The organism is Variovorax paradoxus (genome assembly GCF_024734665.1).
Classification (GTDB): domain Bacteria; phylum Pseudomonadota; class Gammaproteobacteria; order Burkholderiales; family Burkholderiaceae_C; genus Variovorax.
On sequence record NZ_CP102931.1, the window covers coordinates 3,341,123 to 3,451,395 of the forward strand.

Here is a 110,273-nt window from a genome sequence, read left to right on the forward strand (position 1 = left end):
CGCTTCGAGCAGTTGGTGACCACGGCGAGCTTGCAGTGGGGCTTCAGCGCCAGCAACAGTTCGCGAGCGCCGTCCCACACGGGCAGCGTGTCCCATTGCGCTTCGAGCGCGTCGGGTGCGGAGTCGGCCATGCCGGTGTGGCGCGCGGCGTCTTTCACCAGCTGCTCATAGGGCACATAGGCGCCGCAGCCATAGGTGAGCCGCAGGTATTCGGCGCGCCAGGCGCGGCCTTTCTCTTCGGAACCTGCGGCGGTGTTCCAGACGGTCCAGGAATCGAGCAGCGCAGTGAGCAGGTCGAAAAGCACGGCGCGTGGATAGGCGTTTTGGGGTTGCATGGGCACCGACTGTACGTTTCAAGGCCATGCTTGTGCTTCAATGCATGGTCATCAATCGTTAAGCATAAGTTAATGATCCAGATCGAAGACATGCAGCTCGCGGCCGCCCTGCTGCGCGAACCTTCACTGAGCGCCGCGGCGCGCGCGCTCGACGTCACGCCGCCCGCGCTGTCGATGCGGCTGCGCAAGCTCGAAGCCACGCTGGGCCTGTCGCTCGCCACCCGCACCGCGCGGCGGTTGAGCCTCACGCCCGAGGGCGAACGCTTCGCGCGCGAGGCGGCTGCGCTGCTCGGCCAGATCGAGGGGCTGCGCGAGTCGATGCAGCGCGACGACCAGCGGCTCACGGGCACGCTGCGCATCGCCGCGCCCTTCGGCTACGGCCGGCAGTACATAGCGCCCATGCTCGCGCGCTTCGCCCGGCTGCACCCGGGGCTGAGCGTGCAGCTCGACCTGCGCGAGACCCCGTGGCCCGACCGGCACGACGCCGACGCGGTGATCCACATCGGTACGGTGCGCGATTCGTCGTGGGTGGCGCGTACTCTGAGCGCCAACGAGCGCTGGCTGTGCGCGAGCCCGGAATACCTGCGCCTGCACGGCGTGCCCCGCGTGCCGCGCGACGTGATGGAGCACAGCTGCATCTGCATCCGCGAAAACGACGAAGACGTCACGCTGTGGCATGTGCGCCCGGCCAGCCGCGCAGCCTCCAACAAGGCCAAGCGCGAAACCCTGCGCATCTCGCCCGCCTACGTCACCAACGACGGCGGCGTGGCCCGCCAGTGGGCCGAACAGGGCATGGGACTCGTGCTGCGTTCCGAATGGGATGCGGCCGATGCCGTGGCGCGCGGCACGCTGGTGCGCGTGCTGGCCGACTGGCAGTTCGACAGCGCGCCGGTCACGCTGCTGGTGCCGAGCCGCAAGGGGCGCACGGCGCGGGTGCAGGCCATCGTCGAATTCCTGGCGGAGAGCTTCGGCGCCAGGGAAAAGTAGTTGCGCGCATATCCATAGCCGCATTCATTCGTTGGCCGCGCGGGCCTCGCGCGCCAACACTCGCAGCTTCCAATTTTTCGGTGGAGAAGCTTGCGATGACCGTTCCTCTCGATCACTTACCGCCTTCGCGCCGCAGCGTGCTGCAGGCCGGGGTGGCGGCAGCCATCGTGGGCTCCGGCGCCCTGCTCGCCACCGCGGCACGCTCGCAGCCGCGCAAGCTCACCTTCGCCTGGAGCCAGGCCGGCTTCTGCCTGGCCCCGGTGCCGGTGGCGCTGGAGCGCGGCTTCTTCGAGAAGAACGGGCTTGACGTCGAGCTGCTCAACTGGGCCGGCTCGTCCGACCAGATGCTGGAGGCGCTGGCCACCGCCAAGGCCGACGTGGGCGTGGGCCTGATCCACCGCTGGGTGAAGCCGCTCGAAGCGGGCTTCGACGTCAAGGTGGTGGGCAGCGTGCACGGCGGCTGCCTGCGTCTGGTGGGAGCCAAGGCCTCGGGCGTGACGACCGACCTTGCCAGTCTCAAGGGCAAGACCATCGGCGTGTCGGACCAGAACAGCCCGGCCAGGCAGTTCTATGCCATTCATCTCGCGAAGAAAGGCATCGACATCGAGAAGGACGTCGACTGGCGCGTCTACCCGGCTGACCTGCTCGACGTGGCCGTGAAGAAGGGTGAGATCCACGCGATTGCCGACGGCGACCCGAACGTGTTCCTCATCGAGAAACGCAACCCCGGCGTCTTCACCGAGATCGCCAACAGCGCCAAAGGCGAATACGCCGAGCGCCTGTGCTGCATCGTCGGCGCGCGCGGCGAGCTGGCGCGCAACGACAAGCCGCGCGCTGCCGCGGTGGTGCGCGCGCTCGCGCAGGCCTCCGACTACGTGTCGGAGAACCCGAACGAAGCCGCCAGGATCTATTCGAAGTACGCGCCCAAGGTGCCGCTCGAAGACCTGCAGAAGCTGCTGGCCGAGCTCACATACAAGCACCATCCGGCCGGCAAGGCGCTGCGCAACGAGGTGGAAGCTTTCGCCGCTGACTTCCGCAACGCCGGCATCCTGAAGAAAAGCACTGACGTGGTCCGATTCGCCAACCATGTGTCGCTGGACGTTCTCGCATGACCACCGCTGAACAGGTTCTGGACTCGCCGCTCGGGCTGCAGAGCAATGCGCCCGCTCATCACGCACCGCGGCAGAAAACATCGCAGACTGTCGCGCTGCGCCCTCCCGCCCCCACCGGCATCTGGCCCACCGGCCTGCTCGCCGCAGCCGCCTGGGTCGCGCTGGGCCTGCTCACGCTGCTGTGGCCGAACAAGGAGGTCGGCTTCAACGACTGGGCCTTCACCCGCGAGTTCGGCATTGCCACGCTGGTGGTCGCCGCCCTGCTCTTCGCCATCTCGCTGCTGGGCCACCGCGCGGGCAAGCTGGCGCGCACGCTGCGGCCGGCCGGGCAATGGCTGGTCGCGCTGGCTGTGGTGTTCGCGCTGTGGGAGATCAGCACCGCCAAGCTCGGCGTGCTGCCCTCGCCCTTCTTCGCGCCGCCGCAAAGCCTGATCGACGTGGTGCATGAAGACTGGCAGCGCCTGGGCCTGTCGACCGCGTATTCGCTGCGCCTGCTGGCCAATGGTTTCGTGCTGGGCGCGCTGATCGGCTTTGTCACGGGCGTGTCGATCGGCTGGTCGCGCATCGCGGGGTACTGGGTGCATCCGTTGCTGCGCTTCCTGGGGCCGGTACCGGCGTCAGCGCTGTTGCCGCTGGCCTTCTTCTTCGCGCCGTCTAGCTATTCGGCTGCCGTGTTCCTCGTGGGGCTGGCCACTTTCTTCCCGGTGGCGGTGCTCACGTGGTCGGGCGTGGCCTCGGTGCACAAGAGCTACTACGACGTGGCGCGCACGCTGGGTGCGTCGGAGCGCTTCCTGGTGTTGCGGGTGGCGATTCCGGCGGCCCTGCCGCAGGTGTTCGTCGGCCTGTTCATGGGCCTTGGCGCCTCGTTCTCGGTGCTGATCACGGCCGAGATGATGGGTGTGAAGGCCGGGCTCGGCTGGTATCTGCAGTGGGCCCAGGGCTGGGCCGCATACGCCAACATGTATGCGGCGCTATTCGTCATGGCCGCGCTGTGCTCGGGCCTCATCACGCTGCTCTTCAAGGTACGCGACCGCGTGCTGTCCTGGCAGAAAGGAACCGTCAAATGGTGAACGCCGTACTCCCTTCCCCGCCCGCCACGGCAACGACCACTGGCGGCGCGCACATCGACATCCGCGGCGTCAGCCACTGGTTCGAGGTGTCCGGCGGCGTGCTGCAGGTGCTCGACGGCATCGACCTGCAGGTTCGCCCCGGCGAGTTCGTCGCGCTGCTGGGGCCCAGCGGCTGCGGCAAGTCGACCCTGCTGCGGCTGGTGGCCGGGCTCGAACCCGCGACCGCTGGCGCCATCACGCAGAACGGCGAAGCCATCACGCGGCCCGATCCGTCGCGCATCGTCGTGTTCCAGGATCCGACGCTCTACCCGTGGCGCAGCGTGTGGGACAACGTGGCGCTGGGCCTGCAGGCGCGCGGCGTACTGAAGGAGCAGCGCGCCCGCGTCGACGAAGCGCTCAAGCTCGTGGGCCTGACCGAATTCGCGAAGGCCTTTCCGCATCACCTCTCCGGTGGCATGGCGCAGCGCGTGGCGCTGGCGCGTGCGCTGGTCAACGACCCACAGCTGCTGGTGCTCGACGAGCCGCTGGGCAAGCTCGATTCGCTCACGCGCATCGCGATGCAGAGCGAGCTGGTCAACCTGTGGCAGCGTGCCGGCTTCTCTGCCCTGCTGGTCACGCACGACGTGGAAGAGGCGCTGTTCCTCGCCAACCGCGTGATCGTGCTGAGCGACCGGCCAGCGCGCATTGCGGCGGAACTGGTGGTCGATCTGCCTTACCCGCGTCATCGCGGCGATCCACGGCTGGCCGAACTGCGGCACGAAGCGCTCAAGCACCTGGGACTCGACGCCACGTGGTGACATGAACGGTTTGCCCGAGGCCGGTTGGCTCAATCTGCTGATCGGCCTGCTGCAGGGCGCGCAACTGCAGCTGCTGCGCCTGCTCGATGCATTGGGGCTGGTCTCGCACGCGCACGGCCAACCGGCATGGCCATGGGCGCTGCGGCTGTCGGGCGAGAACCTGCTGATCGATCTTGGCCAGGCACGAAGGCTCGGGCTCACGGTGGTCGTGCTTGCGGTGGCGGTGCTGACGCTGCTGCTCGCCGCGCTCTGGCGTCGCCGCCGCGTGTGGCTCGTTGCGGTGGCCGCGTTGCTGGTCGTGCTGGCGCCCTGGCCCGAAGCCAACGTGGTGCTGGTACCCGCGTACCCCACCAGCCTCCAGACATCGCCCACGGGCTTCACCGTAGACAGCATCGAACGCGGGCGCGTGCTGTACGCGGCGCAATGCGTGGCCTGCCATGGTGCTGACGGGCGCGGACAAGGGCCGCTGGCCGCTTCACAACCCGTTTGGCCGCCCAATCTTGGCGGGCCACTGCTGTGGCGGCGCGCCGACGGCGATGTGCTCTGGCATGTGATGAACGGCATGCGCGACCGGCACGGCGCCCCGACGATGCCAGGCTTCGGCGACACGCTGCGAGATGCGGACGCCTGGGCGCTGATCGACTTCATGAAAGCCCAGGGCGCCGGTGAGAGCCTGCGCGCGGCCGGGCTGTGGGCGCAGCCCATCGCGCCTCCCGACATGCCGGTGCAATGCAAGGGCAAGCCGTCGCGCAGCCTGAGCAGCTGGCGCGGGCAGCGTTTGCGGATCGTGGCTGCGGGTGCAGGCGTGCCGCCGCTGCTCGACGACCCGCGCCTCGTCACCGTGTTCCTCGCGCCGGATGCCAAGGCAGCCATATCGCAGGCCGGTGACTGCATCGCCGCATCGCCCGCCGCATGGGCCGCCTTCTCGCTGGTCGCCGCGACTTCGCAACTCGCGGGCACGCAGCTGATCGTGGACCGCGACGGCTGGCTGCGCGCGCGCGGCGAACCCGGCAAAGGCGCGTGGAGTGACGACGACCTGCTGTGCCGCACCGAGCAGCCTGCATCGGCGGGCACGCGGCCGTTGGCGCCGGACGGCCTGGGCGCACTCATCGCGCGCATGGACGCCGAACCCGTGCGCTTCGTCAAGGGCGGATTCGTCCACTGACGCCCGCAACAGGACTACGATGTTTTCCGGGCCCATCGCCCATCAACCCAGAAGGAGACAGACCCCATGTCCAACCACGTCTACAAATCGCTGGAGCTGACGGGCTCCTCCTCGACCGGCATCGAAGACGCCGTGCAGACCGCCATCGCCAAGGCGCACGAGACGCTGCGCAACATCCAGTGGTTCACCGTGACCGAGACGCGCGGGCACGTGTTGGACGGCAAGGTCGCGCACTGGCAGGTGACGCTGAAGATCGGCTTCACGCTGGAGTGAGCCGGCAGCGTCTACATCACAGCGCGCACATGCGGCGCGTGATGTCGGCACAGACCTTTGCGTCGCCCGGCATGAACCGATGCAACCAGGCGCGCGCGTCGAGGCTGCTTGCCGCGCGCCGCCAGTTGCTGCTCGTGGCCGGCAAGATGGTGATGTCCAGGGAGGTCCAATACACGAACAGTTTCAGTTCGTCGAGGCAGTCCTCGGTGCTCTTCAGGTTTTCGAGCAAGGGGCTTCGCGGCCGCATGTCCCGCGCGCCCCGTCCGGGGTAGGCATAGGCGGTCATCGTTCCTTCGTGCGGGCCCGAAATGGCGAAGAGCGCGTGGGCGCGGGCGATGCCGCCCAGAACCTGAAGATATTGGCGGGCAATGATGCAGCCCATGCTGAAGCCGACGATGGCAATCGGCGCATCCGGGCCCACGTGCCTGTCGATATAGGCCTTGAGCTTGCACGCAAGGTCATGAATTCCCTTGCGGCCGTCGGCGGGTTTGAGAGAAGGAACCCAGCAGCGATGGCCGGCCGCCTCGAGCGCTCGCACCATGCGCTTGAAGATCCCGCCGTTGTCGAAGATGCCGTGTACGAGTACTACGTCCATGGGGCTAGCGCATGTATCCCAGATCCCGCACGTCGGAGCGAACGGCCGAGCGGTCCGCCCCCTGCATCGGCAGGCTCACCAGCAGTTCGAGCCGGCGACGCAGCGAGAACAGCATCTGGATGGCGTCGTGCGCGGTCTTCTCCAGGTCGCCGCCGTCGACTATGTCGGGGTAGGCCCACAGCGCCGCGTCGGGCTGGCCGGGCCATGACGGCTGGCGGGATGCGCTGGCCGCGTCCAGCGTGATGACGAAGTCCGCCGGGGCGGCATTGGCGCGCACCAGTTCGTCCCAGCTGCGCGGCGGCCGCTGGGGCACGGGGATGCTGGCACTTTTCAATGCGGCCACGGCCGCGGGATGGAACTCGCGGGCAATGTGCCCGGGTTGACCGCAGGAAGATACCGAGAACCGCTTGGGGTCCAGGTGCGCGAGGCACGCTTCGGCCAGGATGCTGCGCAATGAATTTCGTCGCGAGACGAAGATCACGCCAATACGTTTTTGCATGGAACCTTGAATATAGCCAAGCGCGCTGACCACGTCATGACTTAGGTCAAGGCCCTGCGCAACTGCCCCCGAACGGTGCGGAACGGTGCAGACTTGGGGGCATGGACAAGCATTTCCTGACTCCGCTTTTTGCGCCCGCCTCCATCGTGGCCTTCGTCGGCCACGCCGACGACCCGGGCGGCCAGCCCCCTGCGGGCCGCACGCTGCGCGAGGCCTTCCGAGCCGACCGCTTCGACGGCACCTTGCGCTTTCTGGACGTGCGCACCAAGGGCACGCTCGAAGAACTGGCCCAGACCCATGCCGACCTCGCGCTGATCGCGCTGGCGCCGCGCGACGTGGCGGCCGCCCTTGAAATCGCGGGGCGCATCGGCTGCAAGGCGGCCGTGGTTCTTTCGAGCGGCATCGGCGCCGACGAGGCAGCGCAATGGCGCAAGATCGCGCGCCGCGAAGGCGTGCACCTGCTGGGGCCGAATTCGCTGGGCTTCCAGCGGCCGCTGCTGCACCTGAATGCCGGCGTGGCCGGGCCGCTGGCCAAGCCGGGGCCGCTCGCGCTGGTGGCGCAGTCCGGCGCACTCACAGCCTCGATGCTCGATTGGGCGCGCCAGAACGGCGTCGGCTTTTCGAGCGTGGTGTCGCTGGGCCCGCACACCTCCGTCGACATTCCGCAGGTGCTCGACTTCCTGGCCAACGACCAGGCCACGCACAGCATCATCGTGTACCTGGAAGGCATTGCCGATGCGCGCCGCTTCATGAGCGCGCTGCGCTCGGCCTCGCATGCCAAGCCGGTGGTGGTGCTCAAGGCCGGGCGCAAGCCGGCGGGCAACGAGGCTGCGCAGACGCACAGCGCCGCCATCGTGGGCAGCGACGACGTATTCGACGCCGCGCTGCGCCGCGCGGGCGCGGTGCGGGTTCGCTCCTTCGTCGAGCTGTTTTCGGCCGCCAAGTGCCTGGCCTCGCGCTACCGGCCGGTGGGCAAGCGCCTGGCCGTGGTCACCAACGGCGGCGGGCCCGGCGTGCTGGCAGCCGACTGGATCAACGAGATCGGGCTCCACCTCGGCAAGCTTTCCCCACCCGCGCAGAAGCTGCTGCAGCCCGCCCTGCCCCCGCTCGCTTCGCTGGCCGACCTGATCGACCTTTCCGAAGAGGCCCTGCCCGCGCACTACCGCGCCGCCATCGACGCCGCCTCGGCCGACAGCCAGATCGACGGCGTGCTCGCCATCTTCTCGCCCAAGGCCGGCGCCGACGCAGCTGCCACGGCGAAGGCGCTGGCCGACATTCCCCGGCCGATGAACAAGCCGCTGCTGGCCTGCTGGATGGGCGACTCCTCGGTCGGCAAGGCGCGCTCGGTACTGGCCGACGCAACCATTCCGAGCTTTCGCACGCCTGAAGCCGCAGTAGGCGCCTTCGGCAACATCGCAGCCTTCTATCAGAACCAGCAGTTGCTGCAGCAGACGCCGCCGCCGCTGTCGGCGCTGGCCAAGCCCGACATCGAGGGCGCGCGCCTGATCATCGAAAGCGTGCTGGCCGAGCGGCGCCATGTGCTGACGGAGATGGAGTCGAAGTCGCTGCTGTCGTCCTTCCACATTCCGATCACGCGCACCTTGCTCGCGCGCAGCGCCAGCGAGGCCATGATGATCGCAACGCAGCTGGGCTTTCCGGTGGCGCTGAAGATCGATTCGCCCGACATCGCGCACAAGTCAGACGTGGAAGGCGTGGCGCTCAACGTGCTGAACGGCACCAGCGCGCGCGACACCTACGTCGAAATGATGGAGCGCGTGGCCCGCCTCGCGCCCGAGGCCCGTATCAACGGCGTGACCGTGCAGAAGATGGTGCGCGCGCGGCGCGGCCGCGAGATCTACGTGGGCATGGTCACCGACGAGCCCTTTGGCCCCGTCATCGTGTTCGGCGCGGGCGGCACCATGATCGAGCTGCTGAACGACCGCGCCATGGAGCTGCCGCCGCTCAACCAGTTTCTCGCGCACCGACTCATCGAGCGCTCGCGCGTGGCAGAAACGCTGGGCGAATGGCGCGGCGCCCACGCGGTGAACATGGAAGCGCTCGAAGACGTACTGCTGCGCGTGTCGGAAATGGTGTGCGAACTGCCCGAGCTGCGCGAGATGGACATCAACCCCATCATCGTGGACGAGTCGGGCGCCATTTCGGTCGATGCACGCATCGTGGTCGGCAGCACCACGCAAGCAGTGGCGGCCCACGTCAGCAATGCGGTCAACGGCTACCAGCACCTGGCCATCATGCCGTACCCCGCGCGCTACCGGCGCGAATGGCCGCTGCCCGGTGGCGGCACGTACATCGTGCGGCCGGTGCACCCCAACGACGCGCAGATGCTGCAGGCGCTGGTGCAGGGCCTTTCGCCCGAAAGCCGCTGGTTCCGCTTTGTCTCGCGCTTCCACGAGCTGCCGCCGTCGATGCTGTCGCGCTTCACGCTGATCGACTACGACCGCGAGATGGCGCTGGTGGCGGTGGTAATGGAGCGCAGCGTGTCGCCCGACGGCACCGTGCTCGAAAGCGAGCACATCGTGGGCGTGTCGCGCTACATCACCAACCCCGACCAGACCAGCTGCGAGTTCTCGCTGGTGGTGGCCGACGAATTCAGCGGCAAGGGCATCGGCTCGCGGCTGATGGAAAGCATCATCGACGTGGCGCGCGACAAGGGCCTGGCCGAGATCGACGGGCTGGTGCTGGCCAACAACCCCGACATGCTGAAGCTGGTGCGCCGGCTGGGCTTCACTGTGAAGCCCTTCCCCGAGGACCCGGACTTCAAGCTCGTGACCTACATGCTTTAGGCGCCCAGGGGCGCCCGAGCCAGGCGGAGATAATCGCGCCTCACTCTCCGATGATCTGAATGTTCCTGCGCTTCCTCGGCCGCTTTGCGGCATCGCTAGTCGTATTGCTGTCTGCGATGTGGGCCTGCATGGCACTTTGGTATCAGTTGCCAGGACCGTCCTTCGTGAAGATCGGCGCTGGCGTGCTGTGGGCCGGCTTCGGCCTTGCCGCCATCGCGCTGCTGTGGCGCGGCAAGGCAGCACGCGCCCTGCTCTCCTACGTGGTCGGCTTCGCATTGCTGATGGGCTGGTGGAGCACCATCCTGCCCTCGCAGAACCGCGTTTGGGCCGACGACGTGTCGCGCCAGCTGCACACCCACGTCGACGGCAGCATCGTGACGATGGATAACGTGCGCAACTTCGAGTGGCGCAGCGACACCGACTACACCCAGCGCTGGGAAACGCGCAGCTACGACCTCGACCGCCTGCGCTCGGTCGACGTGGCGCTCTCGTACTGGAACGGCCCGGCCATTGCGCACACGCTGGTGTCCTTCGGTTTCGACGACGGACAGTTCGTTACCTTCTCCATCGAGATCCGCAAGGAGCGCGGCGAGAGTTTCTCGTCGGTCGGCGGCTTCTTCAAGCAGTTCGAGACCAGCCTCATCGCGGCCGACGAGCACGACATCATGCGCGTGCGCACCAACGTGCGCGGCGAAGACGTCTACATGTACCGCGTGCGCCTGCCGCAGCAGGAAATGCGCTCGCTGTTCATGGCCTACCTCGGCGAAGGCGCGGCGCTGGTGCGCGCGCCGAGCTACTACAACACGCTTACTGCCAACTGCACCACCATCGTGTACGCCCTGGCCAAGCGCATCGTGCCCGGCCTGCCGATGGACTGGCGGCTGCTGGCCTCTGGCTACCTGCCCGACTACCTCTACGACGTGGGCGGCCTCACGCCCGGCTACAGCATGGAAGCGCTGCGCACGGCGGGCCGCATCACCGACCGCGCCATTGCCACCGACAAGGCGCCGGGCGCGAACTTCTCGCAGGCGATCCGGCAAGGCCTGCCGGGCCTCGAGGACTCCAAGGGACCCAAGGCGAAGCAGTGATGCGCATGCGCTTTCTTTGCCTGCCGGCCCTTCTGTGCACCGCCGTGCTGCTGGCCGGTTGCGCGGGCGTGAAGGTCGGTTCGATCTCGCCGGCCGAATACCTCGCGCAGCGCCGCGGCGACGTGCTCACCACCGGCGAGCTGAGCACCTCCGCACAGGAAGTGCTGCGCGTGATCGGCTCCGACGCCGATCTGTGCCGCAAGGACGGCCAGGCCTGCCGCAACGCGCTGGCCGACTCGTCGGGCCTCAGCGACGAACAGCGCCTGTCCGCGCTGTCGGAAGTGTGGCTGCAGGTGGCGCTGGCCGCGGACAAAGGCGGCACCGCCGCGCAGCCGGACTCGTCGGCCACCACGGCCATCGAGGCCTGGCTCGAAACCGCACGCCATGCCTACGCCTACCTGTTCTACACCGCCCGCAAGCCGCGCGACCGCGCCTTCGAAGACCGGCAGACCCAGGTGCGCGACTACTACAACTACGCAGTGCAGCAGGCCATCACCGGCCTCTTCAAGACCTACCGGCGCACCGGTTCGCCATCGGACCCGGCCCCGGAAGTGCCACAAGTGGGTGCTTGGCACATCGATACTGATGTGTCGGCACTGCGCCTGCCCACCAGCGCGCCGCTGCCGGACGAGCTGATTCCCGCCGCATCGCTCACCTTCTCGGGCCTGCGCAACACCTACCGGCGCGACGGCTTCGGCGCGGAGCTGGTGGCGGCAAACGCCAAGCGCACGGATGAGGAGGCAATGTCCGCCCCAGCCGACGACAAGCGCCCGCCCCGGCCGCCCTACCGCGAAATGCCCTTCCCCGCCGTTACAGCGCTGCTGCTGTTCGACGGCGCCAACCTCGACGAGATCCTGAGCACGCATACGCTGCGCATCGCGGCCTACGACCCGTACCGCACCGCCAACGTGCAACTGGCCGGGCAGGAGGTGCCGCTGGCCGCCAATTTCACCTCCGGCTACGGCCTGTGGCTCGCGCGCTCCGACTTCGCGCTGCAGGCCTTGCGCAGCCTGTTCGGCGGCCGCGACGGGCTCACTCAGCCGCGCATCTACCTGATGCAGCCCTACGACCCGAACCGCCGCACGGTCATCATGCTGCACGGCCTGGCGAGCAGCCCCGAGGCGTGGATCAACGTGGCCAACGAGGTGCTCGGCGACGAGACGCTGCGCCGCCGCTACCAGATCTGGCAGGTGTACTACCCCACCAACGCACCGCTGCCGATCAACAACTTCGCCATCCGCGAAGCCGTCACGCAAACGCTGGCGCACTTCGACCCAACCGGCAAGGCCGAGGCATCGAACAACATCACGCTGATCGGACACAGCATGGGCGGCGTGCTGTCGCGGCTGATGGTGTCGTCGTCGGAAGACAAGCTCTGGGAGGCACTGCTGGCCAGCTACCCGATGCAGGGCGCACAGCAGCAGCGCATGGAAGAAAAGCTCGCGCCCTACCTGCGCTTCGAGCCGCTGCCGCAGGTGAGCGACGCGATCTTCATCGCCTCACCGCACCGCGGCACCGACTTTGCCAACAACCGCGTCTCGCGCTGGGTGGCCAACCTCATCACGCTACCGGTGGCGATGCTGGGGCAGCTGGGCGACATCTCGCGCGAGCTGATCCGCATCGCGCCCAGCACGCAGGGCCAGGAGCCGCTGCGCATTCCCAACAGCATCGACAACCTGAGCGATCGCGACCCGTTCGTGCGGCTGTCGTCGGGGCTGCCGATGAATCCGCGCGTGCGTTTTCATTCGATCATCGGCAACGACACGCCGGGCTTGGCGCAGGCGCTGTCGAGCGACGGCATCGTGCCGTATGCAAGCTCGCACCTGGACGGCGCGGCATCGGAGCTGGTGATTCCGTCGGCGCACAGCGTGCAGGAGAACCCGCTGGCGATTCTGGAGATACGGCGGATCCTCAGGGAGCAGCTGCGTTCGCAGCCGCCGCGCTGACCGAGCGGCTATCCCTTCGCGGAGCGCTGCGCCCGTACGCGCTTCAGGAAGTCCTGGAAGAGCGCCTTCTTCTCGGGAAACCGCTCCACTCCCTCCGCGAAGATTGCCTCCGCGGCGGCCAACTCGCCGAGCCGCATCAGGCACTCGCCCTTTGAGAAGAAAGCAGCTGGCCCGTCGGGATTCACCCGCAGCGACTGCTCGAAGTCGTTCAGCGCTTCACGGAAATTCCCGAGCTCCATGTGGGTGAATGCCCGGTTGTCGATGGCTTCGAAGAACAGCGGAAACAGCTCCACCGCCGCGTCGTATTCGGCGATGCCTTCCTGCTTCCTGCCCTGCTCGCAGAGTTCGTTCCCGCGCAGGTAGTGCGCGTTGGCCTCGTGGACGATCTCCTTGCTGTCCTTGCCTGTTACTTCGAGGTACCGCGGAAAGTCGGTGAGCCTCAGGTACTCGGTAAAGCCGATCAGGTCTTCTTCGGTGGGCGGCCGGTTGCCGATCAGCTCCCAGCCCTCTTCACCGAAGCTGCCTGCGTCGATGGGGGCGTGCCATATCGACACCTGCGCCTGTTTCAGAGAGTCGGCCGTGGGCTTGGCGTCCATCGGCTTGTAGCTCAGGCAGTGGGCGGCCGCTGTTCCATCGGGCCACGGGTCGACCTCGAGTATCCAGACGGCTCGCCAGGCGTGTCCGTCGCGTTGGGTCAGCAGGTCGCCTGGCTTCACCACGAGCCGGCCCTCCACCGGAGAGTCGGGTGTCGAGGTCGAACCACCAAGGCGTGCGGCAAGTCGCTGGATGAATCGGGGCAGCATGGTTTGCGTCGGATATCGGGAAGATGAATGTGCGCGCCACTGTAGCCGCTCGCTGTCTGTCCGTTGACCGGCGCGCACGTCGTGCCCTAACATCCCGCCCGCGGTGCAAGCCGCGCCCGGGCCCGCGGGAAGGGTTGAACCCACTTGCCTTCATTTGCCGATCCACACGCCTTTTGTGCAGCCGGATTTGCGGGTCATCGGCGTCTGATGCACGGAGGTTCACATGAAGCGCATGCCCGCCCGGCCCGACCTGGGCCATCTGAAGAAGCAAGCCAAGGAGCTGCTTGCTCTCTACCGAAGCAACGACCCCACCGCCACCGCCCGGTTCCGCGAAGCTTTTCCGGCCGCCACCGGCAAGAGCGACCCCGCGATCACGGCCCTTGGCCTGCGCCTGCACGATGCGCAGTCGTGCGTGGCGCGTGAGTACGGCTTCGCGTCCTGGGCCGACCTGCAAGGTTTTGTTCTCGCGCGACGGTCGCAGTCCGAAGATCCGGCAAAGTCCGTTCTCTACTGGCTGCGCCTTGTCTACGCGGGCGACATCGCAGGCGGCACGAACCGCGCGCGGCCATCGGTGGCTCTGCGCCTGCTCGAAGAAAGCCCCGGCTTGCTCGGCGACGATCCCAGCCTAGCCTGTGCGATCGGCAACGAAGCACTGCTGCGCCGCGCCATCGCACAAGACCCGGGCTGGGTGCACCGTGCGGAAGGCCCGCTCGCGCTCCCGTCGCTCGTGGCCGTGGCCCATTCCAGCCTGATGCAGCTGCCCGAGTTCCGTGAACGCCTGCACACCTGCGCAAAGCTGCTGCTCGATGCGGGTGCCGATCCCGATCAGTCGATCGGCAACCGCTGGCCTCCGTCGTCCATCGATGCGCCCTCAGACACCGAGCGCCTGTCCACGCTCTACGGCGCCGCCGGCCAGAACCGCGACCCCGAACTCACGAAACTGCTGCTGGACGCAGGCGCCGATCCGAACGACGGCGAATCGCTCTATCACTCGCTGGAGAACCCGGCCTGCACGCGGCTGCTGCTGAACGCCGGTGCGCGCATCTCGGGCACGAATGCGCTCTATCGCGTGCTGGACCTCGACGATGTGGAAACGCTGAGGCTGCTGCTCACGCACGGCGGCAATGCGAACGAACCGCCCATGGGCTCTCCCACAAGCGACTGGGGTTCGCTGCTGCTGTGGGCAATCCGGCGGCGCAGGTCGCCCGCGCATATCGAGGCCTTGCTGGCAGCAGGCGCCGATCCTTCAGTCACCACCAGCGATGGCACGAGCGCATATACCGTCGCCCTGCGCTTCGGTCTGCCGGAGGTCGCGCGCTTGCTGCAAAAAGCCCGAGGTGGCGCCCCGCTTCCAGTGGATGAAGCCTTCGTCGCAGCCTGCGCCCAGGGCGACGAGGCCGCCGCCCGCCGCATCCACGCAGCGCACCCCGGCATCGTCGGCACGCTCTCAGAAACGCAGTTGCGCCAGTTGCCGGAACTCGCAGCGCAGGGATGCAGCGACGCGGTGAAGTTGATGGTCGAACTCGGCTGGCCCATCGCAACTCGCGGCGGCGACTGGGATGCCTCGGCGCTGAACAAGGCCGTGTTTCGCGGCGATGCCGGCCTCGTCAGATTCCTGCTGGCGCACGGCGCAAGCTGGGAAGAACGGCACGGCTTCGACGACAACGCCTGCGGCGGCCTCTCGTGGGCTTCATGCAACGAACCGCCGGACGGTGAAGGAGACTGGCTCGGCTGCGCTGAAGCACTGGTCGCACACGGCATGCCCACCGCGCGACCGGACCCCGCGAATGCGGAGAGCGTGCTTATCGGTGGGCAGCGCTACGTGTTCTCGGATGAGGTCACGGACTTCCTGCTCGGTGTGTCCACAGCGCAAGGCTAAAAAAAAGCGGGCCCAAGGGCCCGCCCAAAGCCGTCCATCGAATTGCACAAGAAAACGCAACCCGACTCCGACTCACCTCGAACTCAACTCCTGCTTCCTCTCACTTCCTCCTCCAGATCAAAGCGCCCGCCAACCGAGCTCCGGCGCTATGCGGCCGGACAGGTCGGTCAATATCTGTTCGTAGTCCTCGCTGCTGAAGTTGTAGGGCAGCTCTACGCGCAATTCGCTCACATGCGGCAGCACCAGGTCGCGGCGCAGGCGCTCCAGAATTTCATCGGACGTGCCTACGAGATCGGTCGCGAACAGCGTGCGGCGCTCACCCTGCGGTGCCAGCGTGCGTTCGACGCGGCCGGCCGCGAACTCTCGGTAGCGCTTGCGCGTGGCGGCATCGGCGCCGTCGAGCGGCACGATCACGCGGCCCAGCGCCACCCTGCCCCTGCCCGCATCCACTTCGCTCGCGCGATAGCGCTCGATCAAGCCCAGCTGTGCCTGCAGAAAGTCGTCGGTGGTCTCGCCGGAGAGCACATTGCCCAGCAGCAGGTTGAACCCGTTGCGCCCCGCCCATTCGACCGAGCGCAGCGAACCGCCGCCATACCAGAGCCGGCCGATCAGGCCCGGTGCATGGGGCTGCACACGTGGCCGCACACGTCCGCCGGCCGATTCGACAAAAGTCTGGTCGTCGCCGAGCAGCGTGTCTTCCAGATTGGCCTTGAGCCGCCCCACGCGCTTGTGGGTGAAGTCGATGGTGTTCGGCGCCCCGTCGTAGAAGCGGTTGCCGAGCAAAGCACCATGCAGTGGCGCACCCGCGCTCAGGCCCACTTGCAGCCTGCCGCGCGACAGCACGTCGACCGTGGCCAGGTCTTCGGCAAGACGGAACGGGTTCTCGTACCCCATCTGGATCACCGCTGCGCCCAGCTCGATGCGGCGCGTGCGCTGCGTCGCGGCGGCCAGGAAGGTCGCGGCCGACGACACACCGCGCTCCAGATGGCGCTGCCGTACCCACGCCCCGTTGAAGCCTTGCTTCTCGCCGAACTCGAAGAGCTTCAGCGCGGCCTCGATGCCCGCGAAAGGGTCGGCCTCGGCGTAGTTGCCCGGCGTGAGGAATGCGAGATGGCGAATGCTCACGGCGCGAACTTCGGCAAGCCTGGCGGGTTGGTCTCCGACTTCGGCAACGCTTCTTCGGCCAGGCTCCAGCGCGCGAGCGCCTTGGCATAGGTGCCGTTGCGGATCAGGTTGTTGGCCGCGGTGGTCAGCGCCGCCGCGAGGCCGCTTCCCTTGCGAGTGGCAATAGCCACGTCCGACTTCAGCGGCCAGCCTGCATTGACAGTGCCGACCAGCCGGATCTGCCCGTTCTTCGCCGCCTCGTAGGCCTGCGGCGCATTCGGATTGAAATTGGCATCGACCCGCTTGGTGACCACCGCCAGCGTGCGGGTCACGTCGTCGTCGTAGTACTGAATCTCGACGGGCTTCAGGCCCGCAGCAACGTTCTGCCGGTTCCATTCGAGCAGGATGCGCTCCTGGTTGGTGCCGGCGCCGGTCGTCAGCTTCAGGCCCGCCACGTCCTTCGGCTCGCGGATCGACTTGATGGCGCTGTCGGTGCGCACATAAAAGCCGTGCAGGCCGAGGCGATAGGTCGAGAAGTCGAACTTCTCCTTGCGCTGCTCGGTCACGCCCACGTTGGAGATCACGGCGTCGTACTTGCCCGAGCTCAGGCCCAGCGGCCAGTCGGCCCAGGCGATGGGCTGCAGGTCGAGCTTGAGGCCCAGTGCGTCGGCGATGAGCAACGCGAAGTCGGGATCGAAGCCGACGACGGTCTTCGCGTCGGTGGCGTAGGTCGATATGGGCGGCGCGAACGGTGCGATCGCGACCGTCAGCACACCCTCCTTCACGAACTTGAAGCCCGGTGGAATCGCGTTGACGGCCTCGGCGTCCTTGCCGGTGCGCTGGCGGCCGCGTTGCTCGGGGCTGAAGTCGAACTTGTCGGCGGCATGGGCCGCGCCGGCCACAAGCGCGAGCGCGACAAGGCCACGGGCAATCCAGGCGTGCTTGAGAAAAGTCATGGCCATCATCAGTTCTTCGGCAGGCCCGGCGGGTTGGTGCGCGAGGCTGCGATGGCCTCCGACTCCAGGTTCCAGCGCGACAGCGCCTTGGCGTAGTTGCCGTTCTTGATCTGCGTGTTCAGCGCCAGCGTCACCGCATCGGCAAGGCCCGAGCCCTTGCGCGAAGTGACAGCAATCTCGGCCGTCTGCGGCCAGCCGCCCGAGAACACGCCCGCAAGCTTCGTCTTGCCGTCGCGCGCCTCGTAGGCAGCGATGGCGTTCGGGCCCACGTAGGCATCGGCGCGGCCCGACTGGATGGCCAGGCGCTGCACCACATCGTCGTCGTAGTACTGGATCTCCACCGGCTTCAGCCCGGCCGCCACGTTCTGCTTGTTCCAGCGCAGAAGAATCTGCTCCTGGTTGGTGCTGGCGGAAACGATCACCTTCAGGCCCGCGATGTCCTTCGGCTCCTTGATCGCGCCGAGCTTGCTGTCCGACTTCACGTAGATGCCGATCTGGTCGTTGCGGTAGGTGGAGAAATCGAACTTCTCCTTGCGCTCTTCCGTCACGGTCACGTTGGACACCACCACGTCGAACTTGCCCGACTGCAGGCCCAGCGGCCAGTCGGCCCAGGCGGTGGACACCAGCTCCAGCTTGCGGCCGAGGCTGTCGGCCACCAGCTGCGCTATGTCGGGGGCGTTGCCCACCGGCGTCTTGGTGTCGGTCGCATAGGCGGCGAACGGCAGGCGGCCGGTGGTCGTGCCGACGACGAGCACGCCTTCCTTCTGGAACTTGAAGTCCTTCGCGAGCTTGATGGCCTCGTCGATCTTCTGCGCGCGCGGACGGCCGGCCTGCTCGGGGCTCAGGTCGGCGGCGGGCTGGGCCGAGGCAGCGAGCGGCACCAGCAGTGCGGCCAGGAGAACGGACAGGATGTTTCGTCGATGGGTCATGAAGGGCAATGCAGCAAGAAAGAGAGGAAAGGAAAAGTCAAAGAACCTTGGCCAGGAACTCGGCCGTGCGCGGATGCTCCGGCGCGTTGAACACCTTGTCGGGCGAGCCGGTTTCGAGAATGCGGCCGCGCTCCATGAAGACGATGGTGTCGGCCACCTCGCGCGCAAAGCCGATCTCGTGCGTGACGATGACCAGCGTGGTGCCCGAGCGCGCCAGCTCCTTGATGACGGCCAGTACCTCGCCGACCAGTTCGGGGTCGAGCGCCGAAGTGGGCTCGTCGAACAGCAGCACCTTCGGCCTGAGCGCCAGTGCACGGGCAATCGCCACGCGCTGCTGCTGGCCGCCGGAGAGCTGCCTCGGATAGGCATGCGTCTTGTCGCTCAGGCCCACGCGCACCAGCAGTTCGGAGGCCAGCGCCTCGGCCTCCGCACGCGGCAGGCCGCGCACCGACACCGGCGCCTCGACGATGTTCTCCAGCACCGTGAGGTGCGGGAACAGGTTGAAGTTCTGGAACACCATGCCCACGTCGACGCGGCGCTTGAGAATCTCCTTCTCGTGCAGCTCGTAGAGCGTGTCTTCGTCGCGGCGGTAGCCGATGAGCTCGCCGTCGATGGCAATGAAGCCGTCGTCCACGCGCTCCAGGTGGTTGATGGCGCGCAGCAGCGTCGACTTGCCCGAGCCCGACTGGCCGAGGATGACCGTCACGCTGCCCTGCCCCACGGTCAGCGTCACGTCGTCGAGCACCTTGAGCGCGCCGAAGCTCTTCGACACGCCGTGGATAGTGACCTCGCCACCCTGCGTGAGCGGATCGGTCCAGCGCGGCACCTGCGCAGGGGCATCGGCGACAGATGCTTCCTCGGCGACAGGCAGCGCTGCAGGCACCTTCGCCCGCCACAGCCCGCGCACCACGCCGCCAAGCCACGAACTCGGCGGATTGCGCAGCGCTCCGCGCGAGAAATGCCGCTCCACGTAGTGCTGCACCACCGACAGCACCGTGAGGATGATGAGATACCACACCGTCGCCACCATCAACAGCGGAATCACTTCCAGGTTGCGCCGGTAGATGATCTGGATCGTGTAGAACAGCTCGGGCAGGGCCAGGATGTAGAGGTTCGACGTGCCCTTGGCCAGTCCGATGATGTCGTTGAACGCCGTGGGCAGAATGGTTCGCATGGCCTGCGGCAGCACGATGCGAAAAGACTGCCGCGTGCGCGACAGCCCCAGCGCCGCCGCCGCTTCGAGCTGCCCCTGCTCCACCGACAGGATGCCGCCGCGCACGATCTCCGAGGCAAAGGCCGCCTGGTTCAGCGTGAGACCCAGCAGCGCGGCCACGAAGGGGCTGATCAGCTGCGTTGTCGGGTACGAGAAGAAGGTGACGTCGGTGCCCGGAATGCCCAGCGTCACTGTCTCGTAGAGGTAGCCCAGGTTGTTGATGATCAGCAGCAGCACGATCACCGGAATCGACCGGAAGATCCAGGTGAACACCCAAGCCAGCCGCGCCAGCAGCGGCGAGCGGGACACACGCGCCAGCGCCAGGGCAGTGCCGAAGAAAAAGCCCAACAGCGCGCCCAGCGCCGTCAGCAGCAGCGTGCGACCCAGGCCTTGCAGCACCGGCTCCGCGAAGAACCATTCTGCGAACACGCCCCAGCCCCAGCGCGGGTTGGTCAGCGTCGAGTGCAGCACGATGCCGATGACGAGTATTGCGAAGATGGTGCCGGCCGTGCGCGCGGGGTATCTGGCCGGCACGACCCGAAAGTGCGAGTAGTCGCCCTTCGCGGGCACTGGTGCAGGTGCTGGGCGCTGCGGTTGCGGCGCGCGAACCGGTACGGGGCTTCGCGGCTCGGTGCCGACATCGAGAACGGTCGTATTCATCGCTGCACCGCCCCGGCCTGTTGCTCGGCAAGGCGACTGCGATGACGCCCCGTGTCCAGGTACTTCTCGAACGGCAGCTTGCGCGGCGTCTCCGGGTCGACAGGCGGATCGAACAGCGCCGTGTAGCCATGGCCGAGATACAGGCCCACGGCCTCAGGCTGGCGAAAGCCGGTCGTCAGGTAGATGCGCTCATAGCCCAGCCGCAGCACCTGAGCCTCCAGTTCGGCGAGCACCTTGCTGGCCAGGCCCTGCCGCCGCAGGTCGCTGTGCGTCCACACGCGCTTGAGTTCCGCCGTACGCTCGTCGTGGCGCATGAACGCACCGCCACCGATGGCAACGCCGTCGCGCAGCAGCAGCACGAAGTTGCCGCCGTGCGATGGCGCGAACACCTCGGGCGGATAGCGGTCCATCTCGCGCGGTGCACCCGGCTCGCGCAGCACGTCGCCGTAGCGGCTGTCGTACTCGAAGGCCAGGCCTTCGATAAGCGGCTTCGCGCGCGGGTCGAGCGGCGTGGTGTAGAGGAACTGTTCGCTCATCAGGCAGCCTTCTGCACTGCGGGCGCAACTTCCTGCGCTGCATAGCGGCTCGCCTTGCGCGGCAGGCCCAGGTGGTCGCGCAGGGTGTGGCCGGGCAGCTCGCGCTGGTAGCGTCCACGTGCCTCCAGCACCGGAATCACGAACTCGATGAAGTCGTCGAGGCCCTGCCCCAGCACCGGAAAGCCGAGGATGAAACCATCGGCCGCGCCCTCGTCCACCCAGCGGATGATCTCGTCGGCGATGCGCTCGCCGGTGCCCACGAACTGCGTGCGCGGCGTGGCCACTTCGAGCGCCACTTCGCGCAGGGTCTGGCCCTTGGCCTTCGCATTGGCCTTGATGCGATCGGTGGTCGAGCGAAAGCTGTTGCGGCCGATTTCGCCCAGCTCGGGGAACGGCGCGTCCAGCGGGTACTGGCTGAAGTCGTGGTGGTCGAAGAAGCGGCCGAGGTAGGCCAGCGCCTCTTCCACCGTCAGCAGCTCGCGAATGGCGCGGTACTTGGCTTCGGCCTCCGCCTCGGTGGCCGCGACCACCGGGCCGATGCCGGGGAAGATCTTCACGTCATCGGCCTGCCGGCCCTGCGCGACGGCGCTGGCCTTCACCTGCCGCAGGAAGTTGCGCGTGTCCTCCAGCGAGGGCGAATGAGTGAACACCGCGTCTGCATACTTGCCGGCGAGCCCGATGCCCGCGTCCGACGAGCCCGCCTGGAAGATCACTGGCTGGCCCTGCGGCGAGCGCTGGATGTTCAGCGGGCCCGACACCTGGAAGAAGCGCCCCTTGTGGTCCAGCGTGTGCAGCTTCTCGCGGTCGAAGAACTGGCCGCTCTCGCGGTTGCGCACGAAGGCGTCGTCGTCCCAGCTGTTCCACAGGCCCTGCGTCACGGCCAGGTACTCGTCGGCGATCTCGTAGCGCAGCGCGTGCTCGGGGTGCGCGCGGCTGTAGTTCTTTGCGCTGCCTTCGAGCGGCGTGGTCACCACGTTCCAGCCCGCGCGGCCGCCGCTGATCAAATCGAGCGAGCCGAACTGGCGTGCCACCGTGAACGGGTCGCTGTACGAACTGGAGACGGTGCCTGCGAGGCCGATCTTCGAGGTCACGGTCGCGAGCGCCGAGAGGATCGAAATCGGCTCGAAGCGGTTGAGAAAGTGCGGAATCGACTTCTCGTTGATGTAGAGCCCGTCCGCCACGAACGCGAAGGCGATGCCTGCCGCTTCGGCCTTCTGCGCGGTGCGCACGAAGAAGTCGAGGTTCACGCTGGCATCGGCCGGCCCGCCCGGATGCTTCCAGGAATTCATGTGGCTGCCGGCTCCCTGCAGCATGACGCCGAACTTGATGTTGTTGCTCATGACGATCGCTCTCTTCTTTCTTGTCTCTTCTGGAATGGAAAGGGAAGGCTCAGGCCGGCACTGCTGCCGGTTCACGCGCCCTGGCGAGCAGCTCGACGGATGCGTGGCGCTCCGCGAAGCCGGCCACCGGGATGTCGATGACAAACTCCTCGATGCCATAACGCTCGCTCAGTGCGTCGAGCGCATCGCGCACCTCTTCACCGGTGCCTGCGACCACATGAGGGCGGCGCTCTTCAGTGCGGTAGTCGCTCACGCCGGCTTGCCTTGCAAACTCGGCGGCGGCTTCGAGGCTCGGCAGGTTGACGCTCTGGCCGGTAGGCAGGTGCACACGAAAGCTTCGCAGCGCGCCAACAAGCTCCGCTGCTCTCTCGTGCGTCTCTGCCGCGAATGCAAAGAGCGCGAGCAGCGGTGCGCGACCCGACTCCGCGCGATAGGCCTCGAGTGATTGCGTGAGATTCACCGGGTCGCCGTTGAAGTGCCCCGCATAGACGAACTGCCAGCCGAGGCGCGCTGCAAGCACCGCGCTCTCAGGACTGCCACCGAGCAGCACGCGCTGCGGCAGCTGTGGCGGATTGGGCGTGGCGACCGCACCGGCCAGCGCATGGCCGGAGGCGATGCCGTCGTGCAGGAATGCATCTAGCTCGGCGAGACGCACGCCGAAGTCTTCGCCCTTCTTCACAGGATCGTGCAGCCACTGCAGCGCCTTGCTCGTCAGCGGCAGGCCGCCCGGCGCCTTGCCTATGCCCAGGTCCACGCGACCCGGCGCCAGCGAGGCCAGCACGCGAAACGTCTCGGCCACCTTGAACGGGCTGTAGTGCTGGAGCATGACGCCGCCCGTGCCCACGCGGATGCGCGAAGTCTTCGCAAGCACATGCGCAGCCAGCACTTCGGGCGCCGAGCCTGCGTAGTTCTTGTTGCCGTGATGCTCTGCGAGCCAGTAGCGGCGGTAGCCCAGCCGCTCAGCGCTCTGTGCGAGCGAGATGGTGTGCTGGAACGCCTGTGCGGCGTCGGCGCCTTCGGGAATCAGGCTCTTGTCGAGCAGGGACAGCGAATAAGACACGGTGTGAGGCGGGAAGCGCCCTTGAAAGAATTGCTTCAAATTCTCTTGGGCATCGCGCGCACCGGTTGCGCCGAATTTCTATATCGATATCTGTTGAATGCTCGGTCGCCGCAATGGTTTGGACTGAAATTCCGCGATTTGCCCCTCAAGGCAGCAAGGTGACGATCGTCTCCAGAACACCCAGGAAATCGGCAACGATCTCGAGTGTCTCCTGCGCTTTCTTGAACCCCGCCAGTTGACTTTGAAGGAGGAGCACGGAGCTCGAAAGTCCTGCGAGAGTGATTTTTGCCTGACCCGTCAAACTCGCGAACGCATTGTTCTCTACCTTCAGCAAGGCAAGGTAGGTCGTATTGAGTTGCTTCTGATGAACTTTTCTTTGTGCGGCCGTCAGCGACGCGGCATCTATTGCATAGAGAGAGATAAACGAGTCCTCGATGGCAGTGCGGAAAGCCTCGTAGTCATAGTCGTTCATGATGTTCTCCTCGCTAGTACGCGCTCTTGACGGATTTGATCGCCTCGGCACCCGCCTTGATGTTCGCGAGCGATTGCTTGATCTCTTCCGCCGAATAATCTCCACGCAGCGTAGTGATCCACTGTTTCTGCATGTCCACGCTGGCCTTCTTGGCCTTTTGCAGGATCTCGATGACCGGCGTCGTCTTCACGTAGGCAGTCCAAGCATCGCGCCATGGTGCACCCAGCTCGGTCTTGGGATCGAGGTAGGGCTTCTCCACCTTGAGCTTGTAGGCTTTGGCGCGCTCGGCTTCGGCCCTGACTGCTATCCAGCGAATCTCCTCATCAAGAAGTTTTTCGCTCAACGCAAGAGCTTCCCCTACCGTGACCGCATCTCTTCTGAGTGCTCTTTCAACCGCAGCCGCATGAACCTGCTTCGCAACGAATCCCGCCAGGCCGGACAGGGATTTCTTTTTCTCGTCGCTGAGCTTCAGCCCCACGGGCTCTTTTTTCAAGGCGTCCGCAACCTGCTCTACCGATGCGGCAGTGGCTGCACTTTGATCGTCCTTGGCCAAGGCTCCCAGCTCTTCGAAGTAGGAGCCGATCTTCCTGAAATAGACATTCGCTTCGCCGACCAGAGCCCGCCTCTCCAGAATGAGTGCAGTCGTCTGATTCAGCATCGCCGGGTTTCTTGTCGCCTCGTTCGAAAGAAAAACCGCATTGAAGGAGATCGAGTTCTCTAGCGCGAGCTCGTTCACTTGGCCAAGCGTTTCAGCATATGCCTTGCCGGCAGTGGCAACGCTCTGAGCTCGATCGACGACAACGGTGGTGCAGCCGGTTGAGATAACGGCGGCAATTACCGCCAGAAGATTACGGATTCTCATGGGTTCCTCTCTCCTCGCGCTTTTGCGCTACCTTGTTCCGCTTACGGGCAGTGTCGAATGTAGGTATCACCTGCGCCGGTGACATCCCCAAAACTGGGGATGGAGAACCGAGCAAAAAGAGAGAGGCGGTGGAGGACTTGCAATGAGTCAGCGCGCACTGAAAAGCACGCGCAGCTCACCACGAATGCGGCAGCAAGGCCAGAGCGGCAGCCGCATGCAGCCGCCGCAGCGCCCTCACCGGCACATAGCCATGCGGCGCACGCCGCGCCACTTCGTGTGCCGAGCCTGGCGGAATGCGCCAGGCCTTGGCTGTCAGGGCGAGAACATGGCGGGCCTGGGCCGCCGGGGAAACGTAGTGGGTGCGCAGTGGCATGGCAACGGTCGAAAGAAAACTTCGGCCAATTCTGCGCAGTGCCACTGCTTTTCCAAAGACGGATTCCAAGTTACCTGATGCGGTTCGCGAATCGCGATCCCGGGCCTCAGGCGAAATCGGTCGATGGCTTCTCCCAGAGATTGACGCCGCCTTCCACCGCGTACTTGTCGATCTCCGCCAGCTCCTCCGTGCTCAAGGGCGCATGCGACAGCGCCGCGACGTTGTCGACGATCTGCTCGGGCCGGCTCGCACCGATCAGCGCGGAGCTGACGCGCGGGTCGCGCAGTGTCCACGTCAGCGCGAGTTGGGCCAGCGTCTGGCCGCGGCGCTTGGCGATCTCGTTGAGCGCGCGGGCACGCTCCACATTGGCTTCGGACAGGTGCTCCTGCTTGAGCGAGCCGCCGCCGGGCCGGTTGATGCGTGCATCGGCCGGAATGCCCTTCAGATACTTGTCGGTCAGCAGGCCCTGCGCGAGCGGCGTGAACGCGATGATGCCCGCGCCCAGTTTATCGGTCGCGTTCAGCAGGTCTTTCTCGATCCAGCGGTTGAACAGGTTGTAGGCCGGCTGATGGATCAGGAGCGGCACCTTCCACTCGCGCAGCAGCGCGGCAATCTCGCGCGTCTTGCCGGCCGAGTAAGACGAAATGCCGATGTACAGCGCCTTGCCCTGCTGCACGGCCTGGGCCAGCGCGGAGGCGGTTTCTTCAAGCGGCGTGTGCGGGTCGAAGCGGTGCGAATAGAAGATGTCGACGTAGTCCACGCCCAGCCGCTGCAGGCTCTGGTCGAGGCTCGCGAGCACATATTTGCGCGAACCGCCGCCCTGCCCGTACGGGCCCGGCCACATGTCCCAGCCGGCCTTGCTCGAGATGATGAGTTCGTCGCGGTACGGCTTGAAGTCTTCGCGCAGTAGCCGGCCGAAGTTGGTCTCGGCACTGCCGTACGGCGGGCCGTAGTTGTTGGCCAGGTCGAAGTGGTTGATGCCCAGGTCGAAGGCCGTGCGCAGCAGCTGGCGCTGCGTGGCGATGGAGGTGGTGTCCCCGAAGTTGTGCCAGAGCCCGAGCGAGATGGCGGGCAGCACGAGCCCGCTGCGCCCGACGCGACGGTAGGGAATGGCGTCGTAGCGCTTGGAGTCGGCGTGGTAGGTCATGGGTGTGTCTTGTCTTGACAGTGGATGAAGGAAGGGAAAAGAGCCGTCGAGGATGCCCCCGCAGGCACAGCGCGGCAAGCATTTCCACGCCGCTGTCGCGCGTATCCGTCGCCGCATATGCATAGGCGGTTTTCTTCGTTGGCGCGGCGCGGGGCGCTTTCTAGCATCGGCGCTCCGCCAACTTCCAGACCGCTCCGCTAACGGAGCGCGCCGCCATGCCCATCGAGACGCCCTCCCACCCTTCGCGCCGCCTTGCGCTCAAGACTTTCGCCTCGCTGACTGCGGCCGGCGGCCTCGGTGGCCTCTTGCTGGCGGGCTGCTCGCGCGAAGAAGGCAAGACTGCATCGGCCGGCGGCGCTCCGGCCGTGGTGAAGAAGACCGGCGAGAAGGTTGCCTTCAAGTACCCGAACAACCCCTCGTTCGACCTGATCTACCTGGCCGACGAGCTCGGCTACTTCGAGGGCACGAACACGCGCCCCGAGTACGTCGGCAAGATCGCCGCGCCGCAGATCATTCCGCTGGTGGGCACGGGCGAGATCGACTTCGGCAGCCGCATGGTGCCGCTGGTGATCTCGGCCATTGCCTCGGGCGCCGACCTCAAGGTCGTGGCTGCGGGCGGCAAGACGCTGCAGGAAGCGCCGCACATGAAGTACTTCGTTCGCAAGGACTCGGGCATCCGCGAACCGAAGGACCTCGAAGGCAAGACCATCGGCTTCAACAGCTTCGGCGCCTGCGCCGAGTTCGTCACCAAGAAGTACCTGCGCCAACACGGCGTGGACGTGAACAAGATCAACTTCGTCGTCATTCCCGACGAGCAGGCCGAGCAGACGCTGGTAACGCGCAACACCGACCTGGCGATCATCCACGCGCCCTTCTCTGGTCGCGCCGACAACGCCGACCAGCTTGTGCGGCTGTGGAGCGACTTCGACCTCGACGGCGGCCTCGGCGGCATGGCGCCGTACAGCGCCCACGGCCAGTTCATCCGCCAGCACCCCGAGGCGGTGCGCGACGTGGTCGTTGCGCTAGCCAAGGCCGGCAACTGGGTCAACGCCAACACCGAGGAAGCCCGCAAGCTGGTGGCCAAGCGCATCAACATGGACCTGAAGAATGTCGACCGCTATGCCTACGTCGACGACCTGGTGGTGACCGAGCCGCCGATCCAGTACTACATCGACATCCTGCAGTCCGAAGGCAAGCTCGCCGCCGGCAAGGTGGCAGTGAAGGACGTGTATACGAACGAATTCAACCCCTTCGCCAGCAAGATCGCCACGAAGGCCTGAGCGCGCGCCGATGACCATCAAGATCTCTGCCCGCGACGTGCGGATGGACTACGCAGCCCGCGGCGCGAGCGAGCGCGTGCGTGTGCTCGAAGGCTTCGACCTCGACGTGCGCGAGGGTGAATTCCTCTCGGTGCTCGGCCCGTCGGGCTGCGGCAAGTCGACCTTTCTCGGCATCCTGGCCGGGCTGACCGAACGCACTGGCGGGCGCATTGCCATCAACGGCCAGCCGCTCGCGGGCATCAATCGCAACCAGGGGGTGGTGTTCCAGGGCTATGCGCTGTTTCCTTGGCTCTCGGTGCTCGACAACATCGCGGTCGGGCTCGAGATACGCGGCGTCGGCAAGGCCGAACGTCGCCGCACCGCGCACGAATACCTCGAACTGGTGGGCCTGCATGGCTTTGCGGATCGCTACCCGCACGAGATCTCGGGTGGCATGAAGCAGCGCGTGGCCATTGCGCGTTCGCTCGCCTACAAGCCCGACGTGCTGCTGATGGACGAGCCCTTCGCCGCGCTCGATGCGCAGACGCGCGAGATTCTCCAGGGCGAGCTGCTGCGCATCTGGGAGCAGTACCGCAAGACCATCGTGTTCATCACGCACAGCCTGGAAGAAGCGGTGTACCTGTCGGACCGCGTGGCGGTGATGACGCAGCGGCCCGGCCGCATCAAGGACATCATCGACATTCCGCTCGCGCGCCCGCGTTCGGCGGAGCTTCGTCACTCGGCCGAGTTCGCCGCGCTGCGGCAACGTGCGTGGGAAGTACTGAAGGACGAAGTGCAGATCGGCCTGCGGCCCAAGTCGCTCGAAGGGGGCGTGTCATGAGTGCCGTGCTCGACGCTCCAGTGGTTCGTTCGCCCAGCCGACTCTTCAAGTTCGCTCGCGGCCTCGGCCGGGTGGCCGAACGCGGCATCGGCATCGTGATCTTCCTGGCGCTGTGGGAGGCCCTGCCGCGCCTTGGCATCGTGAGCGATGCCTACCTGAGCCCGCCTTCCGCCGTGATCGCGAGCATCGCCCAGCTCGTCGACACCGGCCAGCTCTGGAAGCACATGGCCGCCAGCCTGCAGCGCTCGCTGTGGGGGCTGGTGCTCGCGAGCTTCTTTGGCGTGGTGCTGGGCCTGCTGATTGGCAGTTCAAAGCGGCTGGCGGCCATCGTCGATCCGGTGCTGCAGCTTTTTCGCCAGACTTCGGCCTTCGCGCTGTTTCCGGTGTTCATCCTGTTCCTGGGCATCGGCGAGCTGTCGAAGGTGGCGATCATCTTCTGGGCTTCGTTCTGGCCCGTGCTGCTGAGCACGGTGAGTGGCGTGAAGCAGGTCGACCGGCTGCTCGTGAACTCGGCGCTGTCGATGGGCGCGTCGCAGCGCTTCATCTTCTTCAAGGTGGTGCTGCCGGCCTCGCTGCCGTCGATCTTTACCGGCGTGCGGCTGGCGGGGGCGTACAGCATCACCGCGCTGGTGGCGGCCGAGATGATCGGCGCGCATTCGGGGCTGGGCTTTCTCACGCTGAATTCGCAGGAGACCTTCCAGATACCGACCATGTATGCGGGCATCCTGCTGCTGGCGGTGCTGGGGCTGGTGCTCAACTACCTGCTTGCGCTGCTGGAGCGGCGGTTGCTGCGCTGGCGGCGGGGGTTGAGTCTCGATGAGTGACGCCGTTTCTCCGTCGGCCTCGCGCTCTCGTCGGCTCGCGCTGGCCGGCGCCTCGCTCGTTGCGGCGGCTGCGCTGGCGGGCCTGGGCGCATCGTGGGCTTCGGGGAGCCGCCTGAGCGAATTGCCCAAGGGGCCGGTGCTGGCCAGGGCCATCGAACGCGGCACGCTGGTCGTTGGCGTGCGCCGCTATCCGCGCCCTGCCCCTCCCGAAGCACCCACGCCACCGGAGCCCGATGGCTTCGACGCCGCACTGGCGCGCGAGCTGGCCCGCTCGCTGGGCGTGACGCTGGAGCTGGTAGGGCTGGACGCTGCCGCGCAGGACGCGGCACTACGCGATGGCCGTGTCGACCTGCTGATCGCTGGAGTGCCGTCTGCCACCGCGCCGAAAGGCATCGACGCGGCCCCTGGCAGCTACGACACAGGCAGTGGCCTGGTGGTCGCGCTACGCAAAGGCCGTGTGCAGGATGCGGAGGCGCTGCGCGGCGCGCCGGTCTGCGTGGGCGAAGGCTCGGGCTACGCCGGTGCGGTGTCGCTGCGCTACGGGGCGCAGCCGCGCAGCTACCCGTCTTCCGTGCATGCCGTGTCGGCCTTCATGGCGGGCGAATGCGCCGCACTGGCCGAAGACGCCGAAGTGCTGGAACGCCTGTTGAAGAACGACGAATGGCGCTTCTACAAGCCACTGGCAAGCGGCCTGCGCCCGCCGTCGGACGCCGCCATCCGCCTACCGCAAGGCGACGCCACCTCGCGCGACTACCTGGCCGCCGCGCTGCGCCAATGGCGCGCGGACGGCACGCTGGCACAGGCACGCGGTGCGCGTGCTGGCAACCTGCAGTTCGAGATCACGCTGCTCAAGGACGGGTTCGTCTGTCATTCCTGAGTGGGTAGCGGTTCGGGGCCGGTACAGTTGCCCGGCTCTTACCCAGCCCACATGCCATGACGAACATCACGATCACGACACCCACGCCCGAAGAAGTCCGCTCCGGCGAGTTGGGCCTCAAGCTGCGGCACTACAACTACGGCTTCGTCGGCGAGTACCCCGAGCAGCAGTACATCCGCCTCAACGCAAGGGACGAAAACGGCCGCCTCCTCGGCGGACTGCGCAGCTTCGTGTTCCTGTATTGGCTCAACGTCGAAGTGCTCTTTGTCGAGGAAGATGCGCGAGGCACGGGTCTCGGCAGCCGCCTGCTCGTCGAAGCCGAACGGCAAGCCATCGCGCTGGGCGCCAAGAACGCGAAGCTCGACACCTTCGAATGGCAGGCGCGGGCCTTCTACCTGAAGCACGGCTACGAGGAGTACGCCCGCATCGACGACTACGCGCCCGGCTTCTACCTGGCGTACATGAAAAAGTCTCTGCTGAGGCCCTGAAACCGGCTACTTCGGCGCCGGCTTCCCCGCTCCGACCACATGGCTCTCCAGCCCTTCCTTGGGCAGCAGCAAAGCCAGCGCGATCACGCCCAGGCTCACGACCAGCATCGCCATGAAGGTGAGATGCAGCGAGCCGCCCAGCGCCAGCCGGATGCCCGCATCCCCCGCTACGGAGCCGTGCACGCCCTGCAGCAGCAGGCGCAACTGGTCGTCGGTGAACATCATCGTGCCGTCCCCGCGCGTCAGCCCGAAATTGAAGACCGCGCCGAAGAAGGCAGCCCCCAGCGCACTGCCAAGGTTGCGCGAGAACACGTTCGACGCCGTGGCGACGCCGCGTTGAGAAAGCTCCACGCCTTCCTGAATCAGGATCAGCGAGCTCAGGCTCATCACGCCCATGCCCAGGCCGATGATGAAAGAACCCACGGCGGGCAGCACCGGTGAACTGCCCGCCCCCAGCAAGGCGAAGGTCGATGTGCCCAGTGGAATCAGCGCCGCACCGGCCACCACCATGCGCCAAAGCCCGATGCGGTGGAAGGTGCGCGAGGTCAACGTCGCGCCGATGGGCCAGCCGAGCATCACCATCGTGAGCGTGAGGCCGGCCGTGACCGAAGAGCGCTCCAGCACCACCTGCACGTACATCGGCAAAAAGGTCGTGATGCCGATCAGCACCATGCCGGCGAGCATGGCCGCGCCGTTCACGGTGGCGATCATCCGTGCGCCCCAGAGGCGCAGCGACACCATCGGGTCGGCCGCGCGGCGCTCCTGCGCGATGAACAGCGCGAGCGTGACGACGAACAACCCGGCCCACGCGAGCGCGACGCCCGAATTGCCGACGCCGAACTCGGTCAGCGCAATCATCAGCGCCGCGATGCCGATGGTGAACAGCACCGCGCCCACCATGTCGATGGACGAGCGCCGCACCGTGGGCGCCTCGTGCAAAAAGAACCAGAAGCCCGCCGCCGCGGCCAGGCCGATGGGCACGTTGACCCAGAAGATCCAGGCCCACGACAGCTTCTGCACGATCAGCGCGCCGATGATCGGCCCGACCACTGCAGACACGGCCCACACGCTCGCAAGCCAGCCCTGCACCTTGCCGCGCTCGCGCACCGGATAGAGGTCGCCCACGATGGTGAGCGACACGGGCTGGATGGCGCCCGCGCCAATGCCCTGGATCAGCCGGAAGCAGATCATGGCCGGCATCGACCACGAGAAGCCCGCCAGCACCGAGCCGATGACGAAGACGGCGATGCCCACGAACATGATGGGCTTGCGGCCGTACAGGTCGGAGAGCTTGCCGAACACCACCGTCATCGCGGTCTGCGCGAGCAGGAAAGAGGCGAACACCCAGCTGTAGAGATGCAGGCCGCCCAGCTCGGAGGCGATCTGCGGCATCACGGTGGAGACGATGGTGGCTTCGATGGCCACCATCGCCATGGAGGCCATGATGGAGGCGATGACCAGCGGGCGGTTTGTTGTTCTGTTGGGGGAGGTCATGAGCCGTGCATGCTATAGACGGCATGAGTCCCTGTCCCCTGCTCGGGCTCTCGGCGCCGTTCGTTGGCTACAGTCCGGTGCAGCCGGCCGGCGTCATCCGGGCGCCTGGCGCTTCAGAAAGCTGCGAATGGATGAACTCAACGGCGTCGTCGACGACCTGATCGCGCTCGTGCTGGTGGTGGAAGCCGGCGGGTTCAACGCCGCGAGCACGCGCCACAACATTCCCGTGTCCCGGTTGAGCCGCCGCATCGCGGGCCTCGAAAAGCGCCTTGGCGTGAGCCTGCTGGTGCGCAGCTCCCGGCGCTTCAAGGTGACGGAGATCGGCGAACGCCTGTACCAGCACGGCCTGGCTATTCGCGCCGAGACCCGCAACGCGCTCGCGGTGGCGCAAGACACGCTCAACGAGCCGTCGGGCCATTTGCGGGTGTCGTGCCCCGCCGCCATGGCCACGGGCCTGGTCGGGCGGCTGTGCGTGGAGTTCGTCAAGCGGCATCCGAAGGTGACGCTGACGCTGGACTCCACCGACGGACGCCCTTCCCCTTGGAGCGAGGCGGCCGACCTGCTGATTCGCCCGAGCATCGACACGCTGCCCAATTCGAGCATGGTGTCGCGCAAGCTCGGCGATTTTCCGTACCTGCTGGCAGCCGCGCCGGCGCTGTTCGAATCGCTGGGCGAGCCGGCCACGCCGCAAGCACTTGCCGCGCTGGACGACTGCCCGGCTATCGGCTGGACCTTCGGCCCGCATCCCTCGCGCTGGCTGTTGCGCGGACCCGGCGATGCCGGGGTCGAGCTGAACGTGCATCCACGATTCACCAGCGACAGCCTGCTGCAGATCCACCAGGCGGCGCTCGCGGGCATCGGCATTGCGCGGCTGCCGGTCAGCCTGTGCGCCAAAGACCTGGAACAGGGCCGCCTGCGCGTGGTGGCGCCGGGGTGGGCGCCGCCGACCATCTCGATCCACGCGCTGTATCCCTCGCGCCGCGACCTCACGCTGGCGGGACGGCAGTTTCTTGCGATGCTGGTGGAGGCCACCGAGCCCTATTCGAAAACGGTGCGATAGCGTCGTTCAAAACTGCGTTTTCAGAAAGCTGCGTTTCATTCGCCCGGGTGTCATCGCACGGTCATCGCTCCTAGCATCGGCCGCAAGTCGGGTCCGCTGTGGAACCGGCCACCCGAGGACGACGATGGCGCATCACGAGAAGAAGAGTTCTTTCCCCATCTGGCCCGAAAGCCGGCGGCGGTTCATCCAGGCGACCGGCGCGTTGATCGCGCTGCCGCTGGCCGGTTGCGGCGGCGGCTTCTCGACACCTTTTGCCGGCAACGGCACAGGCACCGGACAACAGGCCGCCGCGCCGGTCGTCGACACCACCTCGGGGCGATTCAAGGGACAGGTCAGCGGCAGCGTTGCGTCGTACCTCGGCATTCCGTATGCCCAGCCGCCTGTCGGCGCGCTGCGCTTCCAGTCGCCGAAGCCGTTCAAGCCCGCGTCCGACATGGTGAACGCCGACAAGTTCGGCGCCGCCAGCCTGCAGACGCTGCCGCCGTACGTCACGTGGATCTACCCCGTGCCGGCGCAGCAGAGCGAAGACTGCCTGACGGTCAACGTGTGGGCACCCGCGAATGCCGCCGACGCCGCCAGGGCGCCGGTGATCGTGTGGCTGCACGGCGGCGCCTGGCGCACCGGCGCCACCAGCATGCCGCTGATGAACGGCGCAGCACTCGCGGCACTCGGCGTGGTGGTGGTCACGGTCAACTTCCGGCTGGGTGCGCTGGGTGGCCTTTCGCACCCGGACCTTGTCGATGCCGACACCGGCAGCGTCGCCAACTGGCAGCTGCAGGACCAGATGGCCGCGCTGCAATGGGTGCACCAGAACGCCGCCGCCTTCGGGGGCGACCCGGACAACATCTGCCTGATGGGGCAATCGGCCGGCGGCACCAGCGCGGCGGTCATTGCGCAGAACCCCGCCTCCCGGAAGTTCCTGCGCAAGGTCGTGCTGTTGAGCCCAGCCAGCAACGCGGCACCGAACAGCTTCAGCCTGAAGGACGCAGCTGCATACACCGAACTGCTGGCCGCCCGCCTGAACACCACGCCGCGGGGCCTGCGCGACGTGCCGGCCGCCACGCTCCACGCAGCGGAGATCGCACTCAACGCGCAACCGTTGCCAGCCACCATCACGACCGGACGCAGTTCGAAGTTCGTTCCGGTCATGGACGCGCAGTTCTGCCTCGCAGACTGGACGCGTGCCGCATGGCCGGCCGACCTGCCCGTGATCATCACGACCACGCTGACCGAAGGCAGCTTCTTCGTCGACCTGATCGACCCCACCACCGGCAAGGCGCTGACGGCGCCCCTGCCGCAAAACGACACGCAGCTGCTGGCATACATCACATCGCTGACCAACTCGGCCACGGCAAGCAGCCAAGTGCTCGCAAGCTACCGCCAGGCTGCCGCCGACGAGGGACGGCCAACGGGTGCCGGCGACCTGTTGGTGGAGATCTACGGCGACTACGCCATTCGCGTCCATTCGGTGCACTACGCCGGCAGGCTCGCCAGCGAAGGCAAGGACGTGCGCTTCGGCACCTATGCGCACGCCCTCAGGGCGCCGGGACACGGCGTGCCGCACTGCGCCGACCTGCCATTGCTCTTCGGCACCTACGGGCTGGACTACTACAAGGACAAGGTTGGCAACGGCACCGCGGAAGCGCAGCTGTCGGCAAGCATGGCAGCGGCGCTGGTGTCTTTCGCGCGCGAGCCGCAGGCTACGGCATTCGGCGCCGGTACTGCATGGCCGCGCTACACCGGCCCCTTGGCGAATGCGGTGCGCATGGGCGAAGGCAGCAGCGGGAGCGTGGCCGTAGGCACGGTGCCGAAGCTGGCGCAACTCGCCATCTGGGACGGTCTTCTGGGCTACTGAAGCGGCTTCACCTGCGGCCGTCAGCCCGCATTCAACGCCGAGGTGCCGTCGTAGATGTAGCGGCGCGACCAGGGCAGCGTCTTCGCAGACCTGCCGGCCTTGCGCCCGACGATCTGGTAGATGGCCACGTCGTCGTTCTCGAAGGCATAGGCGCAGCCCGCGAGGTAGATGCGCCAGATGCGGAACTTCTCCTCGTCGACGAACGCGTGCGCCTTCTCGCTGTTGGCTTCGTAGGCGTCGCTCCAGCAGCGCAGCGTTTGCGCGTAGTGGCGGCGCAGGTTCTCCACGTCGAATGCTTCGAGGCCGCCTTGCTGCATGGCCTGCAACGCCAGGCTGATGTGCGGCAGCTCGCCGTTGGGGAACACGTAGCGGTCGATGAAGTCGCCGCCGCCGTAAGACACACCGCCGCCCTCGGGGTCGGACGAGGTGATGCCGTGGTTCATGACCACGCCGTCGTCGGCCAGCAGCTCCTGCACGCGCTTGAAGTACGCGGGCAGGTTCTTGCGGCCCACGTGCTCGAACATGCCGACGCTGGTGATGCGGTCGAACTGGCCGGTCACGTCGCGGTAGTCCTGCAGGCGGATCTCGATGCGGTCCTGCAGGCCGGCAGCCTTCACGCGTTCGGTCGCCAGGTCGAACTGGTTCTGCGACAGCGTCACGCCCACGCAGCGCGCGCCGAACTTCTGCGCCGCGCGAATCACCAGCGCGCCCCAGCCACAGCCGATGTCGAGCAGGGTCTGGCCCGGCTTCAGCTCGATCTTGGTGAGGATGTGGTCGATCTTCTTGAGCTGCGCGGTGGCGAGGTCTTCGTCGCCGTTCTCGAAGTAGGCACACGAATAGACCATGTTCGGATCGAGCCACAGCCGGTAGAAGTCGTTGGAAACGTCGTAGTGGTACTCGATGGACTTCTTGTCCGACGACTTGGTGTGCGCGAAGTAGCGAGCCATGTGCCGAAGCGCGCCGCCGGGCTTGTCCATCGATGTCTTCGCAAGGCCGTAGGCGATGTCGATGACGTCGCTGAGCTTGCCTTCGATGTCGATCTTGCTCTTGACGTAGGCCTCGCCCAGGTTGTCGAGCGTGGGCTGCAGCATCAGCGACAGCGCCGCGGGCGACTTCACGTGCAGCGTGACCGAAGGCCCGCTGAAGGTGCCGAAGTCATAAGACTGGCCGTCCCACAAGGTGAGCCGCGCAGGCAGGTTGGCGCGAGCACGAACAGCGGCGCTCCACTGCGCCAGCTTCTTTTCCCAAAGCATGCATTTCTCCGTGTTGTTTGGTTCTCCCGATCACATGAACGGGCTGCTGCAGCGAACAAAACAATAGCGAAATTTTGCAAAACCTGCATGGTCGGGACGACGCAAGAAATTGCAGCAAGTGCTACAAGGCACCGCTCTTTCTTTCGGCGCCCGTGTCGCCGGAAGGCGCATCGCTCGCCTCGATGAAGATCCGCTTGATCATCGGGAACCGCGCGCGCACCTGCTTCTCGATGGCCGCGATGGCCTCGGCCGCGTCGCCGGTGGGCGTGTCGTCCTTGAAGTTGACGTCGACGATCACCAGCACGTCTTCCGGGCCGATGTACATCGACAGCACATGGCCCACGTCTTCCACGCCGGGCTGTTCCATGGCCAGCGCGCGAATGGCCCGCGCGGTCTCCGGGCGGATGCCTTCCCCGATCAGCAGCCCGCGCGACTGCGCGATGAGCAGCACGGCCACGCCCGCGAGCAGCAATCCGATGACCACCGAGGCCACGCCGTCGAGGGCCGGCATGTCCAGCGCGTGGCTGAGGTAGATGCCGAGCGCGGCCACCGCCAGGCCCGCCAGCGCGGCCGAGTCTTCGGCCAGCACGGTATAGGTGGTCGGGTCCTTGCTGCGGTCGAGCGCCTGCCAGAACGGCTGGCCGCGGGCCTGCGCGCGGAACTGCTTCAGCGCGATGAGAAAGCTCGTGCCCTCGAACAGCGCCGCCGCCGCGAGCACGACGTAGTTCCACGTCGGGTCGCGCATCGGCTCCGGCTGGCGGATGTGCTGGATACCTTCGTAGAACGAGATGCCACCGCCCAGCCCGAAGATGAGCACCGCGACGATGAGGCTCCAGAAGTACAGCTCCTTGCCGTGCCCGAACGGATGCTCGACCGTCGCGGGCCGCTTGCTCAGGCGCAGCCCTACCAGCAGCAGCACGCCGTTGAAGGTGTCGACCGCCGAGTGGATGCCCTCCGACAGCATCGCCGAGCTGCCGGTAACACCCGCGACGATGAACTTGGTGACCGCGATCGCCACGTTGGCGCCAATGGCGCCGTAGATGGCGATCTTCGATTCAGCCATGCGACACGCCGGCCAAGCGCTCTGGCGGGCTCATGCGGCTCATGCCGCTTCCATCGACTCGGCGCCCATCGCATCGTTGCCCGCCTCGCCGAGCCAGCGGCGCTTGTCGCGTAGCGGCGGCGCACCGAACATGCGGCCGTATTCGCGCGCGAACTGCGACGGGCTTTCGTAGCCCACGTTGTGCGCGGCGCTCGCCACGTCGGCGCCTGCAATCAGCATCTGCCGGCGCGCCTCCTGCAGGCGCAGCTGCTTCTGGTACTGCAGCGGGCTCATGGCAGTGACGGCCTTGAAGTGGTGGTGGAACGACGACACGCTCATGTGCACCGCCCGTGCCATGTCTTCCACCCGCAGCGACTGCGCATAGTTCACGCGCAGCGCGCTGATGGCCTTGGCGATGCGCTGGGTGTGGCTGTCCTGCAGGGCAATCTGCCGCAGCCGCGCGCCCTCGCCGTTGACCAGCAGGCGATACATGATCTCGCGCTTGATCATCGGCGCCATGATCGGCACGTCTTCCGGAGTGTCGAGCAGCCGCAGCAGGCGCAGCACCGGCTCCAGCACCGGCATGGCGATGCGGTTGACGTACATGCCGCGCGAGGCCGGCGCGTTGTTGGCCTTGGCCGGCAGCTTCTCGTCGCCGATGAGGTCGCCGATTTCGTCGAGGGCCAGCTCCAGCCGCACGCCGAGGTACGGCTCCTTCTCGCTCGTGACGCACACTTGGCCGCACACCGGCAGGTCGACCGAGGTGACGAGGTAGTGCATGGGGTCGTACACGTAGATGTCGTCGCCCACGATGATCCGCTTGGAGCCCTGCGCAATGAGGCCCAGCGCCGGCGACGCAAAGCCGTGCTTGGGGCCTTCGGGCTTGCTGATGCAGAACACCTGCAGGCCGGGCACGGCGGTGATGACGGTGCCGTCCTGCCCCTGGGTGATGTGCTCGATCAGCGCCACCAGTTCCTTGCGGGCTTCATCGAGTTCGGGTTCCAGCGGCATCGGCTGGGCGATGACGGCGGCGATTTCGGGTGTTTCGTCGGACATGTTCGGGGCCTTGTCGCGGTAGGAGGGCCTGGGAATGGCCACCATGGAGGATTGAGCGGTTTTGTAGCTTAGCGCGCCTCCCTTGGATTCGCACCTGCCGGCGGGGAGGTCTGGAGAATCAGGCAAATACTTTGCAGGAACGCGCTCGCCACGCCGGGGGCCGCAGCCGGATACTTTTTGCAGTCGCCCGGGCTTTCCGGCCCTTTCGGCCTCCCTCGGGCGCCTCCACCGCAAAGGATTCCTCCATGCAATACCGCAAATTCGGCCGCACCGGCCTCTTCGTTTCCGAGCTGTGCCTCGGCACCATGACTTTTGGCGGCTCCTCCGGCATCTGGGGCCAGATCGGCAACCTGCAGCAGTCCGAGGCCGAAGGGCTGATCGGCCGTGCGATGGACGCCGGCATCAACTTCATCGACACGGCGGACGTGTACTCTGACGGCCAGTCAGAAATCATCACCGGCCAGGCGCTGAAGAACCTCAAGGCGCCGCGCGACAGCTTCGTGCTGGCCACCAAGGTGCTGGGCGAAACCGGCAGCAAGGGCGTCAACTCGGCCGGCGCCTCGCGTTTTCACATCATGGATGGCGTGAAGGCCAGCCTGCAGCGCCTGCAGCTCGACCACATCGACCTGTACCAGATCCACGGCTTCGACCCGGCCACGCCCATCGAAGAAACCGTGCACGCGCTGGACAACCTCGTGCGCCAGGGCCACGTGCGCTACGTGGGCGTGTCGAACTGGGCGGCCTGGCAGATCGCGAAGGCGCTGGGCATCGCCGAGCGCGACCGGCTGGCACGCTTCGAGTCGCTGCAGGCCTACTACACGATCGCCGGTCGCGACCTGGAACGCGAGCTGGCGCCCATGCTGCGCAGCGAGAACGTCGGGTTGATGGTCTGGAGCCCGCTTGCGGGCGGCCTGCTGAGCGGCAAGTACGGCCGCAACACCGAAGCAGAAAAAGGCAGCCGCCGCACCACCTTCGACTTTCCGCCGGTGAACGTCGAACGCGCCTACGACTGCATCGACGTGATGCGCCAGCTGGCCGAGGCGCGCAAGGTGTCGGTCGCGCAGATCGCGCTGGCCTGGCTGCTGCACCAGCAGGTGGTGACCAGCGTGATCATCGGCGCCAAGCGCTCCGAGCAGCTGGACGACAACATCGCCGCCACCGCCATCAAGCTCACGGCCGATGAACTCGCCACGCTGGACAAGGTGAGCGCGCTGCCGGCCGAGTACCCGGGCTGGATGCTGGAACGCCAGGGCGGCGTGCGCGGCAAGCGGCTGGCGGAATCAGGCCAGCGCGGCTGAGACTTCTGATGCGGCAGTGCGGCGTGCGGCATGGGCCGCCGTCGCGCGCAGTGCGCGCAAGTCGATGTGCCGGGCTGCGCTGGCGGCATCGGGGTGCTCGAGGTGCGGCACGATGCCGAGCAAGGGCGCACCGAGACGCGCGCGCAGCGTCTGCAGATTGGCCTGCGGCGCGAGCATCGACGGATCGACCATGCTCGCCACCCAGCCCGCCAGCACGAGGCCACGCGCGCGAACGGCCTCGGCGCTCAGCAGCGCATGGTTGAGGCAGCCCAGCCGCAGGCCGACCACGAGGATCACTGGCAGGCCCAGCGCCACGGCGAGGTCGGCACCGTCGAGGTCGTCGCCGAACGGCACGCAGAAGCCGCCCACGCCTTCGACCACCACGGCATCGGCACGCGCCGACAGCTCAGCGAAGGCCGAGAGCATCGGCTGCAGCGCGATGTGCACGCCCTCTTCCCTGGCCGCCAGATGTGGCGACATCGGCGCGCGCAGCAGGTACGGGCAGCGCAGCGCCAGTGGCGCATCGACGTTGCCGGCCGCGTTCAAATGCTCTACGTCTTCGTTGCGCCACTCACCGCCGATGTCTTCCAGTCCCGCAGCCACCGGCTTCATGCCGACCGCGCGCAGGCCTGAGCCGGCCAGCAGGCTCAACATGGCACTGCTGACCAGCGTCTTGCCGATGCCCGTGTCTGTGCCAGTCACGAACCAAGCCCGGCGCATCATGCGGCTTCCTTCAAAGGCTGCGCGAGGGCTTCGCCCAATGCATCGACCAGCCGAGCGACATCGGCCTCGCTGTGGCTGGCCGACAGCGCGATGCGTAGCCGCGCCGTGCCGGCGGGCACAGTCGGTGGGCGGATCGCGCCCACGCGCAGGCCGCGTGCATCGAGCTGCGCCATGACTCGCATCGCGCGTGCGTTGTCGCCGACGATCAGCGGCTGGATCGCAGTGGGCGAATCGGGCAGCCACGCGCTTCCGTCTGCTGGCAATACTGCCTTCAGGCCGCGACGCAGTTGCGCGATGCGGGCCAGCAACTGTGCCCGGCGTTCCGCGCCCTCCTCGCCCTCGATCAGCGTCAGGCTCGCGAGCAGCGCGTGTGCGACGGCCGGCGGCGCGGCTGTCGTGAAGATGTACGGCCGCGCACGCTGCACCAGGTAGTCGATGACGGTGCGGTGCGCTGCCACGAAGGCACCCGATACGCCCGCCGCCTTGCCCAGCGTGCCCACGAGCACCAGCCGCTCCGAGCGCAAGCCCAGGGCTTCGACTACGCCGCGCCCGGTGCCCCCCAGCACTCCGAAGCCGTGCGCGTCGTCGATCACCAGCCAGGCGTCGTGCCGCTCGGCCAGTGCGAGCAGTTCGGCCACGGGCGCGATGTGGCCATCCATGCTGAACACCGCATCGCTCACGATGAGCTTGACCGGCGCGTCGCAGGCGGCGAGTTGCGCATCGAGCGCGGCCACGTCGCAATGCGGATAGCGCTCGACGCGCGCCTTGGCCAGCCGCGCGCCGTCGATCAGCGAGGCATGGTTGAGCGACTCCGAGAAGATGACGGCCTCGGCACCGCCGAGCGCCGACAACACCGCGAGGTTGGCCATGTAGCCGGTGCAGAAGAACAGGCTCTGCGCCTCAGGAATGAAGGGCGCCATCCAGCCGGCCAGCCGTTCTTCGAGCAGTGCATGGGCACGCGAGTGGCCGAGGATCAGGTGCGAACCGCCACTGCCCGTGCCGTACAGCGCGGCGCCTTCTGCCCATGCCTTCGCCAATGCGGGATGCGCGGCGAGGCCGAGATAGTCGTTGCTGCTGAACCCAAGCATCGTGCGCGGTGCGGTGGCGCCGGCCAGCGTCAGGGTCTGTTCGGGCGCGCAGGCGGTTTCGGCAATCTGCCTGCGACGGCGCAACGACTGGGCGTCGAGCGCGTGGATCTCGCCCTGCAGGCGGTCAAGCAAGCGCGACATCGCGGGCTCCTTTCTTTGAACTCATGGCCGTGACGGCCTTCAGCGCGGCCAGCGTACCGTCGACCAACTGGTCGATCTCGCTGTCGTTGATCGCATACGGCGGCATCAGGTAGACGGTGTTGCCGATAGGCCGCATCAGCAGCCCCTGCGCACGCGCCGCCATGTGGAAGCGCTCGGCAAAGCGCGCGCCCGGCTCGCGCACGTCGAAGGCCGTGATCATTCCGCGCTGGCGCAGGTGATCGATCGGCTGGCCTTCGAGCCCGTCGTGCAGCCGCTGCAGCAGGCGCACTGCGCGGCCACGGTTGCGCTGCAGCGCGTCTTCGCTCTTGAACAGATCCAGCGTGGCCACCGCCGCACGGCAGGCCAGCGCGTTGCCGGTGTACGAATGCGAATGCAGAAAGCTGCGCGCCACGTCGTCGTCGACAAAGCCCTCGTAGATGGCGTCGCGTGTCATCACCAGAGCCAGTGGCAGATAGCCACCGCTGATGCCTTTCGAGAGGCAAAGGAAGTCAGGCCAGATGCCGGCCTGCTCGCAGGCGAAGAAGCTGCCGGTGCGGCCGCAACCCACGGCTATCTCGTCTGCGATGAGGTGTACGCCGTAGCGGTCGCACAAGGCGCGCACGAGCCGCAGGTATTCGGGGTCGTGCATCGCCATGCCGGTGGCGCATTGCACCAATGGCTCGACGATCACGGCGGCGATGGTGTCGTGCTGTTCGGCCAGCAGAGCTTCGAGTTCGGCTGCGGCGCGGCGTGCGACGGCGGCCGCGTCTTCGCCCGGCTTGGCGTTGCGTGCATCAGGTGATGCAACGAGGTGCGCGTTCGCAAGCAATGGCGCGTAGGCATCGCGGAACACCGGCACGTCGGTCACGTGCAAGGCCCCCAGCGTCTCGCCGTGGTAGCCCTGCTTCAGCGCGACGAAGCGCTGCTTGCCAGCGCGGCCCGCGTTGCGCCAGGCGTGGAAGCTCATCTTCAGCGCGATCTCTACGGCCGAGGCGCCATCGGAGGCATAGAAGCAATGACCCAGCGCGTGCCCCGTCAGCGCGGACAGGCGCTCGGCCAGCTCCACGGCCGGTGCATGCGTGCAGCCCGCGAGCATCACGTGCGACAGCTTGTCGAGCTGGTCTTTCAGCGCAGCGTTGAGCGCGGGGTGTGCGTGGCCAAAGAGATTGACCCACCACGAACTGGTGGCGTCGAGATAACGGCGACCTTCATGGTCGGAGAGCCAGACGCCCTCGCCTCGCGCGATGGGCAACGGCGGCACTGCTTCGAGGCGAATGCTCTGCGTGCACGGATGCCAGACATGGCGCTGGCTGCGTTGCTGCAAGGCGGCATTGGGTGATGAGGAAGAAGCAGTCGTAGAAAGCACCCGCGCATTCCTTTCGTGAGGGCAAGGCGCGGGATCGTATCGATGCGTTCACGGTGCGGCAAACCGCTGGACGGCTTGCGAAATGACAGACGAATCAGCGACGTTTGCAGACGTAGAAGCCGCGTTCGGAGCAACGTCACCGAACAAGACGGCTTCTCGCACCCGGGCCGCCATGGCGGGAAAACGCAAGTTGTCCGGCTGCCGCCAGAAACAGGTCATGAATGTCCGGTTTTAGCGGCTTCGCGGCCTGAGACCCGGATATCGGACAGCGTATTGGCGGGTTTCAGCGGTCCGGACTCTTCTTCACCAGCGCGGAGATGTATTCGCCCAGCGAAATCGCGCCCCGCTCCGGCTTCTCGGACGGCTCGTAGTGCTGGTCCAGTGTGACGCGCGTCATGGCCGCATACGACCTGGCTCCAGCATCGGAAAAGCCCAGCGACCTGAACGCCTGCTCCCACTGCTCTCGCGGCGTCTCGACCACCTCCACCGGTCGCCCCAGCGCTTGCGAGAAAGCCTGCGCAACATCGCCCGCCGAATAGCGCTCCGGCCCCTCGACGTGATGCGGCCCCGAAGACTCGGGCGGGCCCAGCATCAGCCTGGCGGCGAACTGGCCGAGATCGTGCGGCGCCACCATCGGCAACCTGAAGTCGGCGGGATACATGCTGTGCACCTTGCCCTCTTCACGCGCTGTCTTCAGCGAGGCGTCCCAGTTGCTCATGTAGTAGGCGGCGCGAATGGCGCTGAACGGTGTCGGGCCGGCGCGCAGCGCCTGCTCCATGTCGTACAGCACGCCCAGGTCGCCCAGGCCCTCGCCGGGCTGCGCGCCATAGGCCGACTCGGCGACGATCTTCTCGAGCCTGCAGCCTTCGAGCGCGGAAAGAATGGCGCGCAAGCTCCTGTGCTCTTCGGCCACCGTGTCGGTCGATGGTGCCGCCGGCGGATTCAGCACGAAGACCCGGTGGCCGCCCTTGAACACACGGTGCAGCGCATGCGTGTCGAACACGTCGATCACGGCCACGTGCGCGCCTTTTGTCCGCAGGGCTTCGGCCCTGTGCGCATCGCGCGTCACCACCGTCACCGGCTCGCTGCGCGCGAGCAGGTCTTGCGCAAGCGCCGAGCCGACGTGGCCCGTCGCTCCCAGGATGATGTGCATCGTCGGCTCCGGGTCAGCCGCGCTTTTCGGCGTTGCGCCTGCGCGTGGCGGCAGCCTTCATCGCGGAAGCCGAGCGTGCGGCCGCTGGGCGATGCGCTGCGGCAGCACCGCCAAGGCGGCCGCCCTTGCGCGCCGGCGCATGGTTCTCGGCCTTGCCACGACCGGAGCCCGACTTCTTGCCGCCACCAGTCTCGGCATTCACCGTGGCCCAAGCGCGGCGCTCGGCTTCGGCCTTGCCCACGCCGCGGTGTTCGTAGCCTTCCTCGATGTGTTCGGTCTGTCGCTTCTGCTTGTCCGTGTAGGACGACTTGTCGCCTCTTGGCATGGCATTGCTCCTGCTCGATGAGAAGCCTTCATGCTGGGCACGCGAGGCGCGCCGTGGGTCGGAGAACGCACGCGCTGCGCGTCAGCCTTGTCTGTCGTGCGTGTCAGGTGCCCGGCTTCATGCGGCGCAGGGACACGGTGAAGTTCATCGTCGTGCCCGATGCGGCTACTGCGGCGGCCGGATTGAAGTCGGGCGCCATCGACGCGGGCCGGATCACGTCGAGCGACCCGCAGCTGAAGAACCAGAAACTGCGCGAGGCCGGCTACAAGGGCGAGAAGATCACCATCCAGAACAACAAGCGCGCGCGTGTCCAGCTATACCGTGGCGGTGCTGGCGCAGGCCATGATGCAGGCCGTGGGCATCAACGCGCAGATCGAGGTGCTCGAATGGGCCACGCAGCTGGACCGCTACAACAGCGGCAACTACCAGATGAGCTCGTTCAGCTACTCCTCCCGCCTCGACCCGGCGCTGAGCTACGAACAGTTCTCGGGCCCGAAGGACAAGCAGGTGCGCAAGGTGTGGGAAGGCAAGCCGCGCATGTGGGGTGTTTCAGCTGCTGCTGCGCGCAGCTGGCCGAGCGCTAGGCCGTCAGAACCTTCGCGAGGTCCGCCTTCAAGGACGTGGCCCGCTCCGGTGCGCGCGCCAGCCCTGCATCGACCAGGGCCTGCGCCCGTGCGCGGTCGCCCAGGTGCACCGCGATCCGCGCGAGATGCAGAGCCGTTCGCGCATGGATCTGGTTCGGGTCGGTCTCGCGCAGCATCTGCTCGAAACTTTGCGGGTAGCTGCCATGCCGTGCAAAGAAAGCGCGCCCCGGGCCCGCCCATTCGCTCACGATGAACTCGACGTTCTCTTCCGCCTGCTCTTTCGTCACGCCATAGGCCCATCCGAAAGCGGCGCCGGGCGGCGGCTCCATCCGGTCGCGGAACACGCAGTGCGATTCCTCCAGCGCATCCGGCGCCACCTGGGCGCCGCCTTCGGTCGGCAGGAAGTCGAGATGCGCGCCGAGGTTCAGGTAGCACGCCTTCCCCCCGCTCGCGCCCTGCACGTTGAACACATGGATCAGCGGCCCATCGATGCGCCGCAGCGTCTGGCCCGCCCCCCCGAAGCCTTCGGCCTTCAGCACGGGGAAGAGTTTTTGCGTGAGGAGCTTGAGGAAGGTGCTGCGGTTCATGGGGCGCGGGTTCTCCGTGTGCGCAAGGTGATGGAATAGCGCAAGGCCTCGGTCGGTGCGATGGCATGTTGCCATGCCCAGCGCGCCGGGCCGTGCAGCAGGTACACGGAGCGCGGCTCGATCAGGAATTCGAGCGTGGCGGGGCCTGAGGCCCGTGCGCCGGGCACGTAGGGCCGGAACTGCATCACCGCGTCGCTGTGCAGCGAAACGCCGATGATGTCCTCGAAGTCAGGCACATCGCGATGCCAGCCCAGCGGCGTGCCGGGACGGTACTCGGCGATCAGCATGTGGGTGAGGTCTTCGGGCGGGATGCCGGCCCATGCGGCCGCTTTTGCCCGCAGTGGATGCAGCGCTTCGGGCAGCGGCGCACCGGGCTTGAGGCGGTTGTTGTCGAAGTCGTAGCTACCGCCGAAGCTGGTGCCGCGCCGCCGTGCCGTGTATTCCTTGTAGCGCATCTCCTTGAGCGGCAGGCCCTGCACGATGTGCAGCAGGCCGGTTTCTTCCTCGGCGGACAGGAAGTCGCGCTCGTAGCGCAAGCCTTCGATGGCAGCCACGGCCGCTTCGCCGAACAGGTCGGGCTGGCCGGCGTGTTCGAGGCGTCTGGCGGCGCGCGTCATCTTCGTCATCTCTGGCAGGTTGCAAGGAAGAACAGCTTGTCGATCTTGCGGACGGTGCCCGCCTTCGGCAGTGGGAAGAACGCCATCGGGGGATGGCGCAGTCGGCTTCCTGCGTGCTTGGCGGCCATGACCCCGTGATTCGCCATGCGGGTCACGGCAGTTGCCAAACGCGAACCCAATCGACCTGCATGACCGGATTCGTGCTGGCGCCGCGCGGGCCATAGCCGTCTGGAGGAATATCGCCTGCCCAAGCCTTGTCCTTGATTTCGCTGGTGAGCAGGATGTATTCGTCGCTCTGGGAAATGCCTTCCGTGGTCTCCCAGAACTGCGTCCCGTCGAGATAGAACTGATATTTGGTCGGGGTCCAAAGCAGGCTTACCGTATGCCAGTCGGAGAACGACTTGCCTGCCGGCAGTGTCCTCACCCCGCTGCCGATGCTCTTTATCTCTGCTGCGGCATAGCCATTCCAATGCACTGCGCTCGAATGCCCATTGCTGACGTCTGCCGCATTGTTCGCCTCGACCGCACGGTGCTCGATGATGTCGATCTCCACGCCTGCAGCCGGATTGGGCGGCGTGTATGCCCTGTTCTGGTCCGACAGCAACCAGAATGCAGACCACTGCCCGGGTCTGTTCACAAAGCGAATGCGAGCCTCGACGTACCCGAAGGTGAATTCGCAGCCCGGGCTTGTTTTCGTATCCAGAAAACCCGTGTGATGCGCACCTGTCGAAGGGTCCGTATAGGTCGAAATCGTCAAGACACTGTTGGAGACATCGGCAGCATCGGTTGCTTGCTGTGCTTGGTCTCGCATGGAGGTATGCATTCGCCAATTGCGGCTGTTCACTCGATTGCCTTCAAACTCATCGTGCCAGGCGAGTCGATAACCGGGTGCTGGCGCGGGCGCAGTCAGCACAGAGAACGGCGCGCTGGATCGGCCCGTTCCTCCAGCCGTCCTGACGGTGACCGGACCTGTGATCGCCAAAGCGGGCACAGTCACCGAAATTTGCGTCGCCGAGTCCACGCTGAATTGCACTGCCGCTACGCCTCCAAAGCTTACGAAAGCACTTGAATCGAATTTGGAGCCGGTGATAACAATTACACCGCCCGGAGCCTCGGCGGACAGAGAGAAAGACTGGACCGTCGGGCTTGTTGCGGAAGGCGAAGAATTCTCGCTGGTCGAGTTGGATGCAGGGGGTGACGACGAATTTTCACCGGCTGGAGTGTTTACAGGAGGTGGTGTTGAATTTCCGCTTGCAGAGGATGGCAACGAATTTTCGCTGGCGGGATTGTTTGCAGAAGGAAACAAATTTCCCCCATTCAAACCCGTGTCGCCGCCCGAATCGCCACCCCCGCAACCGGCCAACATCGAGCCACTCCAAAGTACCGTCGCAGTTTGTGCGCTCTTTTGCAAGAACTGCCTGCGCGAATTTTCCGTGACCGCCGACTCTGTTACCAAACAATTTGATTTCATGAAAGAGGCTGTTCCTTTGTTGAATTTTCCTTCCTGAGTCTAAGTACCAACTAAGGCAGTTACGAGAAAGAGCTGCTTTCCGCAGAACCAAATTTCTTTCAATTCCATTTCATATTCAATTGCAATCAATCGACAACAATTCATTTTCTCTGGCCGTGGATAGCGAGTGAGGTCTCAATAGCTTCTATTCGGTGCTTGTTCGAATTGGGTCTGCGAGACCCGCCAGTCGCACGTGCCACCAGCGCGGCAGCAGCTCGCGGATCTCGGCGCGCGCGAAGCGGTCGTCAAGCAGGTGCAACACGCCGCGGTCTTCCTCGGTGCGGATCACACGGCCGGCCGCCTGCACCACCTTCTGCAGGCCAGGATAGAGATAGGTGTACTCGTAGCCCTTGCCGAAGCGCGTCTGCATGCGCTCGCGCGTGATCTCGTTGAGTTCGTTGTACTGCGGCAGGCCCAGGCTGGCGACGAAGGCGCCGATCAGCCGGCTGCCCGGCAGGTCGATGCCCTCGCCGAACGCGCCGCCGAGCACCGCGAAGCCGATGCCCTGCCCGCCCTCCTCGAAGCGCGCGATGAAGCCGTGGCGGTCGGCCTCGCGCATGCCGCGCGTCTGCGTCCACACGGGCACGCCGGGGTGTCGCAGCGAGAACGCAGCGCAGGCTTTTTCGAGGTAGTCGAAACTGCTGAAGAAGGCCAGGTAGTTGCCCGGCAGGCGCTCGAACTGCGCGCCGATGATGTCCGCCACATTGCGCAGCGACCCCGCGCGGTCGCGAAAGCGCGTCGACACGTGCATCGCCACCTCGACGCGCAGTTGCCGGCTGTCGAAGGGCGAGGCCACGTCGAGCAGCGCGGTGTCTTCGGGCAGACCCAGGGCATCGCGGTAGAAAGCAAAAGGCGACAGCGTGCCCGAGAAGCAGGTGACCGACACCGCATCACCGAAGCGCGCTTCGAGGAACGGCGCGGGCACGAGGTTACGGATGGCCAGGCTCCGATCCTGCTGCGTGGCCCCGAGCGTGCGCTCGAACACCGAATGATCGCCAAAGGCCTCGGCCAACCGGGCGAAGTGCAGCGCGTCGAAGAAGAAGCGCTGCAGCGGCCCCTGCGAAGCATCGGGCGTCGCTGCGAAATACTCGGCCATGGCAGTGTTGGCGGCCTGCAGGGTGCGCAGGAAGCGCTCGGGAATTTCATCGGCGGTTTCGTAGTCGGCCACCTGCGACTGCTGCACCGTGTCCCACTCGCGAAACAGCCGGGCTAGCGGGCCGCGCAATGCGGCGGGCGCCGCGCGGTGCGCCTCTTCGAGCGCCGCGCCTTCGAGCTGCGCGGTGTACATGCCGCGCGAGCGCTCCAGCAGGTTGTGGGCCTCGTCCACCAGCACAGCCACGCGCCAGTCGGCATCGCGCATGGTGGCGTAGAGGAAGGCGCTGCTGTCGAAGTAGTAGTTGTAGTCGCCGACGATGGCATCGGCCCAGTGCGCCATTTCCTGCGCGAGGAAATAGGGACACACCTCGTGTGCGAGCGCGATGTTGCGCAGCGCTTCGCGGTCGAGCCACGCCACCTGCGCGGCCTGCTCGCGCGCGGCGGGCAGGCGGTCGTAGAAGCCCCTGGCGAGCGGGCATGCATCGCCATGGCAGGCGCGATCGGGGTATTCGCAGACTTTCTCGCGGGCCGCGAGTTCGAGCACGCGCAGGCGCCCTTGCCCTCTGCCCTTGTCGAGCACGCGAAGCGCATCGAGCGCCACCGGCCGGCCGGATGTCTTGGCGGTAAGGAAGAAAAGCTTGTCTATCTTGCGTGCCGCGCGGGCCTTGAGCAGCGGGAAGATGGTGGCCAGCGTCTTGCCGATGCCCGTGGGAGCCTGCGTCATCAGGCAGCGCCCGCCCACGGCTGCGCGGTAGACGGCCTCGGCCAGTTCGCGCTGGCCAGTGCGGAAAGCGCGGTGCGGAAATTCGAGCTGGGCCAACGTGGCGTCGAGCGCGGCGCGGTGGCCGGCTTCGCTGCGCGCCCAGGCGCTGTAGCGGCCGCACAGCTGCTCGAAGTGCTCCCGCAGCGCTTCGCGGGTGTGGTGCTCTTCGAGCACGGTTTCGTCGCCGGTGGCCAGGTCGAGGTACACCAGCGCCACGGTCATCTCTTCATGGCCGTTCAGCTCGCACAGCATCCAGCCGTAGGTGCGGGCCTGCGCCCAGTGCAGTGCGCGGTGGTTGCCGCGAATGGCATCGAAATCGCCGCGGAAGGTCTTGATTTCTTCGACGCGGGATGCGCGTGCCTCGTAGCCGTCGGCCCGGCCACGCACGCGGACCGCGCCGCAGGTGGCTTCGAGCCCGACCTCGCAGGCGTAGTGCTCGGGATCGCGCCGGTGCTGCACCATTGCGTGCCCGGCCATGCCTTCGAGCGCGCTGGGTGCGGGCACGAAGCGCAGGTCGAGGTCGCCCGCCTTCGCGCCGAAGGCGCACAGGGCCTTGACGGAAACTACATGCGCGATCATGGAGGCCGCGTCTTGCGGGTTGGAGGGTTCGGGGCCCATCTGGCAAATGCTGTATGAATTTACAGTATAGCCACGCGAATACGGCGCCTGCGGTTTCCCTATCCGCGTCAAGACCGTGACGGGGCCTTCTCCGACAGGGCCTCTTCGATTTATCGACAAAACTTGACAAGTTTTGCCTACAACTGCGACCGATGAACACTCCCACCGCGATCGACCCCGACGACTTCGAGCGCCTGCTCAGCCGGAACATCAAGCTGCCCCTGATCGGCGGCGTATTCGGTGCCGTGGTGTTCGTGGGGTTGATCCTGTTCCTGCTCAACAGCATCGGCTGGGTCGAGCACACCGACCGCGTCACCCGCGCCGCCAGCGAGTTGCAGCGCCGCACCATCGACATGGAAACCGGTGTGCGCGGCTTCCTGATCACCGGTGAGCGGAGCTTTCTGGAGCCTTACCAAGGCGCCCTGACCCGCCTCAAGGGCGATACGGTCGGGCTGCGCAACCTGGTGTCGGACAACCCCCAGCAGGTGGAGCGCATCGACCGCCTCGCCACGCTGCAGACAGCCTGGCTCGAATTTGCCAACGGCATGATTGCCGCGCGCGACGCCAGCAGCGGCAATCAGACCGCCATGCGCCTCGGCGACGAAAAGCGGTTGATGGACGACATGCGCGCCGAATTCACCGCCTTCATGGAGACCGAGCAGGCCCTGCGCTTCCAGCGCAACAACGCCGCCAACAGCACTGCCTGGTGGGTCGTCGGGCTGTTCCTGCTGTTCACCCTGAGCTTCACCGGGTTGATGGCCTACTTCGGGCGGCGCCAGCTGGTGCTGCTGTCCGACAGCTACGACGTGGTGTTGAAGGAACAAGCTGCGCACGCCGAGCGGCTCGCCCACGAAGCCTGGCTGCGCAACGCACAGACCGGGCTGGTGGGCGAGCTGGTCGGCGAACTCAGCGCGCCGGACATGGGCCGCAAGGTGCTCGCGTTCTTCTCGCGCTACCTGGGCGCCTCGGTCGGCGCCATGTACGTGCGCGAGCGCCACGGCCCGCTGCGCCGGGCGGCGAGCTACGGCTTCTCGAGCGCGGCCGAAGCCACGCCGCAGGTCTTCTCACCCACCGAAAGCCTGGTGGGCCAGGCGGCCGCCGAGCGCCGGCGCATGCTGATCGACCCGGTCGATGCCGACTACCTGAAGGTCAACTCGGGCCTTGGCGAGATGGCGCCCAAGTCGGTGCTGCTGGTGCCCGTCGCGAGCAGCGGCATGGTCAACGGCGTGGTCGAGCTCGGCCTGCCGGGCGCGCTGGACGACCGCGGCAACCAGCTGATCGACCTGGTGTCCGACGACATCGGCACCTCGCTGGCGGCGGCGCGCTACCGCGAGCAACTGCAGGAGGTGCTCGGCGAAACCCAGCAGCTCAACGAGGAACTGCAGGTGCAGCAGGAAGAGCTGCGCACCGCCAATGAAGAACTCGAGGAACAGTCGCGCGCCCTGCGCGCCTCGCAGGCCATGCTGGAGAACCAGCAGGCCGAACTGGAGCAGACCAACAGCCAGCTTTCCGAGCGCACCGAGGCGCTGGACCAGCGCAACACCGCGCTGCGCCGCGTGCAGCGCGACCTCGAAGACCGCGCCGACGAGCTGCAGCGCGCGAGCCGCTACAAGTCGGAATTCCTCGCCAACATGTCGCACGAGCTGCGCACGCCGCTCAACAGCGCGCTCATCCTCGCCAAGCTCCTGGGCGACAACCCGCAGGGCAATCTCTCCCCGGAGCAGGTGAAGTTCGCGGAGTCGATCTATTCGTCGGGCAACGATCTGCTGGTGCTGATCAACGACATCCTCGACATCGCGAAGGTCGAGGCCGGCAAGCTCGAAGTGGTGCCCGAAGACGTGACGCTCGCCAAGCTGGGCCGCAGCCTTGAGAGCACCTCCAGCCCGCTGGCCATGCAGAAGAACCTGAGCTTCAGGCTCGACGTGCGACCCGATGCGCCGGCCTCGCTGGTCACCGACCGGCAGCGGGTCGAGCAGATTCTGAAGAACCTGCTGTCGAACGCGATCAAGTTCACCGAGCGCGGCGAAGTGGCGCTGACAGTCTCGCCGGCCGCTGATGGCGGCGCCACCTTCGCGGTGTCCGATTCGGGCATCGGCATCGATCCGCAGCAGCACGAGCTGATCTTCGAAGCTTTCCGCCAGGCCGACGGCACCACCAGCCGGCGCTATGGCGGCACCGGGCTGGGCCTGTCGATCTCGCGCGACCTCACGCAGCTGCTGGGCGGCACGCTCACGGTGCAGAGCGAGCCGGGCCAGGGCAGCACCTTCGTCCTGCAACTGCCGGCGAAGGCACCGCAGGCTTCACCGGCAGCGCTTCAGCCGTCGGCGGTCTACACGCCACGGCCCGCACATGCGCCATCCGTTGCGTCGCTGGCGCCGAAGCCCCCTGCCCCGGTGCCCGCGCCGCAGTTCGCCGACGACCGCTCCATCCCGCGCGACCAGGTGCGCCGCGTGCTCGTGATCGAAGACGAGCCGCAGTTCGCGCACATCCTCTACGACCTGGCGCACGAGCTGGGCTATCGCTGCCTGGTGGCGCATGGCGCGGCCGATGGCTTCGAGCTGGCCACGCAGTTCCTGCCCGACGCGATCCTGCTCGACATGCGCCTGCCCGACAGCACCGGCCTCGACGTGCTGCAGCGGCTGAAGGATTCGCCGCACACGCGCCACATTCCGATCCACGTGGTGTCCGCCGCCGAAGGCGTACAGGGCGCTGCGCTGCAGATGGGCGCCATCGGCTATGCGCTGAAGCCGGCCACACGCGACGAGCTGATGAAGGTGTTCGGCCGGCTGGAAGAAAAGCTCACGCAGAAGGTCAAGGTCGTGCTGCTGGTGGAAGACGACGAGCTGCAGCGCGAGAGCGTCATCAGGCTGATCGGCGACGACGACATCGAGATCGTTGCCGTCGGCTCCGGCGAAGAGGCGCTGGAGCTGCTGCGCACCCGCGTGTTCGACTGCATGATCACCGACCTGAAGCTGCCCGACATGCAGGGCAGCGAGCTGCTCAAGGCCATGGCGGCGGAAGAAATCGTGTCGTTCCCGCCGGTCATCGTCTACACCGGGCGCAACCTCACGCGCGACGAAGAAGCCGAGCTGCAGCGCTACTCGCGCTCGATCATCATCAAGGGCGCGCGCTCGCCCGAGCGCCTGCTCGACGAAGTGACGCTGTTCCTGCACAAGGTGGAGGCCGAGCTTTCCAGCGAGCGCCGGGGCATGCTGAAGACGGCGCGCGGACGCGACCGCATCTTCGAGGGCCGCACCATCCTGCTGGTGGACGACGACGTGCGCAACATCTTCGCGCTGACCAGCGCGCTGGAGCAGCGCGGTGCCATCGTGGAGATCGGCCGCAACGGCCGCGAGGCGCTGGAGCGGCTCGACCAGGTGAGCGAGATCGACCTCGTGCTGATGGACGTGATGATGCCGGAGATGGACGGCCTGGAAGCCACGCGCCGCCTGCGCGGCGACCCGCGCTTCGAGAAGATGCCCGTGATCGCCATCACCGCCAAGGCCACCAAGGACGACCGCGAGCAATGCCTGGCCGCCGGCGCCAACGACTACCTCGCCAAGCCGGTGGATCTGGAGCGCCTGTTCTCGCTGCTGCGCGTGTGGATGCCGAAGATGGAGCGCCTGTGACAACACGCCCCGGCAACTCGAAGACCGCCACGCACACGCCGCCGCTTCATCCGCTGAGCGACACGGAGATCGAGCTGCGCCTGCTGATGGAGGCGATCTATCTCAAGTACAGCTACGACTTCCGCAACTACACCGTGGCCTCGCAGAAGCGCCGCGTGCTGCACGCGCTCGACCAGCTCGGGCTGCCGAGCATCTCGGCGCTGCAGGAGCGGGTGCTGCGCGACCCTTCGCTGTTCGGCCGGCTGCTGCAGTTCCTGACGATCCCGGTGAGCGAGATGTTCCGCGACCCGGCCTACTTTCTGGCCTTGCGCCAGCATGTGGTGCCGATCCTGCACACCTACCCGTCCGTCAAGGTGTGGGTGGCGGGCTGCAGCACGGGCGAGGAAGTGTTCTCGCTGGCCATCCTGCTGCGCGAAGAAGGCCTGCTCGCGCGTACGCAGATTTATGCCACCGACATCAACCCCGCCTCGCTGGAGAAAGCGCGCCAGGGCATCTTTCCGCTGGAGGCGATCCGCGGCTACACCACCAACTACCAGCGCGCGGGCGGACGCGGCGAGTTCTCCGACTACTACACCGCCGCCTACGACGCCGCGCGCTTCGACCCCTCTCTGTGCGCCGGCGTGATCTTTGCCGACCACAGCCTGGCCACCGACAGCGTGTTCGCGGAAACGCAGCTGGTGTCGTGCCGCAACGTGCTGATCTACTTCAACCGGGAGCTGCAGGACCGGGCGCTGGGCCTGTTCCACGAGTCGCTGTCGCACCGCGGCTTTCTCGGTCTGGGCTCGAAGGAGAGCATCGACTTTTCGGGCTACTCCGACCGCTTCGACACGCACGCGCGCGTCGAGCGCATCTACCGCAAGAAAGCCGCATGACGGGCGATATGAAGCACCACCTTCGCTCCCCCGTTCGCAAGCGCGTGGATGCCGTGGTGCTGGGCGCCTCGGCCGGCGGCATCGACGCGCTCTCCACCCTGCTGCACGACCTGCCCGCCAGCTGGCGCATTCCGATGGCGGTGGTGCTGCACCTGCCCTGGGATCACGAGAGCCATCTCGCCGAGATCTTCGCGCAGCGCCTGCCGATCCCGGTGCACGAGGCCAACGACAAGATGCCGCTGGCGGCCGGCAGCCTGTACTTCGCGCCACCCGGCTACCACCTGTCGATCGAGCGCGAGCGCGCCTTCTCGCTGAGCTGCGAGCCGCCGGTGCTGTTCTCGCGGCCGTCCATCGACGTGCTGATGGGCTCCGCCGCCGACGTCTACGGCCCCGCCCTCGCCGGCTTTTTGCTGACCGGCGCGAACGACGACGGCGCCGAAGGCCTGCACCGCATTCATCTGGCCGGCGGGCTCACCGCCGTCCAGGAACCGAAAGAAGCTCTTATTCCAACCATGCCCCAAGCCGCCATCGCGCGCCACATTCCCGACTACGTGCTCCCCCTGCGCGAACTGCGCACGCTGCTGCTCCAGCTGGAGGCCGCCCATGAACATTGACATCGAAAGCAAGCTGCTGATCGTCGATGACCTGCCGGAGAACCTGCTGGCGCTGGAAGCGCTGATCCGCGCGCCGGGGCGCCTCGTGTACCGCGCCGACTCGGCCGATGCGGCGCTCGCGCTGCTGCTGGAGCACGAATTCGCTCTCGCGATCGTCGACGTGCAGATGCCGGGCATGAACGGCTTCGAACTGGCCGAATTGATGCGCGGCACCGAGCGCACGCGGCACATTCCCATCATCTTCGTGAGTGCCGCCGGGCGCGAGTTGAACTACGCCTTCCAGGGCTACGAGAGCGGCGCGGTCGACTTCCTGCACAAGCCACTCGATCCGCACGCGGTGGTCAGCAAGGTGAACGTGTTCGTCGACCTGTACCAGCACCGCAAGGCGCTGCGCCACGAAATGGAATCGCTCGCGGTCGCGCACAAGAAGCAGGAAGAGCTGGTGCAGCAACTGCAGCAGACTCAGCACGAGCTGGAACGCGCCGTGCGCATGCGCGACGACTTCATGTCGATGGTGTCGCACGAGCTGCGCACGCCGCTCAACACGCTCTACCTCGAGGCGCAGTTGCGGCAGCTGCACCTGTCGAAGGGCAACCTCGCCAGCTTCGCGCCCGAGCGGCTGCCCACGATGATCGAGCGCGACCAGCGGCAGATCCGCAACATGGTGCGGCTGATTGACGACATGCTCGACGTCACGCGCATGCGGCGCGACGCGCTGTCGATCAAGACCACGCCGGTGGACCTCGCGACGCTGGCTCAAGCGGTGGTCGAGAGCCTGCGACACCAGGCCGAGGCCGCGGGCTCGGTCATCACGCTCGCGGCGCCGGCCGAACTGCGCGGCGAATGGGATGAGTTCCGCATCGAACAGGTGCTGACCAACCTGCTGACCAACGCGCTGCGCTACGGCGGCGGCAAGCCGGTCGAAATGGTCGTGCAACAGCTGGGAAACACCGCGCAGGTGGCCGTGCGCGACCAGGGCATAGGCATTGCGCCCGAAGACCAGGGCCGCATCTTCGAGCAGTTCGAGCGCACCGACGACAGCCGCAAGCACGCCGCGGGGCTGGGCCTCGGGCTCTACATCACGCGCAAAATCGTGACCTTGCACGGCGGGCAGATCGGCGTGGAAAGCGCGCCGGGCGAAGGCTCGCGCTTCGTGGTCGACCTGCCGCTGCAACCACCGGCGCCCCCGGCCGACACCCAAAAGGAGACACCCCAGTGAACGTGCTGATCGTCGACGACAACAAGGCCGCGGCCGATCTGCTGCAGGAGCTGCTGAGCCTGCACGACCACACCGCGCGCTGCACCTACACCGCGCAGCAGGCGCTGGACGCGGCAGCGGCCGAAAGCTTCGATGCCGCGCTGATCGACCTCACCCTGCCCGACTTTCCGGGCACGGAAGTGGCGCGGCGGCTGCGCGCGAGCACGACGGAAGGCACGCCGAAGCTGCTGGTCGCGATCTCGGGTTTCTCTGCGCAGGATGCGGGCGGCAAGGCGGCCGAGGGGCTGTTCGACCACCATCTGCAGAAGCCGATCGACATCGACGAGCTGGGGCGAATCCTGGCACAGACCTGAGCCTGGCGAGTCACTTCGCCGGAGCGAGCTCTCCGTACCAGTAGGCCGCGGTGACGCCGCCGTCCATGAGGAAGTCGCTGCCGGTGATGAAGCCGCCGTCCGGCCCCATCAGCAGCGCGCCGACGTTGCCGACCTCGTCCGGTGTGCCACCGCGCTTGGCGGACGACGCTTCGATCATGCGCCGGTAGCCTTCGCCGCGAGGGCCTGTCAGTTCGTCTCTTGCGAGCGGCGTGAAGATGATGCCGGGGCTGATGGTGTTCACCCGGGCGCCACGCTTGCCCCATCGCACGGCCTCCGCCATGACCCGCAGGGAATTTCCACGCTTGGAAAGTTGGTACGCGTGCAGGGAGTCTTTCACCTGCTCGGGCTGAAGCATCGGCAGTGCCAGCAAGTCTTCAGTCGGCGTCGTCGCGAGAGCCGTGTTCTGTTCGGGGCTCAACGCCGGCAACCGGTGTCCGGACTGCGACGCGATGACGACGCCAGCGCCGCCTTCCGCGATGACGTTGCCGAACTCTTCCAGGACGAGCGCGGTGCCGTACAGGTCGACTTTGAGGATCGTGGCCGGTGATGCCTGCGAAGGAGAAACGCCCGCGGCGTGGATCAGGCCGGTGACACTGCCAAGCGCGGTGGCCGCCTCCACGAGCGCATGGACCGAGGCGCGCGAAGACACGTCCACGACTGCCGTGCTCACCTCAAAGCCGGCATCCGCGAGCACCTTGGCCGCTGCGTCGGCCCCCTCCTGCCGCAGGTCGGCGAGCAGAACGTGCTTGCCCGCGCTGACACGGCGGGCGATGGCCTGGCCGATGGACCCTGCTCCGATGACAACAACTACTTGGGTCATGATCAATTCCTTTTGCTCGGCGTTAGTCGTCGTCGCTCAGCGGCCGACGAGCTTTTGTCGATCCGCCGAATAGCGGTCGCCCTGGACCTGAACACCCGAGACGGCCGCCTCGATTTCCTTCAGGTCTTCTGGCGACAACACGACAGAGGCGGCACCGGCGTTTTCCTCGAGACGATGCAGCTTCGTCGTGCCGGGGATCGGCACGATCCACGGCTTTTGGGCGAGCAGCCAGGCGAGTGCAAGCTGGGCAGGCGTGACCTGCTTGCGCGCGGCGATCTCCGCCAGAACATCGACCAGTGCGCGATTCGCCTGGCGCGCCTGCGGTGCAAAACGAGGCACTGTGCTGCGGAAATCTGCCGCGCCGAACGATGTCTGTGCGTCGATCGCTCCCGTCAGAAAACCCTTTCCGAGCGGACTGAATGGCACAAAGCCGATGCCCAGTTCCTCCAGCAGCGGAAGAATTTCTTTCTCCGGCTCGCGCCACCACAGGGAATATTCGCTCTGCAGGGCAGCGACCGGCTGAACCGCGTGCGCGCGGCGAATGCTGTCGACGCCGGCCTCGGAAAGGCCGAAGTGCGTCACCTTGCCTTCGCGAATCAGGTCCTTCACGGCGCCCGCCACGTCTTCCATCGGCACCTGCGGATCGACACGGTGTTGATAAAACAGATCGATGTGGTCGGTGCGCAAGCGCTTCAGCGCCTCGTCGGCCACCTGCCGGATGCGTTCCGGCCGGCTGTCGAGGCCCTTGCCGGCGTCACCCTCGCGAAACCCGAACTTGGTCGCGATCACGACCTGATCGCGCACAGGTTCCAGCGCTTCCCCGACCACGCTTTCGTTGACGAAGGGCCCATAGACTTCCGCCGTGTCGAAAAACGTGATCCCGCGTTCGAAGCCCGCGCGGATGAGCTTGACCGCTTCGGCCGTGCCGGTCGCTGGCCCGTAGCCGTAGCTCAGGCCCATGCAACCGAGGCCGAGGGCCGAGACCTCCAGGCCGCTCTTGCCAAGTTGACGATATTGCATGTCCATCTCCTTATCGATCAGCCATGGAGGTCAGGCCTTCCGACAGAGGAGCGCCTTGCACGTCGATGGCTGCAAACGCCGCATTGATCTCGCGCAGGTCGTCGGGTGTCAGTTCAAGGTCGCACGCCGGCAGGTTGTCGTCCAGGTGTTCGAGCTTCGTGGCGCCGGGAATCGGCACGATCCACGGCTTCTGCGCAAGCAGCCAGGCGAGCGCTATCTGTGCGGGTGTGCTGCCCTTTCGTGCAGCGAGACCCCGCAGAAAGTCGACGACTGCGAAGTTGGCCTTCAGCGCTTCGGGCGTGAAGCGGGGGAAGCTGCTGCGCAGGTCGCTCGGGTCGTCGAACTTCGTGTCCGGTGTGATCTGGCCGGTAAGAAAACCCTGGCCGAGCGGGCCCCACGAGACGAATCCGATCCCGAGTTCTTCACAGAGCGCCAGCAGATCGATTTCCGGCTCGCGCATCCACAGCGAGTAATGGTTCTGGATGGCCGCCACCGGCTGCACGGCGTGCGCGCGGCGGACCGTTTGCGCGCTCGCTTCCGAAAGACCGAAATACTTGACCTTGCCCTCGGCGATCAGCCTCTTGACCGCGCCTGCGACATCCTCGATCGGCACCGCCGGATCGACCCGATGCTGATAAAGCAGATCGATGCGGTCGGTGCGCAGGCGCTTCAGCGAGGCCTCGACTACATCGCGGATGTGCTCCGGGCGACTGTCGAGCCCGACCATCGCGCCGTTCTCGTCGAGCTTGAATCCGAACTTCGTCGCGACGACGAGCTGGTCGCGTATCGGCTCGATGGCTTCGCCGACAAGGAGTTCGTTCGTGAAGGGGCCGTATCCCTCTGCGGTGTCGAAGAAGGTCACGCCCCGCTCGAAGGCCTCTCGGATCATTGCAATGCCTTCGCGCTTGTCCGCAGCGGGGCCCAACCCGAAGCTCAGGCCCATGCAGCCGAGACCGAGGGCCGAAACGGTAAGGCCGCCGCGGCCCAGTTGACGTGTTTTCATGGTGTGTGTCCTTGTCGCTAACCGATCACAAGAACTTTAGGCAGCCTGCTTGCCAATGACTAGACTGCTGGATCGACATGTACCTAGAAGGCAGGCTAATCAATGGCACGCTACGACGACCTGGCCAGTTTTGCGGCCGTGGTGCGCGCAGGCAGCTTCACGCGAGCGGCGGCCCAGCTTGGGGTGACGCAGTCCGCGCTCAGCCAGACCGTCCGAGCGCTGGAGCGCCGGCTCGACCTGAAGCTGCTCAACCGGACCACGCGCAGCGTCGCTCCCACGGAGGCGGGTGAACGCCTGTACCAAGCCGTCGGCCCGCGTTTCGAGGACATCGAAGCAGAACTCGCCGTTCTGGGCGAGATGCGCGGCAAGCCCGCCGGCATGGTCCGCATCACGGCAACCGAACACTCGATGCGAACCTTGATCTGGCCCAGGCTTCAACCATGGCTGCCCCTGTACCCCGACATCAAGGTGGAGATCAGCGGCGACAACCGTTTCACCGACATCGTTGCCGAGCGCTTCGACATCGGCGTGCGCCTGGGTGGCGACGTGGCCAAGGACATGATCGCCGTACGCATCGCGCCCGACATGCGCATGACCGTGGTGGGCAGCCCCGACTACTTCTCGCGCCACCCCCGGCCGTCTACCCCGCAGGATCTGACCCTGCACGATTGCATCGGATTGCGCCTGGCATCCCACGGTGGCCTTCTGAAATGGGAATTCACGCATCGCCGGAAACACGTCAACGCCCACGTCTCGGGCCGGCTCGTCTTCAACTCGAGCGAGCTGATCGTCGCTGCGGCGCTTTCCGGGCACGGGCTGGCATGGCTGCCCTGCGACCTCGTCGAGAAACACATCGAGGCAGGCCGGCTGGTGCCGGTACTCGACGATTGGGCGGCAACCTTTGACGGGTATCACGCCTACTATGCCGGCCGACGCGCCTCGCCAGCCTTGATGCTCGTCGTGGAGGCGTTGCGGCCTCCGGAAACTCAGCGCCTCTTGCTGCGCCCCTTGTAGCTGCGCATGGCCTCGTAGCGGTACACGCGGAATCCGTCCTTCTGCAAGAAGCTGACCGGCTCCCAGCCGCGTGCCAGCGCGCAGTCGGTGATCTGCGCCATCTGCACGCCGAGGTAGTCCTGCAGGCTGTCGGCCACCGCGAGCTCGAACTTCTTGAGCTCGCGATCCAGCGATTCCAGCGCCGTGATGGCGGCCTCGACGCTGGTGAAGGGGCGCACGTGCGTCACCGCCTTGCTGCGCGCCAGTGCGGGCGCCTCGGGAGGGTCCGCGCTGAAGTTCACGCTGGCCCCGCCTTCCATGCCGTTGAGGCCGCCGATGGCGGTCATGCTGCTCATTGCGTTCATGTCATGAACCCCATATCGCGCGGATAGCTGATGCCACTCGGCGCAGTCACGTTGTTGAAATTCTTCAGGTTGGGCAGGATGCCGTTGAGGTCCGCGTCGGGAACGCCGAACCACTTGGCCAGCGTAGCCGCGTACTGGTCGACCGAAGTGGTCGGCAGCAGCCGGCCCTGGCCGACGTGCCACTGGTCGTCGTCGGCCGCGGTGTTGCCGATGCTCACCGGCGGCGGCGTGCCGTAGAACGCTTTGCCCTTCACGGCATTGACACCGCCGACCACGAAGTGATGACTGCCCCAGCCGTGGTCGGAGCCATTGCCGTTGCTCGAAAGCGTGCGGCCGAAGTCGGAGGCGGTGAAGGCCGTGACCTTGTCCGAGATGCCGAGGGTTTCCATCTGCCGCTGGAACGCGAACATGGCCTCGGACAGCCGCAGCATCAGGCCGCCCTGCTTCGTGTCGAGGTCGTCGTGCAGGTCGTAGCCGCCCATCGAGACGAAGAACACCTGGCGCTTCACGCCCAGCGAGGTGCGCCCTCGAATGAGGCGGGCCACCATCTTGAGCTGGTCGGCCAGGTTGTTGCCGGTGGGAAAGTTGCCGTTCAGGTCGTCAGGCTGGATGGCAGTGGTGATCTTGCCTTCCGCCTCGACCGCGCGCAGCGTGACCTTGTTGTATTCGTTTTCCAGCGTGTGGCTGCGTGCCTGCTGCGCCAGCTGCTGCATGGCGGCCTTGACCGCCGACGAGCCGTAGACGTTGCCCGTGGCGCTGCTCACGCTGTTGATGCGCACCGCGCCGCGCGTGCCGACCTGGTACTGCAGCGCCTCGTCGCCCGACAGGAACACCGCGTTGCCCGCTACCGAGACGCAGGTGAAGAGCGACGCGTTGCGCTGCCCAGCCAGCATCAGGTCGCCGAGGTTGCCGCCCCAGCCGATGGTGGAGCCCTCGGGCGAGGACGACTGCCAGATCGACTGCTGGTCGTTGTGCGAGAACAGCTTGGGCGGAATCGGGAAGTCCTTGCGATTCGAGCTGTTGAACTGCGCGCGCGTGAGCGGCTTGACCAGCGGGCCGACGTTGAGCTGCACCGCCATCCTGCCTTCGTCGAACAGCGTCGCGAGCTTCGTCATTGCCGGGTTCAGCGCGTACTTGCGTCCGTTGGCCAGTGAAACGGCGGGCTTGAGCTCGGTCGCCGCGAGAGCCGCATCGGACGGCAGCGCAATGGCGCCGCGGATGGCGCTGTACTTCGCGTAGCTGTCGGCGTCGTAGTTGACGAGGGTGTTGGCGTAGTCGTTGCCGCCGAACAGGAAGACGCAGACCAGCGCCTTGTAGTCGTCCCCGGGCGCGGCCTGCGCGGCGGCTTCGCCCATGGCGGCGAGGTTGAGCGCGAACGGCAGCGCGGTTCCGGCCATCGCGAGCTGGCCCGTGCGGCGCAGGAAGGCGCGGCGCGAATGCTGGGCAGGATTTATCAGGTGCATGGTCGGTTCGCTCCGGCTTCTTCTTTACTTCTGGACGAGGTATTCGGGCGAGCCCATCACCAGCAGCACTCCGGCGCAGATGAAGTCGAGCTTGCGGGCGTCGGTAGTGGGGTTCAGCAGCGGCGCCTTGCTCAGCGCATCGGTGATCAACGCCACGGTGGCGGCCGACAGCTGGTTGCCCGTGAGCAGCAGGTTGAGCCGCCGCACCAGCGCGGCGGGATCGGTCACCAGCGTCTTCTCGGCCGCGTAGTTCGCCACCACGTCCTTGCTGTTGAAGCCGTTCTGCAGAATGCCCTGCATGAAGTTGAGATAGCCGCCCACGCTGGTCTCGTTGACCAGCTGGAACTCGGGCGCCACCAGCTTGCTGCTGGCGATGGCGGTCGAGGGCGGCACGTAGCCGGGCCGGAAGAAGTTGAACACCGAGGGCGAGCGCAATGGGCACTGGCCGAGGCTCTGACTCGTGTCGGAGGTATTGCCGATTGCCCAGGTGTCCTGCGCCGAGCCGATGCCGAAAGTGCGGCCCCATTGCACGAGCCGCAGCATCGGCTCGCGCAGGTGGCCGAAGTTCGGGTCTGAAAGACCGGTGGGGCCGCGTGCCTCGTCGTCGAGCAGCACGGCCGCGAACACGCTCTTCATGTCGCCGCGCACGCCCGCGCCGTTGTTGGCGAAGATGTCGGCCACGCGCTTGACGTAGGCCGCGCTGGGGTTGCTGGTAACCAGCCGCTGGATCAGTTGCCGGCCGATGAAGGGGCCGACGTTCGGGTGGTTGAAGAGCGTGTCGAGCGCGATCTTCAATGCCGCCGGGCCGGGTGTGCCGGCAGGCACGGTGGCGCCGAGGAAGCGCGCTTCGAGCATCGAGTGATTGCCCGCCGTGTACGCCATGGGGCGCGTGGTCCAGGCGTTGGTCTCGATGCGGCTGCTTGCGGCGGGCGGAAGAAAGGCATTGCGTTCCGCGGAGCGGATGTCGAGGTCGTAGCCGGTGAAGACGCGCGCGAGGTTCGACACGTCGCTCTGCACGTAGGTTTCGAGTGGCTGGCCGTCGGCGCCGGTCTTCACCGTGCCATCGGCTTCGAGCTGGTACAGGCCGATGGTCATGAGCTGCATGACTTCGCGCGCGTAGTTCTCGTCGGGCTGCCGGCCCGACGCGTCTTCCTTGCGGTTGCCGCGGGTGTTGAGGTAGAAGCCCATCGCGGGATTCAGCGAGACGTCTTCCAGCAGCTGGCGGAAGTTGCCAGTGACGCCGCTGGCCAGCGTGTCCCAGTACTGGGCCATCATCGCGGTGGGCCAGCTCGACCCGATCTCGGTGCCGGAGACCACGAAGATTTCACTGAGCGCCAGAGCCATGCGCTTGCGCACCGGGTCGGCTGCGACCATGAGCTGGCGCCAGATCATCGCGTCGGTGTCGACGGCCCCGTAGAGCTTGCCGTTGACCCACTCCCAGGCCGTGGGCTCGCGCGCTGCGCTGAACTGCTCGCTGAGCCACGGCATGTAGCCCTTGGCGCGCACTGCGGCGATCTCTGCGTCCGAGGCCGAGAACTGCGCTTGCAACAGGAAGCGCGCGGCCTCCGCGTCGTTCTGCGCCTGGGTGTAGTGATAGGGGCCGGTGTCGGGCTGCTCGCCCGGGTTGGGGCTGCCGCCGATGGGAAAGCCGAAGCCACCGGAAGAACCGCCTCCTCCGCCGCCGCCGCATGCGGCCAGTGCCGCCGCGATGGAGAACGCAGCCGCGGCCTTCACGGGCCGCGTTGTTTCATCGATTGCCGCCGTCGTTCTTGTTACTGCATCCGCAGGCGGCGCAGTAACGCACACCACCTCGTCGACCGGGCTTGCGCAGCCGGCCTCGAACTGTTCCACCATGTTCCTCGCTCCTGCGGCGCATCAACGCCGGTCGAGCAATCAAGGCAAGCGGCATGCCCTGCGAAAAACAGCTAGACGGGTGTCTAAAACTGGCGCAGTCGCCACACAAATGTGTGCCAATGTGACTTTTTAGTCACCCCTTGAAACAAAATTGGCATGCCAGCGCGCATGCCAATGTTTCAGCAAACATTCAGGTGACAGTGCCAGTCGTCAGTCGCGCTCGTCGTCCCAGCCGTTCGGCGGACGATAGGGATAGCCGGGGCCGTAGTAGATGCGGCCGGGCGGCGGGCTGTAGATGGGCGCGGGGCGGTAGTAAACCGGTGGCGGCGGCCGGTAGTAGACCGGCGGAGGTGGCTCGTAATAGATGGGGGCCGGATAAGGATAGACCGGCGGGGGTGCGTAGTACGGCGCCGGGTAACCGCCGGCGACATAGCCGGGCGTGCCGATCTGCACTGACCAGCTTCCGCGCGCGTTGGCGGCACCCGCGGCCAGCAGCGCGCCGGCAAAGACGGTGCCGATGGCGGCCCACTTGAAAACAGAAGATTGATGTTTGAAGTTCACTGAGGCTCCAAGGCCAAGGGCGGACAGCGCCCAGGTTGATACGCAACGCCCGACGTGTACCCGTGGTGCACCCGTCACCGCGAAGGCTGGTTGCCAAACGTCACCGCCGCGCGGTGCGTTCCAACCAACGCTCAACCCGCGATTTCGCGGCGCGACAACATCACGTCGCCGCTGTTCGTGTTGAAGGCGATGGTCGGCGCGCTGAAGTCGCTGAGCGGCGCGCCCAAACCGATTTCACCGCGGCCGTGCAGCACGCATTCTTCGCGCCGCAGGGCAATCTCGGTGCTCGGCCCGCCGTTGCCGTGGAAGCGCACCCAGGTACCGTAGGTGCTGACATCGATCAGCACGCAACTGCCCTGCCGCAACTCGATGCGCGCATGCAGCCGCGAGACGCGGGGGTCGTTGACCACGAACTGCGCGTCGTCGACGCGACCCAGGTGAATCGGGAGCTCTTCGGTGCGGAACATCGACCGCACGTCGAGCCAGGCCAGCTCGATCTGGCCGAAGGAAGAATCCGGCATGCGCAGCGGGGCGAGCGCGGCGGGAACGGTGAGGAAGCTCGTCACCTCATCCTGCCAGTCGATCCGGTGCACGACCGACATCTCGCTTCGGCCCCGGATGTTGATGAGGCCCAGGTCGCGGTGCTGCACCGCGCCTTCGCGCAATTGGGAAATGACAGCGTCGGTCACCCAGATCTGGCCGGGGCCGGCCAGGTCGCTCAGGCGCGAGGCCAGGTTGACGGCGTCGCCATAGCAGTCGCCCTCGACCTCGACCACCTCCCCGCTGGCCACGCCGATCTGCAACGCCATGCGCAACGGCGCCGGCCATGCGAGCAGGCGCTTCTGGTGATAGCGCTGCAACTCGACGACCGCGTGCGTGGCGGCGGCGCCGCTGGTGAAGATGGCGAACACACCATCTCCGAGCGACTTCACCACCCGGCCGCCGTGCGCCTGGCACACGCCGCCGATCCATTGCGTCAGCCGCGTCACGGTCTCGGTGGCTCGAGCATTTCCCATGGCCTCGAAGACCCTAGTGCTCCCCGTCAAGTCCGCGAATACGACTGTGGAATTGACACCCATACTGTTGTGATTCTCGATTTCTATCGCAGGTTGTAAATGCTCAGGGCATACGTTCATTTACGCACGGGAGAAACGGCCTTCGCACCTATCGTGTTGACCACATAGGTATACGCCGCGGGGCAACGGAGCAGATGCGAGAGGGTCATTCATTAATTTGTAGTACTTTGGATTACAAAATACAACATCTGTTAAATACGCTAAGTAAAGCGTGTTGTTTACAAACAAGAAACACCGTTTCAGATCTTGTGAAATGGTTAACTGAGGCTTAAGGTAGCGGCCGTTCTCGCTTCCCGCAATACGCTTTTTCGACCCATGCTCTTCCGCCGCATTCTTCGTCTGCTGAACGTACCCGGCTTCGGATCCCGCCAGGCGACGGAAAGCCAGCTGGGGCGCATTCGCACGGCGATGCTGTCGGTGCTCCAGGGCCATGGCGGCCACTCGGTGCAGCGCGTGAGCCAGCGTGTGCGCTTTGCGGTCGACGTCGAAGCCCTCTGGTATCTGCGGCAGGACGTGATGATGGCGCTGAGCGCCATCGACGGCGAAACCGCCGCACGCCGCCAGATGAAAACCATCAACAGCATGTTCAAGGGCGGATTGCCCGGCTCGATGGGGCCTCGCGCGCATCAGCGCTTTACCAACAACAACAGTTGAAGCTGCGACGGCCCTTCGGGGCCGTTTTCTTTTTCCCGCTTTCTTCTCCCCATGGCCGGCTCAATGGCCGTGATGATGATGGTCATGGCCGTGATGATCGTCATGCGCCGCCGCGTGACGATGACCCCAGACGAGAAAGACATCGCGCCCTTCCGCTGCCATCGACACCTTCGCACCCAGGGGCAGTAGTACCTTCGTGGGCACATGGCCGAACGGCAGGCCTGCCAGCACAGGCACCTTGAGCGATGCACGCAGCCGGTCGATCACCGTGTTCAGGCCAAAGCCCCGGTCGTAGCCCGGCACCTTGCGAATGCCCGTGAACTGCCCGAACACGATGGCGCGCTGGCGCGCCAGCACGCCGGCCATCTTCAACTGGTCGAGCATGCGCTCGACGCGGTACGGGTGCTCGTTGATGTCCTCGATGAAGAGCACGCCCTTGTCCACCACGGGAAAGTACGGCGTGCCGATCAGGCTGGCCAGCACGCAAAGATTGCCGCCCCACAGCACCGCGTCTTGCACGGGCTTGAACTTCAGCTCCGCATCGCGCGCCGGCATGCGCCAGCCGGTGCCTTCGCCTTGCCCCGTGACGAGGTCGTCGAAGCAGGCTTCCATGATGTCGTCGGAACCGGCCTCGGCACCGAAATCTTCGCCGACCGCAGGGCCCGACCAGGTCACGGCGCCGGTCTTGACCAGCAGTGCGTTCTGCAGCGCGGTGAAGTCGCTGCAGCCGACGAACTCGGTGCCCTTGTCGATCGCCTTGGCCACGGCCTTGTACGGAATGGCGTCGAGGATGCGCGTGAGGCCGTAGCCGCCGCGTGAGATGAGCGCCACGTCGGCGCCACTCGCGGCCGCGCGTGAAATCGCGGCGAGCCGCGTGGCGTCGTCACCCGCAAAACGCTGATGCACCGAGAGTGCCGCATCGTCGACTTCGACTTCATGACCCAGTGCCTTGAGCCGCTTCACGCCGCGCCGGAAGGCGGCCTTGTCGCGCACCGCGCTGGAGGGGGAATAGATGTAGATGTGTTTGGTCACGTGTTCGAGTATCCCATTGCGTTTCGCGCCAGCGGCACGAACGTTCGGGCTTGCACCAGCGTTGGTCCCGACGATGGGGCGATGGGGCCGAGCGCGCGCAGCGCGGCTTCGTAGCCCCGGTCGGGGAAAGGTACGCGCCACGCGTCTTCGATGTGCTCGTGGCCCTCAGGTACGACGAGCGCCGCCGCGAAGCGTTCAGGTGCCGCGGCCATCAGCAGCGCGGCCAGGTCGGCGGCGGTCGCGCTGTGCGCAAGCACCATCGCCGCCGACGCGGGCTGCACGCGGGCCAACCATTCGAGCAGCACGTCGCGATGCCATTCGAGGCGATGCGGTGTTTCGCGCTTTGGCTTGTCGCTCTTGCCGAAGCCGATCAGGTCGGGCACGAGCGTGCGCAACCCGGGCAGGCCCACGAGATGCCGGAAGAAGTAGCCCCATTCGCCGGGGCCGTGCAGACACAGGCAGCAGGCAACATCGCCCTCGCCGCCTTCGTCGACGTAGTGCATCCGCCAGCCTTGCTGGCTCGGCAGGTCCTGCACGTAGTGCGGTGCGAAGCTGTAGCCGACCAGCGCTTCGAAGCGCTCGGGCGGCGTACGCAGCGCGTCGTCGCGCAAGGGCTCGGCCTGTGCGCGCGCGGCGCTTCTGCGTTGCTGGAAGAAGGCCCGCAGCACCGCAGCGCACTCTTGGGCCAGCACACCGCCTTGCACCTGCGTGTGGTGGTTCAGCCGCGGCTCGGCAAAGAGATCGAGCACCGAGCCGGCCGCGCCGGTCTTCGGATCGGTCGCGCCGTACACGACGCGCGCCAGGCGCGAATGCAGCATGGCGCCCGAACACATCGCGCAAGGCTCGAGCGTGACGAACAGCTCGCAGCCGTCGAGCCGGTAATTGCCGAGCGCTGTGGCACCGGCGCGCAGTGCGTTGATCTCGGCATGCGCGCTCGGATCGTGCTGTGCGACCGGCGTGTTGCGGCCCTTCGCGATCAGTTGGCCATCCTTGACCAGCACCGCGCCGACGGGCACCTCGCCCGCCTCGGCGGCAAGCCGCGCCTCGGCAAGTGCGAGCGCCATCCAGTGAGCGTCGCTCGCCGTCGGCGTTGGAAGGGCCTCAGTTGTCATCCGGCATCTGCCGCGCCTTCGCCGCCGCGTCGAGCGCTTCCTTGACCTGCTGCTGCACCTGCTGCGCCTGATCACGCACATTCGCAGGCGCTTCGCCGGTGGCCGGTGCGGCAACGCCGGGCACGGCCGGCCGCGTGGAAGAAGCCATGCTCGTCATCTGCTTCTTCGCGACCAGCCCGACGATCACCAGCGCCAGCACAAGGCCGATCAGCCCGAACGTGCGCATCTCAGCGTCCTTCCGCCACGGTTGCCGCGGCGTTCATGCCGAGGCGATCCATCCACACGGCAAGCGCCTGCTCGTCTGGCGTGCCTGCGCTGTAGACCGCGTGCATTGCCGCATGCGACTCGCGGCGGTGCTGGTTGAGCTTGATCTTGCATTGCAGCGCCGTCACGCGCAGCTCGAAGCCGACGATGCCGGCAAGCATCTTGAGCTGGAATTCCTCGCCCAGGTCGCGCCACTGCTGCGCGTAGGCAGGCTCGTGCTCGCCGATGAGCTTCTTGAGCAGTACGTCCTTCTCGGCAGGCTCCTCGATCAGCCGGGCTTCGACGGTGCAGTGCACGGCCAGGTAGTTCCATGTCGGCACGCGGGCCAGGTCGGGGTAGACCGAAGGCGACAGGTACGAGTGCGGACCGAGAAAGGTCACTGCCGCCTTGGACCGCGCCTGCAGATAACGCCAATGCGGATTGGGCTTGGCGCAATGGCCCCACAGCACAAGCTCATCGCCCTCTCGCTGCTCGGCCACCAGTGGCAGGTGCGTGACGTACGGCAGTCCGTCGTCGTCGTTCGAGATCAGGCTCGCGAACGGGTGCGAGCGCATCAGTTCCAGCGCGATGGCCGGGTCCTTGGCATTGAACTGCGGGGGCATGTACATGGGGCGGTTTCCTCGTGGAGAAACGCCATTGTCCCCGAGCCGCCTATCTTGCGCGCGGAGCTTCCAGCAGTTTCACCATGGCGATGTAGCCACGCGCCTTCGCCAGCTGCAGCGGCGTGTTGCCCTGGCGGTCGGTCAGCTTGAGATTGGCGCCAGCCTCGACCAGCGCGGCCAGCGTGCGCTGGTGGCGTGGGCCGCCGTCGCCGAGCACGATGGATTCGATCACTGCCGTCCAGTGCAGGTTGTTGACGTGGTCGAGCGGTGCGCCGGCGGCGATCAGCCTGCGGACCACTTCGTCATGCCCGAGGTGTGCCGCCGCGATGAGCGCGGTGCCGTCGTAGCGGCTCGTTGTCTGCCCGGGCTTGGCACCGAGCGAAAGCAGCAGCGAGAGCGTCGCGGCATCGTCGGCCACGGAGGCGATGGTGACCGCGTCGTAGCGGTCGTCTTCGAGCAGGTCGAGGTTGGCGCCGGCCTTGGCCAACAGCTTGATCGCCTCGCGCTGCCGCGCATGCGTGGCGACATGCAGTGGCGTGCGGCCGCGCGTGTCGCGCACATCGAGATTGGCGCCCGAGGCGATCAGCGCCTTCAGCTTTGGCAGGTCGCCATGCCACGCAGCCTGGTGCAGCCCCTCGTAGGCCAGCACCTCGGCCGCCAGCGGCGGCACCTGGGCGAACGCGCCTACCGTCACGCCCAACCCGAGCGCAGCCGCCAGCACCCCCGACCAGATACCGCGCGCCACCATCAGAGCAGGCCCTTGACCTTCTCGAGCGCCGCGTTGGCGCACTGCTCGTCGAGGTGGCCGCCGGGCGCGCCGCCCACGCCGACCGCGCCGATCACTTCATTGCCCGACTTGATCGGCACGCCACCGCCCAGCACCAGGAAACCCGGCAGGTACACCAGGTTGGCGGCGGCCGGGTTCTTCTGTGCGCCTTCCATCATGGCCTGCGTCGGGCTCTTGGCCGACGCCGAAGTCCAGGCCTTGCGTTCGCTCGATGCCAGCGTGTGCGGGCCGGCGTTGTCAGCGCGCTGCACGGCACGCACGGTGCCCGCGCGATCGACCACGGTTGCCGCCACGTTGTAGCCGTTGGCAGCACAGGCCGCCACGGCTTCAGCCGCGATCTGGTTGGCCAGCACGAGCGACATGTTCTTTTCGGTGCGCACCGCAGGTGCGGGCGTCTGGGCCTGGGCGACGGAAGCTGCGAGCAGAACGGCGAGGCCGCCGAGGCGAAGGATGGATTGCATTGTTCGTTTTCTCCAGTGAAACGGGTGGTTGCGCCAGCTGTTGCCGACGGCTGCGCCACTGTAGAAAACATGCGCCGCCGCAACCATTCGTACGGCTACGCCCGGCGCTCCGTAGAACTACGGAGCGCTGTCCACCAGCACGGCATAGCGCCGGATCAGCTGCGCGAGCGAATCGCAGTCGAGCTTGGCGAACAGATTGGCGCGGTGCGTCTCGACCGTGCGCGGCGACAGCGCCAGCGTGCGCGCAATCTCCTTGTTGGTGAGCCCCTGCACGATGAAGGCCAGCACCTCGCGCTCGCGCTCCGACAGTTGCGCCACTCGCTCGCGCGCCGCGTTGTCGGCCTGCGAGCGTTGGCGTGAGCGCACGTGCTGCCGCACCGCCTGCTGCAGCGCCTCGAGCAGTTGCTCGTCGTCCACCGGTTTTTCGAGGAACTCGGCCGCGCCGGCCTTGAAGGCGCGACGGCACATCTCGACCGTGCCGTGGCCCGTCAGCATGATCACGGGCTGGTCGACGCCCTGCTCCATCAGCCGGTCGAGCACCGTGAGACCGCTGATGCCGGGCATGCGCACGTCGAGCACGATGGCGCCGACGCTCGCGCGATCGAACCCGTCGATGAAGGCCTGCGGATCGGCCCAGCTCTGCACGCGCAGGCCGACTGTGCCGATCAGCAGCGACAGGCTGTCGCGCACCGCCTGGTCGTCGTCGATCAGGTGGATCAGCGGAGATTGCGGCGGATGGATGCTCGGCGTGTTCATGGAGACGGCGCGACGAGAGGGAGCAGCAAGGTGAAGCGCGCGCCGCGCGGCGAGGCGTTGGCCGCGCTCAGGCTGCCTCCCATGCCGCTGGCCAGCGTTTCGCTGAGGCTCAGGCCGAGGCCCAGCCCGCCTTCGCGTGTGCTGAAGAAAGGTTCGAAGAGGCGCGGAAGGGCTTCGGGGGCGATGCCGCGCCCGTTGTCGGTCACGGTCAGCACGCCCTCCTGCCCGTTGCGGCCGACGGACACGACGAGGCGCCGCTCGGCCGCCGGCACGAGGTCGAGCGCCTGCAGCGCGTTCATCAGCAGGTTGTGCACGATCTGCTCCAGCGCCACCGCCTCGGCCTGTACGCGCACCGGCGCCTGCGCGGTAGCGTCGAACTGCGCGTTGATCGCGTGTTTTGTGAACTCCGGCACCAGCAGGTGCATGGCGCTGCGCACTACTTCCTGCAGCACCAGCGGCTTCGCTTCTTCGCCACTCGCCTCGGGCCGCTCGATGACCCGGCGCAAGCGCCCCACCACACCGGCCGCGCGGCGCGCCTGCTCCACGGCCTGCCCCATCGCATCGCGTGCCGTGACCAGGTCAGGAGGGTCGTCGTCGAGCAGGCGGCGCGCGGCCTGCGCGTTGGCCAGCACAGCTGTGAGCGGCTGGTTGAGTTCGTGCGCCAGACCGGCCGACAACTCACCCAGCGCATTGAGCCGCGCGACCTGCCCGAGCCGCAGCAGTTCTTCGGCCCGGCGCCGTGCAACGCGCTGGCGCTGCGCGGCCCACAGGCCAGCCAGCAGCGCGGCCATGGTTGCGGCCCAGCCGGCGATGCCACGCCACGGCAGTTCCCCCCAGCCCACCTGCCGCTCGGCAACGAGGTCGAACGGCTGGCTCGGCGACGCCAGCGGCTTTGTCAGGTCGAAGCGCCAGCCGTTCGCGGCCGGCACGCCCGGTTGCAGCACCAGTTGCTGACCGTCGCGCTGCAGGCTCAGCCGCACCGGGCTGCGCTGTGGGTTCATTGGCCAGTCGCGCCACGGCACGGAGCCAGCCAGGTCGATGTCGAGTGCATAGCTGAACGGCGTGGCGCCGATCACCAGCACGTAGCGGCCATGGGCCAGGTCGAGAATCGCCAACTCTGCGCGCTGCTGGCTGCGCGAGCGCGCCTCCGCCGCGGCCAGTGCGCTGGCCTGCGCGCTGTCTGCCCAGGGCTCATCACGGTCGCGCCGCTGCACGCGCAGGATCGACGAGTACACCGAGGGCAAGCGCTGCTCGGGATGGTCCGCGCCAGTGCTGGGTTCCAGCAGCGCGAGCGTGGCCAGCACCGCGTCGTACTGCACCATCTGCTGGCTCATAAGGCGGTGCGCAATGCGCACGTCAGTCTCGAAGTCCTGGTGCATCTGCGCCAGCTCGGCGCGCGCAATCCACACCGCGCCCACGGCGGTGAGCGCCAGCCATGCCAGCCACCAACCACCCTGCGTACGCAACCACTGTTTCATGGCGCGGATTGTGCCCGGCGCGGCAGGCGTGTTCGATGTTGGCTCAGAATGCGGGCCCAGACATGGCTGAAGTACAGGACTCCCTTTTCCCCGAACTGCCGCGCCCTCAAGAGGCTGCTGCGGCCCCCTCCCCCGAGCCACCCGCGAAAAAGAAATCGCGCACCGGCACGGTCCAGCCTGCGCCTACCGACCCGGAACTGGTCGAGCTCGCCGCGGCACTGCCGCCCAAGCTACGGCTCGGCACCTCGTCGTGGAGCTATCCGGGCTGGGCCAACCTGGTGTGGGACGGCGAATACGCAGAAACCGTGCTGTCGAAAAACGGCCTCTCCGCGTTGGCGAAGCACCCGTTGTTCCGCACAGTGAGCCTGGACCGCAACTTCTACCGCGCCCTCACTGCCAGCCAGTACGCACGCTACGCGGCCATGGTGCCCGACGACTTCCGCTTCGTGGTGAAAGCGCCGAGCCTCGTCACCGATGCCACCGTGCGCGACGAAAGCGGCCGCGGCATGCAGGCCAACCCCGTGTTCCTCAGCAGCGAGATCGCGCGGCAGGAATTCGTGCTGCCCGCGCTCGAAGGCCTGGGCCATCGCATCGGCGTGCTGGTGTTCCAGCTGAGCCCGATCCCGGGGCACATTCTGGCCGACCAGCCCGCGCTGCTGGCGCGCATTGCGGCAATGCTCGAATCGCTACCCGACATCACATCGGTCGCGCCCGACGCGGTGATCGCCGTCGAGGTGCGCGACCCGCAGTTGCTGAACCCCGCCTTCGCCGAAATGTTGCGCAGCGTGCGCGCCACCTTCTGCATGGGCCTGCACGCCAAGATGCCGCCCATCGAAGACCAGTTGCCCATGCTGCGCGCGCTGTGGCCCGGCCCGCTGGTGTGCCGCTGGAACCTGCACCGGCGCCACGGCCGCTTCGGCTACGAAGACGCGGAAAAACTCTACGGCCCCTTCGACAAGATCGTCGACCCCGATCCAGAGACGCGCGAGGCGCTGGCCAAGGTGATCGCGGGCACCACCCGCGCGGGCCAGAACGCCTTCGTCACGGTGAGCAACAACGCCGAAGGCTGCGCGCCGCTGACCATTGCCCAACTGGCGCGCGACCTCACCGGCCTGACGTCGCGTTAGCCGATGTTCTGCTTGGCAGCGACCGTCATCTCGACCTCGACGGTCGCGTTCTTCGGCAGCGCATAGACACCGACCGCCGTGCGCACATGCACGCCGACTTCGCCGAACACACGGTGCAGCAGATCGGATGCGGCATCGGCCACTTCGCTCTGCTGGGTGAAGTCGGCCGTGCACTGCACGAACACCCCGACGCGCAAAACCTTCTCTACCGCATCGAGCGAACCGAGCGCGCGCCGCAGCAGCGCGAGGCTGCGCAGTGTGCTGATCTGCGCGCCTTCACGGGCCTTGTCGAGCGACACCGCGTCGCCGACGCGGCCGGTAACCACAACCGTGGTGCCCACGCGCGGCACCTGGCCGCTGAGGTAGATCGTGCGGCCGTCGCGCACGAGCGGCGCGTAGTGGCCGCCGGCGATGATCTCGCCGTCGAAGCTGTGGCCGAGCTCGGCGGCAATCTGGTCTGCGATCTGGTCCCGGGTCTTTTCTGCTGTCATGGCTGTTCCGTGAAAGGGAGGGTCATTGTCGCCAGCCCTTTCACGGCAGAACAGATACAGAAGGCGCGGACAAGAGGCAGAACAGATCAGCCCTCGAACGCGAGAAACACCCGCCCGCCTTCGATCTTCACCGGGTAGCTGCGCAGGTCTTCCGTGAGCGGAGCGCACATCGCCTTGCCCGTGCGCACGTCGAAGCGCCCCTGGTGCAGCGGGCATTCGATCTCGTGGCCTTCGAGAAAACCGTCGCACAGTCGCGCGTGGCCGTGCGTGCAGATGTTGTCGGTGGCGTGGATGCCGTCTTCGGTGCCGTAGAGGGCAATGTCCCTGCCCTGCACATCGATGCCGACCACGTCGTCGGAGGGAACGTCTTCGACCGCCGCGGCGTCGACCCAGGTCATCGTGCTCATGGTTGCTTTCAGATGGGGTAGATGATGGAGTTCGGGATCATTTCGCTGTCGAACACGCACAGGCGCGTGGCGAACTTCAGTCCCTCGGGCGTGGGCACCACGGTGTCGAGGTAGCGCCCCACGTTGAACACGGTCGAGGCCTGGTCGAGCTTGGTGCGGAACACCGCGTAGTTGGCCTCGCTGTGGATCGTGCCGTCGTCGTCGACCTTGTGCACCAGCGGCAGCCCGACGACGTGGCGCTGGTAGTACGGGTCGTGGAACAGCGTCTCCTTGATGCCGTAGACCCGGTCTTCCAGCATGCCGCGGCTCTCGAAGGAGAGCGTGGCCAGCGGCAGGTTGCGCTCGTGGTTTTCGCGCGGCTGCAGGCGGTAGCTGCATTGCTCGATGAAGAACGCGGGCCACAGGTCCCAGTTGCCGGAATCGACGGCGTGCGCGTAGGCCGCATAGAGCCGCGACAGATCGAGGTAGGTGTCGGCGTCGAGGTTCGTCATGCTTCCATCACCTCGCGCCAGTAGCGGTACATGCCGCGGATCAGCGTCTCCGTCACCATGTGGTCGGTGTTCTCGACCTCGCGCCCGCCGAGCTCGGCAAGCGTGCGGTGGAAGGGCTTCTGCTCGAAGCCTTCCTGCGAGAACTCGATCACCTCGCCGTCGTCGGCCGAGACGAAGCCGGCTGGCCCGAACAGATTGGCCTGGCGCAGACGTCGCTGCGTCATCTCCTCGGTGTCGTCCTCAAAGCCGAAATGCGTCCAGACGAAATCGAAGGCGTCGTGCCCCACCGGCTGGATATGCCGCGTCGAGACGCTGTTGACCTGCTGCTGCAGGATCAGGCTCGGAAACAGCGTCATCATCACCGCGGTCGGCCCGCCCCACCAGGGCTCGGGCACGATGTCCAGAAAGCGCGGGTCCTTCAGCTGCATGCTCTCCTTGAAGCTCGACACTTGCGTGACCTGCGCAGCCTTGCCGGCGTTGCCGCGCGTGGAAATCATGGCGGCGTGACGGCCGCGCGCGTCCATCTTCAGCTCCGACTTGTTGTCTGCGCGCCAGAGCCCGAAGGTCACGAACCAGGTGTGCAGCAGGCCCGGGTGGTACGGGTCCTTGATGTTCTCCTGCATGAGCTTCCAGTTGCCCGGAATGCGCTGGCGGTTGTAGCCCAGGATGGTGAGCTTGCGCCCATCAAACAGGCGGTCGAAGTAATGAAGGATGTCGGGGCCGAGGAAGTCTTCGAGCGATTCGATCTCATGGTCGAACGACGCGAACACCACGCCGCCGCGCGAGGCCACCTTGAGCTTGGTGAGACCGTTCTCCTCGGTCTTGAAGTCTGCCGGCATGCCGCCGTTGACCTTGCCGTCCTGCTTCACGCCGCGGCGAAACGGCACGCCCTGAAGGTCGCCCTTGAGCGTGTAGTTCCACTGGTGGTAGGGGCAGACGAACTCTTTGCGGTTGCCCTGGCGCTCGCGGCAGAACTGCATGCCGCGGTGGGCGCAGACGTTCTCGAAGACGTGGATCACGCCCTCCTCGTCGCGCGACATGACGACCGAGCGCTCCCCGATGGTGGTGCGCTTGAAGTCGCCCGGGTTCGGAATCTCGGCTTCCAGGCCGACGTAGCACCAGTGCTTTTCATAGAAGAAGCGCTGCAGCTCCTTCTTGTGCAACGCCTCGTCGGTGTAGGCCATGAAGGGAATGCGGCTGCTCTTCTCGCTTTCCCATTTCAGCTCGACGGGGAACACGGCTTGCGTGGTCATCGTGGGTCTCCTTTTCTTTTCTCGTGGGTTTTCGCTTCAGGTGCCTTGCAGGTAGAAGGCATCGGCGTGGGTCTGCTCGGGGGCGAGGCCGCGGCCGCGCACCAACTGCGTCACGGCCTCGACCATCGGCGGCGAGCCGCAGAGGTAGGCACGCCAGCCGTCGAGGCTGCCGGGCCAGTCGGCGCGGATGGCGTCGGTGATGAGGCCGATTCGCTGGCCGTCGCGCGAAGGGCCGGTAACGACGACCACATGCACCTTCAGGCCGGGGTGCTGCGCCTGCAGCTCGCGCAGTTCCTGCAGGCCGTAGACGTCGGCGTCGGAGCGCACGCCCAGGTAGAGGTGAATGGCCTGCGTTAGCCCGGCCGCGATGGCGCCTCGCACGATCGACAGGATGGGCGCCAGCCCCGTGCCACCCGCCGCGCAGAGCATCGGACCCCGGTGTTTGGTGCGCAGGTAGGCCGTGCCCAGCGGCCCGCTCACGCGCACCGAATCGCCGACGCGCAGTTGTTCGAAGATGTGCGCCGTCACGCGCCCGCCGGGCACCCTGCGCACGTGGAATTCAAGCTCCGCGTCGTGGCTCAGCCCCGCCATCGAATACGGCCGCGCCAGGTCGGGCGCGAACTGCAGCTGCGCATACTGCCCCGGAGAAAACTCCAGCGGCTTGTTCGGCTTGAGGCGCAAGCGCCGGATGTCGTGCGTGAGCGCGTCGATGCCCGTGACCGTGGCCTTGAGGATGCGCGCCGGGTGCACCACCACTTCGTCGGGCTCCGGGATCTCGATGGCGCAGCTTTCGGTCAGTGTGCTCTGGCAGGCCAGCACGTAGCGCTCGCCCTGCCCGTCTGGCCGGATCGCGTCCTGGCCAGCGTCGAGCACCTGGCCCGACACCACCTTGCAGCGGCAGGTGCCGCAGCGCCCCGACATGCAACTGTACGACACCGGCACATGGTGTTCGCGCAGCACTTCGAGCAGGTTCGCGCCGGGGCGAACTTCGAGGGTGCGGGCAAGGGGGTGAATATGCAGGTCCATCGTGGGGTTCTCTTGCGCCGGCGTCATGGCCGGCTTGTCTCTGGGGCCGGATGATGCGCGGCCCCTGCCGATTGACCAATAGAATTTGGTGAATCCTCTGCATCACTGCGATGAATAAAGGTGCGCCATGCAACTCAAGGACATCGACCTCAACCTGCTGCTGGTGTTCGACCGCATGCTGGCCGAGAAGCGCGTATCGGCCGTGGCTGAATCGCTGGGGCTCTCGCAGCCAGCCATCAGCAATGCGCTGGCGCGGCTGCGCAAGCTGCTGGGCGACGAGCTGTTCCTGCGCACCGCGCGCGGCATGGAGCCCACGCCCTTCGCGCTGCAACTGGCCGAACCGGTGGCCTACGCGATGGGTGCGCTGCACACGGCGCTCAACCAGCAGGTAGTGTTCGACCCCGCCACGAGTACGCGCGGCTTCACGCTCGCGATGACCGACATCGGCGAGATCTACTTCACGCCGCGGCTGATGGAGGCGCTGTCAGTGGCAGCGCCCGACGTGACCATCAGCACAGTGCGCAACAACACCGCGGCCAGCCTGCGCGACGAGCTGGAAGCCGGCCACGTCGACATCGCCATCGGCCTGCTGCCGCAGCTGAAAGCCGGCGTGTTCCAGCGCCGGCTGTTCCTGCAGCGCTATGTGTGCATCTTTTCAAAGGAGCATCCGCTCGCACGCAAGCGCAGCGTGTCGCTCAAGGACTTCAGCGCGGCCGACCACGTACAGGTGCAGGCCGCCGGCACGGGCCACGGCAAGGCCGACGACGTGATGGCAGCGCAGGGTATTCACCGGCGTATCAAGCTCAAGGTGCCGCACTTCGTGGCCATCGGCCACATCCTGCGCTCCAGCGACATGATCGCGACCGTGCCCGAGCGCCTCGCGCAGAGCATCGCAGAGCCTTTCGGGCTGGTGTGGCGCCCTCACCCGGTGGCGCTGCCGCAGATTGCGATCAACCTGTTCTGGCACGCGAAGGCGCACCGCGATCCGGGCAACCAGTGGCTGCGCGGGCTGCTGTTCGACAACTTCGCTGATGGCGATTGATCGCGACTGGCAGGGCGACCCCGCACGCTCTCCTCAGGCGACCGCAGCGTTGTCAGGCCACCGGCCCAGCACTTCGTGCACGCCCTCGCCGACGTGGCTGTCGATCAGCACAAGCGAACCTGCAGTCCAGCGGACTGGCGCTTCGAGCATGTGCTTCTCGAGCTTGCGCCGCGCGTAGGCGAGGGTCATGTGCGGCGTAAAGGAGCGCGAGGGTTTCAGGCCGGCATCGGCCAGTGCCTCGCCCAGGCGCTGCCTGAAAACTCGCAGGGCTGAGACGTTCTCCGCATCGTCAGCGCAAAGCACCAGCGTGCCTTTCGTGTAGCTCATGGACTTCTCGAAAACGACATCGAATGCCGGCATGGGCACCGAGGCGGCAGCGTTCGAAGCCTGCGCCACCTTGTCGGCCGGCACCTGCGCGTAATCGCCGAGATCGAACAGCGTGACATGCAGGCGATGCGCCTCGACCAGCGTGCCCTTCAGTGCGTGTTGTGAATTCATACGCTCGCCGAGTGCGGCGATCGTCGCGGCATCTTGCGTGTCGGGAATCAGTGCGAGAAAGAGCGTGTGCGGCAGTGGTTCCTTGCGGAGCATCTTGCTTCGTGAGCGCGGCAGGGGCCGCGGCGGGGGATCGATTCCGGGAAGAAAAAGCTGTTCTGGCATTGCTCCGATCATCGCGCATCGAGGGTGCGCTTCATGAGCCCTTCAGCAAGCGCAAAGCTCTTCTTCAGATTGGAATTTGAGAATCGTCGCACGTCGGTGGCTGAGCGAAACAGCCGGTCACGCGTCGCATTGATCTCAACAGCTCCAACCAGGAATTTCATCTTGAAGCATTCGCTTGCCTGCACCACCCTCGCCGCCTTGTTGCTCGGCACCACCGCCATCGGCACACACGCCGCCCCGAACGCCGACACCGGACTCTATGTAGGCGGCGCCATCGGCCGCTCGAGCTACAGCCTGTCGTCGTCCAATCGCGTGCCCGTGCCATGGGGCGGCGAGAAGAGCAGCAAGGCCGGCACGGCATACAAGCTCTACGGCGGCTACAGGCTGACGGAAAACTTCGGCGTCGAAGCCGGCTACGCGCGCCTCGGCAGCGTGAGCCAGTGGTCGTCGGCCGGCGGCTATTCGAAGCTCCAGCGCGGCACCGGCCAGGCCTTCTACGCAGCCGCCACTGCGCGCCTGCCGTTGGGCGACGCTTTCGCTATCAACGCACGCCTCGGCGTGTCGCGCGGCCGCGTTTCCGGCGAGAACAACAATTGGGTGCCGACCGCCCAGCGCATCTCGGGCAGTTCCACGGGCGTGATGGCTGGTTTTGGTGCCGAGTACCGCATGACACAGAACCTGGCGATCACCGCGGACTACGACTACTTCGGCAAGCTGTCGAAGCAGGCCAAGGGCGGGATGCTTACGGTGGGTCTGAAGGCGAGCTTCTGAGCAAGAAGAAAGGCGCGCGCCGCTTTGGCGCGCCGCCAACCCGAGAAGTCATCCAGCGGGAGGACTCGCTCCGTTACTCGGAGGGGAATTCGGGCAGCGCCCCCTCGGAGGCAATATCCGTCCATGCGCTTACGGTCTTCCAGCGCTCAGCAGCAGCATTTCTCGCCGCGTCAGCTCCAAGTGCTCCTTGGAATGCATCTGAGCCAAGGAGGATGTGGGGCGGCAGACGATCGGCTCCGGCAACACCGACTGCAACCTGCGCGACCTTTTCAGGATCGCTTGGTTCATTGCCCCAATATGCTGCGAGTTGCCGGACAGTTTCCCCAACCGAGGCTTCATAGTCCGGCAGCATGGCAGGCACGCTTCCAAACGCTCGCTTACCCCAATTCGTGCGCATGCCGCCTGGTTCGAGTGCGGTCACTTTGACTCCAAACGATGCGGATTCAAGAGCGACTGTCTCGGCAAAGCCACCCACCGCCCACTTGGAAGCAACGTAAGCAGCATTGCCGGCCAAGGCGGACCGCCCACCGACGGATGAAATCTGGATGATGTGACCGCTCCTCTGTTGGCGCATCACAGGAAGGGCGGCCCGCGTGAGGTTCACGACACCAAAGAAATTGGTTTCCACAACGCGGCGAAAGTCGTCCGATGAAACTTCTTCAAATGGCCGCGTTTCACCAAACCCCGCATTGTTTACGAGAACATCAAGGCGTCCGAAAGCCGAGATGGCAGCGTCTACGGCAGCGACGCCCTCTCGCTCATCGGTAACGTCAAGACGGACCGGCATTACGCGGGAACCATAAGACTTGACCAAGTCATCCAACTGGCTCACATCACGCGCAGTCGCTACGACACGGTGGCCCGCCTCCAGTGCTTTAGCTGTGATTGCCCGGCCCAAGCCGGAGCCACTACCTGTAACAAGCCATACCTTAGACATATTCGATCTCGTATCCATCAGTTTGTGATGGGGTCTAACTCTATGCATGGCTGCAGGTGGTCGTTAGCCTGATCCTTCCCGATCATTGCCCGATCGTCTTGCCGGGCGCGGATTCCTCGTCCGAGCAGCAGCCCGCTGGGCACAATGACTCCATGGTTCTGATGAATGACGCTCGGCTTCAGTCGGCTCGGCCCGATGAAGATTCGGAGGGAGCGTGGCTGCGCGCGCGGCTTCGCTCGCATCTATTGGCGCACTTGCCTAAAGCTGGCGACCACGTATCCGCGTTGCCGGGCCTGACTCTGTATCGTCGCGATGGCCCGACCGAACCCGCCTCGATGCTTTACGAGTCCAGCGTCGGCTTCGTCGTTCAGGGCCGCAAGCGTGTCGTCCTGGGCTCGGACGCACATGAGTACGACGCGGCCAAATTTGTTCTGACGGCGGTGGATCTACCCACGATCTCGCATGTGCTGGAGGCCAGCCCCAGCCGACCCTGCCTGTCCATGATGCTGAAGCTGGACTTTGCCATGGTGCAGGCCATCGGAGGGGAGATCGACCTGCAAGGCATCGCCGCGACGAGTGAAGCCGAATCTGGCATGACTTTCGGGCATATGACCACGGAGCTGCTTGACGCTTTCGTGCGACTTTCCGCGCTTGCTGACAAGCCTCAGGACACCGCGATCATGGCGCCCCTGGTGCTGCGCGAAATTACCTATCGTCTGCTTATGGGGCCGTCGGGCGGCCATCTTCGTCGCATTGCCAGACAAGACCCCCGGCGCGACAAGATCCTGACTGCGATCGCCTGGCTGCGTGAGCATTACGCTGAAGCGATCCGCATCGAGGATCTGGCGGAAATAGCTGCAATGGGGGTTTCGACTCTGCACCATCACTTCAGCGCCATCACGCACATGAGTCCGCTGCAGTATCAGAAGCACATTCGGCTCCATGAAGCGCGACGCTTGCTGTTGACCGAGGGGCTGGACGCGACCTCTGCCGCGTATCGTGTCGGCTATGAAAGCGTGACCCAGTTCAGTCGTGAGTACAGGCGACTGTTCGGTAATCCCCCCATTCGCGACATCTCACTGCTACGCGGCGACTTGGATGAACAGCTCGGCAATCTCTGAAATACACATCACGCCGAAGGACACGGGCCCGCAGCAAGCACGCCTAGATGTCGGAGTCAGTGGCCGCGATTGCCGGTGTCCCGGAGAATCCGCTGCCACTGCTCGACCTCGTCACTCCCACTCGATCGTCGCCGGCGGCTTGCTCGACACGTCGTAAGTCACGCGATTGATACCCCGCACTTCATTGATGATGCGGCCCGACACCTTCTTGAGCAGCGCATAAGGCAGTTCAGCCCAGTCGGCCGTCATGAAGTCGCTGGTCTGCACGGCGCGCAGTGCCACCACGTAGTCGTAGGTGCGGCCGTCGCCCATCACGCCCACGCTCTTCACGGGCAGAAACACGGTGAAGGCCTGGCTCGTGAGGTCGTACCAGGTCTTGCCGGTTTCAGCGTCGGTGAAGTTGCGCAGCTCTTCGATGAAGATCGCGTCGGCGCGACGCAGCAGGTCGGCGTATTCCTTCTTCACTTCACCGAGGATGCGCACGCCCAGGCCCGGGCCGGGGAACGGATGGCGATACACCATCTCGGGCGGCAGGCCGAGTGCCACGCCGAGTTCGCGCACTTCGTCCTTGAACAGGTCGCGCAGCGGTTCGAGCAGCTTGAGGCCCAACTGCTCGGGCAGGCCGCCCACGTTGTGGTGGCTCTTGATGGTGACGGCCTTCTTGCTCTTGGCACCGCCCGACTCGATGACGTCGGGGTAGATCGTGCCCTGCGCCAGGAAGGTCGCGCCCTTGTGGCCACCGTCGCCCGCCTTGAGCTTGGCGGCTTCCTGCTTGAACACGGTGACGAACTCACCGCCAATGATCTTGCGCTTGGCTTCCGGGTCGCTCACGCCGGCGAGCTTGCCGAGGAACAGGTCGCTGGCATCGACACGGATCACCTTCGCGTGCAGCTTGCCTTCGAACATCTCCATGACCATGTCGCCCTCGTTCAGGCGCAGCAGGCCATGGTCGACGAACACGCAGGTCAGCTGGTCGCCGATGGCGCGGTGGATGAGTGCGGCGGCCACGCTCGAATCCACACCGCCTGAGAGGCCCAGGATGACTTCTTCGTCGCCCACCTGCTCGCGGATTTTTTCGACGGCTTCGGCGATGTGGTCGCGCATGACCCAGTCGGGCCTGGCTTCGCAGATGCCGAGCACGAAGCGCTCGATGATCGCCTTGCCCTGCACGGTGTGGGTCACTTCGGGGTGGAACTGCAACGCGTAGTAGCGGCGCGCCTCGTCGGCCATGCCGGCGATGGGGCAGCTGTCGGTGCTGGCCATGAGCTTGAAGCCCGGCGGCAGCTCGGTGACCTTGTCGCCGTGGCTCATCCACACGTTGAGCATGCCGTGGCCTTCAGGCGTGGTGAAGTCGGCAATGTCCTTCAACAGCGCGGTGTGGCCATGGGCGCGCACGGCCGCGAAGCCGAACTCGCGCTTGTGGCCGCCCTCGACCTTGCCGCCGAGCTGGTGCGCCATGGTCTGCATGCCATAGCAGATGCCGAGCACGGGCACGCCGAGGTCGAACACGGCCTGCGGAGCCTTGTCGGTGGTCTCTTCGTACACGCTGGCGTGGCTGCCGGAAAGGATCACGCCCTTGAGGTGGCCGTCGGCGGCGTATTCGCGCACCCATTCATCGGTAACGTCGCAGGGGTGCACTTCACTCAGCACATGGGCTTCGCGCACGCGGCGCGCGATGAGCTGCGTGACTTGCGAGCCGAAGTCGAGGATGAGGATCTTGTCGTGTTGCATGGCGAAAGGACTCAGAGCGTTGAAATGTCGAACAGCTTGACGCCCGCTTGCGGCGCCGCCTGGATGAGTTGCTCGTCGAAGGTGGCGAGCGGGAGATTGAGCGACTTGGCGAGCCAGAGGTAGCCCGCGTCGTAGAGCGAGACGCCGGCATCGATGGCGACCGCGAGCACGGCCTTGTGCTGGGCCGGCGCGAGTTCATGCAGCTCGACGCGATGGCGGATGGCGTCGAGCACGCTCCACAGCCCTTCGACCGCGGACGCCGGAATGCGGCCGCTGCGCACGCCGTTGGCAAGGATGTTGGCGCACTCCCATTGCCAGGCGTTGGGTGCCTGCGGCTCGACCTCATCGCGGCGGATGGCGGCGTAGAGCTTGCGCGTGTGTTCGCTGGCCATGTCTGGCAGCAGCCAGGCGGCAGTGACGGAGGCGTCCATGACGAAGGCTGTCACGATTGGCGCCCTTCGTCGAGCAAGGCACGCAATGGCAGGCCGGGCTGGATGGTGGCGTGCAGCGCGTCGATCTGGCCGAGTTCGCGCTCGATCTGCTCGTCGGTAATGACCGGCTTGCGGCGCACCGGCAGCATGCGCACGACTTCCTTGCCGTGGCGGGTGATGCGAACCTCCTCGCCCTTTTCGACCAGGTCGATCAGGGCCGAGAAGTTGTTCTTGGCTTCAGCGATGCCGATGGATTGCATTTGGGCCAGAAAATTTGAATCTGGCCCAAATTCTAAACCCAGTCTGGCCTGACTTTCAAGGTCTGGCCAGAATGGGCTTCAGGCCGGCGCCGGGCCGCCCCAAGGCGGCCTGCGGCCCCCTCGGGGGGCAGCGACCCACACGCAGTGGGGGAGCGTGGGGGCCAGACTATTCAGCGCGGTAGTTCGGCGCTTCCTTCGTGATCTGCACGTCGTGGACGTGGCTCTCACGGATGCCGGCCGTGGTGATCTCGACGAACTCGGCCTTGTTCTGCATGTCCTCGATGGTCGCGCAGCCGCAGTAGCCCATGCTGGCACGCACGCCGCCGGCCATCTGGTAGACGATGGAGACGATCGAGCCCTTGTAGGGCACGCGGCCTTCGATGCCTTCGGGCACCAGCTTGTCGGTGTTGGGGTTGCCGGTGGTCGATTCCTGGAAGTACCGGTCGGCACTGCCCTGCTGCATCGCGCCGATGGAGCCCATGCCGCGGTAGCTCTTGTAGCTGCGGCCCTGGTACAGAACGATTTCGCCCGGTGCCTCTTCGGTGCCGGCGAACATGCTGCCCATCATGACCGTGCTCGCGCCGGCCGCGATGGCCTTGGCGATGTCGCCCGAATAGCGCACGCCGCCGTCGGAAATCAGCGGAATGCCTGTGCCCTGCAGCGCGGTAGCGACGCTGTCGACCGCCATGATCTGCGGCACGCCCACGCCGGCCACGATGCGGGTGGTGCAGATGGAGCCTGGGCCGATGCCGACCTTGACCGCGTCGGCGCCGGCGTCGGCCAGCGCGCGCGCGGCGTCGCCGGTGGCGATGTTGCCGCCGATGACTTCGACCTGCGGGTAGTTTTTCTTGACCCAGCGCACGCGCTCGATCACGCCAAAGCTGTGGCCGTGGGCGGTGTCGACCACGATGGCGTCGACGCCGGCCTTCACCAGGGCTTCGACGCGTTCTTCGGTGCCGTCACCCACGCCGACCGCGGCGCCCACGCGCAGGCGGCCGTTGGCATCGCGTGCGGCATTGGGGAAGCTGGTCTGCTTCGTGATGTCCTTGACGGTGATAAGGCCCTTGAGCTCCCAGTCGCCGTTGATGACGAGCAGGCGCTCAAGCTTGTACTTGTTGAGCAATGCCTTGGCTTCGGCCAGCGTGGTGCCGTCGGGCACGGTGATGAGCTTCTCGCGCTGGGTCATGATTTCGCTGACCGGCACGTCATAGCGGTTCTCGAAGCGCAGGTCGCGCCCCGTCACGATGCCAACGACCTTGCCGCCGTCAACCACCGGGAAGCCCGAGATGCCGAGCTGGTCCGATAGCGCCATCACCTGGCGCACCGAGTGCGTCGGGGTGATCACCACCGGGTCGCGCAGAACACCCGACTCGTATCGCTTCACGCGGGCCACTTCGGCGGCCTGCTGTTGCGCGGTGAGGTTTTTGTGCACGATCCCGATACCGCCTTCTTGCGCGATGGCGATCGCGAGGCGGGCTTCGGTCACGGTGTCCATGGCCGCCGAGACGAGCGGCAGGTTCAGCGTGATGTTGCGGGAGAGTTTGGTGGCGAGGGAGGTGTCCTTGGGCAGGACCTGGGAGAACGCTGGCACCAACAACACGTCGTCGAAGGTGAGCGCTTTGCCGAGAAGGCGCATGGGTGAAGCTCCAAAAGACGGATTGTAACGAGGCGCCCGACCTGTTCGCCGGCCCGGGCTTTTCACGGGCGTTGCAAAACTACCTAAGCGGGATGTTGCAAAAAGTAAGGCCCGGCTAAACTTCGGGGATGAAATTCGTGCACTGGCTGGTACTGGGATGTGTCGTTGCGCTGCCGCTTTCGGCAAGCGCGCAATGGCAATGGCTCGACAAGAATGGCAAGAAGGTCTTCAGCGATCAGGCGCCACCGCCCGATGTGCCCGAGAAGAACATCCTGCGCCGCGTGGGTCCGCCGCCGTCGGCGCGCTCCACCGCGAACCCCAACGTCGATGCACCGCCCGCTGAAGGCACGCCGGCCGAGGCAACTGCACCAGCCAAGACGGCGGGCACGCCGAAGCCGACTGGTGTCGACAAGGAACTCGAGGAAAAGACCAAGAAGGCCGAGGCCGAAGCAAAGGCCAAGGAAGCCGCAGAAGCCGCCAAGGTCGCAAAGGCGAAGGCCGACAACTGCGCGCTCGCACGCCAAGGCAAGGCCACCGTCGACAGCGGCATGCGCATTGCCAAGGTCAATTCGCAGGGCGAGCGCGAGATCATGGACGACGCCGCGCGCGCCGCCGAGCAAAAGCGCCTTCAGACGGTCATCAACAGCGACTGCAAGTAGCCCGGCAGCTCGAGCTCAGTAGCCGGCCTTGCCGCCCTTGCGGCGATTCGCGAACAGGCCGGTTCCCTTCGAGCCCTGGCGCTGGAAGCGCTCCCGGCGCGCCACCTTGGGGTCCACCGCGAGGGGGCGGCACAGCTCGATGCGGTCGCCGTCCTTCAGGGCCTGGTCCCACTCGACCACCCTGCCCCAGATGCCCGGCGTCATCGCATGACGCCAATCCAGATCCGGAAAACGCAGCGAAAGATCGCTGGCCCGCACCGCATCGGCCAGCGTCGTCTCGGGCGAAAGCTGCAGCACCTGCTCGAACACCTCGCGCGCCGCGGGCGAACAGCTCAGCGTGACTTCGATGGTCATCAGGTTGCGCCGTAGACGTGCTCGGCGCGCTTGACGAAGGCCTCGACAAGGCTGGAGGCGATGGTGTCGAACACCGGGCCGACCAGCGCCTGCAGGGCGAAATTGCTGAAGCCGTAGCTCATGTGCAGCTCGACGCGGCAGGCGCGCTCGCCCTGCTCGCCTACGGGCACGAACTTCCATTTGCCGTCGAGGTTGGAGAACGGCCCGTCGACCAGCTTCAGCTGCACCTCGCGCCCCGGAACATGGGTGTTGCGGGTGGTAAAGCTCTGGTGCAGACCGGCAAAGGCCAGGCCGACTTCGGCCGTCATGCCGGCCTCGTCCTGCTCGATGATGCGGGCCTTGTCGCACCAGGGAAGAAACTGCGGATACCTCGCCACATCGGTGACGAGCGCATACATCTCTTCGGCGCTGTACCAGATGAGGACGGACTTGTTGACTGTTTTCATAGAATCGGCACAGCGTGCGCGACGGATTGTATTGAAGCCATGCAGCCCCCACATTCCCGAGTCATGGCCACAAAGAAACAAGATACCTCCTCCCGCATCGCCGACAACAAGAAGGCCGCGTACAACTATTTCTTCGAAGAACGCTTCGAGGCCGGCATGGTCCTCGAAGGCTGGGAAGTCAAATCGCTGCGCGAAGGCAAGGTGCAGCTCACCGACGGCTACGTGGTGATCCGCAATGGCGAACTGTTCGTCGTGGGTTGCCAGATCAACCCGCTCAAGAGCGCATCCACCCACGTCAACCCCGATTCGGTCCGCACCAAGAAGCTGCTGCTGAAGAAGGACGAAATCCGCCGCCTGATCGGCAAGGTCGAGCAAAAGGGCTACACGCTGGTGCCGCTCAACCTGCACTGGAAGGCCGGCAAGGTGAAGTGCGAGATCGCGCTGGCAAAGGGCAAGGCCGAACACGACAAGCGCGACACCATCAAGGACCGCGAAGGCAAACGCGAAGTCGAGCGCGCAATGAAGAACCGCAGCCGCTGAGTCTTTTTTGCGGGCAATGGAATAAAAGACGGGCTGCGGGCGTTTGTACGGTTGTCACCGGACTACCGGTGTCGCCACACACAACCCAGGAGTCTTTCCATGTCGCATTTCCGCGCATCTTCCGCCGTATTGCTGAGCGCCGTTCTCGCGCTCCCCGCCTTCGCCCAGCCCAAGCCCGCCGACGGCGCGCTGGTCGGTGCGAATGGCATGACGCTCTACACCTTCGACAAGGACACGGCCGGCAACGGCAAGTCGGTCTGCAACGGCGGCTGCGCCACCAACTGGCCACCCTTCATGGCCGCCGACAGCGACAAGCCGAGCGGCGACTTCACCATCGTCACCCGCGACGACGGCAAGAAGCAGTGGGCCGCCAAGGGCTGGCCGCTGTACTACTGGGCCAAGGACACCAAGCCGGGCGACAAGACCGGCGACGGCGTCAACGGCACCTGGAAAACCGCCAAGCCCTGACCAACCGATCCACGCCCCATGGACGCCCGCCTGCTGGTCGAGCACATCCCGAGCCTGCGCCGCTATGCGCGGGCACTCACGGGCAATGCGTGGGCGGCCGACGACCTGGTGCAGGACACGCTGGAGCGCGCCTGCAGCAAGTGGCGTCTGTGGGTGGTAGGCAGCGACCTGCGCGCCTGGCTCTTCACCGTCATGCACAACATCTTCGCGAGCCAGGTGCGCCGCACGCCACCACCCCACGCCGTGGTGCCGCTCGACGACCTGCCGCACGAGCTGCAGGGCGGCATCGACCCCGGCCGCGACCAGGGCACCAGCCTCGACCTGCAGCGCTGCCTGATGCAGTTGCCGGACGAACAGCGCGCCGTGCTGCTGCTGGTGACGCTCGAAGACCTGTCGTATGCCGAAGTGGCCAAGGTGCTCGGCATCCCGGCCGGCACGGTGATGTCGCGCCTGTCGCGTGCCCGCGTCCGGCTGCAGGAACTGATGGACGGCGCATCGACGCCTGTTCGCCCCGGCCTGCGCCGCCTCAAATGAAACCCGCCGCACCATGAGCCGCCCCGCCCCGCCCCCTACCGACGACGAACTGCACGCCTGGGTCGATGGCCAGTTGGCCGCCGAGCGCCATGACTCGGTCGAGGAAGCCATCGCCAGCGATCCCGCCGTGGCCGCCAAGGTCGCGGCCTGGCACACGCAGCGCGATGCCCTGCGCCGGCTGCATGGTGAGCTGCTCGACGAACCCGTTCCCGCTGCCCTGATGGGCGCACTCGATCGGCATCTGCCACGAACGGCGCGGCACGTCTCCTGGCTTCGCTGGGGTGGCATGGCGGCCGGCCTGCTGATCGCCTTCGCTGCCGGCTGGCTTGGGAATGCGCAATGGTCCATCACACGCGGCGGCGCGCAATTGGCCAAGGTGCCGGCCGTACGCGAATTCGTGCACGACGCCTCGGTCGCGCACGCCGTCTACGCGCCCGAGAAAAGACACCCCGTCGAAGTAGCCGCCTCCGAGCAGCAGCACCTGGTCCAGTGGCTCTCCAGGCGCCTCGACAGGCCGCTGAAGGTGCCCGACCTCTCCACCCAGGGCTACACCCTGGTCGGTGGCCGCCTGCTGCCAGGGGAAACCGGCGCGCGCGCCCAGTTCATGTTCGAGGACGCGGCCGGCGAGCGCGTGACGCTCTACATCGGCACGCTGGACGCCAATGCCGCCGGGGCCACCGCCGCACGCGAAACCGCCTTCCGCTTCGCCTCCGAAGGCCCCGTACCCAGCTTCTACTGGGTCGACCAGGGCTTCGGCTATGCCCTCGCCGGCAAGCTGCCGCGAGAAGTTCTGCTCAAACTTGCGACGCTGGCCTACCGCGATTTGTCGTAACGACCGCATAAACTGCCGGTCGCGCAATCACATTGCCCGGCTTTCCGTCACCTGGCTTGTTTTCGCGATTTTTCAACTGAAGGAGAAACTGCATGAAATTGCTCAGCGCCTCGATCCTCGCGGCGGCCCTGCTCGCCGGCTGCGGCGGCATGTCCAACAAGACCGCCAGCGCCCCCGACACGCCCACCCGCACCGCCGACGGCGTGCTGGTCGGACCGAACGGGATGACGCTGTACACCTTCACCAAGGACACTGCCGGTTCCGGCACTTCCGCCTGCAACGCCCAGTGCGCCGCCAACTGGCCCGCGCTCAGCGTGGCCGACACCGCCAAGCCCATCGGCGGCTACACCATCATCATTCGCGAAGACGGCAAGCGCCAGTGGGCCTACAAGGGCTGGCCGCTGTACTACTGGGCGAAAGATGCCAAGCCCGGCGACAAGACCGGCGACGGCGTGGCCAACGGCGCCTGGAAAGTCGCCCGTCCCTGATCCCTCGCGGATCTGATGCAAGAACGCCGGCACCCGCCGGCGTTTCTTTTATCGGCCTTTCCCGGCTTCTCCCGGTGTTTCCCGGTGCAGAGGCCGGCACCACCCACGGCAGAATCCCCGCATGAGTTCTGACGCCAATCCGGATGCCTTCCTCGCCCTGCTGACCCAGGGCCTGATCAGCGACGCACAGCACGACGCCGCGCGCGCCCACCCTGAAACCGCCGCCCTTCCCCCGCTCCCGAGCCCGGCCCATGCGCTGGCCTGGATGCGCGTACGCGGCCTGGTCACCGAGGCAGAGCAGAACGCGGCACTCGACAAGATCGGCGACGACGCCCCTCACGTCGACGACGCGGCCGACACCGCCATCGATGCCGACGATCTCATCGAGCTGGCCGAACAAGGCATCACGCACGAGGCAATCGAGGTGCTCTTCAGGGACAGCCTCATCGACGCCGAGACGCGCGACATGGCGCTGACGGAAACGCCAGTCGTGGGCACCGTGGCCGCTTCGCCCGTGGCCACGCTGGCGTGGCTGGCAACCGAAGGCCCGCTCGAAAAAGAACGCTTCGACGCCCTGCGCGCCCAGGTCGCCGTCGAGCCCGCCTTTGCCATGGCCGCCGAGCGCACGCGCATCGTGAGCGAGGCACAGGCCCTCATCGAAGCCGACGAGCAGGCCGTCAAGGCATGGCAGGCCCGCGCGCAGCGCAGCCGCCGCATCGGCGCGTGGAAGTTCATCCTGGCCGTGGCGGTGATCGGCGGCGGCCTCGGCTGGTACCTGTTCGCTCCGGCCAGCGTGCCCGCCTGCGACGCCGCCTCCACGCGCAAGACACTCGACAGCCTCATGCGCCGCGTGACCATGGACGTACGCATGCGCCACCTAGACCCGAATGCCGGCACCGTGATCGAGACGCCCTCCGTCGGCAGCATGCGCGAAGTCGGTTACCGCAAGCCGGAGCGCGTACGCGGTTGCGTGGCGGTCATGACGCGGGGCGACAGCAAGGAACCGATGGCCTACACCATCGGCCCCACGGAGCCGAAGAGCGATGAGATGGTGGTGCGCGGCGCGGACGTCGCCATCGTCGAGGCCCGCTTCGGGCACCTCGACGCCGACGGCAGGCCGCTCTACAACGCAGAACCCATCGGCCGCGAGGCGATGGAGAAAGCCTTCCGCGAAGGCGCGGCGCCGCTGAGCGAGGCACGCTCGGCTTCCGCCATGCGCATGCGTCCGCGCACCGACTCGGGCCTGGTGCGCAAGGACCCGAACCGCTCGCGCGAGATCGCCGAGATCGAGCCCACGGGCCCCTGCCGCAAGCTGGACGACGGCACGGGCCACGCCTGCCCACTGGTCATCGAATACAACGACAGCCTGCTGGGCGCCCTCTCGGGCAGCGACACCTCATTGCCCGTGACCGGGGAATTCACCTTCGTGGAAGACAACGGCAGCTGGCGCGTCAGCGACGACTTTCCGAAGACCTTCGTGCGCAAGGTGCTTGAAGCGCGGCTGAGCAGCATGGGCGTCACCGACGCGGCCATGCCGCAGTAGGCAGAAGCGCCAGTCGGTCAGTGCGCACCCGGCACCACGGTGTCGGCGACCGTGGTGCGCCGACCGCGCAGCGCCAACAGTTCGTTGAACACCAGCGCGCCAATGACCAGCGCCCCGCCGGTCAGCACGCTCGCTGCGGGCTGCTCGCCCGCACCGATCCAGGCCAGCGCAATGCCGAAGATCACCTCCAGCAAGGCCAGCAGCGCGACTTCGGGCGCCTTCAGCACCTGGGCGCACAGCACCGACAGAACGCAGGGAATGGCGAGCTGGAACACGCCCAGAAAGGCCAGCAGTCCAAGGTCATGCGCACTTGCACGGAAGGGCCACGCAAATGGCAGCGTGAAGAGCGCTGTAAGCACCGCGCCGATGAGCACCGCAGGCACCAGATCCACCTTGTGGCCCTTTGCCTGCGCGTGCTGAACGACGGTCCAGTTGGCCGCGCCGGCCAGCGGCACACACAGCGCGAGCAGCGTGCCGGCCAACGATCCGCCCCCGCCCTGCATCAACTGTGTACCGTACATCCAGCCGATGCCCGCACCCGCGACCACGATGGCCAGCCAGGTGCGCGCGGGCAGCTTGTGGCCGATGAAGAAGCGTGCCGCCAGCGCGGTGAGCAATGGCCCGAGCGACATGGTGACGAGCACGCTGGCCGTCGAAGCCAGCGTGAGCGCGACCATGAAGGCCGTGAACATCACGGCCCAGCACACGCCCGAAATCCAGAGTTCGCGCCCGCCGCGGCGCAGTTGCGAGAACACGGCGCGGCCGCGCCAAAGCGGCAAGATCACCAGCAGCGCCAGCGTCGTGAAGAGGCTGCGCCAGAAGGTGATCTCGAAACTGTGCGCCTGCGCCAGATGCCGTGTGACGACGCCCGCCGTGCCCCACATCAGGGTCACGACGACCATCAGCCAGACGGCGCCGCCGTGCGTCAGGCGCATGGCAAATCGACGGAGTCGATCAGCCTTGCGACGTATCGCGGCCGGCGCGCTTGCGCTCGTGTTCCTTCAGGTAGCGCTTGCGCAGGCGCACGCTCTTGGGCGTGATTTCGACGAGCTCGTCGTCCTCGATGAATTCCACGCCGTATTCGAGCGTGAGTTCGATCGGGGGCGTGATCTTGATCGCGTCTTCCTTGCCCGAGACGCGGAAGTTCGTCAGCTGCTTCGTGCGCGTGGCGTTCACCACCAGGTCGTTGTCGCGGCTGTGGATGCCGACGATCATGCCTTCGTACACCGGATCGTTCGCCTTCACGAACATGCGGCCGCGGTCGTCCAGCTTGCCCAGGGCGTAGGTGAAGATTTCACCGTCGTCCATGGAAATCAGCACGCCGTTCTTGCGGCTGCCGATGTCGCCCTTGTGCGGCTCGTAGCTGTCGAAGATGTTGCTGATGAGGCCCGAGCCGCGCGTCAGGTTCAGGAATTCGTTCGTGAAGCCGATCAGGCCACGCGCCGGAATGCGGTATTCGAGGCGCACGCGGCCACGGCCGTCCGGTTCCATGTTGACGAGTTCGCCCTTGCGCTCGCCCAGGGCCTGCATCACGCCGCCCTGGTGCTGGTCTTCGATGTCTGCCGTCACCAGTTCGATCGGCTCGTGCTTCTCGCCGTTGACGGTGCGGAACACCACGCGCGGCTTCGACACGGCCATTTCATAGCCTTCGCGACGCATGTTTTCCAGCAGGATGGTCAGGTGCAGTTCGCCGCGACCCATCACTTCGAAGATGCCTTCTTCGTCGGTTTCGTTCACGCGCAGCGCAACGTTGTGCTGCAGTTCTTTCTGCAGGCGGTCCCAGATCTGGCGGCTGGTGACGAACTTGCCTTCGCGGCCGGCCAGCGGGCTGGTGTTGACGCAGAAGTTCATCGTCAGCGTCGGCTCGTCGACCTTGAGCATCGGCAGCGGCGCGGGGTTCGCGGGGTCGGTCACGGTGACGCCGATACCGATGTCAGTGATGCCGTTGATCAGCACGATCTCGCCCGGGCCGGCTTCGGTGGCCTGCACACGGTCCAGGCCCTGGAAGGTCAGCACCTGGTTGACGCGGCCCTTGATGGCCTTGCCGTCCGGACCTTCCATCACCACCACGTCCATCATCGGCTTCAGGGTGCCCTGGCTGATGCGGCCCACGCCGATGCGACCGACGAAGGTCGAGAAGTCGAGCGCGGAAATCTGCAGTTGCAGCGGCGCAGCGGGATCGCCCTTTTGCGCAGGCACGTGCTTCAGGATGGTGTTGAACAGGGCCGACATGTCGGGGCCCCACTGCTCGCCCTGCGCGCCTTCTTCCAGCGACGACCAGCCGTTGATGCCCGAGGCATACACCACGGGGAAGTCGAGCTGTTCGTCGGTCGCGCCGAGCTTGTCGAACAGGTCGAAGGCGGCGTTGACCACCTTGTCGGGGTTGGCGCCCGGCTTGTCGACCTTGTTCACCACGAGGATGGGCTTCAGGCCGAGGGCCAGCGCCTTCTTGGTCACGAAGCGCGTCTGCGGCATCGGGCCTTCCTGCGCGTCGATCAACAGCACCACGCCGTCGACCATCGACAGCGCGCGTTCCACTTCACCGCCGAAGTCCGCGTGGCCCGGGGTGTCGACGATGTTGATGTGCGTGCCTTCCCAGGTCACGGCGCAGTTCTTGGCCAGGATCGTGATGCCACGTTCCTTTTCGATGGCGTTGTTGTCCATCACCGTGTCGACCACTTTCTCGTGCTCGGCGAAGGTGCCGGACTGGCGCAGCAATTGGTCGACCATCGTGGTCTTGCCATGGTCCACGTGGGCAATGATGGCGATATTGCGAATTTGCTTGGTACTCATGGTGTCGCTTCGGTCTGTTGTGCGTTCAAAAGAATTTGCTGGATTTCGATGGGGTTCAGCAAGCGCCCCGGGATCAATTCGCCGGCCGTTACATGGGCTGTGCCCAGGAACGCCTGCGGGTCGGAGCCGAACACGGCCACCTCATCGGCATCGGCCCAGCCGCCACGGCGGCGCAGGCCCGAAAGAAAACGTGCCGCATCTTCCGCGCCGAGCGTGACGCGGCTGTGGCCGTCCACCAGGGCTTCGGCAGGCAGGAGTTGTGCCAGGCGCTCTTCCTCGTCCATGGCTTCGAGCGCCTCGAGCGTGATGCACTGGGCTTCGACGAAGCCGCCCGTGGCGGTCCGGCGCAGCGAGCTCAGGTGTGCACCGCAGCCAAGCGCTTCGCCGATGTCTTCGCCGAGGGTGCGGATGTAGGTGCCCTTGCTGACGGAGGCGAGGATGCGGATGACGTCGTCGCCGATCGCGCTGAGTTCGAGCTTGTGGATCACGACGTCGCGCGGTGCCCGCTCGACCTCGACGCCTTCACGCGCGTATTCGTACAGCGCCTTGCCGTCCTTCTTGAGCGCGCTGTGCATCGGGGGCACCTGGCGGATCGGGCCGGTGAACCGTGCCTCTGCGCGCGCCAGGTCTTCAGGCGTGACGTGCACGGGCCGCTCGGCGATCACTTCGCCCTCGGCATCGCCAGTCGCGGTCTTGACGCCCAGGCGGGCCGTGGCCTCGTAGGTCTTGTCGGCATCGAGGTGCAACTGGCTGAACTTGGTGGCCGCGCCAAAGCAAAGCGGCAGAACACCCGTCGCGAGCGGATCGAGCGTGCCGGTGTGGCCCGCTTTTTCCGCGCGTAGCAACCACTTGGCCTTTTGCAAGGCCTGGTTGCTGGAGAGTCCCAGCGGCTTGTCGAGCAACAACACCCCATGCACAGGGCGCCGCTGCACCCTTGTGCGTGGCGCGTTCATGGCTAGTCGTCTTTCGAGCGCGAAGCGACGGCTTGCGCGATGAGCGCGTTCATGTCGGCCGCACGCTCGGTGGTGCGGTCGAACAGGAAGTGCAGCGTGGGCACGGTGTGGATGTGCAGGCGCTTGAACAGGCCGTTGCGCAGGAAGCCCGCGGCCTGGTTCAGCGCTTCGGTGGTCTCGGCCACGTCGCCCGTGAGCAGGCTGAAGAAAATCTTCGCGTGCGCATAGTCGGGCGTGACCTCGACGGCCTGGATCGTGACCATGCCCACGCGCGGGTCCTTCAACTCGCGCGCGATCAGCTCCGTCAGATCGCGCTGGATCTGATCGGCAACCTTGAACGCGCGGTTGGGGGCGGCGGCTTTTCTCTTCGGCATGGACTTTCTCGCATCGAACGCTTACAGCGTCCGGGCGATTTCCTTGATTTCGAAGAATTCGAGCTGATCGCCCTCTTTGATGTCGTTGTAGTTCTTGAGCTTGATACCGCACTCAAAACCTTCGCGGACTTCGCGCACATCGTCCTTCATGCGCTTGATCGAGTCGACTTCGCCCGTGTAGACCACCACGTTGTCGCGCAGCAGGCGGAAATGCGCACTGCGGTTGACCGAGCCCGAGGTGATGTAGGAACCTGCAACGGTACCGATCTTCGAGGCCACGAACACCGTGCGGATCTCGGCCGAGCCGATGATTTCCTCGCGGCGCTCCGGAGCCAGCATGCCCGACATCGCGACCTTGATCTCGTCCACGGCGTCGTAAATGATGCTGTAGTAGTTCAGCTGCACGCCGTTGTTCTCGGCCAGCTTGCGCGCACCGGCATCGGCACGCACGTTGAAGCCGATCACGACCGCCTTCGAGGCGATGGCGAGGTTGATGTCGCTTTCGCTGATACCACCCACGCCGGCATACACCACCTGCACCTTGACCTCGTCCGTCGCCAGCTTGAGCAGCGATTGCGCCAGCGCTTCCTGCGAGCCCTGCACGTCGGCCTTGATGATGATGCGCAGCGTCTGCACTTCGCCCGCCGACAGGTCGGTGAACATGTTCTGCAGGTTCGCGGCTTGCGCCTTCGCCAGCTTGGTGTTGCGGAACTTGCCGGCACGGTAGGTTGCGATTTCGCGCGCACGGCGCTCGTCGCTCATCACCATGAACTCGTCACCCGCTTGCGGTACTTCGGTCAGACCCTGGATTTCGACCGGGATCGACGGGCCTGCGGTCTTGGTCGACTTGCCGTCTTCATCCAGCATGGCTCGCACGCGGCCATAGGTCGAGCCAGCCAGCACCACGTCGCCGGTCTTGAGCGTACCGGACTGAACCAGCACGGTAGCAACCGGGCCGCGGCCCTTGTCCAGCTGGGCTTCGATGACCAGGCCCTTGGCGGCGGCATCCATCGGCGCCTTGAGTTCCAGCACTTCGGCTTGCAGCAGCACCTGTTCAAGCAGGTCGTCGATGCCCTGGCCCGTCTTGGCGGACACCGGCACGAACGGCACGTCGCCGCCGTACTCTTCGGGCACGACTTCTTCGGCCACCAGTTCCTGCTTCACGCGGTCCAGGTTGGCGTCGGGCTTGTCCACCTTGTTGATGGCAACCACGATCGGCACACCAGCAGCCTTGGCGTGCTTGATGGCTTCCTTGGTCTGGGGCATGACGCCGTCGTCGGCCGCCACCACCAGGATCACGATGTCGGTAGCCTGAGCACCGCGGGCACGCATGGCCGTGAAGGCCTCGTGACCCGGGGTGTCGAGGAACGACACCATGCCGCGTTCGGTTTCCACGTGGTAGGCGCCGATGTGCTGCGTGATGCCGCCGGCTTCGCCCGCTGCGACCTTGGCGCGGCGGATGTAGTCGAGCAGCGAGGTCTTGCCATGGTCGACGTGACCCATGACGGTCACGACCGGTGCGCGCGGCAGGGCTTCGGCTGTTTGCGCCGACACGTCCTCGTCGGTGAAGGCTTCCGGGTCGTCAAGCGCGGCAACCACCGCGTTGTGGCCCATTTCCTCCACCAGGATCATTGCGGTGTCCTGGTCGAGCGACTGGTTGATGGTCGCCATCTGGCCGAGCTTCATCAGTTGCTTGATGACCTCTTGCGCCTTGACGGCCATCTTGTGCGCGAGCTCGGACACCGTGATGGTTTCGGGCACATGCACTTCGAGAATGCGCGCCTCGACCGGTGCGGCCGGCGCGTGTTGCTCGTCGTGACCGCCGCGGTCGTTGCCACGGCGACCACGCGGGCCTCCGCGCCAGTTGCCGCGACCGACACCACCGCTGGCATCGCCGCGGGTCTTGATTTCCTTCTTCTTGGCAGGATCGCCAGCCCAGCTCGACGAGAGCTTGGCGGACTTGACTTCCTTGCCTGCGGCACCGGCAGCGCCGGGTGCAGCTGCTGCAGCGCCGGGCGCGGCAGGTGCGCCGGCACGCGCTGCGGGCGCGGTCGGCTTGTGCAGCGTTCCCTTGACCGCGGCCTTTTCGGGCTGCGGCTTCTCGGGTGCCTTGTGCGGCACCAGCACGCGGGCCGGTGCGTTCATCATGGCGCGGATGGCTTCGGCTTCGGCCAGGGCCTTGCGGCGACGCTCGTCGAGATCCTTGGCGCGCGCAGCTTCCTCATCGGCGCGGGCCTTCGATTCGGCGGCGGCCTTGGCCTTCGCGTCTTCCTTGGCCTGCGTCGCGGCGGTTTGCGCGGCGAGCTTGGTGTCGGCAGCCTGCTGCTCTGCAGCAGCGGCGGCAGCTGTCACGGCAGGCGCGGGAGCAGCCGCCGGCTTGGTGGCCGTGGTGCTGTCCTTTGCGCTCGCGGCGGCAGCGGCTGCTGCGGCCGCGGCCTTCTTCTCGGCAGTTTCGGCGGCGACGCGCGCGGCTTCCTGCTCGGCCTTCTCAGCCTTTTCGGCCTGCTCGCGTTCGCGGGCTTCGGCTTCTTCGCGCAGGCGGCGCTTTTCGGCCAGCTCTTCTTCCTGGCGGCGGATCAGCTCGGCCTGGCGGCGCGCTTCTTCCTCGCGGCGGGCCAGTTCGGCCTCGTCGATGCGGGGAGCGGCGGGCGCGGCGGCAGGTGCCTCGGCCACTTGCTGCGCCATCTCGGGCGTGGCGGGGTGGCCGTCTTCGCGCTGAATGAAGGTGCGCTTCTTGCGCACCTCGACCTGGATGGTGCGGGCACGACCGGTGGCGTCGGCCTGCTTGATCTCGCTGGTCGACTTCTTGGTCAGCGTGATCTTCTTGCGCTCGGGCTCGACGGTGCCGTGGCTGGCCTTCAGGTGGCCGAGCAGGCGCTGCTTGTCAGCCTCGGTGAGCGCATCGGTGGCGGCCGCTTTGGGCACACCTGCGCTCTTGAGCTGGTCAAGCAAGGTTTCGGGAGTCTTCTTGAGCTCGTTCGCGAACTCGGCGACAGTGGTACTGGACATATTGGTTTCGTGCCTCCATGACCGTCACTCTTGGCCGGCGAACCAGTGTTCGCGGGCTTTCAAGATGAGGGCTTTGGCGTCATCGGCGCTTTGGCCGGTGATCTCGGTGAGTTCATCGACCGCGAGGTCGGCAAGATCGTCACGGGTGTTCACACCCGCTTCGGTCAGCTTGGGAATCAGCTCGGGGTCCAGGCCTTCGAGGTCGTGCAGGTCTTGCGACACCGTCGACTGGGCCTCGACGCCCTCTTCCTTGGCGATTTCCATGGTCAGCAGCGCATCCTTGGCACGCGAGCGCAGCTCATTGATGGTGTCTTCGTCGAAGGCCTCGATTTCCAGCATTTCGGAGATCGGCACGTAGGCCACTTCCTCGAGGCTGTTGAAGCCTTCCGAAATGAGGATGTCGGCGATTTCCTCGTCGACGTCGAGCTTTTCCATGAAGAGCTTGCGGCTGGCATCGGTTTCGGTCGCCTGCTTCTGGGCCGACTCGTTGGCGTCCATGATGTTGATCTTCCAGCCGGTGAGGTCGGAAGCCAGGCGCACATTCTGGCCGCCGCGGCCGATGGCGATGGCGAGGTTTTCCTCGTCGACCACCACGTCCATGGCGTGCTTTTCTTCGTCCACCACGATCGACGACACGTTGGCCGGAGCCAGCGCACCGATCACGAACTGGGCCGGGTCTTCGCTCCATAGAACGATGTCCACGCGCTCGCCGGCGAGCTCGTTGGTCACGGCGTTGACGCGGGTGCCGCGCACGCCGACACAAGTGCCGATGGGGTCGACGCGCTTGTCGTGCGATAGCACTGCGATCTTGGCGCGCGAACCCGGGTCACGGGCGCAGCTCTTGATTTCGAGCAGGCCCTGCTCGATTTCGGGAACTTCCTGGCGGAACAGCTCGATCATGAACTCGGGAGCCGAGCGCGACAGGATGATCGGCGCGCCGCGCAGCGTCAGGTCGACTTCCATGATCATGGCGCGCACGCGGTCGCCGTTGCGCAGGTTTTCCTTGGCGATCATCTCGCTGCGGCGCAGGCGCCCTTCGACACGGCCGGCCTCGACGATGATGTCGCCCTTGTCCAGGCGCTTGACGGTGCCCACGAAGATCTTGTCGCCGCGCGACATGAAGTCGTTGAGCAGCATCTCGCGCTCGGCGTCGCGGATCTTCTGCAGGATGACCTGCTTGGCGGCCATGGCGCCGATGCGGCCGATCGGCACCGAGTCCACCGCTTCTTCGATGTACTCGCCGACTTCGATGTCCGACATTTCTTCCTTGGCTTCGAACAGGAGGATTTCCTGGTCGGGCAGCTGCAGGCCGGCCTCGTCGGGTACGACGTGCCAGCGGCGGAAGGTCTCGTAGTCGCCGCTGTCGCGATCGACCGCGACGCGAATGTCCACGTCGCCCTGATGGAGCTTCTTGGTGGCTTGCGCCAGAGCGGACTCGACCGCACCGAAGACCACGTCACGCTCGACGTTCTTCTCGCGCGAGATCGCATCCACCAACATCAACATTTCGCGATTCATGCCACCACTCCTCTAGTCAGTCCGGAACCTGCGTTCCGTCGTCAATATCCGAAAAACCCGGTTGGGTTTTGGCCTTGCGGCCCTTGAAATCCACAATAGGCGCGAGCCGCGCCTCGCGCAGCTCGTCAAGCACGAAGCCCAGCGCCTGCAGCGTTGCAGGCGCGCGCTTCTTGCTCACTTTTTGACCCGGCTTGGGCTCCGGCGCATCGCTCCAGACGATTTGCCAGCCCTGGGCGCCGACAGCGCCCTCAACCTGTGCAACACGCTCCAGCGTGCCGCGAAACTTCTTGCGGCTGGCCGACACCTGGCCCGCCGCCGCAGCGCCCATGGGCGCCTTGAGCGTGATGTCGATCACCTCGCCCACGAAACGCTCGAAATCCTGCTCATTGCGCAGCGGACGGTCAATACCGGGCGAGGACACCTCGAGCCGCTTGTAATCGACACCATCGACCTCGAGCGCGAATTGCAATTGGCGCGTTACCTTCTCGCAGTCTTCGACCGTCACGAAGGGCTCTGGCACGCCGGCAGCCGCATCTTCGGAGGTGGGGGCCGTCCAGGGCAAATCAATCGTCACGCGCAGCAATCCCCCGGCCGAGCGTTCGATCTCGACCAGGTCATAGCCGAGACCGGCCACGGTTTGTTCCACTATTTGCTGCAATGCCACGTGTTCGAAGGTGCCTTTTAAATACTGGGTTCATGCCATCCGCCCGCCACGGATGCCAGATCGCCATGAATGCTCAGAATGCATAGACCAAAAAAAACGGGCGGTTGGTACCCGCCCGTTTGGTCGTGAGCCTCGAATTATATGCTATTTGTGTAATAAATGAAGGGGCTTCGAGGCTCAGCCACCTATTGATTGGCGCGATTTGAACCAAACCAATGCGAATAGCACCGCGCCGAGCGCCAATGCCGCCGCCGCGACCAGCAACGGCAGCTGAAAAGACCCCGTCCGCTGGGCCAGTGGCGCCGCAAACAACGGTCCGACGATCTGCCCTACCCCATAGGAAGCCGTCGCGTAGCCGATCAGCCCGGCAGCCGCATTGCCGCGCAGCCGGCGCGCATCCCGCATGGCAAAAAGGGTGATGGCAGTGAACGGCATGCCCAGCAGCAGGCTTCCGAGCGCGAATCCGACAATGCTCGGCCATGCCACCGACAGCACGACGCCCAGCGCCTGCAACGCGTAGGCGCAAGCCAGCAGCAGCCGGTTGTCCCAATGCGTCGGCGCGCGGGCCCCGATCAGCGCGCCTGGAATGATGGCCAGCCCGAAAAGCGGCCAGAAGAAGTCCGGCCAGGACGATCCCGGCAGCGCCTGCCGGGCGATCACCGGCAGGAAGGTGGCGGTGATGATGTAGCCGAAGCCCGCCAGCCCGTAGAGCGCGACCAGCCATATCGCGTCGCTGCGGTCAGCCGGCCCGGCCACGCGAACCGCCGCAGCAGGCACCGGAGCGGCACCGCCATCTGCCGATGCCCGTTCGCCGTCGTCAAACACCCGCCAGATCACCACGATCAGCACGACCGCCAGGATGCCCAGGCCGATCCACCCCGCCTCGGAGCCCCAGCGCCCCAGTGCACCACCGAGCAAGCCCGTCATCGCGATGCCGATTCCCGGCCCGGTGTAGATCACGCCGGCCAGCGTCGGCGCGTTTGTCTCAGCCAGCCGGCGCAGGCCCCAGCCCGAGGCGAAGACGAAGACCCAGGCGCTCATCACGCCTGCCGCTGTGCGCAGCACGCCCCAGCTCGTGAAGCTGTGCAACAAGCCCATACCAATCAGCAGAGCGGCCGTGGCCACCAGCCCACCCCGCACCATGCTCGACGCCTTGATGCCGATGGCCGCGCAGCTCACCGCGCCGAGGAAGTACCCCAGGTAGTTGAGCGACGCCAGAACTCCGCCCGCCGCCAGCTCCAACTTTCCCTCGTGCAGCATGATGGGCAGCATGGGCGTGAAGGCAAAGCGCCCCAGGCCCATCGCCACTGCAAGGGTGACCATGCAGGCCAGCGCCGCGCGCCAGGCGCCGCGCCGGTCGCGTCCGATTTCCGACATTTCTTGCAGTCTCCGTTTATTCCAGCAGCGCGGCGGCCACCAGCTTCTTTGTATAGGGGTGCTCAGGCGCGTCGAGCACGCGCTCGACCGACCCGGTTTCGAGAATGGCTCCGTCCTTCATCACGATGACGTGATGCGCCATCGCCCGGATCACCTCGACGTCGTGCGTGATCAGCAGATAGCTCAGCCCCCGTTCGCGCTGCAGGCGCTGCAGCAGGCTCAACACCTGCTTCTGGATCGTCACGTCGAGCGCACTGGTGGGCTCGTCGAGCACCAGCAGCTGCGGGTCGACGATCAGCGCGCGGGCAATCGCCAGGCGTTGCCGCTGACCGCCCGAAAACTCGTGCGGATAGCGGTCGAGCAGCGAGGGGAACTGGGCCTCGGTCAGCCCGACATCGGCCAGCGCGGTGAGTGCACGGGCACGGCGCGCCGCGGTGTCGAGTTCGGGCGCGTGCACGCGCAGCCCCTCGCCCACGATCTGCTCCACCGTCATGCGCGGCGACAGCGACGAGAACGGGTCCTGGAACACCACCTGCATCACGCGGCGCAGGCCGAGATCGGAGGCGCGGTCGACAGCCCAGCCCTTTCCCGCGACCGTCAGTGCGCCCTGGTGCTTCAGCAGCCCCAGCGCTGCCAGCGCCAGCGTCGACTTGCCCGAACCCGATTCACCGACCACGCCCAGCGTCTCGCCCGGCACGATGCGGAAATCCGCCCCCTGCACCGCCACGAACTCGCCCTTGCGGAACCAGCCGGCGAAGCCTGGCTTCGGCACGGGATAGATCACGCGCAGGGCCTTGGCCTCGATCACCGGCGCCGCGTCGGCACGCGCAGCGACAGCCGCCACATTGCGCTCGGGATGACTGTCGATCAGCTTGCGTGTGTAGGGATGCTGCGGCGCATCGAACACAGGCGCCACCGCGCCATGTTCGACGACATAGCCGTTCTCCATGACCACCACCCGATCGGCAAAGCGCCGCACCAGGTTCAGGTCATGCGTGATGAGCAGCACGGCCATGCCGTACTTGCGCTGCAGGTCGGCCAGCAATTCCAGGATCTGCGCCCGCACGGTCACGTCGAGCGCGGTGGTGGGCTCGTCGGCCAGCAGCAGGCGCGGCTTGCAGGCGAGCGCCATCGCGATCATCGCGCGCTGGCGCTGGCCGCCCGAGAGCTGGTGCGGAAACGCTCTCGCCCGCCGCGCCGGCTCCGGAATACCGGTGTCGGCCAGCAGTTGGACTGCGGCCGCCTGCGCAGCGCGGGCTGATAGCCCTTCGTGCAGTTCGAGCACCTCGGCGATCTGGTCGCCGACACTGTAGAGCGCATTCAGCGCGGTCATCGGCTCCTGGAAGATCATCGCGATCTCCTTGCCGCGGATGCCGCGCAACTCCCGCTCGGGAATCGACAGCAAGTCGCGCGCGCCCTGCGAGCGCCCGCCGCTAAAAAGCTGGGCCGTGCCAGACAGGTCGGCGTTCTGCACCAGCCGCAGCAGCGACAGCGCAGTGACCGTCTTGCCCGAGCCCGACTCACCGACGAGTGCGAGCTTTTCGCCAGCGGCCATCTGGAAGTCGATGCCGTGCACAACCTCCTTGCCGCTGAACGCGACGCGCAGGCCCTTTACGTCGAGCAGGGGCTGGTTGGGTTGTTGTGAATCGCTCATCACTTGTCGGCCTTGCGCGGATCGAGCGCATCGCGCAACGCGTCGCCCATGAAAGTCAGCAGCATCAGCGTGACGACCAGCACGACGAAGGTGGACAGCGAGATCCACCAGGCGTCGATGTTGCCCTTGCCCTGGCTCAGCAGTTCGCCGAGCGATGGCGTACCGGGCGGCACGCCGAGGCCGAGAAAGTCCAGCGAGGTCAGCGCCAGAATGGCCGCGCTCATGCGGAACGGCAGGAAGGTGACGACCGGCACCATGCTGTTGGGCAGGATGTGGCGCCACATGATCTGCAGATTGCCCACGCCGAGCGCGCGCGCGGCGCGCACATAGTCCATCTGCCGGTTGCGCAGAAACTCGGCGCGCACGTAGTCCGACAACCCCATCCAGCCGAACAGGCTCAGCAGGATCAGCAGCAGCGCCACGCTAGGCGTGAAGATCGCGCTGAAGATGATCAGCAGGTACAGCTCGGGCATCGCCCCCCAGATCTCGATCAGCCGTTGGAAGGTCAGGTCGATCTTTCCGCCGAAGAAGCCCTGCACCGCGCCGGTCGCGATGCCCAGCACCACCCCTATTACCGTGAGCGCCAGCGCGAACAGCACGCTCACGCGAAAGCCGTAGATCAGTTGGGCCAGCAGATCGCGGCCCCGTTCATCCGTGCCGAGCAGGTTCTCGCTCGAAGGGGCCGCGGGGTTCGGCGGCTTCGAGAAATAGTTGAGCGTGGCCGGGCCATAGCGATTCGGGGCATAGATCGCCCAGTTGTCGCCCTGGGTGATGCGCTGCTCGATGAACGGATCGAGGTAGTCAGCCGGCGTCTCGAAGTCGCCGCCGAAGGTCCTCTCCGAATAGTCCCGCAGCACCGGGAAATAGGTCTTGCCTTCGTAGCGCACCACCAACGGCCTGTCGGTCGACAACACATCGGCGAAAAGGCTCAGCACCACCAGCACCGAAAAGATCAACAGGCTCCAGAACCCCAGCGGATTGCGGCGAAAACGGCGCCAGGCACGACGGCCGGGACTCACGGACACGACAGGCGCTTTAGTCAAACTTCACCCTCGGATCGACCCAGACATAGCAAAGATCGGAAATGAGCTTGGTCACCAGACCGATCAGCGTGAACAGATAGAGCGTGCCCAGAAACACCGGGTAGTCGCGCCGCAGGACGCTTTCGTAGCTGAGCAGGCCCATCCCGTCGAGCGAGAACAGCGTCTCGATCAGCAGCGCGCCCGAGAAGAAGGCACCGATGAAGGCGGTCGGGAAGCCCGTGATGATCGGAATCAGCGCGTTGCGGAACACGTGCTTCCAGAGCACCTGGCGTTCGGCCAGCCCCTTGGCACGCGCCGTCAGCACGTACTGCTTGCGGATCTCTTCGAGGAAGGAGTTCTTGGTGAGCATCGCGGTGATCGCGAAACTGCCGAGCACCATCGCCGTCACCGGCAAGGTGATGTGCCACAAATAGTCGACGATGCGCGCGCCCCAGCTCAGCGACTCCCAATTCGGCGAAGTCAGCCCGCGCAGCGGAAACCATTGCAGCTGGCCGCCGAAGATCACCAGCAGCGCCACGCCCAGCACAAAACCCGGAATCGCGTAGCCAACGAGCACCAGCAGCGTCGTAAGAAAGTCGAAGCGCGAACCGGCGCGAACCGCTTTCGCAACACCGAGCGGCACCGCTATCAGGTAGCTGATGAAGAAGGTCCAGAGCCCCAGGCTGATCGAAACCGGCAGCTTCTCCTTGATGAGCTGCCACACGTCCTTGCTCTGGAAGAAGCTCTTGCCCAGGTCGAAGCGGGCAAATTGCTTGAGCATCTGCCAGAAGCGCTCGGGCGCCGGCTTGTCGAAGCCGTACAGAGCCTTGATTTCCGCCACCTGCTTGGCGTCGAGGGAGCGCCCCGTGGGGCCACCGGAGAGGCGGTTTTCCTTGTTGGTCAGCTGCGACAGCAACTGCTCGGCCGGGCCGCCCGGAACGAATTGAACGATGGCGAAATTGATCAGCAGCACCCCGAACAGCGTGGGAATGATCAGCAGAAGGCGTCGAAGCAGGTAGGCGGCCATGCGGTCTGTCTGTGTCTGTCGTCTACTTCGCTGCCGGGTCGATCCACCACGTCGTCAGCATCGCCGAGCCGGCGAGAAGACGTTGCGGCAACGGCGCTTCGGGGCGGCGCAGCTTGCGCTTGTGGGCAATGAAATATTGCTTGCCGTAGTACATCGGGATCACGTAGTGCTGGTGGAGCAAGTAACGGTCCAGCAGCCGCGCGCCTGCTGCGAGCGACTTGCGGTCCGGGCTGTTGACGATCACTTCGAGAATCTCGTCGATCACCGGATCGCTGATGCCGCTGAGGTTCTGGCTCCCCTTTTCATTGGCCGATTTCGAGCCGAAATCGTCGTACAGCTCGTTGCCCGGACTCGATGAGCCACCCGCGATGTTGATGACCATGTCGAAGTCGAGCTCGTCCTGCTTCTTCTTTATCAGGCTCGGGTCGCGCAAGCGATAGTCCAGCGCGATTCCCAGCTTGGCGAGGTTGCGCGCATAGGGCGCCAGCACCACACCCGAGCTGCGGTCCGGAATGTCGAAGTTGATGACGAAAGGCGTGCCATCCTTGTCGCGCAAGGCGCCATTCCTGTAGGTCCACCCCGCCTCTTTGAGCAGTTCCTGCGCGCGGACCAGGTTGCGCCGCAGGCCTTCGGAGGTGTCTCCGCTGCTGGCGGGGCGCGGTAGTTCGCCCTTCGTGTTGTCGATGTATCGCTGCCTGTTCTTGAGGTGCTCGATCAGCACTTGCTCCTCGGGGCTGATCTCGGGCTGGGCCATGAGGTCATCGCTGTTCTGGAAGTAGCTCATCGTGCGGGCCCTGCGCCCGTAGAAGAGATGCTGGTTGAGCCAGTCGAAATCGAAGGCCAGCGCCAATGCCTGTCGCACGCGCATGTCCTGGAAGCGAGGCTGCCGCAGGTTGGGCGAGAGGCCCTGCATGCCGGTGAAGCGGCGGTGCGAAATCTCTTCCTTGACCAGTTCGCCGGAATCGAAGCGCCGCCCCTTGTAGCGGCGCACCCAGGCGATGATCGAGCGTTCTTCCATCGCATCGAGTGAGCCGGCCTTGAGCGACTCCTCTTCACCCAGCGAGTCCTTGAAGTACTGGTACGACACCTCGCCGAAATTGAACATCCCCTTGCGCACCGGGAGATCGGCGGCCCAGTAGTCCGGCCGCCGGCGGTACGAGATGTACTTGCCGAAGTCGACCTTGTCCACCACGTACGGCCCACTGGCTATCGGCGGCTCACTCACGATCTGGTCGAAGGGCTTGCCCTTGCCCCAGGCACTCGAGAACACCGGCAACTGGCCAATGATCATGTGCAGCTCGGAGTTCTGGCGCTTGAAGTCGAAGCGGATCGTGCGCTCTCCCACCACCACGGCGTCCTTGATGTCGACCCAGTACGAGCGGAAGGTCGGCCCGGCCTGCTTGCTCATCAAGGTGTCGAAGGAGTACTTCACGTCCTTCGCGAGCACCGGGGAGCCGTCGGAGAACTTGGCTTTCGGGTTCAGGCGGAAAGTGACGCTCAGGCGGTCTGCGGCAAGCTGCACGTCTTCGGCCAGCATGCCGTAGTTGGAGAAGGGCTCGTCTTCGCTCGGCGTCATCAGCGAATCGAAAATCAGGCCGTATTCGGAGAACACGAAGCCGTTGGCGCTGTAGCCCATGCCCTGCGGCGGCACGCCCCGCAGCGTGAAGGGGTTGAGCTTGTCGAAGGTTCCGCTGGCCGAGAGGATCAGCTCGCCGCCCTTGGGGGCATCGGGATTCACGTAGTCGAAATTCTTGAACGACGCCGGGTACTTCGGCTCGTAACCCATGCCCAGACCATGCGCTGCCCACGAGGGAAGCGCCAAGAGAGCCAATATCAGAAGCAGCCAACCTCGCATGCGAGAATTCTGCCCAAGATTTTCACGAGGCAACTTCATGGGCTTTCTTTCCGGCAAAAAACTGTTGATCACCGGTGTGTTGAGCAATCGCTCCATTGCTTATGGCATTGCCAAGGCCTGTCATGAACAGGGCGCGGAGCTCGCCTTCAGCTATGTCGGCGAGCGATTCAAGGACCGTATCACCGAATATGCCGCAGACTTTGGCTCGAAGCTGATTTTCGATTGCGACGTGGGCGACGACGCGCAGATCGACAAGCTCTTCGCCGACCTTGCACAGACTTGGCCGAAGTTCGACGGCTTCGTGCACAGCATCGGCTTCGCACCGCGCGAATCCATTGCGGGCGACTTCCTAGACGGGCTCTCGCGCGAAGGCTTCAAGATCGCGCACGACATCAGCGCGTACAGCTTTCCGGCCATGGCCAAGTCGGCCCTGCCCTATCTCAACGACAAGTCGGCCCTGCTCACGCTGACCTACCTGGGCGCCGAGCGCGCGCTGCCCAACTACAACACCATGGGCCTGGCCAAGGCCTCGCTCGAAGCCTCGGTGCGCTACACCGCCGCCTCGCTCGGCCCGAAGGGCATGCGCGTCAACGGCATCAGCGCGGGTCCGATCAAGACGCTGGCAGCCAGTGGCATCAAGGGTTTCGGCAAGATGCTGGCGGCCGTGGCCGACGCCTCGCCGATCCGCCGCAACGTGACCATCGAGGAAGTCGGCAACGTGGCTGCCTTCCTGCTGAGCGACCTGGCCAGCGGCGTGACCGCCGAGATCACCTACGTGGACGGCGGCTTCAGCAACGTCGTCGGCGGGATGGCCGAGTAACCCTGCCATCGATCCCTCACACGGCCACGAGATGGCCGTGTTGCGCTATTTATTTCATAGCATCGTGCTGAACCGACGCTCCCTCCTGCTTGCCGCTTTCGGCGCGATCGCCGCGCCTGCCGCGTTCGCGCGCGAGGCGGCGCCCTCGCTGATGCTGGCCGAGGTCTACCGCCCCGGCATGTCGCTGCACGACTACTGGGTCAGCGAGAAGTACGACGGTGTACGCGGCTACTGGGACGGCAAGCAGCTCTGGACACGCGGTGGCGAGCGGATCGTGGCGCCGGCATGGTTCACCGCCCCGCTGCCAAAGCAGCCGCTCGATGGCGAACTGTGGGCGGGACGCGGCCAGTTCGCGCGCGCCGTCTCCACGGTGCGCAGCCAGACGCCCAACGACATCGCCTGGCGCGAGATGCACTTCATGGTGTTCGACCTGCCCGCGCAGGGCGGCGACTTCACGACGCGCCTCGCCGTGCTGCGCAAGCTGCTGCCGATTACCGATGCGCCATGGGTCGTCGTGGTTCCGCAGGAACGCGCAACCACGCACGCCGCCTTGCTGGCGCTGCTCGACAAGACAGTAAAGATGGGCGGCGAAGGCCTGATGCTCCACCGCGGCAGCTCCCAGTACCGTGGGGAGCGCAACAGCAACCTGCTGAAGGTCAAGCCCTACGAAGACGCCGAAGCCCGCGTGGTCGAACACGTGCCCGGCAAGGGCAAGCACAGTGGCCGGCTAGGCGCGCTGGTGGTAGAGACGGCCGACGGCAAGCGCTTCAAGCTCGGCACCGGACTGACCGACGCCGAACGTGAGAACCCGCCCGCCATCGGCAGCTGGGTGACCTACCGCTACAACGGCACCACCGCCAAGGGCCTGCCCCGCTTCGCGCGCTTCATGCGGGTGCGCGAAGGCTAGGCCGGCCCTTCGATCGGTCCGGCCGGCAGGCTTGGGCCTACTTCACTTCCCTGACGCAGTCCGCGTAGTAGCGCTTCTTGCCCGTCTCGTCGACGCGCGCAACCAGGCCGTGGATGTCTGT

At 66.1% G+C, this 110,273-nt stretch carries 111 protein-coding genes and 1 pseudogene (2 of these 112 running past the window's edge); 40 read left to right on the forward strand and 72 right to left on the reverse strand.

The window, feature by feature from the left end:
* On the reverse strand, positions 1–335 hold the 5' portion of the coding sequence (locus tag NWF24_RS15685) for an HAD family hydrolase (RefSeq protein ID WP_258354978.1). It extends 310 nt beyond the left edge of the window; 335 of the gene's 645 nt are visible here — the first part of the coding sequence; its start codon is at positions 333–335; its stop codon lies beyond the left edge, outside the window.
* Positions 336–407: 72 nt separating this feature from the next.
* On the opposite strand from NWF24_RS15685, the gene NWF24_RS15690 reads away from it, so the two are divergent.
* The 6 genes from NWF24_RS15690 to NWF24_RS15715 all read left to right on the forward strand — a co-directional run bounded on the left by NWF24_RS15690 (position 408) and on the right by NWF24_RS15715 (position 5,739).
* Positions 408–1,322, forward strand: coding sequence for a LysR family transcriptional regulator (locus NWF24_RS15690; protein ID WP_258354979.1), 915 nt, complete (start codon positions 408–410; stop codon positions 1,320–1,322).
* 95 nt (positions 1,323–1,417) lie between these two features.
* Positions 1,418–2,434, forward strand: a complete 1,017-nt coding sequence (locus NWF24_RS15695) for an ABC transporter substrate-binding protein (protein ID WP_258354980.1) — start codon at positions 1,418–1,420, stop codon at positions 2,432–2,434.
* Positions 2,431–3,504, forward strand: coding sequence for an ABC transporter permease (locus NWF24_RS15700; protein ID WP_258354981.1), 1,074 nt, complete (start codon positions 2,431–2,433; stop codon positions 3,502–3,504). The genes NWF24_RS15695 and NWF24_RS15700 overlap by 4 nt, the downstream gene beginning before the upstream one ends.
* Positions 3,498–4,301, forward strand: a complete 804-nt coding sequence (locus NWF24_RS15705) for an ABC transporter ATP-binding protein (RefSeq protein ID WP_258354982.1) — start codon at positions 3,498–3,500, stop codon at positions 4,299–4,301. The genes NWF24_RS15700 and NWF24_RS15705 overlap by 7 nt, the downstream gene beginning before the upstream one ends.
* 1 nt (position 4,302) lies before the next feature.
* Positions 4,303–5,466 (forward strand): c-type cytochrome, encoded by a 1,164-nt coding sequence (locus tag NWF24_RS15710; protein WP_258354983.1) that lies wholly within the window; start codon positions 4,303–4,305, stop codon positions 5,464–5,466.
* A gap of 66 nt (positions 5,467–5,532) precedes the next feature.
* Complete coding sequence (locus NWF24_RS15715) at positions 5,533–5,739, forward strand: dodecin (RefSeq protein WP_258354984.1); 207 nt, start codon at positions 5,533–5,535, stop codon at positions 5,737–5,739.
* 16 nt (positions 5,740–5,755) lie between these two features.
* Here NWF24_RS15715 and NWF24_RS15720 read toward each other — a convergent pair whose 3' ends face one another.
* Positions 5,756–6,334, reverse strand: coding sequence for an esterase/lipase family protein (locus NWF24_RS15720; RefSeq protein ID WP_258354985.1), 579 nt, complete (start codon positions 6,332–6,334; stop codon positions 5,756–5,758).
* A 4-nt stretch (positions 6,335–6,338) separates the two neighbouring features.
* Complete coding sequence (locus NWF24_RS15725; RefSeq protein WP_258354986.1) at positions 6,339–6,833, reverse strand: arsenate-mycothiol transferase ArsC; 495 nt, start codon at positions 6,831–6,833, stop codon at positions 6,339–6,341.
* A 101-nt stretch (positions 6,834–6,934) separates the two neighbouring features.
* Between NWF24_RS15725 and NWF24_RS15730 the strand changes: the two genes are divergently transcribed.
* The 3 genes from NWF24_RS15730 to NWF24_RS15740 are packed head-to-tail and all read left to right on the forward strand — an operon-like array spanning position 6,935 to position 12,671.
* The gene (locus tag NWF24_RS15730) at positions 6,935–9,637 is read left to right on the forward strand and encodes a bifunctional acetate--CoA ligase family protein/GNAT family N-acetyltransferase (RefSeq protein WP_258354987.1); all 2,703 of its coding nucleotides are present in this window, start codon (positions 6,935–6,937) and stop codon (positions 9,635–9,637) included.
* A 59-nt stretch (positions 9,638–9,696) separates the two neighbouring features.
* A complete protein-coding gene (locus NWF24_RS15735) occupies positions 9,697–10,725 on the forward strand; it encodes an Lnb N-terminal periplasmic domain-containing protein (RefSeq protein WP_258354988.1) in 1,029 nt (342 codons plus the stop codon).
* Positions 10,726–10,730: 5 nt separating this feature from the next.
* Positions 10,731–12,671, forward strand: a complete 1,941-nt coding sequence (locus NWF24_RS15740) for an esterase/lipase family protein (protein WP_258354989.1) — start codon at positions 10,731–10,733, stop codon at positions 12,669–12,671.
* Between the two features lie 8 nt (positions 12,672–12,679).
* On the opposite strand, the gene NWF24_RS15745 is transcribed toward NWF24_RS15740, so the two are convergent.
* A complete protein-coding gene (locus NWF24_RS15745; protein ID WP_258354990.1) occupies positions 12,680–13,474 on the reverse strand; it encodes a tetratricopeptide repeat protein in 795 nt (264 codons plus the stop codon).
* Positions 13,475–13,697: 223 nt separating this feature from the next.
* Here NWF24_RS15745 and NWF24_RS15750 point away from each other — a divergent pair, with 223 nt between their 5' ends.
* Complete coding sequence (locus tag NWF24_RS15750; RefSeq protein ID WP_258354991.1) at positions 13,698–15,353, forward strand: ankyrin repeat domain-containing protein; 1,656 nt, start codon at positions 13,698–13,700, stop codon at positions 15,351–15,353.
* Between the two features lie 117 nt (positions 15,354–15,470).
* On the opposite strand, the gene NWF24_RS15755 is transcribed toward NWF24_RS15750, so the two are convergent.
* The 11 genes from NWF24_RS15755 to mgrA form a co-directional block, all read right to left on the reverse strand.
* Positions 15,471–16,478: an LLM class flavin-dependent oxidoreductase gene (locus tag NWF24_RS15755; RefSeq protein WP_258354992.1), complete on the reverse strand. Its 1,008-nt coding sequence runs from the start codon at positions 16,476–16,478 to the stop codon at positions 15,471–15,473.
* Positions 16,475–17,413 carry an ABC transporter substrate-binding protein gene (locus NWF24_RS15760; protein ID WP_258354993.1) on the reverse strand — a complete coding sequence of 313 codons (939 nt, stop codon included), beginning with the start codon at positions 17,411–17,413 and terminating at the stop codon, positions 16,475–16,477. The genes NWF24_RS15755 and NWF24_RS15760 overlap by 4 nt, the downstream gene beginning before the upstream one ends.
* A gap of 8 nt (positions 17,414–17,421) precedes the next feature.
* A complete protein-coding gene (locus NWF24_RS15765) occupies positions 17,422–18,342 on the reverse strand; it encodes an ABC transporter substrate-binding protein (RefSeq protein ID WP_258354994.1) in 921 nt (306 codons plus the stop codon).
* A gap of 37 nt (positions 18,343–18,379) precedes the next feature.
* Positions 18,380–20,215, reverse strand: coding sequence for an amino acid ABC transporter permease/ATP-binding protein (locus NWF24_RS34195; RefSeq protein WP_309148875.1), 1,836 nt, complete (start codon positions 20,213–20,215; stop codon positions 18,380–18,382).
* On the reverse strand, positions 20,212–20,751 hold the full coding sequence (locus NWF24_RS15780; RefSeq protein ID WP_258354995.1) for a GNAT family N-acetyltransferase: 540 nt from the start codon (positions 20,749–20,751) through the stop codon (positions 20,212–20,214). The genes NWF24_RS34195 and NWF24_RS15780 overlap by 4 nt, the downstream gene beginning before the upstream one ends.
* Positions 20,751–22,091 (reverse strand): LLM class flavin-dependent oxidoreductase, encoded by a 1,341-nt coding sequence (locus NWF24_RS15785; protein WP_258354996.1) that lies wholly within the window; start codon positions 22,089–22,091, stop codon positions 20,751–20,753. The genes NWF24_RS15780 and NWF24_RS15785 overlap by 1 nt, the downstream gene beginning before the upstream one ends.
* A gap of 49 nt (positions 22,092–22,140) precedes the next feature.
* Positions 22,141–23,151, reverse strand: a complete 1,011-nt coding sequence (locus tag NWF24_RS15790; RefSeq protein WP_258354997.1) for an LLM class flavin-dependent oxidoreductase — start codon at positions 23,149–23,151, stop codon at positions 22,141–22,143.
* A 145-nt stretch (positions 23,152–23,296) separates the two neighbouring features.
* A complete protein-coding gene (locus tag NWF24_RS15795; RefSeq protein ID WP_093173768.1) occupies positions 23,297–23,623 on the reverse strand; it encodes a hypothetical protein in 327 nt (108 codons plus the stop codon).
* A gap of 13 nt (positions 23,624–23,636) precedes the next feature.
* Entirely contained in the window at positions 23,637–24,485 is an 849-nt protein-coding gene (locus tag NWF24_RS15800) for a hypothetical protein (RefSeq protein ID WP_093173770.1), read from the reverse strand.
* A gap of 175 nt (positions 24,486–24,660) precedes the next feature.
* Positions 24,661–24,858 carry a hypothetical protein gene (locus tag NWF24_RS15805; protein ID WP_258354998.1) on the reverse strand — a complete coding sequence of 66 codons (198 nt, stop codon included), beginning with the start codon at positions 24,856–24,858 and terminating at the stop codon, positions 24,661–24,663.
* 106 nt (positions 24,859–24,964) lie between these two features.
* Positions 24,965–26,005 (reverse strand): L-glyceraldehyde 3-phosphate reductase, encoded by a 1,041-nt coding sequence (gene mgrA / locus NWF24_RS15810; RefSeq protein ID WP_258354999.1) that lies wholly within the window; start codon positions 26,003–26,005, stop codon positions 24,965–24,967.
* A 215-nt stretch (positions 26,006–26,220) separates the two neighbouring features.
* Between mgrA and NWF24_RS15815 the strand changes: the two genes are divergently transcribed.
* Genes NWF24_RS15815 through NWF24_RS15835 form a run of 5 tightly spaced genes read left to right on the forward strand, consistent with a single transcriptional unit; the run spans position 26,221 to position 30,294 of the window.
* Entirely contained in the window at positions 26,221–27,285 is a 1,065-nt protein-coding gene (locus tag NWF24_RS15815) for an ABC transporter substrate-binding protein (RefSeq protein ID WP_258355000.1), read from the forward strand.
* 10 nt (positions 27,286–27,295) lie between these two features.
* Positions 27,296–28,105, forward strand: coding sequence for an ABC transporter ATP-binding protein (locus NWF24_RS15820; RefSeq protein WP_258355001.1), 810 nt, complete (start codon positions 27,296–27,298; stop codon positions 28,103–28,105).
* A complete protein-coding gene (locus tag NWF24_RS15825) occupies positions 28,102–28,929 on the forward strand; it encodes an ABC transporter permease (RefSeq protein WP_258355002.1) in 828 nt (275 codons plus the stop codon). Before NWF24_RS15820 ends, NWF24_RS15825 begins: the two co-directional genes overlap by 4 nt.
* Positions 28,922–29,806 carry a substrate-binding periplasmic protein gene (locus tag NWF24_RS15830; RefSeq protein WP_258355003.1) on the forward strand — a complete coding sequence of 295 codons (885 nt, stop codon included), beginning with the start codon at positions 28,922–28,924 and terminating at the stop codon, positions 29,804–29,806. Before NWF24_RS15825 ends, NWF24_RS15830 begins: the two co-directional genes overlap by 8 nt.
* 56 nt (positions 29,807–29,862) lie before the next feature.
* The gene (locus tag NWF24_RS15835; RefSeq protein ID WP_258355004.1) at positions 29,863–30,294 is read left to right on the forward strand and encodes a GNAT family N-acetyltransferase; all 432 of its coding nucleotides are present in this window, start codon (positions 29,863–29,865) and stop codon (positions 30,292–30,294) included.
* A gap of 6 nt (positions 30,295–30,300) precedes the next feature.
* On the opposite strand, the gene NWF24_RS15840 is transcribed toward NWF24_RS15835, so the two are convergent.
* Positions 30,301–31,788, reverse strand: a complete 1,488-nt coding sequence (locus NWF24_RS15840) for an MFS transporter (protein ID WP_258355005.1) — start codon at positions 31,786–31,788, stop codon at positions 30,301–30,303.
* A gap of 127 nt (positions 31,789–31,915) precedes the next feature.
* Between NWF24_RS15840 and NWF24_RS15845 the strand changes: the two genes are divergently transcribed.
* Together NWF24_RS15845 and NWF24_RS15850 are read left to right on the forward strand one after the other, a co-directional pair.
* A complete protein-coding gene (locus tag NWF24_RS15845; RefSeq protein WP_258355006.1) occupies positions 31,916–32,848 on the forward strand; it encodes a LysR substrate-binding domain-containing protein in 933 nt (310 codons plus the stop codon).
* 124 nt (positions 32,849–32,972) lie between these two features.
* Positions 32,973–34,703 carry a carboxylesterase family protein gene (locus NWF24_RS15850; RefSeq protein WP_258355007.1) on the forward strand — a complete coding sequence of 577 codons (1,731 nt, stop codon included), beginning with the start codon at positions 32,973–32,975 and terminating at the stop codon, positions 34,701–34,703.
* A 20-nt stretch (positions 34,704–34,723) separates the two neighbouring features.
* Here NWF24_RS15850 and NWF24_RS15855 read toward each other — a convergent pair whose 3' ends face one another.
* From NWF24_RS15855 to NWF24_RS15865, 3 genes are all read right to left on the reverse strand, one after another.
* Positions 34,724–35,956 (reverse strand): SAM-dependent methyltransferase, encoded by a 1,233-nt coding sequence (locus NWF24_RS15855; RefSeq protein WP_258355008.1) that lies wholly within the window; start codon positions 35,954–35,956, stop codon positions 34,724–34,726.
* 121 nt (positions 35,957–36,077) lie between these two features.
* Positions 36,078–37,019, reverse strand: coding sequence for a cation diffusion facilitator family transporter (locus NWF24_RS15860; RefSeq protein WP_258355009.1), 942 nt, complete (start codon positions 37,017–37,019; stop codon positions 36,078–36,080).
* A gap of 39 nt (positions 37,020–37,058) precedes the next feature.
* A complete protein-coding gene (locus NWF24_RS15865; RefSeq protein ID WP_258355010.1) occupies positions 37,059–38,054 on the reverse strand; it encodes an AraC family transcriptional regulator in 996 nt (331 codons plus the stop codon).
* A gap of 245 nt (positions 38,055–38,299) precedes the next feature.
* Here NWF24_RS15865 and NWF24_RS15870 point away from each other — a divergent pair, with 245 nt between their 5' ends.
* Complete coding sequence (locus tag NWF24_RS15870; RefSeq protein ID WP_258355011.1) at positions 38,300–39,352, forward strand: aldo/keto reductase; 1,053 nt, start codon at positions 38,300–38,302, stop codon at positions 39,350–39,352.
* Here NWF24_RS15870 and bioD read toward each other — a convergent pair.
* The 5 genes from bioD to NWF24_RS15895 all read right to left on the reverse strand — a co-directional run bounded on the left by bioD (position 39,335) and on the right by NWF24_RS15895 (position 44,148).
* Positions 39,335–40,075 carry a dethiobiotin synthase gene (gene bioD / locus NWF24_RS15875; RefSeq protein WP_258355012.1) on the reverse strand — a complete coding sequence of 247 codons (741 nt, stop codon included), beginning with the start codon at positions 40,073–40,075 and terminating at the stop codon, positions 39,335–39,337. The two genes, NWF24_RS15870 and bioD, sit on opposite strands and share 18 nt — an antisense overlap.
* Positions 40,072–41,304: an 8-amino-7-oxononanoate synthase gene (gene bioF / locus NWF24_RS15880; protein WP_258355013.1), complete on the reverse strand. Its 1,233-nt coding sequence runs from the start codon at positions 41,302–41,304 to the stop codon at positions 40,072–40,074. Before bioF ends, bioD begins: the two co-directional genes overlap by 4 nt.
* Entirely contained in the window at positions 41,288–42,670 is a 1,383-nt protein-coding gene (bioA, locus tag NWF24_RS15885; RefSeq protein WP_258355014.1) for an adenosylmethionine--8-amino-7-oxononanoate transaminase, read from the reverse strand. Before bioA ends, bioF begins: the two co-directional genes overlap by 17 nt.
* Before the next feature lie 283 nt (positions 42,671–42,953).
* Positions 42,954–43,823 (reverse strand): NmrA family NAD(P)-binding protein, encoded by an 870-nt coding sequence (locus tag NWF24_RS15890; RefSeq protein WP_258355015.1) that lies wholly within the window; start codon positions 43,821–43,823, stop codon positions 42,954–42,956.
* Between the two features lie 13 nt (positions 43,824–43,836).
* Positions 43,837–44,148 (reverse strand): plasmid stabilization protein, encoded by a 312-nt coding sequence (locus NWF24_RS15895; protein ID WP_258355016.1) that lies wholly within the window; start codon positions 44,146–44,148, stop codon positions 43,837–43,839.
* A 131-nt stretch (positions 44,149–44,279) separates the two neighbouring features.
* On the opposite strand from NWF24_RS15895, the pseudogene NWF24_RS15900 reads away from it, so the two are divergent.
* A pseudogene (locus NWF24_RS15900) lies at positions 44,280–44,673 on the forward strand (ABC transporter substrate-binding protein); the annotation flags it as partial.
* 55 nt (positions 44,674–44,728) lie between these two features.
* Here the strand turns inward: NWF24_RS15900 and NWF24_RS15905 are convergent.
* Genes NWF24_RS15905 through NWF24_RS15920 form a run of 4 tightly spaced genes read right to left on the reverse strand, consistent with a single transcriptional unit; the run spans position 44,729 to position 46,747 of the window.
* Complete coding sequence (locus tag NWF24_RS15905) at positions 44,729–45,319, reverse strand: DUF4304 domain-containing protein (RefSeq protein WP_258355017.1); 591 nt, start codon at positions 45,317–45,319, stop codon at positions 44,729–44,731.
* Positions 45,316–45,945 carry an alpha-ketoglutarate-dependent dioxygenase AlkB gene (locus NWF24_RS15910; protein ID WP_258355018.1) on the reverse strand — a complete coding sequence of 210 codons (630 nt, stop codon included), beginning with the start codon at positions 45,943–45,945 and terminating at the stop codon, positions 45,316–45,318. The genes NWF24_RS15905 and NWF24_RS15910 overlap by 4 nt, the downstream gene beginning before the upstream one ends.
* Positions 45,942–46,064 carry a hypothetical protein gene (locus tag NWF24_RS15915; protein WP_258355019.1) on the reverse strand — a complete coding sequence of 41 codons (123 nt, stop codon included), beginning with the start codon at positions 46,062–46,064 and terminating at the stop codon, positions 45,942–45,944. The genes NWF24_RS15910 and NWF24_RS15915 overlap by 4 nt, the downstream gene beginning before the upstream one ends.
* 23 nt (positions 46,065–46,087) lie before the next feature.
* The gene (locus NWF24_RS15920) at positions 46,088–46,747 is read right to left on the reverse strand and encodes a glycoside hydrolase family 16 protein (protein WP_258355020.1); all 660 of its coding nucleotides are present in this window, start codon (positions 46,745–46,747) and stop codon (positions 46,088–46,090) included.
* Between the two features lie 148 nt (positions 46,748–46,895).
* On the opposite strand from NWF24_RS15920, the gene NWF24_RS15925 reads away from it, so the two are divergent.
* A complete protein-coding gene (locus NWF24_RS15925; RefSeq protein ID WP_258355021.1) occupies positions 46,896–47,444 on the forward strand; it encodes a hypothetical protein in 549 nt (182 codons plus the stop codon).
* Between the two features lie 147 nt (positions 47,445–47,591).
* Here the strand turns inward: NWF24_RS15925 and NWF24_RS15930 are convergent, their stop codons facing one another.
* Positions 47,592–49,922, reverse strand: coding sequence for an ATP-dependent DNA helicase (locus tag NWF24_RS15930; RefSeq protein WP_258355022.1), 2,331 nt, complete (start codon positions 49,920–49,922; stop codon positions 47,592–47,594).
* A gap of 152 nt (positions 49,923–50,074) precedes the next feature.
* On the opposite strand from NWF24_RS15930, the gene NWF24_RS15935 reads away from it, so the two are divergent.
* Genes NWF24_RS15935 through NWF24_RS15955 form a run of 5 tightly spaced genes read left to right on the forward strand, consistent with a single transcriptional unit; the run spans position 50,075 to position 56,609 of the window.
* Positions 50,075–53,551, forward strand: a complete 3,477-nt coding sequence (locus NWF24_RS15935; RefSeq protein WP_258355023.1) for a response regulator — start codon at positions 50,075–50,077, stop codon at positions 53,549–53,551.
* Positions 53,548–54,423 (forward strand): CheR family methyltransferase, encoded by an 876-nt coding sequence (locus tag NWF24_RS15940; protein ID WP_258355024.1) that lies wholly within the window; start codon positions 53,548–53,550, stop codon positions 54,421–54,423. The genes NWF24_RS15935 and NWF24_RS15940 overlap by 4 nt, the downstream gene beginning before the upstream one ends.
* An 8-nt stretch (positions 54,424–54,431) precedes the next feature.
* A complete protein-coding gene (locus NWF24_RS15945) occupies positions 54,432–55,037 on the forward strand; it encodes a chemotaxis protein CheB (RefSeq protein ID WP_258355025.1) in 606 nt (201 codons plus the stop codon).
* Positions 55,027–56,256, forward strand: coding sequence for a hybrid sensor histidine kinase/response regulator (locus tag NWF24_RS15950; protein ID WP_258355026.1), 1,230 nt, complete (start codon positions 55,027–55,029; stop codon positions 56,254–56,256). The genes NWF24_RS15945 and NWF24_RS15950 overlap by 11 nt, the downstream gene beginning before the upstream one ends.
* Positions 56,253–56,609 carry a response regulator gene (locus tag NWF24_RS15955; RefSeq protein WP_258355027.1) on the forward strand — a complete coding sequence of 119 codons (357 nt, stop codon included), beginning with the start codon at positions 56,253–56,255 and terminating at the stop codon, positions 56,607–56,609. The genes NWF24_RS15950 and NWF24_RS15955 overlap by 4 nt, the downstream gene beginning before the upstream one ends.
* Before the next feature lie 10 nt (positions 56,610–56,619).
* Here NWF24_RS15955 and NWF24_RS15960 read toward each other — a convergent pair whose 3' ends face one another.
* The 3 genes from NWF24_RS15960 to NWF24_RS15970 are packed head-to-tail and all read right to left on the reverse strand — an operon-like array spanning position 56,620 to position 59,473.
* Complete coding sequence (locus NWF24_RS15960; protein ID WP_258355028.1) at positions 56,620–57,450, reverse strand: SDR family oxidoreductase; 831 nt, start codon at positions 57,448–57,450, stop codon at positions 56,620–56,622.
* A gap of 36 nt (positions 57,451–57,486) precedes the next feature.
* Positions 57,487–58,470 carry an aldo/keto reductase gene (locus NWF24_RS15965; RefSeq protein WP_258355029.1) on the reverse strand — a complete coding sequence of 328 codons (984 nt, stop codon included), beginning with the start codon at positions 58,468–58,470 and terminating at the stop codon, positions 57,487–57,489.
* 10 nt (positions 58,471–58,480) lie between these two features.
* Positions 58,481–59,473 carry an aldo/keto reductase gene (locus NWF24_RS15970; protein ID WP_258355030.1) on the reverse strand — a complete coding sequence of 331 codons (993 nt, stop codon included), beginning with the start codon at positions 59,471–59,473 and terminating at the stop codon, positions 58,481–58,483.
* A 102-nt stretch (positions 59,474–59,575) separates the two neighbouring features.
* Here NWF24_RS15970 and NWF24_RS15975 point away from each other — a divergent pair, with 102 nt between their 5' ends.
* The gene (locus tag NWF24_RS15975; protein WP_258355031.1) at positions 59,576–60,487 is read left to right on the forward strand and encodes a LysR family transcriptional regulator; all 912 of its coding nucleotides are present in this window, start codon (positions 59,576–59,578) and stop codon (positions 60,485–60,487) included.
* Here the strand turns inward: NWF24_RS15975 and NWF24_RS15980 are convergent.
* From NWF24_RS15980 to NWF24_RS16000, 5 genes are all read right to left on the reverse strand, one after another.
* On the reverse strand, positions 60,460–60,822 hold the full coding sequence (locus NWF24_RS15980) for a hypothetical protein (protein WP_258355032.1): 363 nt from the start codon (positions 60,820–60,822) through the stop codon (positions 60,460–60,462). The two genes, NWF24_RS15975 and NWF24_RS15980, sit on opposite strands and share 28 nt — an antisense overlap.
* Before the next feature lie 5 nt (positions 60,823–60,827).
* Positions 60,828–62,294: a DUF1501 domain-containing protein gene (locus NWF24_RS15985; protein ID WP_258355033.1), complete on the reverse strand. Its 1,467-nt coding sequence runs from the start codon at positions 62,292–62,294 to the stop codon at positions 60,828–60,830.
* 24 nt (positions 62,295–62,318) lie between these two features.
* Positions 62,319–64,148, reverse strand: coding sequence for a DUF1800 domain-containing protein (locus NWF24_RS15990; RefSeq protein WP_258355034.1), 1,830 nt, complete (start codon positions 64,146–64,148; stop codon positions 62,319–62,321).
* A gap of 210 nt (positions 64,149–64,358) precedes the next feature.
* Positions 64,359–64,709, reverse strand: a complete 351-nt coding sequence (locus tag NWF24_RS15995) for a hypothetical protein (RefSeq protein WP_258355035.1) — start codon at positions 64,707–64,709, stop codon at positions 64,359–64,361.
* 131 nt (positions 64,710–64,840) lie between these two features.
* A complete protein-coding gene (locus tag NWF24_RS16000; protein ID WP_258355036.1) occupies positions 64,841–65,788 on the reverse strand; it encodes an adenylate/guanylate cyclase domain-containing protein in 948 nt (315 codons plus the stop codon).
* A gap of 312 nt (positions 65,789–66,100) precedes the next feature.
* On the opposite strand from NWF24_RS16000, the gene NWF24_RS16005 reads away from it, so the two are divergent.
* Positions 66,101–66,439: a hypothetical protein gene (locus tag NWF24_RS16005; RefSeq protein WP_258355037.1), complete on the forward strand. Its 339-nt coding sequence runs from the start codon at positions 66,101–66,103 to the stop codon at positions 66,437–66,439.
* 60 nt (positions 66,440–66,499) lie between these two features.
* Here the strand turns inward: NWF24_RS16005 and NWF24_RS16010 are convergent, their stop codons facing one another.
* From NWF24_RS16010 to NWF24_RS16045, 8 genes are all read right to left on the reverse strand, one after another.
* Positions 66,500–67,471, reverse strand: coding sequence for an LD-carboxypeptidase (locus NWF24_RS16010; protein ID WP_258355038.1), 972 nt, complete (start codon positions 67,469–67,471; stop codon positions 66,500–66,502).
* Positions 67,468–68,583 (reverse strand): tRNA adenosine(34) deaminase TadA, encoded by a 1,116-nt coding sequence (gene tadA / locus NWF24_RS16015; protein WP_258355039.1) that lies wholly within the window; start codon positions 68,581–68,583, stop codon positions 67,468–67,470. Before tadA ends, NWF24_RS16010 begins: the two co-directional genes overlap by 4 nt.
* A complete protein-coding gene (locus NWF24_RS16020) occupies positions 68,573–68,809 on the reverse strand; it encodes a hypothetical protein (protein WP_258355040.1) in 237 nt (78 codons plus the stop codon). The genes tadA and NWF24_RS16020 overlap by 11 nt, the downstream gene beginning before the upstream one ends.
* 1 nt (position 68,810) lies before the next feature.
* On the reverse strand, positions 68,811–69,455 hold the full coding sequence (locus NWF24_RS16025; RefSeq protein WP_258355041.1) for an FMN-binding negative transcriptional regulator: 645 nt from the start codon (positions 69,453–69,455) through the stop codon (positions 68,811–68,813).
* Between the two features lie 43 nt (positions 69,456–69,498).
* Positions 69,499–70,197, reverse strand: coding sequence for an ankyrin repeat domain-containing protein (locus NWF24_RS16030; protein ID WP_258355042.1), 699 nt, complete (start codon positions 70,195–70,197; stop codon positions 69,499–69,501).
* Positions 70,197–70,697, reverse strand: coding sequence for a GlcG/HbpS family heme-binding protein (locus NWF24_RS16035; protein WP_093054817.1), 501 nt, complete (start codon positions 70,695–70,697; stop codon positions 70,197–70,199). Before NWF24_RS16035 ends, NWF24_RS16030 begins: the two co-directional genes overlap by 1 nt.
* Positions 70,698–70,814: 117 nt before the next feature.
* Positions 70,815–71,453, reverse strand: coding sequence for a response regulator transcription factor (locus NWF24_RS16040; RefSeq protein ID WP_258355043.1), 639 nt, complete (start codon positions 71,451–71,453; stop codon positions 70,815–70,817).
* On the reverse strand, positions 71,450–72,931 hold the full coding sequence (locus NWF24_RS16045) for a sensor histidine kinase (protein ID WP_258355044.1): 1,482 nt from the start codon (positions 72,929–72,931) through the stop codon (positions 71,450–71,452). The genes NWF24_RS16040 and NWF24_RS16045 overlap by 4 nt, the downstream gene beginning before the upstream one ends.
* 62 nt (positions 72,932–72,993) lie before the next feature.
* On the opposite strand from NWF24_RS16045, the gene NWF24_RS16050 reads away from it, so the two are divergent.
* A complete protein-coding gene (locus NWF24_RS16050) occupies positions 72,994–74,058 on the forward strand; it encodes a DUF72 domain-containing protein (protein WP_258355045.1) in 1,065 nt (354 codons plus the stop codon).
* Here the strand turns inward: NWF24_RS16050 and NWF24_RS16055 are convergent.
* The 5 genes from NWF24_RS16055 to NWF24_RS16075 form a co-directional block, all read right to left on the reverse strand.
* On the reverse strand, positions 74,055–74,549 hold the full coding sequence (locus tag NWF24_RS16055; protein ID WP_258355046.1) for a RidA family protein: 495 nt from the start codon (positions 74,547–74,549) through the stop codon (positions 74,055–74,057). The two genes, NWF24_RS16050 and NWF24_RS16055, sit on opposite strands and share 4 nt — an antisense overlap.
* Positions 74,550–74,635: 86 nt before the next feature.
* Positions 74,636–74,956 carry a non-heme iron oxygenase ferredoxin subunit gene (locus tag NWF24_RS16060; protein WP_258355047.1) on the reverse strand — a complete coding sequence of 107 codons (321 nt, stop codon included), beginning with the start codon at positions 74,954–74,956 and terminating at the stop codon, positions 74,636–74,638.
* Positions 74,957–74,964: 8 nt separating this feature from the next.
* Positions 74,965–75,447 carry an aromatic-ring-hydroxylating dioxygenase subunit beta gene (locus tag NWF24_RS16065; RefSeq protein ID WP_258355048.1) on the reverse strand — a complete coding sequence of 161 codons (483 nt, stop codon included), beginning with the start codon at positions 75,445–75,447 and terminating at the stop codon, positions 74,965–74,967.
* On the reverse strand, positions 75,444–76,700 hold the full coding sequence (locus NWF24_RS16070) for an aromatic ring-hydroxylating dioxygenase subunit alpha (protein WP_258355049.1): 1,257 nt from the start codon (positions 76,698–76,700) through the stop codon (positions 75,444–75,446). The genes NWF24_RS16065 and NWF24_RS16070 overlap by 4 nt, the downstream gene beginning before the upstream one ends.
* 36 nt (positions 76,701–76,736) lie before the next feature.
* Positions 76,737–77,726, reverse strand: coding sequence for a 2Fe-2S iron-sulfur cluster-binding protein (locus tag NWF24_RS16075; RefSeq protein WP_258355299.1), 990 nt, complete (start codon positions 77,724–77,726; stop codon positions 76,737–76,739).
* A 127-nt stretch (positions 77,727–77,853) separates the two neighbouring features.
* Here NWF24_RS16075 and NWF24_RS16080 point away from each other — a divergent pair, with 127 nt between their 5' ends.
* Positions 77,854–78,768, forward strand: coding sequence for a LysR family transcriptional regulator (locus NWF24_RS16080; protein ID WP_258355050.1), 915 nt, complete (start codon positions 77,854–77,856; stop codon positions 78,766–78,768).
* 33 nt (positions 78,769–78,801) lie between these two features.
* Here NWF24_RS16080 and NWF24_RS16085 read toward each other — a convergent pair whose 3' ends face one another.
* Together NWF24_RS16085 and NWF24_RS16090 are read right to left on the reverse strand one after the other, a co-directional pair.
* Positions 78,802–79,359 carry a 2'-5' RNA ligase family protein gene (locus NWF24_RS16085; RefSeq protein WP_258355051.1) on the reverse strand — a complete coding sequence of 186 codons (558 nt, stop codon included), beginning with the start codon at positions 79,357–79,359 and terminating at the stop codon, positions 78,802–78,804.
* 77 nt (positions 79,360–79,436) lie between these two features.
* Entirely contained in the window at positions 79,437–79,589 is a 153-nt protein-coding gene (locus NWF24_RS16090) for a hypothetical protein (protein ID WP_258355052.1), read from the reverse strand.
* Position 79,590: 1 nt separating this feature from the next.
* Here NWF24_RS16090 and NWF24_RS16095 point away from each other — a divergent pair, with 1 nt between their 5' ends.
* Entirely contained in the window at positions 79,591–80,199 is a 609-nt protein-coding gene (locus NWF24_RS16095; RefSeq protein WP_258355053.1) for a porin family protein, read from the forward strand.
* A gap of 73 nt (positions 80,200–80,272) precedes the next feature.
* Here the strand turns inward: NWF24_RS16095 and NWF24_RS16100 are convergent, their stop codons facing one another.
* Positions 80,273–81,136, reverse strand: a complete 864-nt coding sequence (locus NWF24_RS16100; protein ID WP_258355300.1) for an SDR family NAD(P)-dependent oxidoreductase — start codon at positions 81,134–81,136, stop codon at positions 80,273–80,275.
* Between the two features lie 152 nt (positions 81,137–81,288).
* Here NWF24_RS16100 and NWF24_RS16105 point away from each other — a divergent pair, with 152 nt between their 5' ends.
* Complete coding sequence (locus NWF24_RS16105) at positions 81,289–82,257, forward strand: AraC family transcriptional regulator (protein ID WP_258355054.1); 969 nt, start codon at positions 81,289–81,291, stop codon at positions 82,255–82,257.
* A 111-nt stretch (positions 82,258–82,368) separates the two neighbouring features.
* On the opposite strand, the gene guaA is transcribed toward NWF24_RS16105, so the two are convergent.
* From guaA to guaB, 4 genes are all read right to left on the reverse strand, one after another.
* The gene (gene guaA, locus NWF24_RS16110; RefSeq protein WP_258355055.1) at positions 82,369–83,988 is read right to left on the reverse strand and encodes a glutamine-hydrolyzing GMP synthase; all 1,620 of its coding nucleotides are present in this window, start codon (positions 83,986–83,988) and stop codon (positions 82,369–82,371) included.
* Positions 83,989–83,999: 11 nt separating this feature from the next.
* Positions 84,000–84,419: a type II toxin-antitoxin system VapC family toxin gene (locus NWF24_RS16115; protein ID WP_258355301.1), complete on the reverse strand. Its 420-nt coding sequence runs from the start codon at positions 84,417–84,419 to the stop codon at positions 84,000–84,002.
* A gap of 11 nt (positions 84,420–84,430) precedes the next feature.
* Positions 84,431–84,679 carry a type II toxin-antitoxin system Phd/YefM family antitoxin gene (locus NWF24_RS16120; RefSeq protein WP_093074566.1) on the reverse strand — a complete coding sequence of 83 codons (249 nt, stop codon included), beginning with the start codon at positions 84,677–84,679 and terminating at the stop codon, positions 84,431–84,433.
* Positions 84,680–84,845: 166 nt separating this feature from the next.
* A complete protein-coding gene (gene guaB / locus NWF24_RS16125) occupies positions 84,846–86,315 on the reverse strand; it encodes an IMP dehydrogenase (RefSeq protein ID WP_093054786.1) in 1,470 nt (489 codons plus the stop codon).
* 128 nt (positions 86,316–86,443) lie between these two features.
* Here guaB and NWF24_RS16130 point away from each other — a divergent pair, with 128 nt between their 5' ends.
* On the forward strand, positions 86,444–86,974 hold the full coding sequence (locus tag NWF24_RS16130) for a DUF4124 domain-containing protein (protein ID WP_258355056.1): 531 nt from the start codon (positions 86,444–86,446) through the stop codon (positions 86,972–86,974).
* 15 nt (positions 86,975–86,989) lie between these two features.
* Here NWF24_RS16130 and NWF24_RS16135 read toward each other — a convergent pair whose 3' ends face one another.
* A complete protein-coding gene (locus NWF24_RS16135; protein WP_258355057.1) occupies positions 86,990–87,328 on the reverse strand; it encodes an RnfH family protein in 339 nt (112 codons plus the stop codon).
* Positions 87,328–87,774: a type II toxin-antitoxin system RatA family toxin gene (locus tag NWF24_RS16140; RefSeq protein WP_258355058.1), complete on the reverse strand. Its 447-nt coding sequence runs from the start codon at positions 87,772–87,774 to the stop codon at positions 87,328–87,330. The genes NWF24_RS16135 and NWF24_RS16140 overlap by 1 nt, the downstream gene beginning before the upstream one ends.
* A 63-nt stretch (positions 87,775–87,837) precedes the next feature.
* Between NWF24_RS16140 and smpB the strand changes: the two genes are divergently transcribed.
* From smpB to NWF24_RS16170, 6 genes are all read left to right on the forward strand, one after another.
* Positions 87,838–88,314 (forward strand): SsrA-binding protein SmpB, encoded by a 477-nt coding sequence (smpB, locus tag NWF24_RS16145; RefSeq protein ID WP_007832247.1) that lies wholly within the window; start codon positions 87,838–87,840, stop codon positions 88,312–88,314.
* 99 nt (positions 88,315–88,413) lie between these two features.
* On the forward strand, positions 88,414–88,782 hold the full coding sequence (locus tag NWF24_RS16150; protein WP_258355059.1) for a COG4315 family predicted lipoprotein: 369 nt from the start codon (positions 88,414–88,416) through the stop codon (positions 88,780–88,782).
* Positions 88,783–88,800: 18 nt separating this feature from the next.
* Complete coding sequence (locus NWF24_RS16155; RefSeq protein WP_258355060.1) at positions 88,801–89,316, forward strand: RNA polymerase sigma factor; 516 nt, start codon at positions 88,801–88,803, stop codon at positions 89,314–89,316.
* Between the two features lie 13 nt (positions 89,317–89,329).
* Entirely contained in the window at positions 89,330–90,148 is an 819-nt protein-coding gene (locus NWF24_RS16160) for an anti-sigma factor family protein (RefSeq protein WP_258355061.1), read from the forward strand.
* 92 nt (positions 90,149–90,240) lie between these two features.
* On the forward strand, positions 90,241–90,636 hold the full coding sequence (locus NWF24_RS16165; RefSeq protein WP_258355062.1) for a COG4315 family predicted lipoprotein: 396 nt from the start codon (positions 90,241–90,243) through the stop codon (positions 90,634–90,636).
* A gap of 121 nt (positions 90,637–90,757) precedes the next feature.
* Positions 90,758–92,179 carry a hypothetical protein gene (locus NWF24_RS16170; protein ID WP_258355063.1) on the forward strand — a complete coding sequence of 474 codons (1,422 nt, stop codon included), beginning with the start codon at positions 90,758–90,760 and terminating at the stop codon, positions 92,177–92,179.
* A gap of 17 nt (positions 92,180–92,196) precedes the next feature.
* On the opposite strand, the gene NWF24_RS16175 is transcribed toward NWF24_RS16170, so the two are convergent.
* The 12 genes from NWF24_RS16175 to NWF24_RS16230 all read right to left on the reverse strand — a co-directional run bounded on the left by NWF24_RS16175 (position 92,197) and on the right by NWF24_RS16230 (position 108,392).
* Positions 92,197–93,114, reverse strand: coding sequence for a DMT family transporter (locus NWF24_RS16175; protein WP_258355064.1), 918 nt, complete (start codon positions 93,112–93,114; stop codon positions 92,197–92,199).
* Positions 93,115–93,133: 19 nt separating this feature from the next.
* The gene (gene typA, locus NWF24_RS16180; protein WP_093054766.1) at positions 93,134–94,972 is read right to left on the reverse strand and encodes a translational GTPase TypA; all 1,839 of its coding nucleotides are present in this window, start codon (positions 94,970–94,972) and stop codon (positions 93,134–93,136) included.
* Positions 94,969–95,925: a tRNA pseudouridine(55) synthase TruB gene (gene truB, locus NWF24_RS16185; protein ID WP_258355065.1), complete on the reverse strand. Its 957-nt coding sequence runs from the start codon at positions 95,923–95,925 to the stop codon at positions 94,969–94,971. The genes typA and truB overlap by 4 nt, the downstream gene beginning before the upstream one ends.
* A 2-nt stretch (positions 95,926–95,927) precedes the next feature.
* A complete protein-coding gene (gene rbfA / locus NWF24_RS16190; RefSeq protein ID WP_062479819.1) occupies positions 95,928–96,299 on the reverse strand; it encodes a 30S ribosome-binding factor RbfA in 372 nt (123 codons plus the stop codon).
* Between the two features lie 21 nt (positions 96,300–96,320).
* Positions 96,321–99,308 carry a translation initiation factor IF-2 gene (gene infB, locus NWF24_RS16195; protein ID WP_258355066.1) on the reverse strand — a complete coding sequence of 996 codons (2,988 nt, stop codon included), beginning with the start codon at positions 99,306–99,308 and terminating at the stop codon, positions 96,321–96,323.
* Positions 99,309–99,332: 24 nt separating this feature from the next.
* Positions 99,333–100,826 carry a transcription termination factor NusA gene (gene nusA, locus NWF24_RS16200; protein WP_093054760.1) on the reverse strand — a complete coding sequence of 498 codons (1,494 nt, stop codon included), beginning with the start codon at positions 100,824–100,826 and terminating at the stop codon, positions 99,333–99,335.
* Between the two features lie 16 nt (positions 100,827–100,842).
* Entirely contained in the window at positions 100,843–101,490 is a 648-nt protein-coding gene (gene rimP / locus NWF24_RS16205) for a ribosome maturation factor RimP (RefSeq protein WP_258355067.1), read from the reverse strand.
* 177 nt (positions 101,491–101,667) lie between these two features.
* Positions 101,668–102,867, reverse strand: coding sequence for a YbfB/YjiJ family MFS transporter (locus tag NWF24_RS16210; protein WP_258355068.1), 1,200 nt, complete (start codon positions 102,865–102,867; stop codon positions 101,668–101,670).
* Between the two features lie 16 nt (positions 102,868–102,883).
* On the reverse strand, positions 102,884–104,521 hold the full coding sequence (locus NWF24_RS16215; RefSeq protein ID WP_258355069.1) for an ABC transporter ATP-binding protein: 1,638 nt from the start codon (positions 104,519–104,521) through the stop codon (positions 102,884–102,886).
* Positions 104,521–105,564 (reverse strand): ABC transporter permease, encoded by a 1,044-nt coding sequence (locus NWF24_RS16220; protein WP_258355070.1) that lies wholly within the window; start codon positions 105,562–105,564, stop codon positions 104,521–104,523. The genes NWF24_RS16215 and NWF24_RS16220 overlap by 1 nt, the downstream gene beginning before the upstream one ends.
* A complete protein-coding gene (locus tag NWF24_RS16225; protein ID WP_093054750.1) occupies positions 105,557–106,570 on the reverse strand; it encodes a microcin C ABC transporter permease YejB in 1,014 nt (337 codons plus the stop codon). The genes NWF24_RS16220 and NWF24_RS16225 overlap by 8 nt, the downstream gene beginning before the upstream one ends.
* 22 nt (positions 106,571–106,592) lie before the next feature.
* Complete coding sequence (locus NWF24_RS16230; RefSeq protein ID WP_258355071.1) at positions 106,593–108,392, reverse strand: extracellular solute-binding protein; 1,800 nt, start codon at positions 108,390–108,392, stop codon at positions 106,593–106,595.
* A 70-nt stretch (positions 108,393–108,462) separates the two neighbouring features.
* On the opposite strand from NWF24_RS16230, the gene fabI reads away from it, so the two are divergent.
* Complete coding sequence (gene fabI / locus NWF24_RS16235) at positions 108,463–109,245, forward strand: enoyl-ACP reductase FabI (RefSeq protein WP_130424770.1); 783 nt, start codon at positions 108,463–108,465, stop codon at positions 109,243–109,245.
* Between the two features lie 64 nt (positions 109,246–109,309).
* A complete protein-coding gene (locus NWF24_RS16240; RefSeq protein WP_258355072.1) occupies positions 109,310–110,152 on the forward strand; it encodes a DNA ligase in 843 nt (280 codons plus the stop codon).
* A gap of 37 nt (positions 110,153–110,189) precedes the next feature.
* Here NWF24_RS16240 and NWF24_RS16245 read toward each other — a convergent pair whose 3' ends face one another.
* Positions 110,190–110,273 carry the 3' end of an arginine/lysine/ornithine decarboxylase gene (locus NWF24_RS16245; RefSeq protein ID WP_093054744.1) on the reverse strand. Its footprint extends 2,214 nt past the window's final position, so the window shows 84 of its 2,298 coding nt (coding positions 2,215–2,298); the start codon falls outside the window, past its right edge — the gene reads right to left on this strand; its stop codon occupies positions 110,190–110,192.

Bases quoted from the DNA above. Each gene is read 5' to 3' on its own strand.
- truB (WP_258355065.1), bottom strand. From the start codon at position 95,925: ATGAACGCGCCACGCACAAGGGTGCAGCGGCGCCCTGTGCATGGGGTG.
- NWF24_RS15835 (WP_258355004.1), top strand. From the start codon at position 29,863: ATGACGAACATCACGATCACGACACCCACGCCCGAAGAAGTCCGCTCC.
- NWF24_RS15960 (WP_258355028.1), bottom strand. From the start codon at position 57,450: ATGACCCAAGTAGTTGTTGTCATCGGAGCAGGGTCCATCGGCCAGGCC.
- NWF24_RS15750 (WP_258354991.1), top strand. From the start codon at position 13,698: ATGAAGCGCATGCCCGCCCGGCCCGACCTGGGCCATCTGAAGAAGCAA.
- guaA (WP_258355055.1), bottom strand. From the start codon at position 83,988: ATGCAACACGACAAGATCCTCATCCTCGACTTCGGCTCGCAAGTCACG.
- NWF24_RS15820 (WP_258355001.1), top strand. From the start codon at position 27,296: ATGACCATCAAGATCTCTGCCCGCGACGTGCGGATGGACTACGCAGCC.
- NWF24_RS16055 (WP_258355046.1), bottom strand. From the start codon at position 74,549: ATGACAGCAGAAAAGACCCGGGACCAGATCGCAGACCAGATTGCCGCC.
- NWF24_RS15765 (WP_258354994.1), bottom strand. From the start codon at position 18,342: ATGACCCATCGACGAAACATCCTGTCCGTTCTCCTGGCCGCACTGCTG.
- NWF24_RS15740 (WP_258354989.1), top strand. From the start codon at position 10,731: ATGCGCTTTCTTTGCCTGCCGGCCCTTCTGTGCACCGCCGTGCTGCTG.
- NWF24_RS15975 (WP_258355031.1), top strand. From the start codon at position 59,576: ATGGCACGCTACGACGACCTGGCCAGTTTTGCGGCCGTGGTGCGCGCA.
- NWF24_RS16135 (WP_258355057.1), bottom strand. From the start codon at position 87,328: ATGACCATCGAAGTCACGCTGAGCTGTTCGCCCGCGGCGCGCGAGGTG.
- NWF24_RS15870 (WP_258355011.1), top strand. From the start codon at position 38,300: ATGCAATACCGCAAATTCGGCCGCACCGGCCTCTTCGTTTCCGAGCTG.
- NWF24_RS16120 (WP_093074566.1), bottom strand. From the start codon at position 84,679: ATGCAATCCATCGGCATCGCTGAAGCCAAGAACAACTTCTCGGCCCTG.
- NWF24_RS16085 (WP_258355051.1), bottom strand. From the start codon at position 79,359: ATGCTCCGCAAGGAACCACTGCCGCACACGCTCTTTCTCGCACTGATT.
- NWF24_RS16170 (WP_258355063.1), top strand. From the start codon at position 90,758: ATGAGTTCTGACGCCAATCCGGATGCCTTCCTCGCCCTGCTGACCCAG.
- NWF24_RS16075 (WP_258355299.1), bottom strand. From the start codon at position 77,726: ATGGACCTGCATATTCACCCCCTTGCCCGCACCCTCGAAGTTCGCCCC.
- NWF24_RS15950 (WP_258355026.1), top strand. From the start codon at position 55,027: ATGAACATTGACATCGAAAGCAAGCTGCTGATCGTCGATGACCTGCCG.
- NWF24_RS16070 (WP_258355049.1), bottom strand. From the start codon at position 76,700: ATGACCACGCAAGCCGTGTTCCCCGTCGAGCTGAAATGGGAAAGCGAG.
- NWF24_RS15945 (WP_258355025.1), top strand. From the start codon at position 54,432: ATGAAGCACCACCTTCGCTCCCCCGTTCGCAAGCGCGTGGATGCCGTG.
- NWF24_RS16155 (WP_258355060.1), top strand. From the start codon at position 88,801: ATGGACGCCCGCCTGCTGGTCGAGCACATCCCGAGCCTGCGCCGCTAT.
- NWF24_RS15780 (WP_258354995.1), bottom strand. From the start codon at position 20,751: ATGAGCGAACAGTTCCTCTACACCACGCCGCTCGACCCGCGCGCGAAG.
- NWF24_RS16100 (WP_258355300.1), bottom strand. From the start codon at position 81,136: ATGTCTAAGGTATGGCTTGTTACAGGTAGTGGCTCCGGCTTGGGCCGG.
- NWF24_RS15795 (WP_093173768.1), bottom strand. From the start codon at position 23,623: ATGAACGACTATGACTACGAGGCTTTCCGCACTGCCATCGAGGACTCG.
- NWF24_RS16105 (WP_258355054.1), top strand. From the start codon at position 81,289: ATGGTTCTGATGAATGACGCTCGGCTTCAGTCGGCTCGGCCCGATGAA.
- NWF24_RS15730 (WP_258354987.1), top strand. From the start codon at position 6,935: ATGGACAAGCATTTCCTGACTCCGCTTTTTGCGCCCGCCTCCATCGTG.
- fabI (WP_130424770.1), top strand. From the start codon at position 108,463: ATGGGCTTTCTTTCCGGCAAAAAACTGTTGATCACCGGTGTGTTGAGC.
- NWF24_RS16080 (WP_258355050.1), top strand. From the start codon at position 77,854: ATGCAACTCAAGGACATCGACCTCAACCTGCTGCTGGTGTTCGACCGC.
- mgrA (WP_258354999.1), bottom strand. From the start codon at position 26,005: ATGACCTACCACGCCGACTCCAAGCGCTACGACGCCATTCCCTACCGT.
- infB (WP_258355066.1), bottom strand. From the start codon at position 99,308: ATGTCCAGTACCACTGTCGCCGAGTTCGCGAACGAGCTCAAGAAGACT.
- rbfA (WP_062479819.1), bottom strand. From the start codon at position 96,299: ATGCCGAAGAGAAAAGCCGCCGCCCCCAACCGCGCGTTCAAGGTTGCC.
- NWF24_RS15825 (WP_258355002.1), top strand. From the start codon at position 28,102: ATGAGTGCCGTGCTCGACGCTCCAGTGGTTCGTTCGCCCAGCCGACTC.
- NWF24_RS15815 (WP_258355000.1), top strand. From the start codon at position 26,221: ATGCCCATCGAGACGCCCTCCCACCCTTCGCGCCGCCTTGCGCTCAAG.
- NWF24_RS15705 (WP_258354982.1), top strand. From the start codon at position 3,498: ATGGTGAACGCCGTACTCCCTTCCCCGCCCGCCACGGCAACGACCACT.
- NWF24_RS15920 (WP_258355020.1), bottom strand. From the start codon at position 46,747: ATGCGAGACCAAGCACAGCAAGCAACCGATGCTGCCGATGTCTCCAAC.
- NWF24_RS16020 (WP_258355040.1), bottom strand. From the start codon at position 68,809: ATGCGCACGTTCGGGCTGATCGGCCTTGTGCTGGCGCTGGTGATCGTC.
- NWF24_RS16175 (WP_258355064.1), bottom strand. From the start codon at position 93,114: ATGCGCCTGACGCACGGCGGCGCCGTCTGGCTGATGGTCGTCGTGACC.
- guaB (WP_093054786.1), bottom strand. From the start codon at position 86,315: ATGCGCCTTCTCGGCAAAGCGCTCACCTTCGACGACGTGTTGTTGGTG.
- NWF24_RS16060 (WP_258355047.1), bottom strand. From the start codon at position 74,956: ATGAGCACGATGACCTGGGTCGACGCCGCGGCGGTCGAAGACGTTCCC.
- NWF24_RS16090 (WP_258355052.1), bottom strand. From the start codon at position 79,589: ATGAAATTCCTGGTTGGAGCTGTTGAGATCAATGCGACGCGTGACCGG.
- bioF (WP_258355013.1), bottom strand. From the start codon at position 41,304: ATGTCGCGCTTGCTTGACCGCCTGCAGGGCGAGATCCACGCGCTCGAC.
- NWF24_RS16225 (WP_093054750.1), bottom strand. From the start codon at position 106,570: ATGGCCGCCTACCTGCTTCGACGCCTTCTGCTGATCATTCCCACGCTG.
- NWF24_RS16030 (WP_258355042.1), bottom strand. From the start codon at position 70,197: ATGGTGGCGCGCGGTATCTGGTCGGGGGTGCTGGCGGCTGCGCTCGGG.
- NWF24_RS15715 (WP_258354984.1), top strand. From the start codon at position 5,533: ATGTCCAACCACGTCTACAAATCGCTGGAGCTGACGGGCTCCTCCTCG.
- NWF24_RS16000 (WP_258355036.1), bottom strand. From the start codon at position 65,788: ATGGGTGTCAATTCCACAGTCGTATTCGCGGACTTGACGGGGAGCACT.
- NWF24_RS15690 (WP_258354979.1), top strand. From the start codon at position 408: ATGATCCAGATCGAAGACATGCAGCTCGCGGCCGCCCTGCTGCGCGAA.
- NWF24_RS15850 (WP_258355007.1), top strand. From the start codon at position 32,973: ATGGCGCATCACGAGAAGAAGAGTTCTTTCCCCATCTGGCCCGAAAGC.
- NWF24_RS15805 (WP_258354998.1), bottom strand. From the start codon at position 24,858: ATGCCACTGCGCACCCACTACGTTTCCCCGGCGGCCCAGGCCCGCCAT.
- NWF24_RS15745 (WP_258354990.1), bottom strand. From the start codon at position 13,474: ATGCTGCCCCGATTCATCCAGCGACTTGCCGCACGCCTTGGTGGTTCG.
- NWF24_RS15930 (WP_258355022.1), bottom strand. From the start codon at position 49,922: ATGGGCCCCGAACCCTCCAACCCGCAAGACGCGGCCTCCATGATCGCG.
- NWF24_RS15970 (WP_258355030.1), bottom strand. From the start codon at position 59,473: ATGAAAACACGTCAACTGGGCCGCGGCGGCCTTACCGTTTCGGCCCTC.
- nusA (WP_093054760.1), bottom strand. From the start codon at position 100,826: ATGAATCGCGAAATGTTGATGTTGGTGGATGCGATCTCGCGCGAGAAG.
- NWF24_RS16035 (WP_093054817.1), bottom strand. From the start codon at position 70,697: ATGCAATCCATCCTTCGCCTCGGCGGCCTCGCCGTTCTGCTCGCAGCT.
- NWF24_RS15760 (WP_258354993.1), bottom strand. From the start codon at position 17,413: ATGACTTTTCTCAAGCACGCCTGGATTGCCCGTGGCCTTGTCGCGCTC.
- NWF24_RS15710 (WP_258354983.1), top strand. From the start codon at position 4,303: ATGAACGGTTTGCCCGAGGCCGGTTGGCTCAATCTGCTGATCGGCCTG.
- NWF24_RS15910 (WP_258355018.1), bottom strand. From the start codon at position 45,945: ATGACGAAGATGACGCGCGCCGCCAGACGCCTCGAACACGCCGGCCAG.
- NWF24_RS15720 (WP_258354985.1), bottom strand. From the start codon at position 6,334: ATGGACGTAGTACTCGTACACGGCATCTTCGACAACGGCGGGATCTTC.
- NWF24_RS15985 (WP_258355033.1), bottom strand. From the start codon at position 62,294: ATGCACCTGATAAATCCTGCCCAGCATTCGCGCCGCGCCTTCCTGCGC.
- NWF24_RS15860 (WP_258355009.1), bottom strand. From the start codon at position 37,019: ATGGCTGAATCGAAGATCGCCATCTACGGCGCCATTGGCGCCAACGTG.
- NWF24_RS16210 (WP_258355068.1), bottom strand. From the start codon at position 102,867: ATGTCGGAAATCGGACGCGACCGGCGCGGCGCCTGGCGCGCGGCGCTG.
- NWF24_RS15735 (WP_258354988.1), top strand. From the start codon at position 9,697: ATGTTCCTGCGCTTCCTCGGCCGCTTTGCGGCATCGCTAGTCGTATTG.
- NWF24_RS15785 (WP_258354996.1), bottom strand. From the start codon at position 22,091: ATGAGCAACAACATCAAGTTCGGCGTCATGCTGCAGGGAGCCGGCAGC.
- NWF24_RS15965 (WP_258355029.1), bottom strand. From the start codon at position 58,470: ATGCAATATCGTCAACTTGGCAAGAGCGGCCTGGAGGTCTCGGCCCTC.
- NWF24_RS16140 (WP_258355058.1), bottom strand. From the start codon at position 87,774: ATGAAAACAGTCAACAAGTCCGTCCTCATCTGGTACAGCGCCGAAGAG.
- bioD (WP_258355012.1), bottom strand. From the start codon at position 40,075: ATGATGCGCCGGGCTTGGTTCGTGACTGGCACAGACACGGGCATCGGC.
- NWF24_RS16065 (WP_258355048.1), bottom strand. From the start codon at position 75,447: ATGACGAACCTCGACGCCGACACCTACCTCGATCTGTCGCGGCTCTAT.
- NWF24_RS15895 (WP_258355016.1), bottom strand. From the start codon at position 44,148: ATGCCAAGAGGCGACAAGTCGTCCTACACGGACAAGCAGAAGCGACAG.
- NWF24_RS16115 (WP_258355301.1), bottom strand. From the start codon at position 84,419: ATGGACGCCTCCGTCACTGCCGCCTGGCTGCTGCCAGACATGGCCAGC.
- NWF24_RS15935 (WP_258355023.1), top strand. From the start codon at position 50,075: ATGAACACTCCCACCGCGATCGACCCCGACGACTTCGAGCGCCTGCTC.
- NWF24_RS16005 (WP_258355037.1), top strand. From the start codon at position 66,101: ATGCTCTTCCGCCGCATTCTTCGTCTGCTGAACGTACCCGGCTTCGGA.
- NWF24_RS15840 (WP_258355005.1), bottom strand. From the start codon at position 31,788: ATGACCTCCCCCAACAGAACAACAAACCGCCCGCTGGTCATCGCCTCC.
- NWF24_RS16025 (WP_258355041.1), bottom strand. From the start codon at position 69,455: ATGTACATGCCCCCGCAGTTCAATGCCAAGGACCCGGCCATCGCGCTG.
- NWF24_RS15725 (WP_258354986.1), bottom strand. From the start codon at position 6,833: ATGCAAAAACGTATTGGCGTGATCTTCGTCTCGCGACGAAATTCATTG.
- NWF24_RS15890 (WP_258355015.1), bottom strand. From the start codon at position 43,823: ATGCACATCATCCTGGGAGCGACGGGCCACGTCGGCTCGGCGCTTGCG.
- typA (WP_093054766.1), bottom strand. From the start codon at position 94,972: ATGAGTACCAAGCAAATTCGCAATATCGCCATCATTGCCCACGTGGAC.
- NWF24_RS15915 (WP_258355019.1), bottom strand. From the start codon at position 46,064: ATGGCCGCCAAGCACGCAGGAAGCCGACTGCGCCATCCCCCGATGGCG.
- NWF24_RS15700 (WP_258354981.1), top strand. From the start codon at position 2,431: ATGACCACCGCTGAACAGGTTCTGGACTCGCCGCTCGGGCTGCAGAGC.
- NWF24_RS16130 (WP_258355056.1), top strand. From the start codon at position 86,444: ATGAAATTCGTGCACTGGCTGGTACTGGGATGTGTCGTTGCGCTGCCG.
- NWF24_RS15830 (WP_258355003.1), top strand. From the start codon at position 28,922: ATGAGTGACGCCGTTTCTCCGTCGGCCTCGCGCTCTCGTCGGCTCGCG.
- NWF24_RS16215 (WP_258355069.1), bottom strand. From the start codon at position 104,521: ATGAGCGATTCACAACAACCCAACCAGCCCCTGCTCGACGTAAAGGGC.
- NWF24_RS16150 (WP_258355059.1), top strand. From the start codon at position 88,414: ATGTCGCATTTCCGCGCATCTTCCGCCGTATTGCTGAGCGCCGTTCTC.
- NWF24_RS15845 (WP_258355006.1), top strand. From the start codon at position 31,916: ATGGATGAACTCAACGGCGTCGTCGACGACCTGATCGCGCTCGTGCTG.
- NWF24_RS16160 (WP_258355061.1), top strand. From the start codon at position 89,330: ATGAGCCGCCCCGCCCCGCCCCCTACCGACGACGAACTGCACGCCTGG.
- NWF24_RS15990 (WP_258355034.1), bottom strand. From the start codon at position 64,148: ATGGTGGAACAGTTCGAGGCCGGCTGCGCAAGCCCGGTCGACGAGGTG.
- NWF24_RS15980 (WP_258355032.1), bottom strand. From the start codon at position 60,822: ATGAGCAGCATGACCGCCATCGGCGGCCTCAACGGCATGGAAGGCGGG.
- NWF24_RS15865 (WP_258355010.1), bottom strand. From the start codon at position 38,054: ATGTCCGACGAAACACCCGAAATCGCCGCCGTCATCGCCCAGCCGATG.
- NWF24_RS16165 (WP_258355062.1), top strand. From the start codon at position 90,241: ATGAAATTGCTCAGCGCCTCGATCCTCGCGGCGGCCCTGCTCGCCGGC.
- tadA (WP_258355039.1), bottom strand. From the start codon at position 68,583: ATGACAACTGAGGCCCTTCCAACGCCGACGGCGAGCGACGCTCACTGG.
- NWF24_RS15800 (WP_093173770.1), bottom strand. From the start codon at position 24,485: ATGAGAATCCGTAATCTTCTGGCGGTAATTGCCGCCGTTATCTCAACC.
- NWF24_RS34195 (WP_309148875.1), bottom strand. From the start codon at position 20,215: ATGAATACGACCGTTCTCGATGTCGGCACCGAGCCGCGAAGCCCCGTA.
- NWF24_RS16050 (WP_258355045.1), top strand. From the start codon at position 72,994: ATGGCTGAAGTACAGGACTCCCTTTTCCCCGAACTGCCGCGCCCTCAA.
- NWF24_RS16040 (WP_258355043.1), bottom strand. From the start codon at position 71,453: ATGAACACGCCGAGCATCCATCCGCCGCAATCTCCGCTGATCCACCTG.
- NWF24_RS15905 (WP_258355017.1), bottom strand. From the start codon at position 45,319: ATGAACCGCAGCACCTTCCTCAAGCTCCTCACGCAAAAACTCTTCCCC.
- NWF24_RS15695 (WP_258354980.1), top strand. From the start codon at position 1,418: ATGACCGTTCCTCTCGATCACTTACCGCCTTCGCGCCGCAGCGTGCTG.
- NWF24_RS15855 (WP_258355008.1), bottom strand. From the start codon at position 35,956: ATGCTTTGGGAAAAGAAGCTGGCGCAGTGGAGCGCCGCTGTTCGTGCT.
- smpB (WP_007832247.1), top strand. From the start codon at position 87,838: ATGGCCACAAAGAAACAAGATACCTCCTCCCGCATCGCCGACAACAAG.
- NWF24_RS16045 (WP_258355044.1), bottom strand. From the start codon at position 72,931: ATGAAACAGTGGTTGCGTACGCAGGGTGGTTGGTGGCTGGCATGGCTG.